This window comes from Serratia sp. N21D137, assembly GCF_047530005.1.
Lineage (GTDB): Bacteria > Pseudomonadota > Gammaproteobacteria > Enterobacterales > Enterobacteriaceae > Chania > Chania fonticola_B.
Map to the genome: position 1 here is coordinate 1 of NZ_JBLJAJ010000016.1, position 115,343 is coordinate 115,343.

Annotated in this window: 106 protein-coding genes and 3 pseudogenes (1 of these 109 running past the window's edge); 39 read left to right on the forward strand and 70 right to left on the reverse strand. The window is 54.5% G+C overall.

Annotation, left to right across the window (positions count from 1 at the left end; all coding sequences use genetic code 11):
- Nucleotides 1–141: 141 nt before the first annotated feature.
- Nucleotides 142–1,116 carry an alpha/beta hydrolase gene (locus tag ACMV5H_RS13915; RefSeq protein ID WP_414821989.1) on the forward strand — a complete coding sequence of 325 codons (975 nt, stop codon included), beginning with the start codon at nucleotides 142–144 and terminating at the stop codon, nucleotides 1,114–1,116.
- Here ACMV5H_RS13915 and ACMV5H_RS13920 read toward each other — a convergent pair.
- The gene (locus tag ACMV5H_RS13920; protein WP_094983220.1) at nucleotides 1,113–2,522 is read right to left on the reverse strand and encodes a PLP-dependent aminotransferase family protein; all 1,410 of its coding nucleotides are present in this window, start codon (nucleotides 2,520–2,522) and stop codon (nucleotides 1,113–1,115) included. The two genes, ACMV5H_RS13915 and ACMV5H_RS13920, sit on opposite strands and share 4 nt — an antisense overlap.
- A gap of 141 nt (nucleotides 2,523–2,663) precedes the next feature.
- Between ACMV5H_RS13920 and ACMV5H_RS13925 the strand changes: the two genes are divergently transcribed.
- Genes ACMV5H_RS13925 through ACMV5H_RS13935 form a run of 3 tightly spaced genes read left to right on the forward strand, consistent with a single transcriptional unit; the run spans nucleotide 2,664 to nucleotide 5,232 of the window.
- Complete coding sequence (locus tag ACMV5H_RS13925) at nucleotides 2,664–4,064, forward strand: cytochrome ubiquinol oxidase subunit I (protein ID WP_059201082.1); 1,401 nt, start codon at nucleotides 2,664–2,666, stop codon at nucleotides 4,062–4,064.
- Nucleotides 4,065–4,066: 2 nt separating this feature from the next.
- Entirely contained in the window at nucleotides 4,067–5,074 is a 1,008-nt protein-coding gene (cydB, locus tag ACMV5H_RS13930) for a cytochrome d ubiquinol oxidase subunit II (RefSeq protein WP_059201083.1), read from the forward strand.
- A gap of 14 nt (nucleotides 5,075–5,088) precedes the next feature.
- Nucleotides 5,089–5,232 (forward strand): DUF2474 domain-containing protein, encoded by a 144-nt coding sequence (locus ACMV5H_RS13935; RefSeq protein WP_094983222.1) that lies wholly within the window; start codon nucleotides 5,089–5,091, stop codon nucleotides 5,230–5,232.
- Between the two features lie 3 nt (nucleotides 5,233–5,235).
- Here the strand turns inward: ACMV5H_RS13935 and ACMV5H_RS13940 are convergent, their stop codons facing one another.
- The 14 genes from ACMV5H_RS13940 to ACMV5H_RS14005 form a co-directional block, all read right to left on the reverse strand.
- Nucleotides 5,236–6,324: a fatty acid desaturase family protein gene (locus ACMV5H_RS13940; RefSeq protein ID WP_037375557.1), complete on the reverse strand. Its 1,089-nt coding sequence runs from the start codon at nucleotides 6,322–6,324 to the stop codon at nucleotides 5,236–5,238.
- 2 nt (nucleotides 6,325–6,326) lie between these two features.
- The gene (locus ACMV5H_RS13945) at nucleotides 6,327–7,421 is read right to left on the reverse strand and encodes a fatty acid desaturase family protein (RefSeq protein WP_021805665.1); all 1,095 of its coding nucleotides are present in this window, start codon (nucleotides 7,419–7,421) and stop codon (nucleotides 6,327–6,329) included.
- The gene (locus ACMV5H_RS13950; RefSeq protein ID WP_021805666.1) at nucleotides 7,414–8,532 is read right to left on the reverse strand and encodes a sterol desaturase family protein; all 1,119 of its coding nucleotides are present in this window, start codon (nucleotides 8,530–8,532) and stop codon (nucleotides 7,414–7,416) included. The genes ACMV5H_RS13945 and ACMV5H_RS13950 overlap by 8 nt, the downstream gene beginning before the upstream one ends.
- Complete coding sequence (locus tag ACMV5H_RS13955; RefSeq protein WP_021805667.1) at nucleotides 8,529–9,146, reverse strand: phosphatase PAP2 family protein; 618 nt, start codon at nucleotides 9,144–9,146, stop codon at nucleotides 8,529–8,531. The genes ACMV5H_RS13950 and ACMV5H_RS13955 overlap by 4 nt, the downstream gene beginning before the upstream one ends.
- Nucleotides 9,143–10,429, reverse strand: coding sequence for a F390 synthetase-related protein (locus ACMV5H_RS13960; RefSeq protein ID WP_414821990.1), 1,287 nt, complete (start codon nucleotides 10,427–10,429; stop codon nucleotides 9,143–9,145). The genes ACMV5H_RS13955 and ACMV5H_RS13960 overlap by 4 nt, the downstream gene beginning before the upstream one ends.
- On the reverse strand, nucleotides 10,426–11,232 hold the full coding sequence (locus ACMV5H_RS13965; protein WP_414821991.1) for an MBL fold metallo-hydrolase: 807 nt from the start codon (nucleotides 11,230–11,232) through the stop codon (nucleotides 10,426–10,428). Before ACMV5H_RS13965 ends, ACMV5H_RS13960 begins: the two co-directional genes overlap by 4 nt.
- Nucleotides 11,225–12,241 (reverse strand): NAD-dependent epimerase/dehydratase family protein, encoded by a 1,017-nt coding sequence (locus tag ACMV5H_RS13970; RefSeq protein ID WP_414821992.1) that lies wholly within the window; start codon nucleotides 12,239–12,241, stop codon nucleotides 11,225–11,227. The genes ACMV5H_RS13965 and ACMV5H_RS13970 overlap by 8 nt, the downstream gene beginning before the upstream one ends.
- Nucleotides 12,238–13,245, reverse strand: a complete 1,008-nt coding sequence (locus ACMV5H_RS13975) for a 3-oxoacyl-[acyl-carrier-protein] synthase III C-terminal domain-containing protein (RefSeq protein ID WP_414821993.1) — start codon at nucleotides 13,243–13,245, stop codon at nucleotides 12,238–12,240. The genes ACMV5H_RS13970 and ACMV5H_RS13975 overlap by 4 nt, the downstream gene beginning before the upstream one ends.
- 358 nt (nucleotides 13,246–13,603) lie before the next feature.
- Nucleotides 13,604–14,281: a respiratory nitrate reductase subunit gamma gene (gene narI / locus ACMV5H_RS13980; protein ID WP_414821994.1), complete on the reverse strand. Its 678-nt coding sequence runs from the start codon at nucleotides 14,279–14,281 to the stop codon at nucleotides 13,604–13,606.
- Nucleotides 14,282–14,283: 2 nt separating this feature from the next.
- Nucleotides 14,284–15,006: a nitrate reductase molybdenum cofactor assembly chaperone gene (gene narJ / locus ACMV5H_RS13985; protein WP_094983214.1), complete on the reverse strand. Its 723-nt coding sequence runs from the start codon at nucleotides 15,004–15,006 to the stop codon at nucleotides 14,284–14,286.
- On the reverse strand, nucleotides 15,003–16,547 hold the full coding sequence (gene narH / locus ACMV5H_RS13990; protein ID WP_179252757.1) for a nitrate reductase subunit beta: 1,545 nt from the start codon (nucleotides 16,545–16,547) through the stop codon (nucleotides 15,003–15,005). The genes narJ and narH overlap by 4 nt, the downstream gene beginning before the upstream one ends.
- On the reverse strand, nucleotides 16,544–20,305 hold the full coding sequence (locus ACMV5H_RS13995; protein ID WP_414821995.1) for a nitrate reductase subunit alpha: 3,762 nt from the start codon (nucleotides 20,303–20,305) through the stop codon (nucleotides 16,544–16,546). The genes narH and ACMV5H_RS13995 overlap by 4 nt, the downstream gene beginning before the upstream one ends.
- 455 nt (nucleotides 20,306–20,760) lie before the next feature.
- Nucleotides 20,761–21,441 carry a winged helix-turn-helix domain-containing protein gene (locus tag ACMV5H_RS14000; RefSeq protein WP_414821996.1) on the reverse strand — a complete coding sequence of 227 codons (681 nt, stop codon included), beginning with the start codon at nucleotides 21,439–21,441 and terminating at the stop codon, nucleotides 20,761–20,763.
- A 540-nt stretch (nucleotides 21,442–21,981) separates the two neighbouring features.
- Nucleotides 21,982–23,379, reverse strand: coding sequence for a NarK family nitrate/nitrite MFS transporter (locus ACMV5H_RS14005; RefSeq protein WP_094983211.1), 1,398 nt, complete (start codon nucleotides 23,377–23,379; stop codon nucleotides 21,982–21,984).
- A 353-nt stretch (nucleotides 23,380–23,732) separates the two neighbouring features.
- Between ACMV5H_RS14005 and narX the strand changes: the two genes are divergently transcribed.
- Nucleotides 23,733–25,517, forward strand: coding sequence for a nitrate/nitrite two-component system sensor histidine kinase NarX (gene narX, locus ACMV5H_RS14010; protein WP_414821997.1), 1,785 nt, complete (start codon nucleotides 23,733–23,735; stop codon nucleotides 25,515–25,517).
- Between the two features lie 9 nt (nucleotides 25,518–25,526).
- Nucleotides 25,527–26,177, forward strand: coding sequence for a two-component system response regulator NarL (gene narL / locus ACMV5H_RS14015; protein WP_021805679.1), 651 nt, complete (start codon nucleotides 25,527–25,529; stop codon nucleotides 26,175–26,177).
- Here the strand turns inward: narL and ACMV5H_RS14020 are convergent.
- From ACMV5H_RS14020 to ACMV5H_RS14030, 3 genes are all read right to left on the reverse strand, one after another.
- Nucleotides 26,174–27,991: a YchO/YchP family invasin gene (locus tag ACMV5H_RS14020; protein ID WP_414821998.1), complete on the reverse strand. Its 1,818-nt coding sequence runs from the start codon at nucleotides 27,989–27,991 to the stop codon at nucleotides 26,174–26,176. The genes narL and ACMV5H_RS14020 overlap by 4 nt on opposite strands.
- A 419-nt stretch (nucleotides 27,992–28,410) precedes the next feature.
- The gene (cbl, locus tag ACMV5H_RS14025; RefSeq protein ID WP_115158080.1) at nucleotides 28,411–29,364 is read right to left on the reverse strand and encodes an HTH-type transcriptional regulator Cbl; all 954 of its coding nucleotides are present in this window, start codon (nucleotides 29,362–29,364) and stop codon (nucleotides 28,411–28,413) included.
- Between the two features lie 309 nt (nucleotides 29,365–29,673).
- The gene (locus ACMV5H_RS14030) at nucleotides 29,674–30,369 is read right to left on the reverse strand and encodes a gamma-glutamylcyclotransferase (protein ID WP_021805682.1); all 696 of its coding nucleotides are present in this window, start codon (nucleotides 30,367–30,369) and stop codon (nucleotides 29,674–29,676) included.
- A 375-nt stretch (nucleotides 30,370–30,744) separates the two neighbouring features.
- Between ACMV5H_RS14030 and ACMV5H_RS14035 the strand changes: the two genes are divergently transcribed.
- Nucleotides 30,745–31,563 (forward strand): siderophore-interacting protein, encoded by an 819-nt coding sequence (locus tag ACMV5H_RS14035; protein ID WP_021805684.1) that lies wholly within the window; start codon nucleotides 30,745–30,747, stop codon nucleotides 31,561–31,563.
- 309 nt (nucleotides 31,564–31,872) lie between these two features.
- Nucleotides 31,873–32,973, forward strand: a complete 1,101-nt coding sequence (gene chaA / locus ACMV5H_RS14040) for a sodium-potassium/proton antiporter ChaA (RefSeq protein ID WP_021180982.1) — start codon at nucleotides 31,873–31,875, stop codon at nucleotides 32,971–32,973.
- Between the two features lie 53 nt (nucleotides 32,974–33,026).
- On the opposite strand, the gene lpxO is transcribed toward chaA, so the two are convergent.
- Complete coding sequence (lpxO, locus tag ACMV5H_RS14045) at nucleotides 33,027–33,929, reverse strand: lipid A hydroxylase LpxO (protein WP_414821999.1); 903 nt, start codon at nucleotides 33,927–33,929, stop codon at nucleotides 33,027–33,029.
- 575 nt (nucleotides 33,930–34,504) lie between these two features.
- Nucleotides 34,505–35,077 carry a tyrosine-protein phosphatase gene (locus ACMV5H_RS14050; RefSeq protein ID WP_414822000.1) on the reverse strand — a complete coding sequence of 191 codons (573 nt, stop codon included), beginning with the start codon at nucleotides 35,075–35,077 and terminating at the stop codon, nucleotides 34,505–34,507.
- 134 nt (nucleotides 35,078–35,211) lie between these two features.
- Here ACMV5H_RS14050 and ACMV5H_RS14055 point away from each other — a divergent pair, with 134 nt between their 5' ends.
- Complete coding sequence (locus tag ACMV5H_RS14055; RefSeq protein ID WP_414822001.1) at nucleotides 35,212–35,685, forward strand: GNAT family N-acetyltransferase; 474 nt, start codon at nucleotides 35,212–35,214, stop codon at nucleotides 35,683–35,685.
- A gap of 202 nt (nucleotides 35,686–35,887) precedes the next feature.
- Here ACMV5H_RS14055 and ACMV5H_RS14060 read toward each other — a convergent pair whose 3' ends face one another.
- Nucleotides 35,888–36,367 carry an Hcp family type VI secretion system effector gene (locus ACMV5H_RS14060; RefSeq protein WP_141132458.1) on the reverse strand — a complete coding sequence of 160 codons (480 nt, stop codon included), beginning with the start codon at nucleotides 36,365–36,367 and terminating at the stop codon, nucleotides 35,888–35,890.
- A gap of 469 nt (nucleotides 36,368–36,836) precedes the next feature.
- Nucleotides 36,837–37,508 (reverse strand): hypothetical protein, encoded by a 672-nt coding sequence (locus ACMV5H_RS14065; RefSeq protein WP_065684230.1) that lies wholly within the window; start codon nucleotides 37,506–37,508, stop codon nucleotides 36,837–36,839.
- 411 nt (nucleotides 37,509–37,919) lie between these two features.
- Between ACMV5H_RS14065 and ACMV5H_RS14070 the strand changes: the two are divergent.
- The 3 genes and pseudogenes from ACMV5H_RS14070 to ACMV5H_RS14080 form a co-directional block, all read left to right on the forward strand.
- Nucleotides 37,920–38,291: pseudogene (locus ACMV5H_RS14070) on the forward strand (Presumed portal vertex protein); the annotation flags it as partial.
- A 292-nt stretch (nucleotides 38,292–38,583) separates the two neighbouring features.
- Nucleotides 38,584–39,189 (forward strand): biosynthetic peptidoglycan transglycosylase, encoded by a 606-nt coding sequence (locus tag ACMV5H_RS14075; RefSeq protein ID WP_414822002.1) that lies wholly within the window; start codon nucleotides 38,584–38,586, stop codon nucleotides 39,187–39,189.
- A complete protein-coding gene (locus ACMV5H_RS14080) occupies nucleotides 39,176–39,835 on the forward strand; it encodes a hypothetical protein (protein WP_414822003.1) in 660 nt (219 codons plus the stop codon). Before ACMV5H_RS14075 ends, ACMV5H_RS14080 begins: the two co-directional genes overlap by 14 nt.
- 390 nt (nucleotides 39,836–40,225) lie before the next feature.
- Here the strand turns inward: ACMV5H_RS14080 and ACMV5H_RS14085 are convergent, their stop codons facing one another.
- The 8 genes and pseudogenes from ACMV5H_RS14085 to putP all read right to left on the reverse strand — a co-directional run bounded on the left by ACMV5H_RS14085 (nucleotide 40,226) and on the right by putP (nucleotide 48,579).
- Nucleotides 40,226–40,681: a transglycosylase domain-containing protein gene (locus ACMV5H_RS14085; RefSeq protein ID WP_414822004.1), complete on the reverse strand. Its 456-nt coding sequence runs from the start codon at nucleotides 40,679–40,681 to the stop codon at nucleotides 40,226–40,228.
- Nucleotides 40,682–40,808: 127 nt separating this feature from the next.
- Nucleotides 40,809–41,354, reverse strand: a complete 546-nt coding sequence (locus ACMV5H_RS14090) for a hypothetical protein (protein ID WP_414822005.1) — start codon at nucleotides 41,352–41,354, stop codon at nucleotides 40,809–40,811.
- A 227-nt stretch (nucleotides 41,355–41,581) separates the two neighbouring features.
- Nucleotides 41,582–41,725: pseudogene (locus ACMV5H_RS14095) on the reverse strand (IS30 family transposase); the annotation flags it as partial.
- A gap of 411 nt (nucleotides 41,726–42,136) precedes the next feature.
- Nucleotides 42,137–42,925 carry a phosphate starvation-inducible protein PhoH gene (gene phoH / locus ACMV5H_RS14100; RefSeq protein ID WP_021180979.1) on the reverse strand — a complete coding sequence of 263 codons (789 nt, stop codon included), beginning with the start codon at nucleotides 42,923–42,925 and terminating at the stop codon, nucleotides 42,137–42,139.
- A gap of 632 nt (nucleotides 42,926–43,557) precedes the next feature.
- Nucleotides 43,558–44,853 (reverse strand): iron uptake transporter deferrochelatase/peroxidase subunit, encoded by a 1,296-nt coding sequence (gene efeB / locus ACMV5H_RS14105; protein WP_414822020.1) that lies wholly within the window; start codon nucleotides 44,851–44,853, stop codon nucleotides 43,558–43,560.
- A gap of 11 nt (nucleotides 44,854–44,864) precedes the next feature.
- Nucleotides 44,865–45,998 carry an iron uptake system protein EfeO gene (gene efeO, locus ACMV5H_RS14110; RefSeq protein ID WP_059201101.1) on the reverse strand — a complete coding sequence of 378 codons (1,134 nt, stop codon included), beginning with the start codon at nucleotides 45,996–45,998 and terminating at the stop codon, nucleotides 44,865–44,867.
- 18 nt (nucleotides 45,999–46,016) lie between these two features.
- Nucleotides 46,017–46,862, reverse strand: coding sequence for an iron uptake transporter permease EfeU (gene efeU, locus ACMV5H_RS14115; RefSeq protein WP_037375394.1), 846 nt, complete (start codon nucleotides 46,860–46,862; stop codon nucleotides 46,017–46,019).
- Nucleotides 46,863–47,100: 238 nt separating this feature from the next.
- Nucleotides 47,101–48,579: a sodium/proline symporter PutP gene (putP, locus tag ACMV5H_RS14120; RefSeq protein ID WP_094983052.1), complete on the reverse strand. Its 1,479-nt coding sequence runs from the start codon at nucleotides 48,577–48,579 to the stop codon at nucleotides 47,101–47,103.
- Nucleotides 48,580–49,137: 558 nt separating this feature from the next.
- On the opposite strand from putP, the gene putA reads away from it, so the two are divergent.
- On the forward strand, nucleotides 49,138–53,109 hold the full coding sequence (putA, locus tag ACMV5H_RS14125) for a trifunctional transcriptional regulator/proline dehydrogenase/L-glutamate gamma-semialdehyde dehydrogenase (protein WP_414822006.1): 3,972 nt from the start codon (nucleotides 49,138–49,140) through the stop codon (nucleotides 53,107–53,109).
- A gap of 85 nt (nucleotides 53,110–53,194) precedes the next feature.
- The gene (locus tag ACMV5H_RS14130; protein WP_308738076.1) at nucleotides 53,195–53,545 is read left to right on the forward strand and encodes a type II toxin-antitoxin system HicB family antitoxin; all 351 of its coding nucleotides are present in this window, start codon (nucleotides 53,195–53,197) and stop codon (nucleotides 53,543–53,545) included.
- Between the two features lie 32 nt (nucleotides 53,546–53,577).
- Here the strand turns inward: ACMV5H_RS14130 and tcyN are convergent, their stop codons facing one another.
- The 7 genes from tcyN to ACMV5H_RS14165 all read right to left on the reverse strand — a co-directional run bounded on the left by tcyN (nucleotide 53,578) and on the right by ACMV5H_RS14165 (nucleotide 59,756).
- A complete protein-coding gene (tcyN, locus tag ACMV5H_RS14135; RefSeq protein WP_021805696.1) occupies nucleotides 53,578–54,330 on the reverse strand; it encodes an L-cystine ABC transporter ATP-binding protein TcyN in 753 nt (250 codons plus the stop codon).
- A 3-nt stretch (nucleotides 54,331–54,333) separates the two neighbouring features.
- Nucleotides 54,334–54,996, reverse strand: a complete 663-nt coding sequence (gene tcyL / locus ACMV5H_RS14140) for a cystine ABC transporter permease (RefSeq protein WP_021180972.1) — start codon at nucleotides 54,994–54,996, stop codon at nucleotides 54,334–54,336.
- Nucleotides 54,996–55,796: a cystine ABC transporter substrate-binding protein gene (gene tcyJ, locus ACMV5H_RS14145; protein WP_414822007.1), complete on the reverse strand. Its 801-nt coding sequence runs from the start codon at nucleotides 55,794–55,796 to the stop codon at nucleotides 54,996–54,998. The genes tcyL and tcyJ overlap by 1 nt, the downstream gene beginning before the upstream one ends.
- Before the next feature lie 118 nt (nucleotides 55,797–55,914).
- On the reverse strand, nucleotides 55,915–56,901 hold the full coding sequence (locus ACMV5H_RS14150) for a D-cysteine desulfhydrase (protein ID WP_059201105.1): 987 nt from the start codon (nucleotides 56,899–56,901) through the stop codon (nucleotides 55,915–55,917).
- 126 nt (nucleotides 56,902–57,027) lie between these two features.
- Nucleotides 57,028–57,537, reverse strand: coding sequence for a flagella biosynthesis regulatory protein FliZ (gene fliZ / locus ACMV5H_RS14155; RefSeq protein WP_021805698.1), 510 nt, complete (start codon nucleotides 57,535–57,537; stop codon nucleotides 57,028–57,030).
- A gap of 60 nt (nucleotides 57,538–57,597) precedes the next feature.
- The gene (locus ACMV5H_RS14160) at nucleotides 57,598–58,320 is read right to left on the reverse strand and encodes an RNA polymerase sigma factor FliA (protein WP_021180968.1); all 723 of its coding nucleotides are present in this window, start codon (nucleotides 58,318–58,320) and stop codon (nucleotides 57,598–57,600) included.
- A gap of 179 nt (nucleotides 58,321–58,499) precedes the next feature.
- Complete coding sequence (locus ACMV5H_RS14165; RefSeq protein ID WP_209523992.1) at nucleotides 58,500–59,756, reverse strand: FliC/FljB family flagellin; 1,257 nt, start codon at nucleotides 59,754–59,756, stop codon at nucleotides 58,500–58,502.
- Between the two features lie 283 nt (nucleotides 59,757–60,039).
- Here ACMV5H_RS14165 and fliD point away from each other — a divergent pair, with 283 nt between their 5' ends.
- From fliD to ACMV5H_RS14185, 4 genes are all read left to right on the forward strand, one after another.
- Complete coding sequence (fliD, locus tag ACMV5H_RS14170; protein ID WP_094983056.1) at nucleotides 60,040–61,443, forward strand: flagellar filament capping protein FliD; 1,404 nt, start codon at nucleotides 60,040–60,042, stop codon at nucleotides 61,441–61,443.
- 23 nt (nucleotides 61,444–61,466) lie between these two features.
- Nucleotides 61,467–61,877: a flagellar export chaperone FliS gene (gene fliS, locus ACMV5H_RS14175; protein ID WP_021180965.1), complete on the forward strand. Its 411-nt coding sequence runs from the start codon at nucleotides 61,467–61,469 to the stop codon at nucleotides 61,875–61,877.
- Nucleotides 61,877–62,245, forward strand: coding sequence for a flagella biosynthesis regulatory protein FliT (gene fliT, locus ACMV5H_RS14180; protein WP_021805702.1), 369 nt, complete (start codon nucleotides 61,877–61,879; stop codon nucleotides 62,243–62,245). Before fliS ends, fliT begins: the two co-directional genes overlap by 1 nt.
- A gap of 313 nt (nucleotides 62,246–62,558) precedes the next feature.
- Entirely contained in the window at nucleotides 62,559–63,425 is an 867-nt protein-coding gene (locus tag ACMV5H_RS14185) for a helix-turn-helix transcriptional regulator (RefSeq protein WP_414822008.1), read from the forward strand.
- A gap of 816 nt (nucleotides 63,426–64,241) precedes the next feature.
- On the opposite strand, the gene fliE is transcribed toward ACMV5H_RS14185, so the two are convergent.
- Nucleotides 64,242–64,556, reverse strand: a complete 315-nt coding sequence (gene fliE / locus ACMV5H_RS14190; RefSeq protein WP_024528887.1) for a flagellar hook-basal body complex protein FliE — start codon at nucleotides 64,554–64,556, stop codon at nucleotides 64,242–64,244.
- Between the two features lie 318 nt (nucleotides 64,557–64,874).
- Here fliE and fliF point away from each other — a divergent pair, with 318 nt between their 5' ends.
- The 14 genes from fliF (at nucleotide 64,875) to sra (ending at nucleotide 76,001) form a co-directional block, all read left to right on the forward strand.
- Nucleotides 64,875–66,563 (forward strand): flagellar basal-body MS-ring/collar protein FliF, encoded by a 1,689-nt coding sequence (gene fliF / locus ACMV5H_RS14195; RefSeq protein WP_414822009.1) that lies wholly within the window; start codon nucleotides 64,875–64,877, stop codon nucleotides 66,561–66,563.
- Complete coding sequence (gene fliG, locus ACMV5H_RS14200) at nucleotides 66,560–67,552, forward strand: flagellar motor switch protein FliG (protein ID WP_414822010.1); 993 nt, start codon at nucleotides 66,560–66,562, stop codon at nucleotides 67,550–67,552. Before fliF ends, fliG begins: the two co-directional genes overlap by 4 nt.
- Nucleotides 67,545–68,243, forward strand: a complete 699-nt coding sequence (fliH, locus tag ACMV5H_RS14205; protein WP_414822011.1) for a flagellar assembly protein FliH — start codon at nucleotides 67,545–67,547, stop codon at nucleotides 68,241–68,243. Before fliG ends, fliH begins: the two co-directional genes overlap by 8 nt.
- Nucleotides 68,243–69,604, forward strand: coding sequence for a flagellar protein export ATPase FliI (gene fliI, locus ACMV5H_RS14210; RefSeq protein ID WP_414822012.1), 1,362 nt, complete (start codon nucleotides 68,243–68,245; stop codon nucleotides 69,602–69,604). Before fliH ends, fliI begins: the two co-directional genes overlap by 1 nt.
- Before the next feature lie 18 nt (nucleotides 69,605–69,622).
- Complete coding sequence (gene fliJ, locus ACMV5H_RS14215; protein ID WP_021180957.1) at nucleotides 69,623–70,069, forward strand: flagellar export protein FliJ; 447 nt, start codon at nucleotides 69,623–69,625, stop codon at nucleotides 70,067–70,069.
- Nucleotides 70,066–71,286 (forward strand): flagellar hook-length control protein FliK, encoded by a 1,221-nt coding sequence (locus tag ACMV5H_RS14220; protein WP_115158087.1) that lies wholly within the window; start codon nucleotides 70,066–70,068, stop codon nucleotides 71,284–71,286. The genes fliJ and ACMV5H_RS14220 overlap by 4 nt, the downstream gene beginning before the upstream one ends.
- Nucleotides 71,287–71,421: 135 nt before the next feature.
- Complete coding sequence (gene fliL / locus ACMV5H_RS14225) at nucleotides 71,422–71,913, forward strand: flagellar basal body-associated protein FliL (RefSeq protein WP_021180955.1); 492 nt, start codon at nucleotides 71,422–71,424, stop codon at nucleotides 71,911–71,913.
- Between the two features lie 6 nt (nucleotides 71,914–71,919).
- Entirely contained in the window at nucleotides 71,920–72,924 is a 1,005-nt protein-coding gene (gene fliM / locus ACMV5H_RS14230) for a flagellar motor switch protein FliM (RefSeq protein ID WP_021180954.1), read from the forward strand.
- The gene (gene fliN / locus ACMV5H_RS14235; protein WP_059201111.1) at nucleotides 72,917–73,330 is read left to right on the forward strand and encodes a flagellar motor switch protein FliN; all 414 of its coding nucleotides are present in this window, start codon (nucleotides 72,917–72,919) and stop codon (nucleotides 73,328–73,330) included. Before fliM ends, fliN begins: the two co-directional genes overlap by 8 nt.
- Complete coding sequence (gene fliO / locus ACMV5H_RS14240) at nucleotides 73,330–73,734, forward strand: flagellar biosynthetic protein FliO (protein WP_414822013.1); 405 nt, start codon at nucleotides 73,330–73,332, stop codon at nucleotides 73,732–73,734. The genes fliN and fliO overlap by 1 nt, the downstream gene beginning before the upstream one ends.
- Complete coding sequence (fliP, locus tag ACMV5H_RS14245) at nucleotides 73,731–74,486, forward strand: flagellar type III secretion system pore protein FliP (protein WP_059201113.1); 756 nt, start codon at nucleotides 73,731–73,733, stop codon at nucleotides 74,484–74,486. The genes fliO and fliP overlap by 4 nt, the downstream gene beginning before the upstream one ends.
- Before the next feature lie 31 nt (nucleotides 74,487–74,517).
- On the forward strand, nucleotides 74,518–74,787 hold the full coding sequence (gene fliQ, locus ACMV5H_RS14250; RefSeq protein WP_021180950.1) for a flagellar biosynthesis protein FliQ: 270 nt from the start codon (nucleotides 74,518–74,520) through the stop codon (nucleotides 74,785–74,787).
- A 2-nt stretch (nucleotides 74,788–74,789) separates the two neighbouring features.
- Complete coding sequence (gene fliR / locus ACMV5H_RS14255; protein WP_021805709.1) at nucleotides 74,790–75,572, forward strand: flagellar biosynthetic protein FliR; 783 nt, start codon at nucleotides 74,790–74,792, stop codon at nucleotides 75,570–75,572.
- Nucleotides 75,573–75,782: 210 nt separating this feature from the next.
- The gene (gene sra / locus ACMV5H_RS14260; protein WP_141234381.1) at nucleotides 75,783–76,001 is read left to right on the forward strand and encodes a stationary-phase-induced ribosome-associated protein; all 219 of its coding nucleotides are present in this window, start codon (nucleotides 75,783–75,785) and stop codon (nucleotides 75,999–76,001) included.
- Between the two features lie 157 nt (nucleotides 76,002–76,158).
- On the opposite strand, the gene flgL is transcribed toward sra, so the two are convergent.
- The 11 genes from flgL to flgB all read right to left on the reverse strand — a co-directional run bounded on the left by flgL (nucleotide 76,159) and on the right by flgB (nucleotide 86,417).
- Entirely contained in the window at nucleotides 76,159–77,121 is a 963-nt protein-coding gene (gene flgL / locus ACMV5H_RS14265; RefSeq protein WP_021805710.1) for a flagellar hook-associated protein FlgL, read from the reverse strand.
- A 61-nt stretch (nucleotides 77,122–77,182) separates the two neighbouring features.
- Entirely contained in the window at nucleotides 77,183–78,835 is a 1,653-nt protein-coding gene (gene flgK, locus ACMV5H_RS14270; protein ID WP_021180947.1) for a flagellar hook-associated protein FlgK, read from the reverse strand.
- Between the two features lie 312 nt (nucleotides 78,836–79,147).
- Nucleotides 79,148–80,089 (reverse strand): flagellar assembly peptidoglycan hydrolase FlgJ, encoded by a 942-nt coding sequence (gene flgJ, locus ACMV5H_RS14275; protein WP_021805712.1) that lies wholly within the window; start codon nucleotides 80,087–80,089, stop codon nucleotides 79,148–79,150.
- Nucleotides 80,089–81,189: a flagellar basal body P-ring protein FlgI gene (locus ACMV5H_RS14280; RefSeq protein ID WP_021180945.1), complete on the reverse strand. Its 1,101-nt coding sequence runs from the start codon at nucleotides 81,187–81,189 to the stop codon at nucleotides 80,089–80,091. Before ACMV5H_RS14280 ends, flgJ begins: the two co-directional genes overlap by 1 nt.
- Before the next feature lie 10 nt (nucleotides 81,190–81,199).
- Nucleotides 81,200–81,853 (reverse strand): flagellar basal body L-ring protein FlgH, encoded by a 654-nt coding sequence (locus ACMV5H_RS14285; protein ID WP_051363709.1) that lies wholly within the window; start codon nucleotides 81,851–81,853, stop codon nucleotides 81,200–81,202.
- Nucleotides 81,854–81,978: 125 nt separating this feature from the next.
- Nucleotides 81,979–82,761, reverse strand: a complete 783-nt coding sequence (gene flgG, locus ACMV5H_RS14290; RefSeq protein WP_021180943.1) for a flagellar basal-body rod protein FlgG — start codon at nucleotides 82,759–82,761, stop codon at nucleotides 81,979–81,981.
- Nucleotides 82,762–82,778: 17 nt separating this feature from the next.
- Nucleotides 82,779–83,534, reverse strand: coding sequence for a flagellar basal body rod protein FlgF (locus tag ACMV5H_RS14295; RefSeq protein ID WP_021180942.1), 756 nt, complete (start codon nucleotides 83,532–83,534; stop codon nucleotides 82,779–82,781).
- A 12-nt stretch (nucleotides 83,535–83,546) separates the two neighbouring features.
- The gene (gene flgE, locus ACMV5H_RS14300) at nucleotides 83,547–84,785 is read right to left on the reverse strand and encodes a flagellar hook protein FlgE (RefSeq protein ID WP_021805714.1); all 1,239 of its coding nucleotides are present in this window, start codon (nucleotides 84,783–84,785) and stop codon (nucleotides 83,547–83,549) included.
- A 79-nt stretch (nucleotides 84,786–84,864) separates the two neighbouring features.
- A complete protein-coding gene (flgD, locus tag ACMV5H_RS14305) occupies nucleotides 84,865–85,578 on the reverse strand; it encodes a flagellar hook assembly protein FlgD (RefSeq protein WP_021805715.1) in 714 nt (237 codons plus the stop codon).
- Nucleotides 85,579–85,593: 15 nt separating this feature from the next.
- Entirely contained in the window at nucleotides 85,594–85,998 is a 405-nt protein-coding gene (flgC, locus tag ACMV5H_RS14310) for a flagellar basal body rod protein FlgC (RefSeq protein ID WP_021180939.1), read from the reverse strand.
- A gap of 5 nt (nucleotides 85,999–86,003) precedes the next feature.
- Nucleotides 86,004–86,417: a flagellar basal body rod protein FlgB gene (gene flgB, locus ACMV5H_RS14315; RefSeq protein WP_414822014.1), complete on the reverse strand. Its 414-nt coding sequence runs from the start codon at nucleotides 86,415–86,417 to the stop codon at nucleotides 86,004–86,006.
- Nucleotides 86,418–86,579: 162 nt separating this feature from the next.
- Here flgB and flgA point away from each other — a divergent pair, with 162 nt between their 5' ends.
- The 3 genes from flgA (at nucleotide 86,580) to ACMV5H_RS14330 (ending at nucleotide 88,126) form a co-directional block, all read left to right on the forward strand.
- Nucleotides 86,580–87,236: a flagellar basal body P-ring formation chaperone FlgA gene (gene flgA, locus ACMV5H_RS14320; protein ID WP_021805716.1), complete on the forward strand. Its 657-nt coding sequence runs from the start codon at nucleotides 86,580–86,582 to the stop codon at nucleotides 87,234–87,236.
- Nucleotides 87,237–87,358: 122 nt separating this feature from the next.
- Complete coding sequence (gene flgM / locus ACMV5H_RS14325) at nucleotides 87,359–87,670, forward strand: flagellar biosynthesis anti-sigma factor FlgM (protein WP_021805717.1); 312 nt, start codon at nucleotides 87,359–87,361, stop codon at nucleotides 87,668–87,670.
- A gap of 21 nt (nucleotides 87,671–87,691) precedes the next feature.
- Entirely contained in the window at nucleotides 87,692–88,126 is a 435-nt protein-coding gene (locus ACMV5H_RS14330) for a flagella synthesis protein FlgN (RefSeq protein ID WP_021805718.1), read from the forward strand.
- Between the two features lie 40 nt (nucleotides 88,127–88,166).
- Here the strand turns inward: ACMV5H_RS14330 and ACMV5H_RS14335 are convergent.
- From ACMV5H_RS14335 to ACMV5H_RS14415, 17 genes and pseudogenes are all read right to left on the reverse strand, one after another.
- A pseudogene (locus ACMV5H_RS14335) lies at nucleotides 88,167–89,109 on the reverse strand (Rpn family recombination-promoting nuclease/putative transposase).
- Between the two features lie 83 nt (nucleotides 89,110–89,192).
- Nucleotides 89,193–89,594 (reverse strand): flagellar protein FlhE, encoded by a 402-nt coding sequence (locus ACMV5H_RS14340; RefSeq protein WP_021180933.1) that lies wholly within the window; start codon nucleotides 89,592–89,594, stop codon nucleotides 89,193–89,195.
- Nucleotides 89,594–91,672 (reverse strand): flagellar biosynthesis protein FlhA, encoded by a 2,079-nt coding sequence (gene flhA, locus ACMV5H_RS14345; RefSeq protein ID WP_021180932.1) that lies wholly within the window; start codon nucleotides 91,670–91,672, stop codon nucleotides 89,594–89,596. Before flhA ends, ACMV5H_RS14340 begins: the two co-directional genes overlap by 1 nt.
- Nucleotides 91,665–92,807, reverse strand: a complete 1,143-nt coding sequence (gene flhB, locus ACMV5H_RS14350) for a flagellar biosynthesis protein FlhB (protein ID WP_024485790.1) — start codon at nucleotides 92,805–92,807, stop codon at nucleotides 91,665–91,667. The genes flhA and flhB overlap by 8 nt, the downstream gene beginning before the upstream one ends.
- 154 nt (nucleotides 92,808–92,961) lie before the next feature.
- Nucleotides 92,962–93,606 carry a protein phosphatase CheZ gene (gene cheZ / locus ACMV5H_RS14355; RefSeq protein WP_021180930.1) on the reverse strand — a complete coding sequence of 215 codons (645 nt, stop codon included), beginning with the start codon at nucleotides 93,604–93,606 and terminating at the stop codon, nucleotides 92,962–92,964.
- Nucleotides 93,607–93,620: 14 nt separating this feature from the next.
- Nucleotides 93,621–94,010 (reverse strand): chemotaxis response regulator CheY, encoded by a 390-nt coding sequence (gene cheY / locus ACMV5H_RS14360; protein ID WP_021180929.1) that lies wholly within the window; start codon nucleotides 94,008–94,010, stop codon nucleotides 93,621–93,623.
- 49 nt (nucleotides 94,011–94,059) lie between these two features.
- Nucleotides 94,060–95,109: a protein-glutamate methylesterase/protein-glutamine glutaminase gene (locus tag ACMV5H_RS14365; protein ID WP_021180928.1), complete on the reverse strand. Its 1,050-nt coding sequence runs from the start codon at nucleotides 95,107–95,109 to the stop codon at nucleotides 94,060–94,062.
- Nucleotides 95,109–95,981: a protein-glutamate O-methyltransferase CheR gene (cheR, locus tag ACMV5H_RS14370; protein WP_414822015.1), complete on the reverse strand. Its 873-nt coding sequence runs from the start codon at nucleotides 95,979–95,981 to the stop codon at nucleotides 95,109–95,111. Before cheR ends, ACMV5H_RS14365 begins: the two co-directional genes overlap by 1 nt.
- A gap of 21 nt (nucleotides 95,982–96,002) precedes the next feature.
- Complete coding sequence (locus tag ACMV5H_RS14375) at nucleotides 96,003–97,634, reverse strand: methyl-accepting chemotaxis protein (RefSeq protein ID WP_021180926.1); 1,632 nt, start codon at nucleotides 97,632–97,634, stop codon at nucleotides 96,003–96,005.
- Between the two features lie 88 nt (nucleotides 97,635–97,722).
- Nucleotides 97,723–99,390, reverse strand: a complete 1,668-nt coding sequence (locus ACMV5H_RS14380) for a methyl-accepting chemotaxis protein (protein WP_021805721.1) — start codon at nucleotides 99,388–99,390, stop codon at nucleotides 97,723–97,725.
- Nucleotides 99,391–99,645: 255 nt separating this feature from the next.
- Nucleotides 99,646–100,146 (reverse strand): chemotaxis protein CheW, encoded by a 501-nt coding sequence (gene cheW, locus ACMV5H_RS14385; RefSeq protein ID WP_021180924.1) that lies wholly within the window; start codon nucleotides 100,144–100,146, stop codon nucleotides 99,646–99,648.
- Between the two features lie 31 nt (nucleotides 100,147–100,177).
- Nucleotides 100,178–102,145 (reverse strand): chemotaxis protein CheA, encoded by a 1,968-nt coding sequence (gene cheA, locus ACMV5H_RS14390; RefSeq protein WP_059201118.1) that lies wholly within the window; start codon nucleotides 102,143–102,145, stop codon nucleotides 100,178–100,180.
- A 4-nt stretch (nucleotides 102,146–102,149) separates the two neighbouring features.
- Nucleotides 102,150–103,226: a flagellar motor protein MotB gene (gene motB / locus ACMV5H_RS14395; protein ID WP_021805723.1), complete on the reverse strand. Its 1,077-nt coding sequence runs from the start codon at nucleotides 103,224–103,226 to the stop codon at nucleotides 102,150–102,152.
- Nucleotides 103,223–104,113, reverse strand: coding sequence for a flagellar motor stator protein MotA (motA, locus tag ACMV5H_RS14400; protein WP_021180921.1), 891 nt, complete (start codon nucleotides 104,111–104,113; stop codon nucleotides 103,223–103,225). The genes motB and motA overlap by 4 nt, the downstream gene beginning before the upstream one ends.
- A 144-nt stretch (nucleotides 104,114–104,257) precedes the next feature.
- Nucleotides 104,258–104,842: a flagellar transcriptional regulator FlhC gene (flhC, locus tag ACMV5H_RS14405; RefSeq protein ID WP_021180920.1), complete on the reverse strand. Its 585-nt coding sequence runs from the start codon at nucleotides 104,840–104,842 to the stop codon at nucleotides 104,258–104,260.
- Entirely contained in the window at nucleotides 104,842–105,192 is a 351-nt protein-coding gene (flhD, locus tag ACMV5H_RS14410; RefSeq protein WP_021805724.1) for a flagellar transcriptional regulator FlhD, read from the reverse strand. Before flhD ends, flhC begins: the two co-directional genes overlap by 1 nt.
- A 983-nt stretch (nucleotides 105,193–106,175) precedes the next feature.
- Complete coding sequence (locus ACMV5H_RS14415; protein ID WP_414822016.1) at nucleotides 106,176–106,331, reverse strand: hypothetical protein; 156 nt, start codon at nucleotides 106,329–106,331, stop codon at nucleotides 106,176–106,178.
- A gap of 201 nt (nucleotides 106,332–106,532) precedes the next feature.
- On the opposite strand from ACMV5H_RS14415, the gene ydgT reads away from it, so the two are divergent.
- The 3 genes from ydgT to ACMV5H_RS14430 all read left to right on the forward strand — a co-directional run bounded on the left by ydgT (nucleotide 106,533) and on the right by ACMV5H_RS14430 (nucleotide 108,778).
- Nucleotides 106,533–106,748: a transcription modulator YdgT gene (ydgT, locus tag ACMV5H_RS14420; protein WP_021180917.1), complete on the forward strand. Its 216-nt coding sequence runs from the start codon at nucleotides 106,533–106,535 to the stop codon at nucleotides 106,746–106,748.
- A gap of 152 nt (nucleotides 106,749–106,900) precedes the next feature.
- A complete protein-coding gene (uspC, locus tag ACMV5H_RS14425) occupies nucleotides 106,901–107,311 on the forward strand; it encodes a universal stress protein UspC (RefSeq protein ID WP_021805726.1) in 411 nt (136 codons plus the stop codon).
- A gap of 435 nt (nucleotides 107,312–107,746) precedes the next feature.
- Nucleotides 107,747–108,778, forward strand: a complete 1,032-nt coding sequence (locus tag ACMV5H_RS14430; protein ID WP_414822017.1) for an NADP-dependent oxidoreductase — start codon at nucleotides 107,747–107,749, stop codon at nucleotides 108,776–108,778.
- 55 nt (nucleotides 108,779–108,833) lie between these two features.
- On the opposite strand, the gene kynA is transcribed toward ACMV5H_RS14430, so the two are convergent.
- Entirely contained in the window at nucleotides 108,834–109,676 is an 843-nt protein-coding gene (gene kynA / locus ACMV5H_RS14435; RefSeq protein ID WP_094983069.1) for a tryptophan 2,3-dioxygenase, read from the reverse strand.
- A gap of 179 nt (nucleotides 109,677–109,855) precedes the next feature.
- Complete coding sequence (locus tag ACMV5H_RS14440; protein WP_071681126.1) at nucleotides 109,856–110,623, reverse strand: phytanoyl-CoA dioxygenase family protein; 768 nt, start codon at nucleotides 110,621–110,623, stop codon at nucleotides 109,856–109,858.
- Nucleotides 110,624–110,868: 245 nt separating this feature from the next.
- Here ACMV5H_RS14440 and ACMV5H_RS14445 point away from each other — a divergent pair, with 245 nt between their 5' ends.
- The gene (locus ACMV5H_RS14445) at nucleotides 110,869–111,696 is read left to right on the forward strand and encodes a helix-turn-helix transcriptional regulator (protein WP_414822018.1); all 828 of its coding nucleotides are present in this window, start codon (nucleotides 110,869–110,871) and stop codon (nucleotides 111,694–111,696) included.
- Between the two features lie 102 nt (nucleotides 111,697–111,798).
- Here the strand turns inward: ACMV5H_RS14445 and mgtA are convergent, their stop codons facing one another.
- Together mgtA and ACMV5H_RS14455 are read right to left on the reverse strand one after the other, a co-directional pair.
- The gene (gene mgtA / locus ACMV5H_RS14450) at nucleotides 111,799–114,498 is read right to left on the reverse strand and encodes a magnesium-translocating P-type ATPase (RefSeq protein WP_414822019.1); all 2,700 of its coding nucleotides are present in this window, start codon (nucleotides 114,496–114,498) and stop codon (nucleotides 111,799–111,801) included.
- Nucleotides 114,499–114,695: 197 nt separating this feature from the next.
- Nucleotides 114,696–115,343: the 3' portion of an MgtC family protein gene (locus ACMV5H_RS14455; RefSeq protein WP_021180910.1), read on the reverse strand. 51 nt of this gene lie beyond the right edge of the window; the window shows 648 of its 699 coding nt (coding positions 52–699); its start codon lies off the right edge, out of view; it ends in the stop codon at nucleotides 114,696–114,698.

Consider the following 115,343-nt stretch of genomic DNA (forward strand, 5'->3'; position numbering starts at 1 on the left):
TGAAGGACAAGTTAAAAAGTGGTCAGTTGAAGAAGCCGGCAACCGCCGACATTTCTGGCTAACCGCTAACAGGGGTGGGTCAGATTTACTTTGGCAGCCTGGGTCACTATTCGATTGGCATTGACACTTAAGGATCCCAACATGAGCAAGAAAACCTTTGATGCCACCCAGCCCGCAGCGGTCAAAGACGTAGCCGCCTTTCTGGCGGAGTTGAATGCCAGCGGCGGCAAACCGATGGAACAGATGAAGCCAAAGGAGGCACGTAAAGTGTTGGAAGGCGCGCAACGCAGCGTGGAGGTGGTACAGCCTGAGGTCGAGATCGAAGAGAAAACCATTCACGTGGCCGGTCAGGACATCCTGCTGCACATCGTGCGCCCGCCACGAGTGAAAGGGAAATTGCCGGTATTCATGTTTTTCCACGGCGGTGGTTGGGTATTGGGTGACTTCCCAACTCACGAACGATTGGTGCGCGACCTGGTTTACAGTTCCGGAGCGGTAGCGGTATTTGTCAATTACACACCGTCACCAGAAGCCCAGTATCCCACCGCCATCGAGCAAGCTTACGCGGCCACGGAATGGGTGGCGGAATACGGAGAAAAGATCAACGTCGACGGTACCCGGCTGGCGGTAGTAGGTAATAGCGTTGGCGGTAATATGGCGACGGTGGTCAGCCTGATGGCTAAAGAGCGAGGCACGCCGGCACTGCGCTGCCAAATCCTGCTGTGGCCGGTCACCCACGCCAGTTTTGATCGCGATTCCTATCATCAGTTTGCTGAAGGCCATTTCCTGACGCGCAATATGATGAAGTGGTTTTGGGACAACTACACCACCGACAAGGCCCAGCGTAAGGAGATCTACGCCTCACCGCTCAATGCGAGCCTGGAACAGTTGCAAGGGCTGCCACCCGCGCTGATCCAGACCGCCGAGCTGGACGTACTGCGGGATGAGGGGGAGGCCTACGCCCGCCTGCTGAACGCGGCTGGCGTCGAGGTGACCGCCACCCGCTACAATGGGCTGATCCACGATTACGGCCTGTTAAACCCCCTCGCACAGGTTCCGGCGGTGCATTCGGCTATTCATCAGGCAGGACGTGCATTGAAGCATTACCTGGCCTAGCCCAGGCTACGGATCAGCCTGGCCAAGGTCTTGATGGCGGTTTCAAGCCTGTCGCTCCACTCAAAGGAGGCGTTCAGGCGGAAACAGTGGTTGAAACGATCGCCGGTGGTGAACATTCGCCCCGGCGCAATACTGATGCCCTCCGCCAGCGCACGCTGGTAGAGCTCCATGGATGACTGTGTCGCCTCCAGCTCCAGCCACAGGAAATAGCCTCCGTCCGGCTGGCTGACCTTCACCGTCGGCGGGAAGTGTTGGGCGATCGCCTGATGCATGGCACTTTGGCGCTGGGCCAATAAACGCCGCAGGCGACGCAGATGGGTATCATAACCACCATGCAGCAGATAATCGGCAATCGCCATCTGGGTCGGCACGCTGGTTGAAACAGTGCTCATCAACTGCAAGCGCTGAATTTGCGGTGCATATCGCCCTGCGGCTACCCAACCCACGCGAAATCCCGGAGCCAGACATTTTGAGAACGACGAGCAGTGCAAAATCTGCCCGCCCTGATCCAACGCCTTGGCTGGCAAGGGCCGCTCGGCGCTGAAATAGAGCTCGCCGTACACATCGTCTTCCAACAACGAGATCTGATGCTCGCGCAGCATCGTCACCAGCCGTTGTTTATTCTCGTCCGACATGCTCGACCCTTGCGGGTTCTGGAAATGGGTCATCAGCCAGCAGGCCTTGATCGGATACTGCTCAATCGCCTGCTGTAACGAATCCAGATCGATTCCGTGCTGCGGGTGGGTAGCGATCGCCACCGCTTTCAGTTTCAGACGTTCCAGCGCCTGCAACGCGCCGTAAAATGCCGGGGATTCAATCGCCACCGTGTCCCCCGGCTGCGTCACCGCTTGCAGGCTGAGGCTTAATGACTCCATCGCTCCGGCGGTGATCACAATCTCATCAGGGGAGACCTGCATCCCATTCAGCGCATAGCGTTGGGCAATATGGCGACGCAATGCCTCGTTGCCGGGCGGCAGATTGGCAAGGGAACTGTGAGGTGTGAATTTCCGGGCTACGCTACTCAGCGCCCTGGCCAGCTTGGGTTGCATAAACAGGGTGGCATCCGGGAAAGCCGAACCGAAGGGCACAATCTCTGGATCCTTACAGGCTTGCAGTACGTCAAAGATAAAGGCGTTGATATCCACCTGTTCGCTTACCAGCAGTTTCTCACCCCGAATGGGCTGTGGTAACGCCTGTGAACGGGCCGCCACATAGTAACCAGACTGCGGCCGCGCTACGATCCAGCCCTGGCTTTCCAGTAGCTGGTATGACTGCACCACCGTCATCAGGCTCAGCCCGGCACGTTTGCCACTTTCCCGCAGCGAGGGCAGTTTATCCCCGGCACGCCATACCCGGTTCTGGATCTGTTCGCGGATCTGCTGGGCAAGCTGTTCATATCTGGTCATACAATTCCAACTGTTATAGGAAAAAGTAAAATAACTGTCACTGTTATCGTTACTCTACTCCATGCTCTACTTAGCGCAAGTTTTAATAAGCAAGCTTTCGCTTTCCTAAGAGGCCGATTATGAACAAATCAAGGAGGCTCCATGTTCGGACTTGATGCATTGGAGCTGGCACGGATCCAGTTCGCCTTCACCGTTTCCTTCCACATTATCTTTCCGGCGATCACCATCGGCATGGCCAGCTATCTGGCGGTGCTCGAAGGCCTATGGCTGAAAACCGGCAATCAGGCTTACCGGGATTTGTACCATTTCTGGTCCAAAATCTTCGCCGTCAACTTCGGCATGGGCGTGGTTTCCGGCCTGGTGATGGCCTATCAGTTCGGCACCAACTGGAGCTTTTTCTCCGAATTTGCCGGCAGTATCACCGGCCCACTGCTGACCTATGAAGTGCTGACTGCCTTCTTCCTCGAAGCCGGATTCCTGGGCGTGATGCTGTTTGGCTGGAATCGTGTTGGCCCCGGCCTGCACTTCTTTGCCACCTGCATGGTAGCACTCGGCACGCTGATCTCCACCTTCTGGATCCTGGCTTCCAACAGCTGGATGCAGACCCCGCAGGGGCACGAGATCATCAACGGCGTGGTCGTGCCGGTTGACTGGTTCAAAGTGATCTTCAACCCGTCCTTCCCTTACCGCCTGCTGCATATGACCACCGCGGCATTCCTGTCGTCGGCCTTCTTTATCGGTGCCTCGGCGGCCTGGCACCTGCTGCGTGGCCGTGATACGCCAGCCATGCGCAAGATGCTGTCAATGGCTATGTGGATGGCGCTGATCGTCGCCCCTATCCAGGCGGTGATCGGCGACGCACACGGCCTCAATACGCTGAAATATCAACCGGCCAAAATCGCCGCCATCGAAGGCCACTGGGAAAACCCGCCGGGAGAGGCCACTCCGTTAATCCTGTTCGGATGGCCGGATATGGAACGTGAAGAAACCCGCTTTAAGGTGGAAATCCCTTACCTGGGCAGCCTGATCCTCACCCATAGCCTTACCGAGCAGGTTCCGGCGTTGAAATCCTTCGCACCAGAAGATCGCCCTAACTCCACCGTAGTGTTCTGGTCGTTCCGGATCATGGTGGCGCTGGGCATGCTGATGATCCTGGCTGGCGTGTGGAGCCTGTGGCTACGCTGGCGCGGCGGACTGTATCAGTCCAAACCCTTCCTGTACTTCATTCTATGGATGGGGCCTTCGGGGCTGATCGCCTTGCTGGCGGGGTGGTTCACCACCGAGATTGGCCGCCAGCCATGGGTCGTCTACGGGCTGCAACGCACCGCCGATGCCGTCTCTGCCCATGGCGACATCCATATGAGCGTGAGCCTGCTGGCCTTTATCGCCGTCTACTGCTCGGTGTTTGGCGTCGGTTATTCCTACATGATGCGCCTGATCCGCAAAGGCCCGCAGGCCCATGAAGGTGACGAGCCAAGCGGCCACGGCACTCCGGCACGTCCGCTCTCAGCGGTACACGAAACTTTGGACGACAGGAGCTGAACATGGGTATCGATCTTCCGTTGATTTGGTTTGTGATCATCGTGTTTAGCACCATGATGTACGTGGTCATGGACGGCTTTGATCTGGGCATCGGCATTCTGTTCCCATGGGTGAAAGATAGCCACGATCGCGATGTGATGATGAACACCGTAGCACCGGTATGGGACGGCAACGAAACCTGGCTGGTGCTTGGCGGGGCTGCCCTGTTTGGCGCTTTCCCACTGGCGTATGCGGTGATCCTGGATGCGTTGGCCATTCCCCTCACGCTGATGCTGTTTGGCCTGATCTTCCGCGGCGTGGCCTTTGAGTTCCGCTTCAAAGCCAAACCGGAAAAGCGCCATATCTGGGATAAGGCGTTTATCGGCGGTTCAATCCTGGCCACCTTCTGCCAGGGCGTGGTCGTCGGGGCGATTATCGACGGCTTCCCGGTGGAAGGACGTGCCTATGTTGGTGGTCCCTTCGACTGGTTCACTCCGTTCGCCCTGTTCTGCGGTTTGGGCCTGGTAGTGACCTATGCGTTACTCGGCTGTACCTGGTTGGTGATGAAGACTGCCGGAAGCTTGCAGACCCGGATGCATCGTCTGACCACTCCTCTGCTGGTTAGCCTGCTGCTAATCCTGCTGGCCGTCAGCGTCTGGACGCCGATCGCTCACCCTGAAATTGCGACCCGCTGGTTCAGCCTGCCGAACCTGTTCTGGCTGCTGCCGGTGCCGCTGCTGGTGCTGCTCAGCGCCTGGGGGATCTGGCACGGCGTACGTCACGATGCCCACTATTCACCGTTCCTGCTGACGCTGCTGCTGGTGTTTCTGGGACTAAGCGGTCTGGGTATCAGCATCTGGCCGCTGCTGATCCCACCGACCATCACCCTGTGGCAAGCCGCTGCGCCGCTACAAAGCCTGGGCTTTATGCTGGTGGGCGCGCTGTTTATTATTCCGATTATTTTGGTCTACACCTTCTGGAGCTACTACGTGTTCCGTGGCAAGGTGAGCCATGAGGATGGGTATCACTGATGATGAATAAGACGATGAATGAGAACACCGCTACCATTCCCTGGTGGAAACGCGTCGGCTGGCTGGTGGTTATCTGGAGTGCCAGCGTCCTGGGGCTGTTTTTGGTCGCTTCGCTATTTCGCCTGCTGATGACCGCCGCCGGGATGAAGCCGGAATAGTTCCTACTGCTTCCCCATCGCCCCCAAAAAACGCTGTTGCATCCGCAACAGCGTTTTCAGATCCAGGCACTGATAATCCAGCCCGTGTTGGGCCGCAACCTCGGCAATGATTTTCGCCAAGGCAGGGTAATGCCGATGGCTCCAATGTGGGAACAGATGATGGGTCAGGTGCAGGTTGGCACCGCCCAGCCAGTAGCCAACCCAGCGTGGCGTGGCCTGCCAGTCGAAGGTGGTGGCAAACAGATGTTGATACCAGCCATGCACCATCTTGCCCTGCTCGGGAGCCTGATAAAAATTGGCTTTGGCCCAATGGGTACCCACAATCAGCATCACAAACACCAACGACGACAGCATCTGGCTCAGCAGGTAAGTTAGCCAGATCGCGGTGGCGCTGACCTCAGGCGGCATCAGCCATAGCGGGATTGCCAACGCCAACGTGAAGTGTGCCAGCTTGCTCAGCAAGAAAACGCCCCAGCCTTTGCTCCCCTGCAACATCATCTTGGGCGTCATGCGCGTTTTGCCAGCCCGATCCAACCAGTCAAACAGCCAGATGTAATATGGGAAAGTCAGTGCCGCCACCATCGGCCAGTAGTATTGCTGCAAACGCATAAAGGTTTTGCGCTGCTGGAACGGCGTTTGCCGCAGCACGCCGTTAGGCTCAATATCCGGATCGTAACCTTCGATATTGTTGTAGGCATGGTGGAAGATAACGTGACGCACCCGCCAACAGTCCGCATCCAACCCCAACGGGATGCTCACAATAAAGTTAAGCCAGTGGTTCAGCCGTGCCTGTTTGAAAAAGGCATTGTGTGAGGCGTCGTGCACCACGTTCACCGTCAACATCATGGCGGAGAAAATAAAACCGACGTAGCAGCCGAAATAGGCCCAGGCGTTTTGCTGTTGCAAACTGAGTGCATAAAAGCCCGCGCACACCAGGATCAGCAGCAACACCTTGGCGAACATCCCACGGTCGGCAAAGCGATGGTCGCCCCGCTCCGCCAGATAAGCCTGGCTGCCACGCATCAGCGCCAGATGAATGTCGCGGTTCTCCCTTTGGAACGCCAAGGGCCGCAGCGGCGTGGTGTCTGGCATCTTCATAGAGGCTGTTGCCCCATCGTACGTAGGAAGCGTTGCTGCTGTTGCAACAGCTCACGATAGCTGATGCAGCGATAATCCATGGCATAGCGTGGCGCGAGTTCAGCCAGAATGGCGGCTAGCGCTGGATAATGGCGGTGATTCCAGCCGGGGAACAGATGATGGGTGAGATGATAATTCAGCCCGCCGGTCAGATGATGCAACCACTTCGGCGAGGTTTCCCAGTCGCAGGCAGTGGCAAAGTTGTGCCGATACCAGCCCTGCGGCATTTGGCCTCCTTCTGGCACAGCATAAAACTCAGCCTGCGCCCAGTGGGTACCCAGCAGTAAGAACACCACCAGCAGCGAGGCTAACATCTGGCTCAACAGATAGGCGATCAGCACCGTTTGCCAGCCAATGCCGTGTTGCTGGCAAACCACCAACGGGATCACCAGCACCACCACTATGTGACACAGTTTGCTGGCAATAAACACCGCCCAGCCCTTGCGTCCGGCCAGCACACCCTCGGCGGCCAACGGGGTTTTGCCCAACCGGTCTGACCAATCAAACACCAGCGCGATATAGGGCAGCGACAAGGCGGCAATCAGCGGCCAGTAAAGGTGCTGATAGCGCATGTGCGCTCGCCATTGCTGGAACGGCGTCTGGCGGAAAAAGCCGTTCTCTTCGGTGTCCAGATCGTAATGTTCGACGTTGGCATACACATGGTGATAGCTGACGTGCCTTGTCCGCCAATAGTCCGGATCGACCCCCAGCGGGATCGTCACCAAACGCCCCGCCAGGCGATTCACCCAAGGAGTGCGGGCGAACGCGTTATGCGAAGCGTCATGATTGACGTTGACGTTCAGCAACATGCCCATCATGACAAAGGCAAAGTAGCACAGCATAAACGCCAGCCCCTGCTGCTGCATCAGGCTAAGCAGGTAGAACCCCACGCACAACAACAGTAGAACGATAGCTTTTGCCCAGCGGGTCACATCGGCAAAGCGGTGATCGTTACGACCGCTCAGATAAGCATGGGCCCGGCGTTTCAGTTCACGATGAAAGGCCTGTTCCCCATCGGCAGGGAAAGAGAGTGGCGGCAACGAATCAGCCATGCACTGCCTCCTTCTGGCGTCCCCAGCCAGCAGCAACGGCGCAGCCATGCACGGCAATGCCGCAGGTCATCATCCACCAGTAAGGTTGGTGCCAACCCAGCGCCAGCAGCAACAGCAGTGGAGCGGCCAACGCCACCAGTAACCAGACCTTTACGCCCCAGCTACGCCCTTCGGCAATCCCACCCAGCGCCACCGCACCTACCGCCAACAGCATAAAAAGTGCAGCCTGCTCGCCGGTCAGGCCGTTGTAGCCGTACCCGAAACGATACACGTAGCCCAGCACCAGGGCGAACAGCAGCAACGCACCACTCACCATACACCAGGCGGAACTGCGGAAACGGGCGCTATTGGCCGAGGGTTTGAAAGGCAGTTTGAAGTAACGTAAAAACGGCTGATTGCTGGCCCAGAACGGGTTAGCCGACGATTTCTCCCCGCGTACGCCATAGGCGAAAGGTTCGGTCGGCAGCGATGGGCCAAAGGTGCCAAACAGCTTGTCCCAGAAGATAAAGCTGCCGCCAAAATTACGGTTGGAATAGGCCAGATCGTTGACGTGATGCACCCGATGGTGCGCCGGAGTAACGAAGATTTTTTCCAGCCAGCCCAGTTTTGGGGTCAGCGCATTATGGTTAAACAACTGAATGCCGTAGTGCAGGATCGAAACGGTGATAAATACCGAAAGCGGCACACCGGCCAACGCCAGCAGCATAAAGAACGGGATCGACGTTAATGACGAATACCACGAGTTACGCACGCCCAACGACAGATTGAAGTGTTCGCCCTGGTGATGCACCACATGCACCGCCCACAGCAGGCGGAAACGGTGATGCAGACGATGTAACCAGTAAAAACCAAAGTCCCACGCCAGCAGGGCAAACAGCCACACCAGCGCGACCGGCCAGCTATCTACCAGACCCAGGCTATAATGGGTCGCCACATAGCCATAGCAGAAGATCTCCAGCCCCCGGAACAGCCACAGCATGATATGCCCGGAGTTGAGGTTGAAGATCACATCGTGCCAATCAACGCTGCCCCGGTTGCGCTTTTGCAGCCACAGGGCTTCGCCCAGCACCACGCACAGCATAAATATTATCGGTATTACCAGATCAGTCATGGTCGTTCTCCCTGACGATAATCACTGACAATCCATCGAACATGCTGGCAGGCATAGCCTACGGCCATGGCCAATACCGCTCCACTGAGCAAATCCACCAACAGGTGACGGCGCAGTTGCAGAATAGAGAAGGCAATCGCCACTCCCCAAACCGACAACAGTACGCTGCGCCATTTTTTCCGGCTGTCCGCCACGGCCCACACGGCCAGGGCCGTCAAGGCTATATGCAAAGAAGGTAAACAGTTTTGTTTGGAATCAATCCCGATCAATGCCGCCAGCATGGTTGAGCTGAGTGAACTGCCCTGATCGACCGGGTAGTCCATCGTCGTCGGCCACAGCAGATAGATGGCCCCCGCAACAAGAGCGGCAAGCTGCATTGAGCTTCTAAGCCATTTGATCCGGCTCAGCGGACACAGCAGATAGCACAGCGGAACGATCAGGAAAAAAGACAAGTATAGCCAGATAGCATGCGGGCTGAAGGGAATGGCACGATCCAGCCAACTCGGCGTCAGCTGATAACCAGCGCCTTGCCATCGGTCAGTGCTGTTATAAATCAGGCCGACAAAGCCCCAACCCAGCAGCATTTGCCATAGGCGATAGATCACCTCTTTCATGGCACCTCCGGCAACCGTACGATACGTCGGCGTTTAGCATCGAACTGCGGCATGATGCGTTGCGCGATCAGTTGCCATTCCAGTTGCTGCACCGCGATACCCTGCTGGGTAAACAGCGCAATCAGTTGCTGCTGGCAATCTACCAGTTCTTCCGGACTGCAGTCGGCCATCAGGTGCAGCCGCTGGCCAGACAACTGGGTCAGGCGATAATCCGCCACGGCGGGCAACGCGTTGGCAATCACCCGGCGGCACAAATCGGCAAAGACTCGCTGCGCCTCCCCCTGCAATCCTGGCAGCATCAGTTGATCGTCACAGCGTCCCTCAATCCGCTCCAACGCCATGCTGGCCTGGCCACACGGGCAAGGCTCTTTACGCCGAACCAAAATATCATCCAGCCGATAACGTACGATCGGCTGCGTACGGCGGGTAAAATCGGTGATCAGAGGGGTAAAGCGTTGCTCATCGATCCACTGTGGTTCCACGTGAATAAACTCTTCGTTCAGATGCAAGGTGCCGTGGCTACAGGTGGCAGCCAGAAAACCTTCGGTGGCCTGATAGACTTCGCCCACGTCGGCAAATACCCGCTTTAGCAGTTGGCGATCCTGCGGCTCCAGCACCTCAGCCACCGAGATCACCTTTTTCACCTGTAGTTGTAACTCGCCCCGTTCGACCGCATGAGCCAACGCGCACAATACCTGCGCAGGTGCGACCACGATGGTGGGTTGCTCCCGTTCAATCTGCGGTAAGTGCTCGGCAAAGGGTGCAAACAGATCGTAAAACGTCAGGCTCAACCAGCGGTTGTTGACGCTGTGATACAGATTGTTGTCCGCACGCAGAAACAGCGCGACACGCTCACCGGCAAATACCCCTTGCGGCAGCATTTTGGCCAGCATTCCCCCAGCCCAGATCTGCTGCTCCTGCGGGCTGACCACAAATACGCCGCGCCTCCCGGAGGTGCCGGTCGATAGACCTACACTGTATTTGCCCACTTTTGGGGTGAAGTCGCGATCGGTTTCGCTTCGCCGGGCACAGGCCAACAGCGCCTCAAGTTGCAGCCCGGCGGTATTCATCCGATCAAAATGCGTCATCATGATCGCTTTGTCCATTTCTGGCCATTCGCTCACAGGTAACAGACAGTATGGCCGGAAATAGGGGCTATACGCCAATACCCGGCGGGCAAAGCGTTTTAACTGACGCGCCTGGTAAGCCTCCAGTTCTGCCCGTTCGGTGAAATGCAGCCTGCGCGCTCGCAGATAGTGCCACAGCGTCATCAGCGGGATCATAAATCCCCCTCATGACACAACAGGATCTCCGCCGGGCCGCCATGATGCAGCTGGTTGAGCGCTTCAAGGGTTTGGTAGTAGCTACGCGGGTTGTCCATGATCAGGTTCGCCAGCCGCGAAGGGCCACGCAGTTGCTGGTAGTTCAGCGGCGACCAGGCGGCGTCGCTTGCCAGCAGCGTCCAGCCCGCGTCGGTTTGGACAAAGGCGCCAAGGTGGCCCGCAGCATGCCCTGGCAGAGGAACAATGAAGATTTGCCCATCGCTGCCCGGCAGCGCGTATCCCTGCTGGAACGGTGCCAGTTCGGCTGGCAGACTCTGTAGCGGGAATGACTCCACAAACTGCAATGCGGATTCAAACTCCTCGGGGATCAACCCCGGTATAAACGCCCGCTTCAGGGCGGCAAAGCCACGCAGCTCTCGAGTTTGCTGCCAGCCCTCACCGGAACAAATCATGTTGAGGCTGCTGAAATCACGCAGGCCAGCGATATGGTCAGCATGAAAATGGGAAATAATCACCGCCTCAATATCACTCACACTGACACCCCGGCTACGCAACTGCTCAAGCAGCGCCTGCTGTGGGCTGAAATAAACCGGGGTGATCTGGCTATACAATCGGAAAATACCGCTGGCGGTGTACTGTTGGAAATAGCTGGCATAACCGGTATCCCATAACCAGCGACGCTCTCCCACCTCCAACAGGTAGGCACGAGAGGGGAATTTGCAGCTACGCATTGGCGAGCCACGCAGCGCCATGCAGCCAAGGTGGGTACAATAGCCGATTTCAAAGGGGGTGATGTTAGCCATGCGCCGCCATCCCCTGCTGTTTCATCCATTGCCCTGTCAGCTCTATCCCCTGCTCCAGGCTATAACGTGGCCGGTAACCCAGCTCTTCAATCGCGCGGCTGTTATCCAGCGTCATATCAAAATAGGCGGCCGCCGCGCTGTAGCGCGTCAGCATCGGCTCTTTGCCGGTAAAATGGGCTATCAATTCCATGCCCCCTGCCACCACCCACAACAGCCGGTAAGGCAATGCCTGCACCCGATATTGCCAGCCTAGCTGCTGGGCCAGCAGTTGGTGCAGCATATCCTCCAGCCGCTGCGGCTGTTGGTTGGTGATGTTATAAATGCCGCCAGAAGGCAAATTCGGCCGGTTGCTGGCCAGATCCATTGCATGCACTACGTTGAGCACAAAGGTCAGATCCAGATAGGCTTTACCGCCACCGGGCAGGCGCAGAGCACCTTTGTCACGCTGCATCTGGGCCAGGATCCTGGGTACGATCACTCGGTCATGTGGCCCAAACAGGCCACGAGGTCGCAGGATCAGGTACGTGGTTTGCGGATAGCGATGCAACAGCGCACCAATGCTCTGTTCGGCAGCATACTTACTGGCGGCGTAATGATTGGCAAACCGGCGGGCAGATTCACCCTCGGCAATGTTGTGATGATGTTTAAAGTCAAAATAGATCGCCGGGGTCGAGATATGAATAAAGCGCTTCACGCCACAGCGCCCGGCAGCTTTGGCGAGCTTTTCCGTGACGTAGGTGTTGGCCTGGAAAAACGCCCTGCGATCGCCCCACGGGGCAGATTTGGCGGCACAATGCCAGACAATGTCATACCCTTTCATCAGCTGTTCGCACTGTTCCGCCCCAGCACGGGTCAGGTCCAACGGGGTAAACTTTGCCCCCAGTGCCGCCAACTCACGGCCAACGGCTTCATCACGCCCGGTGGCATGCACCTGATGTCCGGTAGCCAGCAGCCACTCGGCCGCATTGCGCCCTAACCCACTGGTCGCTCCGGTTACCAAGACTTTCATGGCAGCAGAACCATGCCGCCCAGGGCCAGCCCAGCAGCGGTACCGATCAACATTACCGGCTGATTGGCATTCAGCCTGTCAGTGATCGCCGCCTCGTGCAACGCGGAAGGAATTGACGCCGCCACCTGGTTGCCCCGGTAACGATAGATATCCACCAACGCCTCTGGCGCTACATGCAGCCTTTTGCGCATATGTTCCAGCGAGAGATGGCTGGCCTGATGCGGCACCACGGTGGCGATTTGTGGCAAGGTGAGCCCTGCGGCGTTCAGCAAGCGCTCAAGGTAGCCTTCAATCAGCGCCGAAGCCTGGCGGAACAGCTGCTTACCCTTCATATGGAACAGAAAATCGCTGTCGTTCATCCCGGCACGCGGGTTACGACGTGTGCCACCGGCGCGGATTTCACACAGATCGCTGCCTTCCGGGTAGGTTTCCATCAGGTAGGACAAAATCCCGCTGCGCCCATCGCCGCGTTCCACAATGGCACAGGCGGCACCATCGCCAAAAATCAGTGAGGACTCTTCATCTTCCCAGTCGATACCGCGCGAGGCGATATCAGCAGAGACGATGGCAATACGCCGGTAAACGCCTGCGTTGAGTAGCCCAGCCGCCACCTGCAATGCGCTAATAAAGCTGACGCAGCTGGTATTGATATCAAAACCTGCGGTACCTGAGGGTAAGCCGGCGATTTTAAGAATATGCGCGGCACTAAAGGGCAATGCCTGTACGGCAATGGCCGAGGCCGAGATCAACAGATCGATGGAGTCACGCGCAATAGTATGGCGAGCCAGCGCGTCATCCAATGCGGCGACGGCCAGTTCAGCCTGGCTGGCCTGATTGCTGGCATGAAAGCGATGAATAATCCCCGAGCGTTTTTCTACATAGCCGTCGGGTTTGTTCAACTGCCGATCCAACGCCGAAGATTCGACGCAGCCGGGAGGCACAGCCGCTCCTGTCGCAATGATTTTCAGCGGCAGCACGGGGTGGGACAGGTTATCAATGGTCATAGGTGTTCAGTCTGCTTATCCCTAACTCGTTTGGCTTAGCATCCAGCGTAATTAATCAAACTTTTTACGCTCTGTTGATCTAGCCCTTATTTAACATCAGCATAAGGAAAATCCTAACAGGAATTTTTACTGATTGATTCCGTTCGCTTAACTAACCTGGTAAACCATGCCGTTAACCTAATGGCACAGCCTAGATCAACGCCGAAAAGAGATCTATAAGAATAAGCTGTTTGGCCAAGTCCTGGGCGGCTAAGGCAGGCCAAAATCAATGACTGAATCAACGGTAAAAGGGTATTGATGCGGGGAAAACCGAACAGCGGCAACGTCCAAAGACCTTGCCGCTGGGTAACGCGGGGAATTAACGGCGGTTACGCACCAACTGGTAGCGGCGAGTCAGATATTCCACCGGCACGCTCCAGATATGCACCAGGCGGCAGAACGGGAATATCAGGAACAGAGTCATGCCGAGCACGATATGAATCTTGAATATCAGTGCAACCCCTTCCAGGTGTTGAGCTGCACCGCCATGGATGGTCACCACCGCTTGCGCCCAGGCGACCAACTTCAGCATCTCGCTGCCGTCCATGTGTTGAGCAGAGAACGGAATGGTCAACAGCCCCAGGCACACCTGTACGACCAGCAACGTCAGGATCAGGATATCCCCTACGCTACTGGTGGCGCGGATACGTGGGTTGGTCAGACGGCGCTTTAATAACAGCACACCGCCCACCAACATCATCACGCCACAGGCCCCACCGGCAAACATCGCCATTTTCTGCTTCACGGCCATCGGCAGGAAAGACTCATACATCCAGTGCGGCGTCAGCATGCCGAGGAAATGCCCAGCAAAAATGCCCAGAATGCCAATATGGAACAGATTGGAGGCCAGCCGCATGCCCTTTTTATCCAGCATCTGGCTGGAGCCAGTACGCCAGGTGTATTGCCCGTAGTCGTAACGCAGCCAACTGCCGATCAGGAAGATCGCCCCGGCGATATACGGATAGATATCGAAGAAGAAAAGCGTCATAAAGTGCATGATTAGCGTCCTTTGGTTGCCGTGGTCATCGAGCCCACATCCAGATACTGTGGCGCCACCGCCCCAGCAAAGCGCCGCTGGTGAGTGGCTTGCTGCGCCGAAGCACAACCCTGCTCACCCAAAAACTTGATCTGTTCTTCTTCCCAGACGGCATCCAGTGCCTGTGGCGTGTCGTCACGTGTTTCACCGGCAACTTGCGGCTGCAGACTTTGGGCTGCAACGCCACTAGCAGACAACACCAGCAGCAGATCGAACAGCACCGCATACGGGCTTTGACGCTGCTGCAAGCGAGCACCCAGCAGGGCCAGAATGGGGGCGATATCCTGCAATCCGCCCTGAGCTTCCTCTTTGTTGCGGCTAGCCAGATACTCCAGATACAGCGGCAGGAAGTCCGGCAGTTCGCGGCTATCGATCTCCAGCCCGGCTTCGCGGTATTGCGCCATCAGATCGACCATAGCCTGGCCGCGATCGCGGGATTCACCGTGAACATGCTCAAACAACAACAGTGAAGTCGCACGGCCACGATCGAACAGCTCGCAATACTCCGCCTGCACGTCCAGCAACGGACGGGCACAGAAGCGGCGGATAAACAGAATCAACTGGGCGCTGTGATGCAAGTCCAGTTCACAGGCCGGTTCCAGGGCTTCCACCAGCTCTTGCTGATGGTCAAACAGTTCCTGCTCAGGATAATCCAGCAGGCGGGCAATAATTCGCAGAGCGATCATGAAGCATCCTCCTTGCGCGGGGTTTTCTGCGTCACGTCGATGGCATCGATGCGGCGGCTGTTAAACAGGTTGAACTTGCTGTCGCTGCCGTGGCAACCGTCGCCAAAGCTGAAGCCACAGCCTTTGCTTTCCGGGAAGGCTTCGCGCGCCAGTTCACGATGGCTGGAAGGCACGACGAAACGGTCTTCATAGTTAGCGATCGCCAGATAGCGATACATCTCTTGCGCCTGCGCCTCTGTCAGCCCCACCTGCTCCAGCGCGCTGGTATCCACCACGCCGTCCACGGTTTCTGCCCGCTTGTAGTGGCGCATCGCCAACATCCGTTTCAGCGCCAACAGCACCGGAGCGGTATCCCCGGCGGTCAACAGATTCGCCAGGTATTGCACCGGGATGCGCAGGCTTTCGACATCAGGCAACACGCCGCTATGGGCCAACTCACCGGCATCGGCAGCCGACTGGATCGGAGACAACGGCGGCACGTACCACACCATCGGCAAGGTGCGATATTCCGGGTGCAGCGGCAACGCCAGCTTCCAGTCCATCGCCATCTTGTAAACCGGCGACTGCTGCGCAGCCTCAATCACCCCTTGCGGGATACCGTCTTTCAGCGCTTGCTCAATCACCGCCGGGTCGTGCGGATCGAGGAAGATATCCATTTGGCTCTGATACAGGTCTTTATCGTTCTCTGTAGCGGCCGCTTGTTCAATGCGGTCGGCATCGTACAGCAGCACGCCGAGATAGCGGATACGCCCCACGCAGGTTTCCGAACAAACGGTCGGCTGGCCAGCCTCAATCCTTGGGTAGCAGAAGATGCACTTCTCGGATTTGCCGCTTTTCCAGTTGAAGTAGATTTTCTTGTACGGACAGCCGGTCAGGCACATCCGCCAGCCGCGGCATTTATCCTGATCGATCAGCACAATGCCATCTTCGCCGCGTTTATAGATCGCACCGCTCGGACAAGTCGCCACACAGGCCGGGTTCAGGCAGTGCTCGCACAGCCGTGGCAGATACATCATGAAGGTGTTTTCGAACTGGCCGTACATCGCCTTCTGCATGTTGTCGAAGTTTTTGTCCTTGGCACGCTTGTCGAACTCTCCGCCGAGGATCTCTTCCCAGTTTGGGCCACTTTCGATCTTGTTCATCCGTTGACCAGTGATCAGCGAGCGCGGACGGGCGATCGGCTGATGCTTGCCCTGCGGGGCAGTGTGCAGTTTCTGGTAGTCGTAATCGAACGGCTCGTAATAATCGTCCAGCGCGGGAACATCCGGGTTGGCAAAGATCTTCGACAGCAGGCCAACGCGGTTACCCATGCGCGGCTCCAGCTTGCCGTTGATTTTGCGTATCCAGCCGCCCTTCCACTTATCCTGATCTTCCCAGGCGTTGGGATAGCCGATGCCCGGCTTGCTTTCCACGTTGTTGAACCAGGCATATTCCATGCCTTCGCGGCTGGTCCAGACGTTCTTACAGGTTACCGAACAGGTATGGCAACCGATGCACTTGTCCAGGTTGAGCACCATGCCAACTTGCGAACGAATTTTCATTTGGCTTTCTCCTGCTGGCTGCCCTGCGCGTAGTCGTTACCTTCGCCGTCTAACCAGTCGATATGGTCCATTTTGCGCACCACCACAAACTCATCGCGATTCGAGCCAACGGTGCCGTAGTAGTTAAAACCGTAGGCCAGTTGGGCATAGCCGCCGATCATATGGGTCGGTTTCGGGCACACGCGGGTCACCGAGTTGTGGATCCCGCCGCGCTGACTGGTAATTTCCGAGCCTGGTATGTTCACGATACGTTCCTGCGCGTGATACATCATGGTCATCCCCGACGGAATACGCTGGCTGACCACCGCACGAGCGGTGAGCGCGCCGTTGGCGTTGAAGGCCTCGATCCAGTCGTTATCTTCAATGCCCAAATCTTTGGCATCGTCCTCACTCAGCCAGACGATTGGCCCGCCGCGTGACAGGGTCAGCATCAACAGGTTGTCACTGTAGGTGGAGTGAATGCCCCACTTCTGGTGCGGCGTCAGGAAGTTCAGCGCCTTCTCTTTGTTGCCGTTCGGCTTTTTATTCAGCAACGGCTGCGCGGCACGAGTGTCGATCGGCGGACGATAAACCAGCAGGCTTTCCCCGAAGGCACGCATCCACTCGTGATCCTGATACAGCTGTTGGCGGCCACTCAGGGTGCGCCATGGGATCAGCTCATGCACGTTGGTGTAGCAGGCGTTGTAAGAAACGTGTTCGTCTTCCAGGCCAGACCAGGTTGGGCTGGAGATGATCTTGCGCGGCTGGGCCTGAATATCGCGGAAGCGGATTTTTTCGTCTTCCTTGTTCAGCGCCAGATGGGTGTGATCGCGCCCGGTAATGTTGCTCAGTGCCTGCCAGGCTTTCACCGCCACCTGCCCATTGGTTTCCGGTGCCAACGAGAGGATCACCTCCGCCGCATCGATAGCGCTTTCGATCTTAGGCCGCCCAACTGCCGGGCCTTCGGTCTTCACGTAGTTGAGCTTTTTCAGGAAGTCGACTTCGGTCTGGGTGTTCCAACTGATGCCCTTACCGCCATTGCCAAGCTTGTCCAGCAGCGGACCAAGTGAGGTAAAGCGCTCGTAGGTCGCGGGATAATCGCGTTCTACCACCATGATGTGTGGCGCGGTTTTGCCCGGGATCAGCTCGCACTCGCCTTTCTTCCAGTCTTTCACGCCGTAGGGCTGCGCCAGTTCGGCGGCGGAATCATGCTGGATCGGCAGCGTGACAATGTCGGTCTCCTGGCCCAGGTGGCCAACGCACACCTCGGAGAACGCTTTGGCGATACCCTTGTAGATCTCCCAGTCGCTCTTGGAATCCCAGGCAGGATCGACAGCCGCAGACAGAGGATGAATAAACGGGTGCATATCCGAGGTATTCATATCGTCTTTCTCGTACCAGGTGGCGGTGGGCAACACAATGTCGGAATACAGGCAGGTGCTGGACATACGGAAATCAAGCGTCACGACCAGATCCAACTTGCCTTCGCCGCCGTTATCCAACCACTCGACTTCCTGCGGTTTTACGCCGCCCTGCTGGCCCAGATCCTGGCCCTGGATGCCATTCTCGGTCCCCAGCAGGTATTTGAGCATGTATTCATGTCCCTTGCCGGAGGAGCCCAGCAGGTTGGAGCGCCAGACGAACAGGTTACGCGGGAAGTTCTGTGGATTATCCGGTTGTTCGGCAGCAAAGCGAACGTTGCCCTGTTTCAGGCTCTCCACGGTGAAGTCCAGCGGTGTCTGACCGGCCGCTTTGGCCTGAGCGGCCAGATGCAGGGGGTTGGTGTCCAGTTGCGGTGCCGATGGCAACCAACCCATGCGTTCAGCACGCACATTCAGGTCGATCAGGCTGCCAGCAAACTGGCTCTTGTCCGCCATCGGTGACAACAGCTCTTCAGTGCCAACCGTCTCATAGCGCCATTGGCTGGAGTGGTTGTAGAAGAACGAGGTGCTGTTCATATGGCGCGCCGGCCGTTGCCAATCCAGGCCAAAGGCCAGCGGCATCCAACCAGTTTGTGGGCGCAGCTTTTCCTGGCCGACATAGTGCGCCCAGCCGCCACCGCTTTGACCAACGCAACCGCAGAAGATCAGCATGTTGATCAACCCGCGATAGGTCATGTCCATGTGATACCAGTGGTTGACGCCGGCCCCAACGATAATCATCGAACGGCCGTGGGTTTTCTCGGCATTCTCGGCAAACTCGCGCGCAATGCAGATGATGTTGTGGCGTGACACGCCGGTGATTTGTTCTGCCCAGGCTGGCGTATAGGCTTTGACTTCGTCATAACCGTTGGCGCAGTTAGCATCATTCAGACCACGATCCAGGCCGTAGTTAGCCAGCGTCAGGTCGTAGACGCTGGTCACCAGCGCCTGGCTGCCGTCCGCCAGTTGCAGGCGTTTTACCGGCAGTTTGTGTAGCAGGATGTCGTCCAACGCCACGCTGTTGAAATGCTCACTCTCGGCACCGCCGAAGTAAGGGAAACCAACGTCAACCACCTCATCATGGCTGCCTAGCATACTAAGTTGCAGTTCTACACCCTGCTGGGCTTTACCTTCACGCTGTTCCAGGTTCCATTTGCCCTTCTCACCCCAACGGAAGCCGATGGAGCCCTGCGGCGCCACCAGTTCACCGCTGGTCTGATCCAGCGCGACGGTTTTCCACTCGGGGTTGTTTTCCTGGCCAAGGCCATCCACCAGATCGGCGGCGCGCAGGAGGCGGCCAGCGGCGTAATAGCCCTCGGTGCGCGGTTCCAACATCACCAGCATAGGCATATCGGTGTAGCGGCGTACATAGTCGCGGAAATAGCCAACTTCACGATCCAGATGGAACTCTTTAAGCATCACATGGCCCATCGCCAGCGCCATGGCGCTATCGGTACCCTGTTTCGGGTTCAGCCACTGGTCGCACAGCTTGGCTACTTCCGCGTAGTCTGGCGTCACCGCGACAGTTTTGGTGCCCTTGTAGCGAACCTCGGTGAAGAAGTGGGCATCCGGGGTGCGCGTTTGCGGCACGTTGGAGCCCCAGGCAATGATATACGAGGAGTTGTACCAGTCGGCGGATTCAGGCACGTCGGTCTGTTCGCCCCAGGTCATCGGCGAGGCCGGTGGCAAATCGCAGTACCAATCGTAGAAACTTAGGCAGGTGCCGCCAATCAGCGATAGATAACGGGCACCGGCTGCGTAAGACACCATCGACATCGCCGGGATCGGCGAGAAGCCGATAATGCGGTCCGGGCCAAAGGTCTTGGCGGTATAGACGTTGGAGGCTGCGATCAGTTCATTAACCTCCTGCCAGCTGGAACGAACAAAACCACCGCGGCCACGGGCCACTTTGTAGCTTTTGGCTTTTTCCGGGTCGGAAACGATCGAACCCCAGGCATCCACCGGATCGCTGTGCAAGGCTTTAGCCTCGCGCCATAGCTTGATTAGGCGTTTGCGCATCAGCGGATATTTCAGGCGGTTGGCGCTGTAGAGATACCAGGAATAGCTGGCACCACGTGGGCAGCCACGGGGCTCATGGTTGGGCAAATCAGGACGGGTGCGTGGATAATCGGTCTGCTGGGTTTCCCAGGTAACCAGGCCGTTTTTCACATAGATTTTCCAGCTACAGGAGCCGGTGCAGTTAACACCATGGGTGGATCGCACCACTTTGTCGTGCTGCCAACGGCTGCGGTAACCGTCTTCCCAATCGCGGTTGGTGTTCAGCGTTTGGCCATGACCGCCAGAGAAAGGTTCGGCCAGCTGTTTGAAGTAGCGGAACCGGTCTAGAAATTTGCTCATCCGGAGTTCTCCTGAAGGCTCATCACCCTACGAGTTTCAAGCCGCAGCTTGAAAGACGACGGGCATATTGTTGTAAGAAGTTGCCAAGTGACATTGCTCAATCTGCGGCCAAGGCTACTGATGCTCTGCCGGGCGTAACTTGATTGCGATCAAGGGAATCAGTGAGGAAAAACGTGGGGGACGTTGGAAATACCACTAAAGGATGATCGTTAGAATTAACGCTATCACATTGTAATAAAACAAGAATTATAGACTAGTAAAGAGACGCGCCTGGCGAACCCCCTGAAGCGGAAATTTGGGGGTAGAGGCGGTAAAAACGGAAATGTGAGCAAGATTAATGACAGAATGACCGGATAATCTTGTCTGAAACGGCTTCCAGGGACTCCCTGCTAGCGAGTCCGACATTCAACCCGCATTTCCTTTTCATTCCCCGCCAGATACACGCAGTTCAGCGCCTAGGGATTAACACCAGCAGAGGTGTCTAATGAAAAAGAGAGAAACATTCGAGGGCTGTTTAGCTGCCCATGCTGTATTGCAGGCCTGGTCCGGCTGCCCAATGCATAGGATAAAAGTGAAACTGTCAACAGCGCAATAAACGCCGCCAGATACGTCAATACCCGGCCCCCTGGTATTAGCATGTTTTGCCTGGGATCATCCAAAGCCATTTCGCTTAATATCGGATGCATGCAGGAATAATCTTCCGGCACCGTTGCATTTTCAATAATTTCATCGACCATATGATTTAATTTGCCCGCAGATAAATCACTATTAATAGTTTCAGCATTATTATTGCCAGGAATAATCTCCGTGGCGACGGCAGATTCTCCTGATGATATAAAGTTAAAAATTGCTTTATCGTCCACCTTATAACCAAGACGAGGAATGGTCCGGATGAGAGCATGCTCCGTGTCGCCAATTTTCTGGCGAATGGACTTAATCGTCTGATTGATTGTCGAGTCTGAGCAATAGGTGCCTTTCCAGATAGTCTCAATGATTTCTGAGCGGCTCACCAACTCAGGCGACCGCTTAACCAGCAGGGAAAGGATCTGCAGCTCTTTCCAACGTAGGCGTGAACGCTGCCTGGAGGGGAGCAAAACATCAAAATTTATGATTTTTATTTCCTGTTCAGCAGCCACTTTTCATTTTCCTTATGAGTTCACAGCGTCCCCATTTGTATAGACATATGAAAAAATGTTCAACAATTTAAATATAAATTCGGTGAAACAGACTGACTTTATATTTCACCTGTTTTTCATAACTTAGTGAAATCATGCAGTTCACTGAGAAAAAACCACCCCCTCCTGGTCCATGGCCAATTCAGACATAAAGCACTCTGCACAAAGGATTATGGGTTTTATTTTCTGATGAAACAGTGGGCATTAAGATTTTATCAATAGATAAACATGGGTTACTCTTATCCTCACTCAACAAAAAAGCGATGTTAATATAGACCAATAAAACCGCCAAAAGCCGGTAATATTACACAGCGGAGTTTCGGCAAAATAGCGGTGACTTCACCGATTGGCAATCACTGAAACAACGGGTGGGAATTGAGAGGGTAGACACTCCCCGGCAAGCGAGGAGTGTCTGATTACTGACAGGCAATGGTGCACAATGGGTAGGCGTCGCACATGTTCGACAGTAGGGCCGCCGCATATTGCTTTCGCTTGACTCAACTAGCGTGAAACCTTTTTACGGCCGTAAACCCCCCAGGTCACCACGACACACAGAATATAAAACACCAGGAAAATCTTCATCGCCCCAGCCGGTGAGCCAGTCAACGCCAGCGAAGTCCCAAACGCCTTGGGAATAAAGAACCCCCCTGCTGCACCAATCGCCGAGATAAAGCCCAACGCCGCAGCTGAATCGGTTACCGCCTCGCGCTGTGCCAACTCATCGCTTCCTCCTTCGGCTTTCACTCTGTCCACGGTGATTTTACGAAATATCACGGCGATCATCTGGAAGGTCGAGCCGCTGCCCAACCCGGCGGTGAGGAACAGCACCATAAACACGCCATAGAAGGCCATAAACGAGCCCTGATGATCGCTACCCGGCAAGGTCAGGAACAGCAAGGCGGCGAAAATAGCCATGACGATAAAGTTCAGCAACGTCACACGAATACCGCCAAAGCGATCGGAAAGCGCCCCGCCCACGGGACGAGCCAGCGCCCCAAGGAACGGCCCGAAGAAGGCATAATGCAGGATCACCACGTCAGGAAACTGGGTTTTCGCCAGCATGGCAAAACCGGCAGAGAAACCAATAAAGGAACCAAAGGTTGCCAGATACAACAGGCTCAAAACCCACAGATGCCCCCGTTTCAGTACCGGCAGCTGTTGGCGCAAAGAAGCCTTTGAGGCGGCCAAATCGTTCATACCGAACCAGGCCGCCAGCGTTGCCACCAGCAGGAAAGGCACCCAAATCCAGGCGGCGTTTTCCAACCAAAGCTGGCTGCCGTCTGGCTGTGTCTGCCCAGTGCCGCCCAGGAAGCCGAACATGGCGAGCGAGATGGCTAACGGAGCCACCAGTTGCATTACGCTGACCCCCAGATTTCCCAGACCGCCGTTCAGCCCCAACGCGCCCCCCTGCTTCGCCTTCGGGAAGAAGAAGCTGATGTTCGCCATGCTGGAAGCAAAGTTGGCCCCAGCAAAACCACACAACAGCGCGATAATGATAAATACGTTGAATGAGGTGGTCGGATCCTGCACCGCATAGCCCAACCACAGGCAAGGTACCAGCAGGAAACAGGTGCTGATGGCCGTCCAACGGCGGCCACCAAACATCGGGATCACGAAGGAATACGGCACGCGCAGGATCGCGCCGGAAACCGAAGGCAATGCGGTCAACAGAAACAGCTGATCGGTAGTGAAGTTAAAACCCACTTTGTTCAGATTAACCGCCACGGCGCTGAACAGCATCCAAACGCAGAAGGCGAGCAACAGGCAGGGTATGGAGATCCACAGGTTGCGGCGGGCAATGCGGTGCCCGCTCTGCTGCCAGAATTCGCTGTTCTCAGGTTGCCAGTCCTGAATAACCGCACCCGTTTTTTTTGCTAAAGGCGTTGCAGATTGCGACATAATAACCTCAGAAACACGGTGATAACTGCGCACACCCTAGTTGATCACCTCAAGCGGTAAAGTTGACGCAAATCAATGAGCAAGCAGGTAACTCATGGCGGAAAAACCTCATACATCCCTTAGTGAGTAGCCAATCCAGTCCAGCTAATCTATTGGTATTCAGCAGGTTATACCACAGTAGTGCTAATGGTTTGGCTATGGGTCAGGCCACCGGAAACTAAGGGGTACTTCGTTAGGGGTATGGGGTTACGCCGGGGGATGAGGAAAAATGGCTGCTATTGACGTAATTTGGCGGCCGGATTTTCGGGTATCTACTCTCTGCTTTCTGCTGCTCTATAGGGGACGCGTATTCGATGAAACGCTTGCTGGCTCCGCTTTCCATCGTTAACCAGGTTGCCCTGCTAATGCTACTGCTGGGGGTGCTGGGTATCGCCGGAATGAGTATTTCCGCCTGGATGTCGCAAAGCATTCAGGGCAATGCTCATGCCATCAACAAGGCGGGCTCCCTACGTATGCAGAGCTACCGTCTGCTGTCTCAGGTCCCTCTGGATGCCCGCAGTGACCTCCTGATGCAGGGATTGGATCAGGATGAAACCAGCCGCGATTTGCAGCTGGCGTTGGAGCGCGAAGGGCTAACCCCACAGTTGCTGACGCTGCGTGACTATTGGCTAAACCAGCTGCAACCGCGGCTGCGCCAAGCACAACGCCCCGCCGATGCGGCCCCCCAAGTGGCCCATTTTGTCAGCCTGCTGGACAAGCTGGTTTCCGATATCGATCATCAAACCGAACGGCGCTTGTTGATGGTGACGCTGGTTCAGGGGGGATTTATCGCCCTGACGCTGTTGCTGCTGGTCGGCACCATCTGTTATCTACGCCGCCGTTTGCTGCACCCTTGGCGTCAATTGGTGGCACTGGCGCTGGCGGTTGGCCGCGGTGATTTCAGCCACCGCTTTGCCCAACGTGGGCATCAGGACGAGATGTCTTCCCTCGGCGCCGCGCTCAACACCATGTCCGACGAGCTTGCCACCATCTATGCCAGGCTGGAGCAACGTGTCGCAGAGAAAACCGCCGACCTGCAACAGAAAAATCAGGTGCTGGGCTTTCTGTATTGCACCAGCCGCCAGTTGCACACCAGCGAGCCGATCTGTAGCCGCCTGACGCCGATCCTCAACCAGTTGCAAACCTTGACGCCGCTACACAGCATCCAGGTACGGCTGTATGAAAACAACAGTCAGGAACAGTTTCTACAATTAAGCGGTAACCAGCCATTGAGGCCGGAGTATTGCCATAATCCGGTCTGTAGCGCCTGCTTGAGCGAACATCAGCCGCATAGTCAGGGCCATCCTTCTCTTAGCTGGAGCCTGAGTGACCAACTGGGCAATTATGGCATCGTCGTCGCCCAACATGCACCAGAACAACGGCTAAGCGATGAGCAATGTCAGTTGATGAATACCCTGATAGAGCAGTTGACCAGCGTATTGGCGATAGAGCGCCAGGTTGACCACCAGCAGCAGTTGATGTTGATGGAAGAGCGTGCCGCGATTGCCCGCGAGTTACACGACTCCATCGCTCAGTCCCTCACCTGTTTGAAAATGCAGACCAGTTGCCTGCAAATGCAGGGGGGCGAACTCCCTCCAGCCAGCCTGGCGCTGGTGCAACAGATGCGTGAAGAGATCAGTACCGCCTATCGCCAGTTACGCGAGCTGTTAACCACCTTCCGCCTGCGCTTGACCGAGCCTGGCCTGCTGGCGGCACTACAGTCTACGGTACAAGAATTCAACCAGCGGCTGGGGATCACCATCGAACTGGATTATCAGTTAGGCCCACGAAGCATACCGGCCTATCAGGCGATCCACCTGCTGCAGATCGCGCGTGAGGCATTGAGTAACATTCACCAACACGCGCAGGCCAGCCAGGTCGCGATTCGGGTGACCAACCTGCAGGGCGAAGTCACCCTGAGCGTCAGCGACAATGGCCGTGGTCTGCCAGATATCAGTGAACGGCCCGATCATTACGGCCTAATCATCATGCGCGATCGCGCCAAAAGCCTGCATGGCCAGTGCGAAATCTTGCCGTGCAGCGGCGGCGGCACCGAAGTACGGGTGACGTTCCGCCCGGATAACTCCGCTATTGAATAAGGAAATACTATGACGACCGAAGAAGCTGCCACCATACTGCTGATTGACGATCACCCCATGCTGCGTAACGGCGTCAAGCAGTTGATTAGCATGGATCCGCGGCTGCAAGTCATCGCCGAAGCCAGCAATGGCGAACAAGGGGTGGAACTGGCGGAGACGCACGATCCCGACCTGATCCTGTTGGATCTGAATATGCCCGGACTGAACGGCCTGGCAACCCTGGATCGCCTACGCCAAACCGCCCTTTCCGGCCGCGTGGTGGTGTTTAGCGTCTCCAACCATGAAGACGATGTAGTGAGCGCGTTGAAACGCGGTGCAGATGGCTATCTATTGAAAGATATGGAACCAGAGGAACTGCTCAAGGCGCTGCATCAGGCGGCGGCAGGGCAAATGGTACTGAGCGAAGCATTGACTCCAGTGCTGGCGGCCAGCCTGAGGGAAAACCGCCCGGCGGTAGAACGCGACATCCAGCAGTTAACCCCGCGCGAGCGCGACATCCTCAAGCTGATCGCGCAGGGGCTGCCAAACAAGCTGATCGCCCGTAAACTGATGATCACCGAGAGTACCGTCAAGGTGCACGTGAAACACCTGCTGAAGAAGATGAAACTGAAGTCCCGCGTAGAAGCCGCCGTTTGGGTGTTGGGTAATAAGAAGGATTAGTTACCCTCTGGGTGCAACGGCCCGGTAACCGCCGGGATTGCCGGTGGCTGCAGCGTTTGCGGCGGCGGTAACCCAGGCTCCCCTTCAATAGACAAGCTCAGAGGAGCAGTAACCTGTAGCGTGATCCAGTTCGAGGTAGCTTTCTGCTGCTTTTCATCCTCAAGGGTGACGGACAGTTGGTAGTGATTGCTGGCCCCTGGCGTCTCATCCCACGCGGGCACCGTCAAGGTCCACCCCTGCGGATCGTTGATATTCGCCGGCGGCGTCAGGCTGACGGCCTGAGTGTCCCCTTGCCAGTTGACCGCAGCGATCTTATTGGCCGCCTTGATTTCCAGCACCAGCGGCAGCGTTTCCCCTGGATTCAGGCTCCATGACGGCGTCGCCAGAAACACCTGCAACGTTTTGCTTTCACGGAACTCCAGCACCGGCACATTATTACGTTCAATGCTGTCATAGCGGCTACCGCGCAATGATTTGGCCTGTTCTACGTAGTACGGAGAAATCTGTTTGAGCAGCGGCACCCCAAGGCGGTAGGTCATGGCCAGCTCGACCTTGTCCTGGGTTTCGCCCACATTATCCAGTTTGTGCAAGGCTTTGACCGTGACCAACGGGACCGGCGTATAGTTGAGCCCCACCTGCATAGCGCTAGGATCGGTTTGTTTGTTGCCATTGCCTAGCAGATCGACACTGGCGCCGCGATACTGTTCAAAGCTGAGCGAGGCCCCAAGCTGGTGGTAAAACGGCAGATAACCTTGAGTGGTAATGTCGTAGCCACGCGCCGGACGGCCGAGAAAGACGGCATTATTTGCCTGTGGTGAAAATGATGATAGCGGATGGTAATAGTTGGCCGATAAGCGTAGATAGTCACCCCAGGCTTCTGCACCGATGCTGCCGCGGTTGCGCTGATTCTGGAAATCACTGTCGAGTACGGAGTTGTAGCCCAGCAGCCAATCCCCCACCACCCAGCGCTGCCCCAGACCAAAATTACCCTGTGAACCGTTAGCCTTTTGCAGATAACCCACCTGGCTGTAGGTCAACAAGCCATCCACGTCATAGAGCGGGCTGAACAACTGACCGCTGCTGCCGGTAAAATCCCCTTCAGGTGTGACCGCAAGCGACAGTTTAGCGGTGCCAAGTGGCGAAAGCAGCTCCTCGGTCTCCTGCTGTAAGACCGAGCTGGCCTGGTTGGTCAGGTAATCTTTGGTATCGGCGCGCGCCCGCTCGCTGGATATCTGGTTAAGATTCTGCTCTGCCAGCTTTTTCGCCCGCGTAGCCCACTCTTTTTCTTTTTCGGCATCGTTGACGCCAGCGCTGCCCAGATCCGGCAATTCTTGCGCCGGGGATGCTTGCGCCTTGACCTCACTGACCACAGCCGCAGGCTTTTCTACCGGGGTCACGGCCGCAAGCACTTTAGCCGCGATATCAGCCGCATTTGCCACCGCCGGTGGAGCAATAACCTGGGTTTCTGCTGGAGGCGCTACTGTCTGAGCTTCTGCTACCGCAGCCGGTGGCGGTACCGTCTGGGTTTCTGCTGCAGGCGCCGGTGGTACTACCGTCTGGGTTTCTACTGTTGCTGTCGGTGGCGCTTTAGCCAGATCGTCAATCACGCTCGTCCCAACCGAGGGTGCTTCCACCGTAACCTCAGCTTCACTTTTTACTGCAGCGGGTGCCCCAGCCTGGGCATCAGCCACGCCAGCCACTGCCGGGGGAGCTTCCGCCTGGGCGTTAAACATTATCACCGGTAGAGCTAATAACCCGAGTAAGCGCGTGCTGGATAACAACTGTGACATCTTTTGCTGAATAACCTTGGTCATAACCACGTTTGCCCTTCGTCTTCCTTGCCGCATGGCAAACTTACCTCGTTGACACTACCGTTCCGGCAGGAAGAAAAAACCTGCCGCACAGCATAATGCAACCTGAAGCCATAGGGTAAGCGATCGGCAAAAAGAAGCCATCGGAAAAACCTGTAATCGTGGATCTCAACCAAAGGTATTACCAGCGATAAAAAAGACGTCCGAACAGCACATTCCACCATTGGGGCAAACGTGCTGCACGGACGCCTGTTGAAATTCGTCGCGGATAGTCAACGTTTCCGCGTTAAAGGTAAAGCAGCTTGTATGCCAGTTTGCCAAGCTACAGATTTTAGAGTGTTATTGCCGTGCAATCTGTAATCCACCCCTCACTATTGCACAGTGATATGGCGCGCTTTGCACCATTCCAGCGCATTACAGCCTCAGATCTGATAGTCGATAACCTGTTCCAACTGATCGGAGAACACTTTCTCTTTAATGTCCGTGAGCGACAAGGTGGGATTACATAGCTGGATAAACTGCCAGGTATAGTTACGTTGTAACTGACCGCGTTTCAGCCCCAACCAGACGGTATTAGGCTCAAACAAATGTTCGGCATTGAGGCTCACCAACCCACGATCGCGCTCTTTTTCAAACGACATATCCGCCAGAATGCCTACACCCAGCCCCAACTCAACATAGGTTTTGATGACGTCAGAATCCTGGGCGCTTAGCGCGATATCCGGCGTCAGCCCTGCGGCTTTGAATGCCGCATCCAGCCGTGAGCGCCCGGTGATCCCCTGGCGATAGGTAATCAACGGCAACGCACTGAGCATTTCCAACGTAACCAGCGGTTGGCGTGTCAATTCGTGGCCTTCCGGAACCAGGATTGCATGGTTCCAGCGGTAATAGGGAAAAGCAGCCAATGAGTCTTCGCTCATCAGGCGTTCACTGGCGATGCCGATATCCGCTTCGCCGCAGGCCAGCATGGCGGCAATCTCCTCCGGGCTCCCCTGATTAAGCACCACGCGCACCTGCGGATACAGCGCCCGAAACTCCTTAATCACCCCCGGTAGGCTGTAGCGGGCCTGGGTATGGGTGGTGGCAATATGGAGTTGGCCCGCGTCTTTACTGCTGAACACATCGGCCAGACGGCGGATATTATTGGCATCATTGAGGATGCGTTCCGCGACCACCAACAGCTCTTTGCCCGGTTCGGTCATGCCTAATAACCGTTTGCCACGGCGGATAAATATCTCAATCCCCAGTTCCTCTTCCAGCTCGCGAATATGACGGCTAACCCCAGACTGTGAGGTAAATAACGCATTCGCGACGTCAGTCAGGTTGTAGTTGCAACGCGCTGACTCACGGATAATTTTTAATTGCTGAAAATTCATTCCGTCCTCTTCTCTCCCCAAAACCGTTAACAATATTGATACGGAGTCTGGGCAAACAGAACAAATAAGGAATAGTCTTTACTTATAGCTTTTAATGCTAAGTGCATTTTTTATCATTAAAAATTCACCACCGCTTTTCTTTAGATTTTAAATGGCTTTAAAATTAATGAGATAAATAACCACCTTGATATTGTGGCTAAATGATTTATGCAGCAAAAAGTTATTACCTAGAGGGATAAGATATATCAACGCGAAGGTTGTTGAAGCATTTGGGGGCGCGCAATACCACGCCCCGACGGTAACTGAAGGTTAGGCCGTGGCTTCGCCACCTATTGGCCCCGAGGTGTTCTGTTGCAGCCACTGGCGGACATAGCCGACCAGATCGCCGATGCAGTCATCCTTCATGCCGTGATTTTTCAGCTCGTTGTCCAAGGCAAACAGATACTGCGCATTGGTGCCCAACGGGCCGCTGGCGCTGGCGATCAGCGGAGCGATCACCTGATGGCTGGTATCCGCTTCAAATAGCGGATGCTGCGGGTTCATCACAAACACCAAGGCGGTGACGATGCTGCCGTCTTCCAGCGTCAGGTCACACCAGGTTGGCAGATAGCAACCGGTGATCATCTCACGCTTCCACAGGAGTTCCAGCTCTTCACGTAGCTTATCTTCCGGCAGGCGGAAGGCCAGACCGGTGGTTTGCCCCCCTTCCTGCAGAGCAAGCATGCGCCCTGGCTGATGCAGCGTGCCCCGTCCGGCGGTCAAACGCAGGCAAAATGCCCGATGCCAGCCTTGCAGCGTCGCCGGGCGCACCTCTTCGGATTCAAATACTGGGTTCCACATCAGTGAACCATAGCCGAAAACCCATACTGGGCTATTATCCGGCCGCCTGGAGAGTGTACATGTCAGTGATGCCGAGCGCTGTTCCGGCGTCAGCAACAGCGACTCTTCGATCGTGCCGAATGCCGTTTTGCAGTCTGCTTTTTGCAGAAAATCTCGAGTTAACACCTAATACAACCTCCTGGGAATAGGATTGCCCTAAACCCTTCGCCACTGTGTATGCAATTTCTTTTTTGGGATTCGGGGCGTATTTATTTCCACCGCCCCGATGCATTAATGACCATATTCTTTTCTGACCTTTCAATCAAGTTTCCAGGCATATTTAATGTGAAAAAGTATTTGTACCCAGAAGCAATAATAATTATAGACGTAAAACTTTACTCTTCCCCTGCGTTTTGTTAACAGAGCTCAGCGTTTTAACCGTAAAAAAATACAATCCGGGCGGATCACGCCGCTTGGCCTGATGTGCTACGCCAATCAGCAAACAATTCTCATTATCAAATGGCATGATATACTGCCTGCAGAATGATAAAGGAGAACCCCGTGACAACCGAAACCCCTCGCAGCCGCGCACCCTATTTGATCGAAGTTGCCCGTTTACGCGACATCACGCCGCACCTGCGCCGTATCACCTTCAGCGCGCCAGACCTGCGTTTTTACCCTGCTGAAGCCGCCGCCGCACATATCAAGGTGTTCTTACCGCTCGTAGGCCAAACCCAGCCAGACCTGCCCACGCTCACCGAGAAGGGCCCGGTGTGGGCCGCCGATGCCGTACGCCCGCTAATTCGCACCTACTCTATTCGAGCCGTCCGCCCGCAACAGGGTGAAATTGATATTGAGTTTGCCCTGCACGACCATAGCGGGCCAGCGGTGAACTTTGCACGCCAGGCCAAGCCGGGGGATAAAATTGGTATCAGCAACCCTGGCGGCCCCAAACCAATGTTGCCAGCGGCCGACTTCTACTGCCTGGCTGGCGATCCTTCTTCATTACCGGCCATCGCCGCACTGCTGGAAAACTTGCCAGCACATAGCGAAGGCCACGCGTTTATCCGCGTCGATACCCCTGCGGACGTTATCGATCTGCAAAAACCTGCCGGTGTAGAACTAAGCTGGATCATTGGCGGCACGGAGAAAACGGCCGATCTCATCACGCAATTCTGCGCCTTGCCACTGTCGCAAAGCGGCACCCAGTACTGGCTGGCAGGTGAGGACCGCCTGGTGGTCGAACTGCGTCGTTACCTGCGCCGGGAGCGCCAATGTGAGCGTAATCAGCTTTATGCCGTACCTTACTGGCGTGAAGGGCTAAATGAAGAGGGTTACCACCAGAAAAGGCACGATATCATGGATAACATTGACTCCTGAACGCCATTATCTGCCTTATTTACCGTGAAAAATGTCAGTTAAAACCCTTTTATAGGCGTTTAACATAGAACACCTGGATTTTTACGTAAAAGTAAGTAAAAAAAACCGCATCGTATGCGGTTTTTTTGTTACTCTTATCACATAAAGCAAAGTTTTGCTTTCTAAAAACCAAACACAACATCACATTATTACTCGGCGTCATGCGCAGAGTGTATCCTATTATTATTAACAACTTTCTGGATACGCTGACCCTATCTGCAGGTGAACAGCGATGACGGGCCACGCAGTTTGAGAAGGAGATGTACCGTAATGAAGTCGCACAACGATCCTGGCCGATCCAAATCTCGCCACACAGAGTATTCCCTGATTTTCCCTATCGCCGCGTTGGTTGTGCTCAACCTGTGGAGCGGTACCAGCAGTTTCCCACTGATTGTGGCCATCAACATTATTGCCCTGGTCGGTATCCTCAGCAGTGCTTTCAGCGTGGTACGCCATGCAGACGTCCTGGCCCACCGCTTGGGTGAACCCTACGGCTCGCTGATCCTCAGCCTGTCGGTAGTGATCCTGGAAGTGAGCCTGATTTCGGCACTGATGGCAACCGGCGACGCGGCCCCGGCCCTGATGCGCGACACACTGTATTCAATCATCATGATTGTGACAGCCGGATTGGTTGGGGTTGCCCTGCTGCTCGGCGGGCGCAAGTTTGCTACCCAGTACGTTAACCTTGGCGGTATCAAACAATACCTGATGGCGATCCTCCCACTGGCGGTGATCGTGCTGGTGTTGCCAAGCGCCTTGCCTGGGGGCAACTTCAGCGTGGGCCAGTCACTGCTGGTTGCGGCCATCTCGGCGGCAATGTACGGCGTGTTCCTGCTGATCCAGACCAAAACCCACCAGAGCCTGTTTGTTTATGAACACGAAGATGACGATGGCGACCCGCACCACGGTAAACCCTCGTCGCACAGCAGCCTGTGGCATGCCGCCTGGTTGATCGTGCACCTGGTCGCGGTAATTGCCGTAACCAAATTCAACGCCAACCCGCTTGAAGGCTTGCTTACCAAGCTGAACGCACCAACCCAGTTCACCGGTTTCCTGGTTGCGTTGCTGATCCTGTCCCCGGAAGGGTTGGGTGCTCTGCGCGCGGTTTTGAACAATCAGGTGCAGCGCGCCATGAACCTGTTCTTCGGCTCGGTGCTGGCGACCATTTCACTGACGGTGCCAGCGGTAACGATTATTGCCACCCTGACTGGCCAGACGCTAATCTTCGGCCTGCAAGCACCGCATATGGTAGTGATGCTGACGGTGTTGATCTTGTGCCATATCTCGTTCTCTACCGGCAGAACCAACGTGTTAAACGGCACCGCGCACCTGGCGCTGTTTGCCGCTTATATGATGACGATATTTGCCTGATAGCGGGTGGTTACAAAACATCAACGGGGCGCATTATTTGCGCCCCGTTCTATTTATAGTGCAAAGAAAATCAGTGCTGCAATCCCGCCAAACAGCAGCCATTTGATAATGTAATAGCCCGTCTTGTTCCAGGCTTTTAATCGCTTGCCAACCTTACGCACGGCATAGATATATTTGAATAGCCGATTGACGCCGCCGGTACGATCGCCCTCTTCATTCGGTGCCGTCGCAGCACTCATCAAATTACGCCCCAACCAGTGATTCACCGCCTGCGCCCAACGGTAACGCATCGGCCGCTCGATGTCGCAAAATAGGATCAGGCGGTTTTCCCCGCTCTGGTTTTCGGCATAGTGCAGATAGGTTTCATCGAACATCACCCCTTCACCATCGCGCCAACTGTAGCGTTCGCCATCCACTTCGATAAAGCAGCGGTCGTCATTCGGGGTGATCAACCCCAGGTGATAACGCAACGAACCGGCATAAGGGTCGCGGTGGCGTGGCAAGCGGCTGCCATGGGGTAATTCGGCAAACATCGCGGCCTTCACCGAAGGCAGGCTACGCAACAGCGCAGTGGTTTGCGGGCATAACGCCATTGCCGAAGGATGGTTATCCTCATACCACTTCAGGTAAAAGCGCTTCCAGCCGGTTTTGAAGAAGGAGTTGAATCCGGCGTCGTTAAATTTATCCGACGCCTTGATTTGCTGGATCTCCATCAGTTGCTGCCCTTCTTCCCGAATGGTCTGCCAGTTGTCACGCAGGATAATGAGATCGGGGAACTGCTCCGGTTGCAGGTAAGGCGTGGTCGGCACCCGCGAGAACAGGTACATAAACACGTTCAGCGGGGCGGTAAAGGTGGAATGGTCAGAAAGCTGACGCCAAAAGGGATAGCGAACACGGCCACGATAATGAATATAAATAACGCAAAAAATCAATAAGATAAGAATGATATATTTCATGATAACTTCAGAGCCCCAAAATACAACCATCAGTATGCAAGCACAGCACACAACCCAACGATTCCTTTAGCTCCGTTAAGATTGGTTTAACGGCCGCAAGACACCAATAATTAACGCTATTGAAACCAAAATTCTATACAAAAAACCGCAAAAATTTACACAAAGCTTAAACGAGAATGGGATTTACGCTAGGGAGGAAGCTAACGATTTAGCAGATTCGGTTTGGGTGGAGTAAATGAACATACGGGGAGAGATATCGGATTGTCGGTCAGGCTATCGAGATCCCCCTCACCCCAACCCTCTCCCGCAGGGCGAGGGAGCTGCAACGGTACTGTGTTTGGAGAGGGGGCATTTTGACTAGGTCAGAACGGGGGCGTTAAGTCAGTGCGGAGGTTGGGTGCAAGAGCTAATCCGTGGCACGGTAGGTCCCCTCTTCCTGTGGGAGAGGAATTGATACGGTGCTGTAAACCGGTAAAGCGGCCAATTGGTAGCACGGCCAGTCCCCTCTCCCTGTGGGAGAGGGTTAGGGTGAGGGAACGATCGCCGTAGCCAGTGCCCCACCCTTTGCTAGCAAATCACTTCCCTTTGGTGAAGTTATCGGCAAAAACCCGCTGCCGTATAATGTTGACATCGACATCACCAATATAGCGCGCAATCCCCGCATAATAGCTTTCATGATAGCCATGTTCCGGCTTTCTCAATTCGACCAGCACCGCAGGTTTATCCGCGTTTTCAAACACCAGACGATACATTGCCACCACCAGCCCGGTACGATCGCTGCCATGCCAGCAGTGGACCAACACCGGTTTCAGGGCAAAACGAATTTCTCTGAGTGCCGCAACCACGATGTCATCATTAATTACGGCGGCGTTGATCGCCACCCGGCGCAGAAGTAGGCCTGTGCCTCTGGCTTCGCCGTCGTCGTCATGCCACTGGCGTAAACTGAGTACGGTTTTGATGCCCTGCTGCTCGAGCGTTTGCATCTGGGCAGCAGAGGGCTGAGAGGAGCGGAAGAGCTCAGGCGAAACCTGATGGAAGTTCTCTAGGGCCGTTGCATTTACCGAAGATGTAAAACTTCCCACCAGCAGCATCGCGCCCAGTAACCACGTTTTCCCTACGCTGGACCGCCAGCGCTGAATATCGTCCATAATATTATTCCTTAGTGATCCTGCGATTTATTGTACTCAAATTAGCCACAATGGTGCAGCTTTATTGGTATCATCCCATGCACTGCTGGCCACCAGCACATCATGGTTTCTACAACATATACAAAGAGTTAGTAATGGATATTGTGTTTAAACGCCTTAGCGATATCGATCGAAGCGAAATCATTGCCCTAAACACCAACCCATTGGTTTTACGCCAAATGCCCTTGGGTGATTCGAGTTTTGGCGATGCTGAATGTCTGGAATGGGTTATAGGCAAAGAATCCCAATGGGATGAATACGGATATGGGCCATGGGCTTTTACAGTAAACGACAAGTTTGTCGGTTGGGAAGGCTTGCAAAACGAAAACGGAGATGCTGACTTGGCCTTAGTGCTCCACCCTAACCATTGGGGACTCGGAAAAAAAATCTATGACAAAATTTTAGCTCATGCTTTCAATGAGATAGGACTCAATTCAATCACCATCCTGCTTCCCCCAACACGGTTGAAAATTAAAGCAATATTTCGGCTGGGATTTCCGTTTGATGGTGACATTGAATATGACGGCGTTCATTTTATTCGCTATCGATTACACTCCCCTAAACGGTAAAAATCCACACTGGCGGAAGATACGCTAATGGTGGCACGGCAAGCCTTTGGCTGAAGGTTAGAGTGAGAGGACGATCGCCGTAGCCAATCCCCCCTTTGTCTGGCTAATCACTCAGCCTTCACCGCAGGCCTGTACCACTAGCTTCACTGTCATTATCATGCCACTTTCGCAAACTGATCGAGTCATGGTTCAGATGGCACTCTCAATAAACATTGTCTGCCCAGATGCTATAACCTGAGGTGCCTGCTGCGTGATGCTTCCAGGTAACACTTTGATACTTTACCGACACCGACTCATAGGGTTGAGCATCATTATGGGTTAGCGAATTTGGATAATGGCTAGAAAAACCAACGATTGTCGCACCCGTGATTTCTATGGAGTAATACAGTTCTAAAGTTCCATCTGCCGCTGTGCGATAAAAATCAAAACGAAGCGTCAGCAACTCATTATTGGTTATTGCGATTCCAAACAGCGGCGATGACTTATCAATTGCTTTGACAAAATCGATAGGCTGATGGTTTACATGCTGTTCGCGTGTAAGATCATGATCAAATGAAAAGATAAGAATTTCATCTTCATGCCCGACTTGATACCTATTTCCTATCGAGGCATATGTCGAGCAACCAGCAGAAATCAATCCCTGCGCACGCCCTTTTACTGTTAAATAAATCAGATTGGCCATAATTACTCCCTTAAAGTTGATTGTTGCAATACTCCTTACCCGGAGTCACTCATCAATTTACTTCCTTAGAGAAGGATAACATTAAGCATCTTTCGCCACCTCGGAGACTCGTCTCGCTAAGAAAAAAGGACTCATCACCATGTTTAGGAGGATTATCCCATGAATATCCAGCACTTAGATCCTTTCCCGTACTTTTTATATATGAAAGTAACTTCCCATAGCTCTCATCGACATTGCTTAGCCCACAGGTATACATGATGCTAGTCTGCGGATCGGACTCATCACTGGGCCCATACTCAAAGTAATAATCCTCTGATAGCCTCGGGGCATTTCTTATCTCCGCATATGTCAGAAGATAGTATTTTAAGAATTCTTTATCAGTATAAGTAACATTAGGCATAGTCAATAACCACACCAAATAAAAAACAACAAAAAACACCGTTATAATAAAAGCCATCATTGTTTTCAATTAGCGCACACCTAAGAATACGTTAGCATCAAGCGTATTTATTACTAAATCACTCTCATAGGAGGAGAATGGCTTGATAGACGACAGATAAGATGGGAGCCCTTTTTTATAAGGGTATGCATTATTGGGAAATCTTTCAGGATCGGGGAAAACAATCGCTTTTAACTCATTATTTTTATACCGACCAACAGGGCCATAATAGTCCCATATTTTCTGTGCATATTCCTTTGGCTTTGGCCTAATGAGTGCCATGTAGTTACGGGGAAGAACTACGGAGTAAAATCCCAACAGGTTTGATACCAGATCCTCACAGCTAAAACCACTGTCCGTCACGCGGGAAAACAAAGCGTTCGATTGCAACCCTTCAAATTTTAGCGAAACATAAAACATTATTGAAAGTGCTATTGATCGTTTGGTTTCTATCGACAATCCCTTCTTGACTTTCCATTGTGCCCGAACGCCAGTGCGAATACTGACACCAGCAAATGCTTTCCCCATGGCCTGGGAGTAATTAACCAAAAAATAATTCTTTAGCAAGGGATTGTGTGGCTCACTAAGCAACTGCCCCCATAATGCTCTGGCATCATCCCCTTTAGCATGCCCTTTATCAATCCACCCAAGATGTTCGGTATAGATTAATCGGCCTTTTTCTATGTCTGCCCTGGTTGTCATGCCCCTAACTCCTGTCAGGCCCCTTATTGATATCAGTATTACTATATATTAATAATTATGTCCATACACTAAAACTCACCCCCCATAATCGATTTATCAAACCACATTAAAATCAATCAATTAAATAAAATTAGTGTGTTGTAACTAAGTTATTGATTGAATATATAAACTTGAAATCATTAATGCTTAATATTTATTACTTATTTGACTTAACTTACAAGCTCAAAAACACCGCAACCTAGCCCACACAGACCACTGGCGAGCCGTCACTGGTATTGAAACCTTTCTCTCTGCTGCGGCTAACCGCTAACTGATTCACGTTAAACACAGCATTTAAGCCAGTACCTTGAGTACGCACCCGCTGTTGCGCATACTGATTGCATCATATAGATCACTGATGCGACCAAGGGCACCACCGACGTCGATGCGGTGCGCGAGGCGATGAGTAACTCAAAGGGTTTGGGTAATTTCAAGAACCTGTTTTTCTATGTGCCGAACGGAAAGCCCAACGGGATTAAAATCGTGCCGCTCAGTGAAGTAGCCACCAAAGACGATTTCTTTAACATCAAGAAAGTCAGCGCGGCAGACCTTATGGATGCCCACCGTATCCCCTATCAGTTGATGGGTGGCAAGCTGAAAAACGTCGGGTCAACTGGCGGCGTAGAGAAAGCGGCAAAGGTCTTTGTGCGCAACGAGCTGACTCCGCTTCAGGAGGTAAATGACTGGCTTGGCATTGAGGTCATCCGGTTTAAAAAATACAGCCTCAACAACGACGACGAGTAACCCTACAGCCGCTAATTTAGGTGTATTAGTCGCGACCTGACCTGGCACGGCTACGGCACAGAGCCAAATCCAATCTGACAGGCAGCTCTGTGCCAGCAGCGGACGTTCCTAGCGTTTACGGTATACTAATCAACTGGTGACAGGTCAAAATTTTCATTTATTAAAAGTGAAAGTTGTAATATTATTAAGTCTTCAAATCTAGAATATTGTACTTTCAACCAATAAAGCACATCTTAGGTTAACCGAGCTAGCCCATGGAAATTGAGAGAGCCATACGGAATTAGAGAAATATATGACGATAAATGAAGATTGGCTTCACCTAAAGCAACAACTGACACATATTCAAAATGAGACTAAGAACTTGGTTATATCCCCGAATCTCGTAACCATGTTGATTTATGCTGAAGATCATAGATTCAGTAGACATCTTGGAGTTGACTTTATAGCTATCTGCCGTGCTTCATGGAGAACATTACTTTGTCGAAGAGGTGAGGGGGCTTCAACAATCGCAATGCAACTTGTAAGAGTGTTGACCGGTCGTTATGAGAGGACATTGAGCAGAAAATTATTAGAAATCTACTTAGCGATACGCTTAACAAAATATATAGAAAAATATGATATACCTAAGCTTTACCTATTTGTTGCTTATTATGGATGGAGGATGAATGGGTTGATTCAGGTATCGAATCGATTAAATATTGAACTTTCTACTCTTACTGATTATGAGGCAGCTAGTGTAGTGGCTCGACTCAAATACCCTGAGCCACAAAAATATAATCAGAATCGTTATGATAAAATTCTAGCACGAACAAAACATATACTTTTACAAGCTATCGCGCGCACAGAAGCAAGACAGCCACAACATATGCAAAAAGGTGATAACAATGGAACCGTTTAAAGTCTCGCCTCACCTATCCACCTTATTGGATAGCTATCCCGATGTAAAACTGATTGTTGATGCTGCAAAAAATGGTGGTGCCACTTCCAAAGCAGCTATTGCCAGACTGTGGCTATCAGAAGGCATACCTTTTGCATTCAAAAAATCACCGGCATTATATGAGGTTGTCAGGGTTTGGTTAGGTAACCGCCTTGATGTTGATCCCAAAGAGATACACTTAAGTGGTAGTGCTAGAATTGGGCAGTCCTTGGCGCCAGCTAAGATGGGTACAGTTTTTGGGAATCACTCGGATTTAGACCTATTCGTGGTTTCAGAGCCACTATTTGACCAGGTTAGAACCGATTTTAATAATTGGTCATATGATTTTGAAAGCGGAACAATTCAACCAACCAATGAAAAGGAAGAGGAATTTTGGGTGGGGAATAATAGTCGCGGCCAAAAAAATTTACATCGAGGTTTTCTTGATTCGTCCATAGTGCCCAATCGAGATGCATATCCTACAATAAAAAACATTTCACAATCAATGTGGTTACTTAAAAAAAAGTTAGATATTACGGAAGATGCTCCAAGCATAAAATCAGCTTCGGTTAGATGCTATAAAAATTGGGAAAGTTACGTCCGACAAGTTGTTCTTAGTTTAAGTTGAGACTCTTTTTCATTGCTTAAGGCCATATAAATTCTTACCGTGATGGCGGCACTTCCGTTTCCGGGGAGCATTTATCATACCGGAATTCTGTTTATTAATGGAGCAGGATTTTGGGGTGGGGTCATGCCCCACGTCCTTGCTATGGGCAGTTTTGTGCCAATAGTAGACATTGCAATAATGCTTACTTCATCATCCCGAGTGTCAGTTTGAGCCCATCAAAGAGTTAAAATGATCTGCTTTACGTTACAATAGCTCCCTTTAAGCGCAGATACTTCACTATAAGATAAAAGGCAGGGCTGCTAATTCGGTTTATATCAGCACGATTTCCTGACAATAAACCAAAAAGGATTAAGATTTATATTAGCATGCCTTTTTATCTACAAAACTGGCCTATTTCTTCAATATATCATCAATCTGTTTCCCCCTTCTCTTTATTCTTTCATTATCATGTGGTTCTTCATGCTCTTTAGTTGGGTATTTTAATCTGGCTATTAGTTCGCTTGCATCTTTTCTATCAGAAATAGATAAATTTAAAAAACCTTCTTTCGCATGACCAAAATAAGCACAATGCAAATAGGCTTTCCCTATTTCATTTTTATTTCGCACTATCTTAGTTAGTAATATGGCAATGACTTGCTCTCTTAGTTTTCGGCGAAGCGTCTTCTCGTATCTACCTGTTAATGTCCTGACTAATTGTTGTTCTATTGTACTTCCTCCTTGAATGATTTTCTTTGTCAACTGTAGATAAATACATCGAATGATAGCGATCGGATCTATGCCATAATGTATGGGATTTCTATGATCTTCTGCTGTGGCCAATACGTGACAATAATAATCACCTATCATATAGAATGATTTTTTTCTTTATTTATATATTCAACGCATTTAGCTAAATCTTTAATAATTTTTTTATCTTTGGATAAAATCATGCAAACAATTAGGTGAGGGATGGTAAGTATTGTCAGAAATAATCTCATTTATTATTTTGAAATTTTTCATTTTTAAATACAGCGATTCCTGTGGCATCGGAGGCTGTTGTTGTAAAAACACCGCTGGTTTTTAGCTTGGCTCTCTTTAAAGAAATAACGAGTGATGACGACCTTTGTGCCCCATTAGCGTCACCTTTTAAAGATATATGTATATTCATTTTGTTTCTTCCCAGGTAATATCGTTCTATTGTTAATACAACATCACCTGTGTTCCTGTCTTTGCCTGTATACGGTCTGTAATAGCCATCTTTTTCTATATCGTATGTTTTTTCTATTTTTCCTATTGCTTTTGTCGCTGACTCGTTAATTAATGTAAGTACAAAGAATGAAGATAATCCTTCATAGGTTTTCATTGCTGCGTGTTCTGTTTTTATTTTTAGATAAAAAACACCAGTAAACGATGGCGGTTTTTTAAACTTATCTTTAATTAAAAAAACGATAAGAGCACTAATAAAAAACACCAAAAGCCCTGCAACTAAACTTCCTAAATTGTTTGATAAAAGGGCGAAATGTTTGATTGATTCGAACATAAAATACCTCCTACTAAGTTTCCTTGATTATACAAGAGACATTACAGTTTGTAAGCCATTTAATAAACCGAAGTATCATTCCATTGTAGATTATTGTTTCAAAAATACTCACACAATCAGACATTTTGCCATCTAAGGCGTTATGTTTCAACGTGTGCAGGCAACGGTTTTAGAATTTCGCCACCTTCAGATTTACTAAATGTACACTTCTGCCTCTCGCTGTGAGTTCAACCGATGGATGCAACACACATATTGAACCGCTCTGCGGGTAATTCATAGTCTAGCGTTTTTCTCGGCCTTTCGTTGAGCTGTCTGCCAACACTGTTAAGTCTTTGCAGGCTGTGAACCGATAAGTCAGTTCCTTTTGGAAAAATTCCCGCTCTCGATTAACTTCATTACCGCCGTGACGTACTCAGGCGTTGCTAACTGCATAACGGGTTCCAGTTCTCGCTCAACCTCCCCACAGTTATTGACAGGACTCCGAGTCGTGCCAAAGGCGCTTTTTACGTCTTAAGATAAAAATCAACGTGCAAAAATCGGGGTCCAAGCATCACACAGCACGTCTGTGCTCCCCCTTGCCCAACGTTGTACGCTGCTAAATCACCTTCATCAGCGACAGCAAGCACCACCTCAAGGCAAGCACATGTGTTCACACTTGAGTCATTTTTAAGGGCTTACAGGTGCCTACAGAGTGACTTAACTCATTGTTTTTGATGACGTACTCCGTCTGTTGGATCATTAAAAAGGCCACCGAAGTGGCCTTTGGAAAACTAACAGACAAATTAATCGTAAGCATTAAGCGTGCGTTGGCACAAGGCAGAGCGCACACAGTCCTGTTTGTCGAAACGAATAATGCCGACCATCTCGTCCTCTTCGAAGCGCTCCAGCGCGTCGCTAAGGCCGGATTTCACACCGCGTGGCAAATCGCACTGGGTAATATCGCCGTTCACGATCACCGTGACGTTCTCACCCAGGCGGGTCAAAAACATCTTCATCTGGCTGGCCGTCACGTTCTGGGCCTCGTCCAGGATGACTACCGCATTTTCGAAGGTACGCCCGCGCATATAGGCGAAAGGCGCGATCTCTACCTTGCCAATTTCCGGGCGCAGGCAGTATTGCAAGAACGACGATCCTAAACGGCGTAGCAGAATGTCATACACCGGCCGGAAATAAGGGGCGAACTTCTCAGAGATATCCCCCGGCAAAAAGCCGAGATCTTCATCCGCCTGCAGAACCGGACGAGTGACGATAATCCGATCCACCTCTTTATGTATCAGGGCTTCAGCTGCCTTGGCAGCACTGATGAAGGTTTTACCGCAACCGGCCTCACCAGTGGCAAATATCAACAGCTTGTTTTCTATGGCTGATAAGTAATGACCTTGAGCTTCGGTTCTAGCCTCGATGGTAGAAGTATCCCGGCTGTCACGTGCCATGCCGATAGATTCCACACCACCCATTTGTACCAGCGAGGTCACGCTTTCTTCTTCACGCTGGCGATGACTACGAGCGTCGCGACGAATGACGCGTTTGGCTTCACGACGTGCTTTGATCACTGCTTTCTGTCTTCCCATAGTGGCACCTTACAGTTTGTTTCACCTACCGCAGGGCAGCAAACACCGAGCGATTATGTTACACACGTATTAGGTTTTGGCCCCCTTTAAAGCCATAGAATGACGTAAACACCTAGCCGCCAAAAGGCGCGGATCTTTTTCACAGAACAACGAGGTTGGTACAAAACAGGAGTGTGTGTCAGCCGGATTAATGCGAAAGGAAAGCCAAGAGTCGGTCAGAAATTGAGAGTCGTAGAGAGAGCCCTCGTTACAACGAGAAATCAGGGAAGGTATGTTATTTGTTGTTTGTAGCCCAACCAAGGACTTTACCATTAGCGATCCCCGCAGTGATATTTACAGCACTAAGCTGTGCACCGTGTGAAAACTACCGCCAGATGATTACAGTATAATGACATTCAACCGCGCCGCGTTGCTAAAATGTAAAAAAAATTAATATTTTTTGTTTTAACCCGCTGCAACACCACTATATCAAAGCGAAAACAACTTGGCATTAAATTATTTTATCGTTAAATATCAATATATTGGTTTTAATCCCGGTGAATGACATTTAGGTTTCCGGATTAAAAATTGAGCATATAAAAAAGCGCAACCTTTGCGCTGCGCTTCTCTGTTATGCTGAAAAACTTAGCTGTTCAAGCCTGCAGCAAGCCGCTGGCCAAATAATCGCCACTCGTCTTGACGCCCGGTAGCACAAAGAAATAGCCGCCACCGATAGGTTTAACGTATTCCTCCAGCGCTTCACCGTTCAAGCGTTTCTGCACCGTCAGGAAACCCTGCTCCAAGTCAGCCTGGTAACAGACAAACAGCAGGCCCATCTCCAGTTGCCCCGAATTGGAAACGCCCAACGAATAACTGTAGCCACGGCGCAGCATCAGGCTGCTCTGGGTTTGCGGTGTGCGCGGGTTGGCCAGCCGAATATGGGCATCCATGCGGATCAGCTTACCTTCCGGGTCTTTGGCATAGTCCGGTTCATCATGCTCGTGCTTCATCCCCAACGGCGCACCGCTGTGTTTTTCACGGCCAAAGATGGTTTGCTGCTCCTGCAACGGCGTCCGATCCCAAAATTCGACGTGGAAACGAATAATACGCGCGGCCTGATAGCTACCGCCAACGGCCCAGGCAGGTTCCTCCGCCTTATCACCGACCCACACCACCTGATCCATCAACGGCTTATCGCTGGTTTTTGGGTTGGCGGTGCCGTCTTTGAAGCCCAGCAGGTTAATCGGCGTCTCTTTGCCCCGGCTGCGTGCCGAGTGAGCCGAGATAAAACCTTCCCGCTTCCAGCGCACGCTGAGCAAGTCTGGCGAATGCTTGATGATATCGCGCAGCGCGTGGATCACCGTTTCATTGGTATTGGCACAGATTTGCAGCAGCAGGTCACCGTGACACAGGGCAGCATCGAGTGAATCGTTGGGGAAACGCGTCATGGTTTGCAGGTGCAGCGGTTTCTGCGCCTGTAAGCCAAAGCGCTCATCAAACAGCGAGGTGCCAACGGAAACGGTGATGGTCAGATTATCGGGGTAGATCTCTGGCCCCATAATGCCCGAATCCAACGGTGGCAGCTTGGGATCGACCTCCGGAGCCTTACCGCCGCTGGTGAGGAAAGCGATACGGCTGGTCAACAGGCGAAATAGCCGTTCAAGATCCTGCTTGTTGGTCGCCAATACGTCGAAAGCCACCAGCATCATGGCCGCTTGCTGCGGCGTCAAAATACCGGCTTGGTGCTGGCCGTAGAACGGTTGTTTTTGCCAGCGTTCGTCCTGCGAGGTAGCCAGTGGCTCTTCTGCTGCCCGCGCCAGGGATGGCCCCGCCAACGCCAGAGCACCGCCCATCATGCCCAAACCCTGCAACAACCGCCTACGCGAAGGCGAAGCGGCCTGCTCATCTTGAGGAAACGGCCCGTTATGCGGGCCGGTCTTGTTGTTCATCATGCTCAGCCTTAATCCAGACCCAGCACGCCACGCAGCTGTGACAGGTCTTCTGCCAGCGTAGTGATCGGCCCTTTCATCGCATTACGATCCGCGGTAGTCAGCTTCTCGTAAGACTCGTAACCCTCTGCGGTCTTGTATTTAGCCAGGATGGTGTCGACGGTTTTAAAGTTGGCGTCGATCTTCGCCAGCAGTGGCTGGTTGGCCTTTTCCAACAGCGGACGCAACAGGTTGACAATCTTCTGGGCGCCATCGACGTTAGCCTGGAAATCCCACAGGTCGGTACGGCTGTAGCGGTCCTCTTCACCGCTGATCTTGCTGGCCGCCACTTCTTCAATCAGGCCAGCAGCACCGCCCACCACTTTGCTTGGCGGGAAGGTCAGTTCACCGATGCGTTTTTGCAACTCCAGCGTGTCTTTATACAGACCATCGGCATACTCATTCATGCCCTTGGTGGTGTTATCGGCAAACAGCGCTTTCTCCAGACGGTGGAAGCCGGTGAATTTCGGATCTTCGGCTTTTTTCTCATAGTCGTCTTCACGGGCGTCGATGCTGCCGTCCAGATCGGAGAACAGCTCGGCAATCGGTTCGATACGCTCGTAGTGCTGACGGGTTGGCGCATAAAGCTTGCGGGCCTGGGCCACATCACCGGCTTTGATCGCATCGGTGAACAGCTTGGTCTGCTTGACCAGCCCTTCAACTTCCTTGGTGACATAGACTTTATATTCGGCAATCGGGCCAACCAGATCCATCACATTCGGTTTGCCATCAGCTACCGCACCCGCAGCCGTGACGACAAGCTTGCCTTTCGGGTTGCTCAACAGCCCACAGGTCATGTCGTATTCGCCCGGTTCGAGGTTTGCCGTCATTTTCTGGGTGAAACCTGGCGCGATATTTTCACGCTCTTCCACCACCATCACGCCTTTGAGGATTTCCCACTCCAGGTTCTTCTGGCTGGTGTTATGCACCACAAACTGGGTTTTACCGGCGGGCAGGGTCAACTGCATCGGCTCACACTGTTTGTCGTTAACGGTCACCAAAACTCGAGGGATATCCGCCGCCAGCGCGTTGAGGCTCAGCGCGAAAGCAGGAACGGCCAGTAATGCGGCATACAATGCCTTGCGGCGAAATAACGGAGTAGACATACGGGATTCCCTAGTAAATTAGTGATGTGTCTTGCGTTGCGCCGGGATCGCAGAGGATTCCGTACGCTGCGGCAGGAAAAAGAAAATCAGAGCAGGGATCAGATACAGGAAATAGACCGCCACTTCGCTGACCGATGGCGCTTCCTGATAGCCGAACACTCCCTCTAACAGGGTGCCCAGCAGTGAATGCGTGGATAGCTGGTTGCTGAGGTCGAACGCGATGTCCTGGAAGTGGTTCCACAGTCCAGCCTCGTGGAAGGCACGGATCGCCCCGGCGGCCAGGCCCGCAGCCACGAACAGAATAAACAGGCTGGTCCATTTGAAGAACTTGGCCAGGTGCAGTTTGATACCGCCCCAATAGATCAGCATGCCCACCACGATGGCGCACGCCAGCCCGAGCATCGCACCGATGGGCGCGGCAATGCCCACATCCTGCTGAAACGCAGCCAACAGAAAGAACACCGACTCCAGCCCCTCACGGGCAACGGCAAAAAACACCATCGCCACCAACGCCCACCCTTGCCTTTTACTCGAGTTGAGGGCGTTATCGATCGCCCCTTCAAGATGCACCTTCACCGAGCGGGAAACCTTGCGCATCCAGAACACCATATAGGTCAGGATGCACACCGCCACCACCGCTACCAGCCCTTCGAACAGCTCTTGCTGTTTTTGCGGAAACTCGCCGGTGGTTTCATTGATGAAGATACCTAGCGCCAGGCACAGAGCAACGGCGACGATTACCCCAATCCATACCACACCAAGCCATTGACCGCGTTGAGTCCGCTTCAGATAGCTGGCGATCAAACTGACGATCAGCGCAGCCTCCAGCCCCTCACGGAACATGATAAGGAAAGGAACAAACATAGAATATTAACCCCTGAAAAGGCGTTTGTAGTCAGCCGCTGGCGCTGAGTAACCAGGCTGCGGCAATGTAAAGAAAAGTAAACCAGAACGATAGTGATTATCATTCTACTGAAAAGAAAAACAAGAGGCGGAAGTGTGATTTTTATTAATCAAATGTCGCTAGTTGTTACAGCTTGATGAGAGTCGTGAAGAGGAAAGCAGATCTCTCCCCGATTGACGGGGAGAGATTAAGGCGGATTTAGACCGTTTTGAACTCGGCTTCTGCCAGATCAAAACGTTTGGTGATAGTTGCCGAAGGCTGGCGGCCCATCAGGCTAACCACCACGATGGCGATACAGCCAAACACAAAGCCTGGAATGATTTCATACAGATCCAGCCAGGCGTACTGCTTCCAGACGATCACGGTGATCGCCCCAACCAGCATACCGGCCAGTGCGCCGTTACGGGTCATACGCGACCACAGTACCGAGATCAGCACCACCGGGCCAAATGCGGCACCAAAACCGGCCCAGGCATAGCTTACCAGACCCAGCACGCGGTTCTCCGGGTTAGCCGCCAGGGCAATCGCCACCAGCGCTACCACCAGCACCATCGCACGCCCTACCCATACCAGCTCACGCTGGCTGGCTCCTTTGCGCAAGAAGGCTTTGTACAGGTCTTCGGTGATCGCACTCGAACAAACCAGCAGCTGACAGCTCAAGGTGCTCATTACCGCCGCCAGAATGGCCGACAGCAGGATCCCGGCAATCCATGGGTTAAACAGCAACATGGCCAGTTCGATAAACACCCGCTCGCCGTTTTGCGTCACATTGCCCGCTTGATCCGGGTTATTGGCAAAGTAAGCAATGCCGAAGAAGCCAACCGCAATGGTCCCCGCCAGGCAGAGGATCATCCAGGTCATACTGATGCGGCGAGCGCTACGGATGGTGCGGTGGGAGTCCGCCGCCATAAAGCGCGCCAGAATATGCGGCTGCCCAAAGTAGCCCAGACCCCAGCCCAGCAACGACAGGATCGCTACCAGATTCAGCCCTTTCATCATATCCAGATTGGCCGGGTTTTTAGCCGCGATCACCAACATCGAACTGTCGATGCCGCCCACGGCGAAGATCACAATCACCGGAGTGAGGATCAGCGCAAAAATCATCAGGCTGGCCTGCACGGTATCGGTCCAACTGACCGCCAGAAACCCGCCAATAAAGGTATACAGGATAGTGGCGGCCGCCCCGGCCCACAGCGCGGTGGCGTAGGTCATACCGAAGGTGCTTTCAAACAGGCGCGCACCGGCCACAATGCCGGAAGCACAATAGATGGTGAAGAACACCAGGATCACGATGGCGGAAATCACCCGCAGCAGTTTGCTGTTATCTTCAAAACGGCTGGTGAAATAATCCGGCAGCGTCAAGGCGTTGTTGTTGGCTTCGGTATGGACGCGTAACCGTCCTGCCACCAGCTTCCAATTCAGGTAGGCACCGATGGTCAGCCCGATGGCGATCCAGCTCTCAGAAATCCCGGAGAGGAAAATCGCGCCCGGTAAGCCCATCAGCAGCCAGCCGCTCATATCGGATGCCCCGGCAGAGAGCGCGGTTACCACGCTGCCCAGGCTGCGGCCACCCAGAATGTAGTCGTCAAAGTTGTTGGTGGCCCGATAGGCCAGCAGGCCGATCACCACCATCCCAAGGATGTAGACCACGAAGGTCACCAGCATAGGTGTGTTCATTATTTCAAACTCTCCACTTTTTATTCCCTTCTCCCTTTCAAGCCGCCGTATGTTAGCAGCCTCTTGAAAGTTATCGGGTATTTTTATGTCAGTAATTTCACCCGCCACGCGCCGGAACGGGGCGCATTGCGATGGTGGCGGATAAACAGCGTTTATACCCATCATGGTCTGAACGCTGGCTATCCTAGTTGAGGCAGTCAACAACCAACAAGAGATTTAACAAAAAAGTCACACGAAACTCACGCCAGGTCACATTTATTCGCTGTCAAGGTTGCACTCGTCACAGCCGAAACGAGTTGCACCTCTTACTTAACCCTGATTGACACAGGGAAATAAGCTAGTCTCACACCACGCCCCTGACTTGTCTGCCCATAATCCGTAGCGCTCAAGATGTTAAAAAATCGATGGAAGTCACACTTCGCCACGGCGCATATTTAACAAGGTTGCACAAAGTTGCAACATGCAGGATATTGTCGGCATCAATAACCTTATTACACAATGGTTCGCCTCTTAATCTGGCAGATTGGGAGGGGGTCCAAACACAGGAGTTGGATTGGCATGGGCACTACCACAATGGGCGTGAAGCTCGATGAAGCAACCCGCGATCGCATCAAGAGCGCGGCGCAACGGATTGACCGCACGCCACACTGGTTAATCAAGCAGGCTATTTTCAATTATCTTGAACGTCTGGAGAGTGGTTCCGATCTGCCAGAAATCCCGACACTGGCCGCTGCCGGCCAGGCAGAAGCGGATGATGTCACGCCGCAGGTGCCTGAAGAGTCTCATCAACCCTTCCTTGAATTCGCCGAACAGATCCTGCCGCAATCCGTCACTCGCGCAGCGATTACCGCTGCCTACCGCCGCCCGGAAACTGAAGCGGTGCCGATGCTGCTGGAACAAGCGCGTTTACCCGCCGATCTGGCTCAGGCCACTCATAAACTGGCCTATGGCATTGCCGAAAAGCTGCGTAACCAGAAGAGTGCCAACGGCCGTGCCGGTATGGTGCAAGGGTTGCTGCAGGAGTTCTCACTCTCTTCTCAGGAAGGGGTGGCTCTGATGTGCCTGGCCGAAGCGCTGCTGCGTATTCCAGACAAGCCAACGCGTGATGCGTTAATCCGCGACAAAATCAGCAACGGCAACTGGCACTCCCACCTTGGCCGCAGCCCTTCGCTGTTCGTCAACGCCGCAACCTGGGGCCTGCTGTTTACCGGCAAGCTGGTCTCTACCCATAATGAAGCCAATCTCTCAAGCGCCCTGAACCGCATCATCGGTAAGCGCGGCGAGCCGTTGATCCGCAAAGGGGTCGACATGGCGATGCGCCTGATGGGCGAGCAGTTTGTGACTGGTGAAACCATCGCCGAAGCGCTGGCCAACGCGCGCAAGCTGGAAGACAAAGGTTTCCGTTACTCTTACGACATGCTGGGTGAAGCCGCACTGACCGAAGCCGATGCCCAGGCTTACCTGGTTTCCTATCAGCAAGCCATCCACGCTATCGGCAAAGCCTCCAATGGCCGTGGCATCTATGAAGGCCCAGGCATCTCGATCAAACTTTCAGCGCTGCACCCACGTTACAGCCGCGCTCAGTACGATCGCGTGATGGAAGAGCTGTATCCACGCTTGCTGTCGCTGACGTTGCAGGCACGTCAATACGATATCGGCATCAATATCGACGCAGAAGAGGCCGATCGCCTGGAAATCTCCCTCGATCTGCTGGAAAAACTGTGCTTTGAGCCACAGTTGGCCGGTTGGAACGGCATCGGCTTTGTTATTCAGGCTTACCAGAAGCGCTGCCCGTTTGCCATTGATGCGGTGATCGACATGGCCAGCCGCAGCCGCCGTCGCCTGATGATCCGCCTGGTTAAAGGCGCTTACTGGGATAGCGAAATCAAGCGCGCCCAGATGGATGGCCTGGAAGGCTACCCGGTGTATACCCGCAAAGTGTATACCGACGTTTCCTATCTGGCCTGCGCCCGCAAGCTACTGGCGGTGCCGAACCTGATTTATCCGCAGTTTGCGACCCACAACGCCCACACGCTGAGCGCCATCTATCATCTGGCAGGCAATAACTACTATCCGGGCCAGTACGAATTCCAGTGTCTGCATGGCATGGGCGAACCGCTGTACGAGCAGGTGGTAGGCAAAGTGGCCGACGGTAAGCTGAACCGCCCTTGCCGTATTTATGCGCCGGTCGGCACGCATGAAACGCTGCTGGCCTATCTGGTACGCCGTCTGTTGGAAAACGGGGCCAATACCTCATTCGTTAACCGTATCGCCGATGCCACCCTGCCGCTCGATGAACTGGTGGCCGATCCGGTCAGCGCGGTCGAGGCCATGGCGGCTAGCGAAGGCCGCATAGGTTTGCCACATCCGCGTATTCCGTTGCCGCGTGAGCTATATGGTGAAAAACGCGTTAACTCCAGCGGTCTGGATCTCGCCAACGAACAGCGGCTGGCTTCGCTGTCCAGCGCCCTGCTCACCAGCGCAAGCCAGCAATGGCGTGCTGAGCCGATGATCGATGCTCCGTTGGATCAAGGAGTTGAACAACCGGTGATCAACCCAGCCGAACCGGGTGATATTGTCGGCTATGTGCGTGAGGCCACCGAAGGTGAAGTCAGCCGTGCATTAGACTCTGCCGTCGCAGCCGGGCCGATCTGGTTTGCCACCCCACCTTCCGAACGTGCCGCCATTTTAGAACGCGCGGCAGAGCTGATGGAAAGCCAACTGCAAAGCCTGTTGGGGATCCTGGTGCGCGAAGCGGGTAAAACCTTCAATAACGCCATCTCAGAAGTCCGTGAGGCGGTAGATTTTCTGCATTACTATGCTGGCCAAGTGCGTGACGACTTCGCCAACGACAGCCATCGTCCGTTAGGCCCGGTAGTCTGCATCAGCCCGTGGAACTTCCCGCTGGCCATCTTCACCGGCCAGGTTGCCGCCGCCCTTGCTGCCGGTAACAGCGTGCTGGCAAAACCGGCGGAACAGACGCCGTTGGTCGCCGCTCAGGCGGCGCGTATCCTGCTTGAGGCTGGCATTCCTCAGGGCGTTCTGCAACTGTTGCCTGGCCAGGGTGAAACCGTAGGTTCCCTATTGGTCAATGATGCCCGCGTACGCGGCGTGATGTTCACCGGCTCTACCGACGTTGCGGGCATTCTGCAACGCAATATCGCAGGCCGTCTGGACCCTCAAGGCCGCCCGACCCCGTTGATTGCCGAAACCGGCGGTTTGAACGCGATGATCGTCGACTCTTCTGCCCTGACCGAACAGGTGGTGACCGACGTTGTGGCCTCTGCCTTCGACAGTGCCGGACAGCGTTGCTCTGCCCTGCGCATCCTGTGTGTGCAGGAAGACGTGGCAGAACACACCCTGAAAATGCTGCGCGGGGCGATGGCAGAATGCCGGATGGGTAATCCAGAACGCCTGTCTACCGACATTGGCCCGGTGATCGACGCCGAAGCCAAAACCGGCATTGAACGCCATATCCAGGCCATGCGGGCCAAAGGCCGCAAGGTTTATCAGGCGGCAAAAAGCCTGGGAGATGATGAGAAAGAGTGGGCTCGCGGCACCTTTGTGAAGCCAACGCTGATCGAACTGGAAAGCTTTGACGAGCTGCAAAAAGAGATCTTTGGCCCGGTGCTGCACGTCGTTCGCTTCCAGCGTGCCAATCTGGGCGCGTTGGTCGATCAGATCAATGCTTCAGGCTATGGTCTGACGCTGGGTATCCATACGCGTATCGATGAAACCATTGCCAGAGTCACCGATCATGCCAAGGTCGGTAACCTGTATGTTAACCGCAATATGGTGGGTGCGGTGGTAGGCGTGCAGCCGTTTGGCGGTGAAGGCCTGTCTGGCACCGGGCCGAAAGCCGGTGGTCCACTCTATCTGTACCGCCTGCTGGCCAGCCGTCCACAGGATGCCGTGCAGCGCACTCTGAATCGCCAGGATAACGAGCGTCCTCTGGAAGCCACCGTACGCCCTACGCTGCTTGTGCCGCATCAGGCCTTGGAACAATGGGCCGTGGCGGAGAACCATCGCGAGTTGGCAGTCTTGGCGCAACAATACGCCGAACTGGGCCAAGGTGGCACCGTACGTCCGCTGCCAGGCCCAACCGGGGAACGCAACACTTACGCCCTGCTGCCACGTGAACGCGTGCTGTGCCTGGCGGACAACAACGCCGATGCGCTGAACCAGTTGGCTGCCGTGCTGGCGGTTGGCAGCCAGGCGCTGTGGCCGGAGGCAGAATTGCAGCGTACGCTGTATCGCAGCTTGCCGGCTGCCGTACAGGCACGGATCGGTTTCACCAAGGATTGGGCGCAGGATAATGTCGAGTTTGATGCGGCCATCTATCACGGCGACGCCGATCAGCTGCGCACCCTGTGTGAGCAGATTGCTCAACGTAGCGGTGCTATTGTCTCGGTGCAGGGCTTTGCCCGCGGTGAAACCAATATCCTGTTGGAACGCCTGTTGATCGAACGTTCATTAAGCGTCAACACCGCCGCCGCCGGGGGGAACGCCAGCCTGATGACGATCGGTTAATCGCCACATTTCGAGTAACACCACCAACCCCGCATTGACGCGGGGTTTTTTATTGCCTGCATAAAAATCAGCCGATTTTCCCGATGTGCCCGGCTGCTACTTTGCCGGAGACAGTCTCGATCAAACCTTCCAGGCCGCCAAAAGCGCTCTGGATGCCCACTTTGAATTATTGAGTGAAGAAAATCAGGTCATTCCGCGCCCACAGGCGGTGTCCTTCCATCTGGCTCAGGGCAACGACGCTCTCAACGGCGGCCAGTGGTTGCTGGTGGATATCAATATGGACAAGTTTGATGGCCGGGCTGAACGTATCAATATCACGTTGCCCCACAGGTTGCTCAACCGTATTGATTTGCTGGTGCAGCAGCATCCGGGCTATGGCAGCCGCAGCGCATTTCTCGCCGCCGCAGCGCGTAATGAGTTGTTAAAGGCAGGATAACGAGGTTAAGGGGGCATCGCCCCCTGACAAGATCACTGATTGAGAAACTTATCCAGAAACTGCTTGGTGCGCTGATGCTGCGGGTTGGCGAACAACGCCTTCGCGGGCCCCTGCTCGACAATGCGGCCATGATCCATAAAAATGGCGCGATCGGCCACGTCACGGGCAAAGCTCATTTCGTGGGTGACGATCACCATGGTGCGTTTCTCTTCTGCCAAGGCGCGAATGGTATTGAGCACTTCGCCAACCAGTTCAGGATCCAGCGCAGAGGTCGGTTCATCAAACAAAATGACCTCGGGCTGCATCGCTAACGCCCTGGCAATGGCTACGCGCTGCTGCTGACCGCCGGACAAACGTTTAGGATAGGCCTGCTCTTTACCGCTCAGCCCCACTTTTGCCAACAGGACACGCGCCAGTTTTTCAGCGCTGGCCTTGGCTTCTCCTTTAACAATCACCGGACCTTCGATGATGTTTTCCAGCACCGAACGGTGGGGAAACAGGTTGAAGCTCTGAAACACAAAGCCCACCTGCTGGCGCAGGGCCCGTACCTGATTTTTTTGTTTGCTCAGCGGGCGAGCGCTGTCGATCAAGATGTCACCGACACGGATAGTGCCAGAATCCGGCACCTCCAGCAGGTTGATGCTGCGTAGCAAGGTCGTCTTACCGGAACCACTCGGCCCGATAATCGCCACCACTTCACCCGCGTTCACCTCAAGATCGATGCCGTGTAATACGGTCTGCCCTTTGAACTTTTTAACCAACTGTCTGACTTCGATGGCGCTCATCGGCTACTCCTGATCCTGACGGTTAACGTGCGCTTCCAGGCGGTTCTGCAACGCGGAAAGCAAGGTAGCCATCACCCAGTAGATCAGCGATGCCGCCAGATACATGGCGAACACTTCCAGCGTACGTGAGGTGATCAGCTGCGCCTGACGGAACAGCTCCGGCACCTGAATGGTCGCCGCCAGCGAGGTATCCTTGACCAAACCGATAAAGCTGTTGCCCAGCGGAGGCAGCGCGGTGCGAGCCGCCTGCGGCAGGATCACCCGGCGCAGGGTCTGCCAGGGCGTCATGCCGATACTGGCCGCCGCTTCCCACTGCCCTTTATCGATCGAGGAGATCGCCGCACGCAGCGTTTCCGAGGTATAGGCTGCGGTGTTTAACGAAAGGCCGATTAATGCCGCCGGGAATGGATCCAGCTCGATGCCAAACTGCGGTAAGCCGTAATAGATCATAAACAGCTGGGCGATCAGCGGCGTACCGCGAAACAGGGAAACGTAGATGCGTGACAGCCAGGAGATCGGCCATAACGGCGAAAGGCGCATCAGCGCCAACAAAAACCCGAGGATCAAACCGAGCGCCATGCCACCCAGACTGAGCTGGAGGGTCAACAGCGCACCCCGTAATAAAAATGGCGCTGAATCCAGCGCCAGTTGAATACTCTCTTGCATTATTTAGTTACGTCCGCGCCAAACCATTTTTCAGAGATCTTCGCCAACGTCCCGTCTTTCTGCATTGCGGCAATCGCCTGATCGATAGCGGCCAGCAGTTCCGGATTGTTTTTACGCACCGCTATGCCAGCTTCCTGGCGAGAGAATGCCGGGCCAGCGACGGCCAGCGTATCACCGGTTTTCTTCACCAGATCCAACGCCGCCAGACGGTCGACCAAAATGGCATCGATGCGGCCTACGCGCAGATCCTGATACTTGGTTGGGTCATCGTCGTAGGTACGCACATCAACACCCTGCACGTTGTCACGCAGCCACTGTTCGTAGTTGGTGCCCAGACCCACGCCGACCTTCTTGCCCTTCAGATCCTCGGCCTTGGTAATAATGCCTTCGTTGCCTTTCTTCACCAGCGCCTGGATACCGGAAACGGTGTATGGGGTAGAGAAATCGTACTTTTTCTTACGCTCATCGGAGATGGTGACCTGGTTGATCACCACGTCGATACGCTTGGACTCCAACGAGGCCAGCATGCCATCCCATTTGGTTGGATTGAGCTTGGCCTTCACCCCCAGATGTTCCGCCAGTGCATTAGCGAAGTCCACCTCAAAGCCGGTCAGTTTGCCGTCCTCCCCCTGGAAGCTGAACGGCGGATAGGTGCCTTCCAGCCCAACGATCAGCGTGCCGCGCTGCTTGACCTGATCGAGCAGGTTATCGGCCGCGTAGGTTTTCACGTTCAAGCCGGTGGTCAGCGCCACGGCCATCACACCCAGCAGCAGTTGACGACGAAATTTTGAAAAGACCATAGACACCCCATCTGTTGTTTATCTTTTTGATTTCATGACTTTAACAGTCATAAATACTTCATAAAGGAATATAACCTAATAACTATAGTTCTAAATGGAATAACAACTTTGCTCGGCATCAGACCTGCGGGTGATAAGCAAACAGCGCCGGTGCCCCACCGGTGTGCACAAACAGGATCGGACCTTCATCGCGAAAACGTTTCTGGCTGATGCCATCAATCAACCCCGCCATCGCCTTACCAGTATAGACCGGGTCCAGCAGCACACCTTCCTGCTGCGCCAACAGCTTCACCGCCGCCATACCTTCGTCATTCGGCATACCGTACTGCGGGGCAAAATAGTCATCCCACAAGGTTATGGGGGCCAGCTCGTCAATATTCAGCGAACAGGCGACCGCTTTTTGCAACTGTTCAACCTTCGGTAACTGATCGATCACCTTGCGGGAAACGGTCACGCCAATCAGTTCGCTCTCCGGCAGCAGTTGCTGTAGCCCCACCGCCAGACCGGCGTGAGTCCCGGCACTGCCGGATGCCACTACGATCGAACTGAAGTTGATGCCATGGCTTTGTGCTGCAATTTCCAGCGCACACTGCACATAGCCCAATGAGCCGAGCGCGTTGGAACCGCCTACGGGGATGACATAAGGACGGAAACCCTGGGCTTCCAAACGTGTGGCCAGATCGGCCAGTTGCATCTGCGGATCGTGCAAGGCATCGCACATCACCACTTCAACATTGAACAGATCGAGCAGCAGGCGATTACCGTTACTGAGGTAGTTTTCCGCTTTGGTGTCGATGGGGTTTTCCAACAGCGCTACGCATTGCAGGCCGAGCTTGGCCGCCACGGCGGCGGTCTGGCGAACGTGGTTGGATTGAATGGCACCGGCGGTAACCAGGGTATCGGCCCCTTGGCGTACCGCGTCGGCGGCTAAAAACTCCAGCTTTCTCAGCTTGTTGCCACCCATTGCCATCGGAGTGACATCGTCACGTTTGATGTAAATTTCGCGGCCAAGGTAGTCTGAAAGGCGGGATAACTTTTCGAGCGGCGTGGCAGAGCCAACCAAATCCAGGCGCGGGAATTGCGCCAGTTGCTGTTGCAGATCCACAACTTCCCCCAGGGAATAAAATAACGGTGTTTGAGTGATAGATTTATCAGATGTGCTCTGAATAATCACTCTTTATTCGTGGGGATGGCTGCAGGGTAACCCGGCCAACCGACCGGGTCAGGTCAATCAATAACTTTTTTGCCAGGCCAGGTATTGGTCGTATTTGCGCAGCGCAATGCGGTAGTTATCGCTCGCTGCCGGTGGCAGATCGTCAATAATACGCTGATGGTTGAAGGCGCTGGCAAACTGATCGGCAGGATAGTTGTGTGCCACCAGCATTTCATCCAGGCGCCGCAGGCGCACGACATATTCACGGATGGTGCTGTGGTTCATCTCGGTCTGTTCAAACAGATACTGTTTAAACGCCATGATGTCGAAGTAACTGGGGTGACTATTACAGGAGATTTCACTACAAAACCGGCATAGCGCGGTCAACTCGCTTTGCACGTTTTGCCAGACCTGATCGTCAATCGGCTGATCCATCCGGGCGATGGCTTCCTTATTGATGATCTTGCCACGGAACACCAGTGCCATGCGGTCTAGCACCTTCTCGCACTGGGAACAATGGGTTTGGCTGTGTTTATAATCTTTCAGGTAGCGGCTGAGTGGCCGTTTCTTCAACTGTTTTCCTGGCATCTTTTGCAGTCCATTTATTGCGGCAGTAATCAGGTTGGTTAGGGAGGCAGGCTTGGGGGTTCAGTTGTCCTGAGCCAGACGTGCCCGCAGGCGTTTGATTGCCTGGCTATGCAACTGGCTGACTCGCGACTCACCCACATCGAGCACTGCGCCAATTTCCTTCAGATTCAACTCCTCCTGGTAATACAGCGTCAGCACCAGTTTTTCGCGTTCCGGCAGCGCCTCGATGGCATCGATCACCCGCTGGCGCAGATTGCCTTCCAACAGTTGATGCAACGGATTGGCAGCTTCATGACCTTCCAGCACCGGTTCGGCGCTGTCGCCATGCTCTTCCTGCCATTCGTCGTAGGAAAATAGCTGGCTATTATTGGTGTCCAACAGGATCTGGCGATACTCGTCCAGCGAGACATCCAACCCCTGTGCCACCTCCATTTCGCTGGCCGGGCGGCCGAGCCGCTGTTCCAACTGCTGCATCATGCGCGCCACTTCCCGAGCGTTGCGGCGTACGCTGCGCGGCACCCAGTCACGGCTACGCAACTCGTCGAGCATCGCACCGCGAATACGCTGCACGGCATAGGTCGTGAAGGCCGTTCCTTGCAGGGCATCATAACGCTCAACGGCGTTCAACAGCCCGATTCCCCCTGCTTGCAGCAGATCGTCCAGTTCCACGCTGGCGGGCAGCCTAACCTGCAGGCGTAACGCCTCGTGGCGCACTAGCGGAACGTAGCGCAGCCAGAGAGAATTTTTGTCCATGACGCCTTCGGCGGTATACAGATCGCTCACTATGTCTAACCTGCGGATAACGGAGTCATGGCTATTATCCGTAGCAGGCGCAATACCAATCGTCTGAACAGCCGTACAAAACGGGCTTTATTTGTGCCATGTAAAAACCCTGATGGCAGCAAAAGACAAAAAACCCTGCCGAAGCAGGGTTTGGATGACAGGCTAATCGGAGAGAGTGATTAACGCAGCAGGGTCAGTACGTTCTGGGTAGACTGGTTAGCCTGGGCCAGAACAGAGGTGCCAGCCTGTTGCAGGATGTTGGCACGGCTCATGTTAGACACTTCGGTCGCGTAGTCGGCATCTTGAATACGAGACTGGGAAGCAGACAGGTTGTTCACGGTGCTGTTCAGGTTGTTGATAACAGAGTCGAAACGGTTCTGTACCGCACCCAGGGAAGAACGCAGGCCGTCAACCTGTGACAGAGCTTTGTCCAGGGTTGCCAGTGGGTCAGCAGTTTTTGGATCGGTAGACTGTTGCGCGCCTTTGGTTACTTTGCCAGATGCATCTACAGTAGCTGCATAGTAAGCGTCGTTACCGTTGTCATCCTTACCTTTAACCATATAACCTGATTTACCGGCTGGATCTGTATAGGTACGCAGTTCATCACTACCAGTTAAACCAGTAACGGCGGTGGTACCCACTTTAACTTGAGACTGTTCCTTGATACCAGCGGTTGGGTTAGTGGTCGCAGTGGTAGAATCCCAGGTCACTTTACCGTCAGCGGCAACGGTGGCATCGTAAATAGCACCATCGGTAGCTTTTACAAAGAAATCAGTGCCATTCGCAGTGTAAAGTTTGCCATCGCTGGTTTTTGTCGCTGCGTTACCATCAGCCTGAATAGCCGGTGGCCCCATTTTATCAACGGTGGTCAATGCTGCGCCGCCCACTTTGGCAGTATCGATTGGGTTTGCAACGCTGAATTTATCCAAGCCCAGAGTTTTAGCATTAATATCTTTCAGATCGATATCAATGGTTTCACCATCATTAGCGCCAACCTGAATAGTCAACTTCTGATCGCTGCTCAACACTTTCACGCCGTTGAAGTCGGTTTGCTCTGAAATACGGTTGATTTCGTTCAGACGCTGAGAGATTTCATCCTGGATTGACTGCAGGTCGCTGGATGAGTTAGAACCGTTCTGAGACTGCACGGTCAGACGACGGATGTTCTGCAGGTTGTCGTTGACTTCGTTCAGTGCGCCTTCAGTGGTCTGCGCCAGAGAGATACCGTCGTTAGCGTTACGGGAAGCCTGAGTCAGGCCCTTGATGTTAGCTGTGAAACGGTTAGAGATCGCCTGACCCGCAGCGTCATCCTTCGCGCTGTTGATACGCAGACCGGAAGACAGACGTTCGATAGCGGTCCCCAGAGAAGACTGAGATTTGTTCAGGTTGTTCTGCGCCATCAGCGACAGGCTGTTGGTATTAATTACTTGTGCCATAATTTGCTTTCCTTACGAATCAGTTGCGACGTTCGCATTCACAATTAAAGGGTTCGGACCTTGTTGGTCCACGGCGTCAACCACCGTCTCCTCAGGTATCGGCGCTCCCCCCACAACCTTTAGATTTTTTTTCCGTTTTTTTCACTTTTCGCCAATGGCGCGAATAACGCTGTTTTTCCCTCTTCTACTGCGCCATCGTTTTTTCTATTTATCCGTAAACTTTTTACATACTGAGCCGATAACGCATAGAGCGTAAAAGTCATTGACCATAGGAGAATCACGAATGGCATCGATTAGTTCATTAGGCATCGGCTCAGGGCTGGACCTCAACGGCTTGCTGGACAAGCTGACCAAGGCGGAACAACAACGTCTGACACCTTATACAACCCAGCAAACCAGCTATAACGCCAAGCTGACTGCCTACGGCACGTTGAAAAGCTCGCTGGAAAAATTCGATAACCTGAGCAAGGATTTGGCCAAGCCAGAATTCTTTAACAATACTACCGCCACCACTCACGATCAGTTTAACGTGACTACCACCGCCAAATCGGTCCCGGGTAATTACAGCGTCGAGGTGCTGCATCTGGCACAGCCGCAAACCTTGACGACAAAGGCCGATATTAACGATCAAGCGGAGAAACTGGGCACTAGCGGCGCCAGCGATCGTTCGATTTCGATCACCGCTGGCAACCCCCCTAAAGAGGTCAAAATCCCGCTAGGTGACGATCAAACCTCACTGCTGGAAATGCGCGATGCGATTAACGGCGCCAAAGCCGGGGTGAACGCCACCATCATGCGCGTGGGCGACAACGACTATCAGTTGGCCATCAGTTCCTCCACCACCGGCGAAAAAAATACGGTTAAGGTGCAGGTTAATAATGACGATAAACTGGGAGCGATCTTAAATTATGATCCTACCAGCACCAGCAACGCGATGAAGGAAACGGTCAAAGGCCAGGATGCCGAGTTGACCATTAACGGTACCACCATCAAGCGCAGCACCAACTCGATCGCCGACGCCCTGCAAGGGGTGACGCTGGATCTGAAAACCATCACCAAACCGGGCGAACCGCAGAACCTGGTGGTCACCGCCGATAAAAGCGGCACCTCGGACAAGGTCAAGGCTTGGGTTGATAGCTATAACTCGCTGTTGGATACCTTTAATTCCCTGACGAAATACACCCCAGTAAAGAGTGGTGAAGCACAGAACAACAAAAATGGGGCGCTGTTGGGTGACAACACGCTGCGCGGCATCCAATCCTCCATTAAGAGCGCGCTAAGCGCCGCACAGGACAACCCGGAGCTGAAGGGCTTGGGCAACCTGGGTATTACTACCAATACCAAAACCGGCAAACTGGAATTGGACAGCGAAAAGTTAAAAAAAGCGATCGATGAAAAACCCGATCAGGTGGCCAATTTCTTCGCTGGTGATGGTAAAGAGAGCGGTATGGCGACGGAAATCCACAATGAGATCCAAAACTATATCAAGGCCGGTGGCGTGATTGAGAACTCGACCAAGAGTATCAATACCAACCTCGACCGTTTGAATACCCAAATCACCCGCGTGACCGAAAGTATTCAAAGCTCCATCGATCGTTACAAACAGCAATTTGTTCAGTTGGATACCATGATGTCGAAACTGAATGGTACCAGTAATTATTTAACCCAACAGTTCACGTCTAAATAGGCGCGTTAACCAGGTAAAATAGCATGTACAACCGCAGCGGAACCCAGGCTTACGCCCAGGTTAGTGTAGAAAGTGGCGTGATGGGTGCCAGCCCGCACCAGCTCATCGTGATGCTATTCGACGGGGCGCTCAGCGCCCTGCTTCGTGCACGCATCCTGATGGATCAGGGGAATATCGCCGGCAAGGGGCTGGCGATCTCAAAAGCCATTAATATCATTGATAACGGGCTAAAAAATGGCCTCAATCATGAACAGGGAGGGGAGATCGCCGATAATCTCGCCGCCTTATATGACTATATGAAACGCCGTCTGATGCAGGCCAACCTGCACAATGATGTCGCAGCCCTTGACGAAGTCAGCGGGCTGCTGGAGAACATTGCCGACGCCTGGCGTCAAATTGGCCCCAATTATCAACCCGTTCAGGACGGCGTATAATGGAACACCACCAACAACTGCTATTGGCCTATCAAAAGATCCATAGCCTGAGCGAGCAAATGATCACACTGGCGCAGGCTGGCCAGTGGGATGCGCTGATTGAAATGGAGATCACCTACGTTCAGGCGGTAGAAAAAACCGCCCAACTGGCGGGTATCCCTGAGCCATCTTCGAGCTTGCAGGATATTTTACGCGGTAAATTGCAGCAAATCCTCAAAAACGAAACCGAAGTGAAGCGACTGATGCAGCGACGCATGGACGAATTAACGGTTTTGATCGGGCAGTCTACCCGCCAGAGCGCGGTCAACAGCACCTACGGTCAATTCCATGACCGCGCTTTGCTGCTTGGTGAGCCGCAATCAAGATAAATCTTATGTTTAACCGCCTATCCTAAGTAATTAATAGGATAAAACACTATTATTATCCCGTTGCACCATAATATAAACGCATGAGATTTGAATAATTCGTATGGCAGGTAATGCATGAAAATGCAAACCGCTGGCACTATTGCCGATTTAATGGATAACACTTATCCCGACACGGACGTTTTCTGTTCAACAGGAAACTGATTCTTGACAAGTAAATTATCGAGTTGTGATCGGCAACAGGCGAAAAAATGTTGCTCCATCCTCCAGCAAAGCGTAAAGATATTCGTAGATAATAACGATGAAATGAATATTGATGGAACGCTTAATTAATTTTTGTCCCGGGATCGGTGCCTCAGCACACATCATTCAGCATACTGAACTGCGACTTCCGTCGCTCTATTTTGAGCAGACGCATCTGTTTTTGATCCAGCAAGGGCAAACACGTATACGGTGGAAGCAACGGGAGGTGGTAGCTCGCGCCGGAGAGCTGTTGATCGTAGAAGGTGGGCTAACCGCCGATGTGATTAATAGTCTTTCAGACAGCGGAGTATACAGCTGCCAACTGCTGATTTGCGATCCCTTGCTGTTTGATACGGTAGCCAATGCGCCTATCGCGCCGCCTCCCCCTTTCACTGGCGTCACTACGCTGACGAAGCTGCCCTGCCCGTTCTTGCACAGTTTTGAAACCGCGGCGCTGGCACTGACGCTGCACGATCGTTTTCCCCAGATGATTATCCGCCATAAAATGTGCGAAATCCTACTGTGGCTGGCACACCTGGGGATCCGCTTTACTCACCAGGAAACCAATAATCTGACCCAGCAGGTGCGCCGCTTGCTGGCAAGCGATCCGCAACGGATTTGGACCGCCGCCGAAGTGGCTGAAAATCTGATGATGAGCGAGGTGGTGCTGCGGCGCAAACTGTCGGCGGAGAATAGCGCCTTGCGCAACCTGATGATCGATGTACGTATGAGCCGCGCGCTGCTGTTATTGCAGGCCACAGACTGGCCGATCTCCGCCATTGCACAATATGTGAGCTATGAAAGTTCTTCTCGTTTTGCCGAACGCTTTCGTAAACGATTCGGCTTCGCACCTACCGCCATCCGTGGGCACCAGCGAATTATGCAGCCCACCGCCGCGCAGCCTCCGGCATATCCATGGCTAAATACGGTAGAGGAATAGATGCTGGGTTTAACAACGGCAGGCTGAGGATGTGACTAAGGCCACCCTGAGTGGCCCGTACATCAGTTGAGTTTAACTAACACATAGGTCAATACGGCCAACACAATTAACATGACAATGCTGAAAAAACGCCATCTTACTTCACTTTTAGTGCTCATCACTTTTCCCGAATAAATACTATTAGCGCGATTATTTCCATAGAAAAAATAACATCCTTGTAAAGCTGTGGATCTTTCATCTTATTCACAAAGCATCAGCCTACTCCAAAGCACGGTCAAAAAAATAATAGCCACCGCACAACAGGAATTAGGTCTTTCAATAAAACAGAGATATTTCTTTAAGTTACACCGCTCACGGTTCTCTGGCATTGCTTGAATGAGACTCAATCTCTTCAGCGTAAGCGATTATTTTTTGCGTGGTTTACGAGCGACACCGTACGAATCCACTCAAAGATATAAGACAGTTCCTGGGCTCGATGAGGATATATCTACATTACACCCTCGCTAATTGACATTTAGGACAATAACTACAAATATTAGCTTAATTAACCAATTTCAAGGAGGATAAGATAATGGAGTATTTGGTAGCATCGCTGACTGTTTTATGCCTTTTTTCCTTTAAGAAACACGCCAAAGTCATTGATAGTAAAAAGATTGGTGTTGCCCATAAAAAACACCGACGACGCTCAAGACACCGGCTTGCCATGATTTATTGATTAGGCAAACGGGTCGAAAACCACTGAAAATCACATTAGGGAGGCTTACGCCAATACAGAATAGATTATCTGTTTGCGCTATAGCCACCCTTTATTTACCGCTACACCGCCATATTCATGACGTCTTGATAAGCCGCAACCAGTTTATTACGTACCTGCACACCCAGTTGCAAAGACACCGAAGACTTCTGCAGATCGACCATCACGTCGTTCAAACTGATACCCGGCACACCCAATTCAAAATCCTGTGCTTGCTGACGCGCAGTTTGCTGAGTCTCGCTGATCTTACCGAGAGCCGCCTTTAACTCATTGGCAAAACTGGCTCCCTGCACCGGATCGTTTTGTCGCAGCGCTCCGGCCTGAACCGCCGTGGCTTGCAACTGCTGCACCACTCCTTCAATACCCTGAATTGCCATCATGACCTCGTTACTTCATTCATACCCTATGGATTTCAAGCGCTGGCCTGAAAAACGGCGGGAAAACCGCGCCTTCATTCGCCTGCATGATCCCGATGCTGCACACCCTACCACAGTGCTTTCCGGTTAAAGCGGCTAATTAACTGCAAAAACACCGGTTTATCGGGCCATCAAAACTTGCCCCTAGAGCAAATAATGGCATGCCCAAAAATGGGGGCGCTTTTGTTAGGCCGTAAAGAACTGTGTATTCAGGGAGTCTGTTTTGTCATCACACAACAACGCTAGCCATACCTCGAACCCGCCAGAGTGGGTACCAGCATGAATGGTGAAAGCCGTGATAACGGCCTGCTGGCCCTATGGAATCGCTTGCGTGCCAACCCTAAAATTCCACTGCTGATCGCGGCCTCGGCGGCGATCGCCATCGTGGTTGCGCTGATGCTATGGGCCAAAAGCCCGGATTACCGCGTGCTGTACAGCAATCTCAACGATCGTGACGGCGGCGCTATCGTCACGCAACTCACGCAGATGAACATCCCCTATCGCTTTACCGAGAACGGCTCGGCGTTGATGATCCCGGCGGAGAAGGTGCATGAAACCCGCCTGCGTCTGGCGCAACAGGGGCTGCCCAAGGGAGGTGCCGTCGGCTTTGAACTGCTGGATCAGGAAAAATTCGGCATCAGCCAGTTCAGCGAACAGATCAACTACCAGCGCGCGCTGGAAGGCGAACTGTCACGCACTATCGAATCCCTGGGGCCGGTACAGAATGCCCGTGTGCATCTGGCACTGCCTAAGCCTTCGCTGTTTGTACGCGAACAAAAGAACCCCTCAGCTTCCGTGACGCTCACGCTGCAACCTGGCCGCACGTTGGACGACGGCCAGATCAATGCCGTGGTGTATATGGTATCCAGCAGCGTGGCCGGTTTGCCGCCGGGCAACGTCACGGTGGTCGATCAGGCTGGCCGCCTGCTGACCCAATCTGACGGCACCGGACGCGATCTCAATGCCGCACAGTTGAAGTACGCCAATGAGGTTGAGAACCGCTATCAGCGCCGTATTGAAGCTATTCTGGCACCGATTGTCGGCAGCGCGAACGTGCGTGCACAGGTAACGGCACAAATCGATTTCTCCACCCGCGAGCAAACCGACGAACAGTACCAGCCCAACCAACAGCCGGATAAATCAGCAATACGCTCCAGACAGCTCAGCCAGAGTGAACAGAACGGCGGGCAACAGATCGGCGGCGTACCGGGTGCCCTTTCCAACCAGCCAAGTGCAGCGCCGACTGCACCGATAGAAACACCAAAAACTACGGCGGCGGGCAATACAAATACCCCTGCCACGGCAAGCAATGCCAATAACAGCACGCGTACCGGGGCTAGCGGTAACGTAGCGCAAAACAGTCGCCGTGATGAAACCACCAACTACGAGGTGGATCGCACCATTCGTCATACCCAGCACAAGGCTGGAGCGGTGGAACGCCTGTCGGTCGCCGTGGTGCTCAACACCCTGGGTACCGATAAAGACGGTAAACCACTGCCGATGAGCAAAGAACAGTTGGCTCAGGTGGAGTCGCTGGTCCGTGAAGCGATGGGTTACTCCAGCAGCCGTGGCGATACGCTTAACGTGGTCAACACCCAGTTCAATGATGTAGAGCAGACCGGCGGCGAGTTGCCTTTCTGGCAGTCACAGTCGTTTATCGATCGGTTGTTCAACGCAGGCCGCTATTTGCTGGTGCTGCTGGTGGCCTGGATTTTGTGGCGCAAGCTGGTTCGTCCGCAGCTGCAAAGCCGTCAGGTGGCGCAACAAGCTGCAGTGGCCGCTGCCAATACGCCAGCCACTCGCCCGGCTGAGATGAACAAGCCAAGTCATGAAGAGCAGGCGCTGCACAAGAAATCACAGCAGCGCGTCAATGCTGAAGTCCAGGGCCAGCGGATCCGCGAACTGGCAGATAAAGATCCACGCGTGGTGGCCCTGGTGATCCGTCAATGGATGAGTAACGAACTATGAGTCTGACAGGTACCGAAAAGAGCGCCATCCTGCTGATGACGCTGGGTGAAGATCGCGCCGCCGAAGTCTTCAAGCACCTCTCGTCACGGGAAGTGCAGCAGTTGAGTGGCACCATGGCCAGTATGCGCCAGGTGTCCCACAAACAGTTGGGGGAGGTCCTCAGAGAGTTTGAAGACGATGCCGAACAGTATGCCGCGCTGAGCGTCAATGCCAGCGACTACCTACGCTCGGTGCTGGTAAAAGCCTTGGGTGAAGAACGTGCCAGCAGCCTGCTGGAGGATATCCTCGAATCACGCGAAGACACCTCCGGCATGGAAACGCTCAACTTTATGGAGCCGCAGAGCGCGGCCGATCTGATCCGCGACGAACACCCGCAGATCATTGCCACCATCCTGGTTCACCTCAAGCGCGGCCAGGCGGCGGATATCCTGGCACAGTTCGAGGAGCGCCTGCGCAACGACGTGATGCTGCGTATCGCCACCTTCGGCGGTGTACAGCCAGACGCCCTGGCAGAGCTGACCGAAGTGCTGAACAATCTGCTGGACGGCCAGAACCTCAAGCGCAGCAAAATGGGGGGTGTCCGTACCGCCGCCGAGATTATCAACCTGATGAAAACCCAGCAGGAAGAGGCGGTTATTGGTGCCATGCGTGACTACGACGGCGAGCTGGCGCAGAAGATCATCGACGAAATGTTCCTGTTCGAAAACCTGGTCGAAGTGGACGATCGCAGCATCCAGCGCCTGTTGCAGGACGTGGAAAGCGAATCCCTGTTGATCGCCTTGAAAGGGGCCGAACAGCCGCTGCGCGAGAAGTTCCTCAAGAACATGTCGCAACGTGCCGCCGATATCCTGCGCGACGATCTGGCCAACCGTGGCCCGATGCGGATGTCGCAGGTGGAGAACGAACAGAAGGCTATCCTGTTGGTGGTACGCCGCCTGGCAGAAACCGGCGAAATGATCATCGGCGGTGGCGAGGACACCTATGTCTGATCGCCTCAACACCCTGCCCTGGCAGCCCTGGTCGCTTAACGATCTGGCGGATCCCAAACCGGTGCTGGAACCGGAAAGCCCGCCTGAAGTGATCGTCATCCCACAGGATGACAGCATCAACGAACAGCAACGGCTGGAGATGCTGCGTTTGCAGGCCCAACAGCAAGGTCAGCAACAAGGCTTTGCCGAGGGCCAGCAGAAAGGCTATGACGCCGGTTTCCAGGCCGGGCTGGAGGAAGGCCGTCAGCAAGGCATTCTGGCGGGCCAACAGCAGCAGCAACCGATCACCGAACATTGGCAGCAGTTGGTCACCGAGTTCCAGCACACCCTGGACGCGCTCGACAGCGTGATTGCCTCGCGCCTGATGCAGTTGGCCCTGACGGCGGCCAAACAGGTCATCGGCCAAGCGCTGGTGTGCGATGGCACCGCCCTGCTCGGCCAGATCCAACAGTTGATCCAGCAAGAACCGATGTTCAGCGGCAAACCTCAGTTGCGCGTACACCCGGATGATTACGAACGTGTAGAGCAGCAGCTTGGCATGACACTCAGCCTGCACGGCTGGCGGCTGCTGGCCGACGGACAGTTACATCCAGGCGGCTGCAAGGTCAGCGCAGAAGAAGGCGATCTGGATGCCAGCCTGGCCACCCGCTGGCATGAACTGTGCCGTCTGGCCGCACCGGGAGAGCTGTGATGACCGTTCGTCTCGGCCGTTGGCTGAACTCGCTGGACAGTCTGGAAAAACGCATTGCCCGTGCGCCCGCGGTGCGCCGCTATGGCCGTCTGACGCGAGCTACCGGGCTGGTACTGGAAGCCACCGGTTTGCAGTTACCGCTGGGGGCCACCTGCCTGATCGAACGCCATGACAGCGGTGTGGTGCAGGAGGTAGAAAGCGAGGTGGTCGGTTTTAACGGCCAACGGCTGTTTCTGATGCCGCTGGAAGAGGTCGACGGCATCGTGCCCGGCGCTCGGGTCTATGCTCGCGTCTCCCCCGAAGGACAAAGCGCCAGCAAACAGTTACCCCTTGGCCCGGCATTGCTTGGCCGGGTGCTCGACGGCGGTGCCAAACCGCTCGATGGTCTGCCAGCACCAGATACCGGCTACCGTGCACCGCTGATCACCGCCCCGTTCAACCCGTTGCAGCGCACCCCGATCGAACAGGTACTCGACGTGGGCGTGCGTACCATTAACGGACTGCTCACCGTGGGCCGCGGCCAGCGCATGGGCCTGTTCGCTGGTTCTGGCGTGGGTAAAAGCGTGCTGCTCGGGATGATGGCGCGGTATACCCAAGCCGACGTGATCGTCGTTGGGCTGATCGGCGAACGTGGCCGCGAAGTGAAAGACTTTATCGAAAACATCCTCGGCACCGAGGGGCGCGCCCGTTCGGTGGTAATCGCTGCACCGGCAGACGTTTCGCCGCTGCTACGCATGCAAGGCGCCGCCTATGCCACCCGTATCGCCGAGGATTTCCGCGATTGGGGCCAACACGTACTGCTGATTATGGATTCCCTGACCCGTTACGCCATGGCGCAACGTGAAATCGCCCTGGCAATCGGCGAACCCCCGGCTACCAAAGGCTATCCGCCTTCGGTATTCGCCAAACTTCCTGCTCTGGTAGAGCGTGCCGGTAACGGCATCAGCGGCGGCGGTTCCATCACCGCGTTTTATACCGTGTTGACCGAAGGTGATGACCAGCAAGACCCGATTGCCGATTCGGCACGCGCCATCCTTGATGGCCATGTGGTGCTGTCTCGGCGCCTGGCGGAAGCGGGCCACTACCCTGCCATCGATATTGAAGCGTCGATCAGCCGTGCCATGACCTCGCTGATCGACGAGGAGCATTACCGGCGGGTACGTAACTTCAAACAGATGTTGGCCAGTTACCAACGTAACCGCGATCTGATCAGTGTAGGAGCCTACGCCGCAGGCAGCGATCCGCTGCTGGACAAGGCCATGACGCTGTATCCGCAGATGGAAGCCTATCTGCAACAGGGCATTTTCGAACGCAGCGGCTACGACGATGCCTGCCAGCAATTGCAGCAACTGATTGTTTAACCACGGAGCCTGAGCACCATGAAACCACAGTCACCGCTGATTATCCTGCGCGATCTGGCGCAGGATGCCGTAGAACAGGCCGCACAGCACCTCGGCCAGGCACGTCAGGCGCAACAGGCGGCGGAGCAACAGCTTGCCATGCTGCTCAACTACCAGGATGAGTATCGGCAAAAGCTGAACAACACCCTGTCTAGCGGCATGGGTTCCGCCAGTTGGCAAAACTACCAGCAGTTTATCGGCACGCTCGAGCAGGCCATCAGCCAGCATCGCCAGCAGTTGCTCCAGTGGAGCGAGAAGGTAGAACGGGCGGTCAAACAGTGGCAGGACAAACAGCAGCGGCTGAACGCTTTTGAAACGCTCAACACCCGTGCCCTCAGCGCCGAACTGATGCTGGAAAACAAGCGTGACCAAAAACTGATGGATGAGTTCGCTCAACGCAGTTCACAAAGGAATCTAAACCCATGAACCTCAACGTTCTCTCTGGCTTGCCCGCGACAGTTGATGGCACGGAGACTGGCCTTACCGCGCTGTCGTTGGATGATGCCGGACTGTCTGCCAGCTTTGCTCAACTGCTCGGCGAGCGCTTCATGCCCGAAGGTCAACTGAAAGGCAAGCCGAACGTGGCCCAGCTACTGGCCGAAGATCCACAAATCTCAACCCTCAGTCGCCAACAGCTTAACCAATTGCTGAACTCGCTCAGCGATCGTGGCCGTTTGCTGGCCGCTCCGCAGGAACTGGATGCGGCAGACGATAGCCAAACCCGGTTAACCCAGCGCGATGACGAACAGCCGCTGCACCCTGTAGATACTTTGGATGCGGCCAGCTTGCAGGCTCTGTTTGCCATGCTGCCTGCCGCCGTAGTGCAGCCGTTACCAGGAAATGGGGTCGCAACCGCCGCTGAGCCAAGCGGGGACGAAGCGCCGCTGACGGGAACCGCATCACTGTTAGCCACCCTGAGCGAAAAACCAGCGTTATCCACTGCTGGCCTGCCAGCGTCAAAATCGCAGCCGAACGCAGACGATAAATCCGCCTTGGCCGCCAAAACTGACGCGTCGTCAGTACTGTCTTCTCAGACCGATAACAATCAGGATAGCGGCACCACTCCACTGAAACTGGCGGCTGAATCGGCGCAATCTTCTGCAACGCCACAGCACGCAGCCCCTGCGCCAGTTTCCAGCCCGGTGATCGCCAGCCACCCCGTCAGCGCGACGGTGAGCGCACCGGCAACGCCACAGTTGAACGCTCAACTCGGCAGCCAGGAATGGCAACAGGCACTGAGTCAGCAGGTGCTGATGTTCCACCGCAACGGCCAGCAGAGCGCCGAGTTACGCCTACATCCGCAGGAACTGGGTGCCTTGCAAATTACGCTGAAGCTCGACGATAACCAGGCCCAGTTGCATATCGCCTCGGCACACGGCCAGGTTCGTGCGGCGGTGGAAGCCGCGCTGCCCCATCTACGCCATGCGCTGGCGGAAAGTGGTATCAACCTTGGCCAGAGCAGCGTTGGCGGTGAGTCACTGCCACAGCCGCAACAGTCACAGCAGCAGGCCTCTCACCAAGGCGGGCAGCCTTCTTACCGTGAACAACACGGCAGCGCGGAAACCGGCGTTGAAGCCCTGAGCGCCCCAGCAGCGCTGCAGGCGATGGCCCGCTCGGTCGACGGCGTTGATATTTTCGCCTGACGGCGTGCAAACGCTCAAGCTGGCACGCTTTTCCCCGCCTATTCTGGCTATTGCAGCCCAGAATAAGCGGGATAATGGAATTACATGTATTGCGTGCAGCTTGTCAGCACGCAGAGAACAGGATTTGGCTTAGTAATGTCTCAGAACTCCCTTCCAACAGCAGCAACAAAAAAACGCCCAATACTGGTGATCCTGCTGGTACTGATCGCCTTGGGCGCATGTGGTGCCGCAGGCTACAGCTGGTGGTTGATGCAGCAGCATAAGAACGGTCAACCCGCCGCCGAGGAAAAAAAGCAGCCGCCTCCGGCCCCGGTGTTTATGCCATTGGATACCTTTACCGTCAATCTGGTGACGCCGGATAACAACCTGGACCGCGTGTTGTATATCGGCCTGACGCTGCGCCTGCCAGATGAAGAAACACGCCGCCGGTTGAACGATTTTCTGCCGGAAGTGCGTAGCCGTCTGCTAATGCTGCTTTCACGACAGGAAGCAAGCCAACTGGCCAACGAGCAAGGGAAACAGCAACTGGTGGCACAGATTAAAGACGTGCTCAGCCCACCGCTGGTGACGGGACAACCGAAGCAAGTGGTCAGCGATGTGCTGTTCACTGCCTTCATACTGCGGTAATAAACCATGGGCGACAATATTCTTTCACAGGCCGAGATCGACGCACTGCTCAATGGCGACAGCGCGGGGGATGAACCCGCCGCCGTCATCGGTCATGAAAGCGAGGTCAAACCTTACGATCCCACCACCCAACGGCGCGTGGTGCGTGAGCGCCTGCAAGCGCTGGAGATCATTAACGAGCGTTTTGCCCGTCAGTTTCGCATGGGGCTGTTTAACCTGTTGCGCCGTAGCCCGGATATTACCGTCGGGGCGATCAAGATCCAGCCATACCATGAGTTTGCCCGCAACCTGCCGGTGCCGACCAACCTGAACCTGGTCCACCTGAATCCATTGCGCGGCACGGCGCTGTTTGTGTTTGCCCCCAGCCTGGTGTTTATCGCCGTGGATAACCTGTTCGGTGGCGATGGCCGTTTTCCTACCAAGGTCGAGGGCCGGGAATTTACGCCAACCGAACAGCGGGTGATCAAACGCATGCTGCGCTTGGCGCTGGACGCCTATGGCGATGCCTGGAGCGCCATCTACAAGATCGATGTGGAATACGTACGTGCCGAAATGCAGGTCAAGTTCACCAATATCACCACATCTCCCAACGATATCGTGGTAACCACGCCGTTCCAGGTGGAGATCGGCGCGCTGAGCGGTGAATTTAATATCTGTATTCCATTCGCCATGATCGAGCCACTGCGCGAGTTGCTGACTAACCCACCGGTGGAGAACTCCCGCCAGGAAGACAGCCAGTGGCGAGAAACGCTGGTGAAACAGGTTCAGCACTCCGAACTGGAGCTGATAGCCAACTTTGTCGATATCCCGATGCGCCTGTCGAAAGTGCTGAAACTCCAGCCAGGCGACGTGTTACCGATCGATAAACCGGAGCGCCTGATCGCCCATGTTGACGGCGTCCCGGTCTTGACCAGCCAATACGGCACTTTGAACGGGCAGTACGCCCTGCGTGTTGAACATTTGATTAACCCTATTTTGAATGCCCTGAGTGAGGAACGGCCCAATGAGTGATCCTAAACAACAGTCTGGCGAAGAGAAGGACTCCGTAGACGATCTGTGGGCTGATGCGTTTAACGAGCAACAGGCGACCGAAAAATCCGCCTCTACCGAGGGCGTATTCAAATCGCTGGAAGCTCAGGATGCGTTGGGTAGCCTGCAAGATATCGATCTGATCCTGGATATTCCGGTCAAGCTGACCGTGGAACTGGGCCGCACCAAGATGACCATCAAAGAGCTGCTGCGCCTGTCGCAAGGCTCGGTGGTGGCGTTGGATGGTCTGGCCGGTGAACCCTTGGATATCCTGATTAACGGCTATCTCATCGCCCAGGGCGAAGTGGTGGTGGTCGGCGACAAGTTCGGCGTACGCATCACCGATATCATCACGCCTTCCGAGCGCATGCGCCGCCTGAGCCGCTAATGAACCCCAACGCCAGCGTGCAGACACAAAGCACTCAGCAGCCCGCCGGTACGGCGCTGCCCACCGGCTCGGTATTGATGCAGGTCAGCAGCGCGCTCGGTGCTATTTTGCTGCTGATCCTGCTCGCTGGCTGGCTGTTTCGTCGGTTGGGCCTTGCCCCGCAGGCCCGTGGCAATCAAAAATTGCTCAACCTGCGTGCCAGCTGTCAGGTTGGCCAACGCGAACGGGTGGTGGTGGTTGAAGTGGATAACACCTGGCTGGTGCTGGGCGTTACGGCTCAGCAAATCACCCCGTTGCACACCCTGTCCGCGCCACCGACTCAGGAAGCAACCGATCACAAGTCACCGGCAGATTTCCGCCAACTGATGCAAAACGTCTTAAAACGCCCGGATAAATCGGCATGAATCCATTCTCCTACCGCCGGGCTTTTGGCCCGCTGCTGGCCGCAGGCCTGCTACTGCTCAGCCCTGCCGCTTTGGCACAGTTGCCGGGGCTGATTAGCCAACCTACGGCCAACGGCGGCCAAAGCTGGACGCTGCCGGTGCAGACGCTGGTACTGATCACCTCACTCAGCTTCCTGCCCGCGATGCTGCTGATGATGACCAGCTTTACCCGCATCATCATCGTGCTGGGGCTGCTGCGTAACGCCCTCGGCACCCCATCGGCACCGCCCAATCAGGTAATGCTGGGGCTGGCACTGTTTTTGACCTTCTTTATCATGTCACCGGTGTTCGACAAGGTATATCAGGATGCCTACCTGCCGTTCAGCCAGGACAAGATCAGCATGGAGGTAGCGATCGACAAAGGTTCGCAGCCGCTACGTGAGTTTATGCTGCGCCAGACGCGGGAAAGCGATCTCGCCCTGTACGCCAGGCTAGCTAACCTGCCCGCGTTGGAAGGTCCGGAGGCCGTCCCGATGCGTATTCTGTTGCCCGCCTATGTCACCAGTGAGCTGAAAACTGCCTTCCAGATTGGTTTTACCGTATTTATTCCGTTCCTGATCATCGACCTGGTGGTGGCCAGCGTGCTGATGGCGCTGGGGATGATGATGGTACCGCCCGCGACCATCTCGCTACCGTTCAAACTGATGTTGTTTGTGCTGGTGGATGGTTGGCAGTTGCTGTTGGGATCGCTGGCGCAGAGTTTTTACAGCTAGCAGACCCCCTCCCCTCTATTGGAGCAAAAAGATGACACCTGAATCGGTAATGGCGCTGGGTACGGAAGCGATGAAAGTGGCGCTGGCGCTGGCCGCCCCACTGCTGCTAGCCGCGCTGTTCAGCGGGCTGATCGTCAGCCTGTTGCAGGCCGCCACGCAGATTAACGAAATGACGCTGTCGTTCATTCCCAAAATTCTCTCCGTGGTCGCCACCCTGATCGTTGCCGGGCCGTGGATGCTCAATCTGCTATTGGACTACATGCGCATGCTGTTCAGCAACCTGCCGAACCTGATCGGCTAACCATGCTAACCTTTGACAGCGCCCAACTCAGCGTCTGGCTCAGCCAGTTCTTCTGGCCTCTGCTGCGCGTCCTGGCGCTGATTAGCACCGCCCCGCTGTTCAGCGAAAAGCAGATCTCCAAGCGGGTGAAAATTGGCTTGGGCGGTCTGATCGTATTGCTGATCGCCCCTACGCTGCCCACCAGCAATATCCCGCTGTTTTCTGTCACCGGCCTGTGGCTGGCCGTGCAGCAGATCCTGATCGGCGTGGCGATCGGTTTAACAATGCAGTTCGCCTTTGCAGCTGTGCGCCTGGCGGGTGAGGTGATCGGCATGCAGATGGGGCTGTCCTTTGCCACCTTCTTCGATCCCTCTGGCGGCCCCAATACGCCACTGCTGGCGCGCCTGCTGAACCTGCTGGCGATGTTATTATTCCTCAGCTTCGATGGTCACCTGTGGCTGATCTCGCTGCTGGCAGACAGCTTCCATACCCTGCCGATCCAGGCACGGCCGCTGAACGGCAACGGTTTCCTGGCGCTGACCCAGGCAGGAACGCTGATCTTCATTAACGGTATGATGCTGGCGCTGCCGCTGATCTGCCTGCTGCTGACGCTGAACCTGGCGCTTGGCCTGCTCAACCGCGTTACCCCGCAGCTTTCGGTGTTTGTGATCGGTTTCCCGGTTACGTTAACCATCGGCATGTTGACCCTTGGCATGATGATGCCGATGCTGGCCCCCTTCTGCGAACACCTGTTCGGTGAGTTTTTCGATCGGCTGGCGACGGTGATCGGCGGTATGTCCCCTTAATTCCGAGGTTACCCGCGAGACAAACTAGCAGGGAAAGATATTTTCCGAGATAAAAAGTTGAAAAAGCGAAATTAACCAGATTTAGCGGCGATTATTCTGCCGGGCTTGAATAATAAAATACCCCCCTTAGAATGGCCTCATTAAATAAATCCCACGCCGTATAAAAATACGGACCAAAGCCATTATTTTTGGTTGGCGATTTATTAAAAAATGGATAACCAAGAAAATAAAACAACGGAGCCTTCGGGCTACGGTATTTTATTTTTCTCAACTGACTTATCTCAATACGGCCAGGAGCACGGAATGAAGACGAAAACCAACAGGAAAGCACGCAGAGCCTTGGGTATGGCGCATTGGGTAACCAACCGCGTTCAGATTACGCCGTCAGCCTGCGGCAAGATTTGGACCGTAGCCAAAAAGAAAAAATAATCTGTTTTTAATGCGTAGCGTTAAAAATAGTAAAATCACTTATCCAGCCTGAATATCCTGACGTTTCCCGCCGTTAAATCAGGCTGTGTAAAAACGGTGCTGCGCTCTATATCCACGTTATAGGGCGCAGTGCCCTACAAGCGTGAATAACTATTTCTTATCGGTTTATTTGGAATAATGACATACCCTGCATATCGCTAAAGGTCTTATACGATGCCTGCAAAGCCGCCTGTTGCATGTAGTAAGACGAGATCGCCTCCACCACATCCGCCTCAACCAACGCGGTCAGCTGATTTTTGTTAGCCGTATTGTTTTCGATGCCGATGCTGTCCAGCACCTCCAACTCCTGCAACTGAGTCCCCAGCACCGCATTGGTGCTCAGCACGTTGTTATAGCTGTTATCCAGGCCACGGGTTGCCTTATCGAGCGCCGCCGTCACCTGCTCACGGGTAGCCTCATCGGCCCCCTGCAGAGGGGTCTTCAACGCTTTCAACGCCATATCGATGCTCTCGAACACGTTCGCTTCGGAAGGGCTGCCGTCCGGTTCCGGTTTGATATTGCTGGTCAGCGACATAAATATCGAGCTGCCGGTGTGGCCCACGGTCATGGTGCGGTTGGCGTCCACTTTCTGCTCAATGGCCGAGCTGCTGCCCTGGTAAACCACCTTGCCACCCTGCTCGACAAACGGGGCTTTATCATTGGCAAAGCCGGCAAAAATAAAACGGCCGTTACCGTCGGTGCTGTTGGCCTGGCTGAGTAGCTGATCTTTCAGCCCCTGCAACTGGGTGGCCAAAGAATCACGGTCATTGTCGCTGATCGTGCCGTCACCGGCATTGACGATCAGCGCTTTCATGTCCTTGATGCCATCGGCGGCGCTACGCAGCACGGTTTCTTCCATCGAGATGTTCTGACGGGCAAAGGTGCGCGCCAACGCGTACTGGCTGTTTTCTGACATCGACTGCGAGATCATCACCGCCTGTGACGCCGCTAACGGATCGTCCGAAGGGTAAAGCACGCGCTTGCCGCTGGAAAGCTGCTGCCCGGACTGCATCCACAGAGACTGATTATTGGTGACCCCCGACAGATTCTGCTGGTAGATCATGCTGGTGCTCATGCGCATGGGTTAGGTTCCTCACTAAGGGCATCCACAGCCGGCATACCGGCTGCGGTTAACGGTAAAATCAACGAATATTCAGTATGGCGTCAAACAACGAGCTGGCGGTCTGGATCACCTGCGCATTGGCCATGTAATACTGTTGGAAACGCAGCAGTTCGCCATACTCTTCGTCCAGGTTAACCCCGGAAATGGACTGCTGTTGGGTTTGCAATTGGGTCACAATATTGGTTTGTGCGGTGGCGTTGACTTTGGCGGTAGCGGTCTGGTTACCCACGCTGCTGACCAATCCGGCATAGGCGCCGCTCAAGGTTGCTTTACCCTCCACCACTTTGGCGGTTTGCAGATCGAGCAGTTTCTTGACGTTGTCGTTATCGCCCTTACCGCCATCTTCCGTTCCTGCGGCAGCAAACTTGGCCGAGTCGCTGATAGCAACCTTCAGGGTACCAGCCACATCGCTAACCGGTTTCACGGTAAAGCTGTCATTCTTTTTCGCGTTGCCCGTCACGCCGATCTGCAGGCCATCAAAGCTCAGCGTCGGTTTGCCATCCGCATCGGTGCCTGCGGTGGCAGGTACTTTGACGTTGTCGGACAGGCGCGTAACCTGCCAGTTGGCACCGTCAAACTCCATGCGGTAGTCACTGGCCTTGACCTTGCTGGTATCGGTAAAGGAGACCGACAGCGAGGCATTGCCGGTGTTGTTGGTATTGTTAACCGTACGCCCACCTGAGAAGCTGAAGAAATCTTCCCCCGGATCGCCGTTGATATCAAAGCCTTCGCGATGCTGCTGGTTAAAGCTATCGGCCAGCGCCAGGGCCAGTTGCCCCAACTGGTTACGTGCGCCATCCAGTGATTCACTACGGAACTTCAGCACGCCGCTGACGCTACCGCTGCCAATCTGGCTTTCCGGAATTTCGCTGGCGCCATTGCCGCGATCGTAACCGAGCGTCAGGCGGGACGGGTCTTTGCTGGAAGGCATCGCCGTCACCTGATAGGAGGAGTTGCCCTGCACCAGCGTCAGGCCGTTGGCGAAGGTCACGGTATAGGCATCACCGTCCTGCTGGGTGACCTGAACGCCGACCACCTTGTTAAGCTCCGTCACCAACTGATCGCGCTGATCCAGCAAGGCGTTCGGCTCGCTGCCGCCGCTGCTGGCCCGCACCTGGGTGATTTCGTTATTCAGGCGGGCGATCTGCTGGCTGTAAGTATTGATCTGGTTGGCGCTGTCGCTCAGTTGCTGGTTGACGCCCGCATCCATATCGCGCAGATACTTGTCCGCATTGTTGAACTGATTCACCAGGCCGTTGGCCTTGCCTAACACGGTCTGGCGGGCAGCGTCATCCCCGGCATTGCTGACGACGTTTTGCAGGTTTTTGAAGAAATCTTCCATCCCCGATGCCAGGGTGTTGGTTTTAGACGCCAGCAGGTTATCGATCTGGGAGACTTTTTCGAAGTAGCTGCTCTGAGCCGAAGCTTCGCTTTGCGCTCCGCGCAGCTGGGTCATGATGAACTGGTTATACTCGCGATTGACCGTAGTCACGGTGGCTCCGTTGCCGATAAATCCGTTCATGGTGCCCAGGCCGCCGTTTTGCGCCAGGATCGCGGTCTGGCGGTTATAGCCCGCCACGTTGTAGTTGGAAATGTTATTACTGACGGTGCTAAGCGCAACCTGCGCCGCATTCAGGCCACTCATCGCGGTATTGATTAAGCTGTTGGACATAGAGGTTCCTTATGCTGCGGTGCCAGCGGCCCACAGAGGTCAAAAATTGTGCCGGGCGTTGCCATCCGGCCTGCTTGGGTTATCGGCCACAATGGAGAAAACTTGAGGAAAATAGTAGTGACTCACCTTGGCTAAACAGGCACTCGAGTTTGTTGAGATTATCGATTTACTTCCAAAAGCACTGGGGCTATCAGCTCCCTCTCCCTGTGGGAAAGGAGGCATTCGAGTTTGTTGAAATCACCGATTTACTTCCAAAAGCGCTGGGGCTATCAACTCCCTCTCCCTGTGGGAGAGGGTTGGGGTGAGGGGCCACTAAAACAGATCCTGCAAATCGTGGGTATAGGCTTTGGTTACCTGTTCCCCAGCGCTTTTCATCTGCTGGATCATGCTGACCAGCTTTTTGGCATACAGCGGATCGGTAGCATAACCGGCCTTTTGCAACGCATGCGCCGCCTGCTCGGGACTGCTGGCACTGGCAACGTTGGCGTAGCGCGGGTTGTTGGTCAGCAATTTGACGTAATCCCCAATCGCTTCCATATAGGAGCCATAGACGCGGAAGCGGGCCTTGACCTTCTTCGCCACCCCTTCCTCGAACTCGGTAGTGGTGATTTCCGTCACCGGGCCGTCCCAACTGCTACCGGCCTTGATACCAAACAGGTTGTAACTGCGTGAACCATCCGCCGCGGGGATCTCGCGTTGCCCCCAGCCAGACTCCAGCGCGGCCTGCGCCATGATCAGCTGGTGCGGAATACCGCTTTGCTGGCTGGCAACCCTTGCTGGAATAGACAGCTGCGCGACAAAGTTGCCATTGCTCAGCGGCAAGGGAGGCGCCGAAGGTATTTTTGGCACCGCCCGGCGTACCATCTGTTCCAATGCCTGTCGCGGCAAGGTCTGCAACACTTCGTTGTCCAGCGCCATCGGCACCGTCCCTGCGGTTTCGCTTGGGCGGCTGTTTCCGGCGGAGAGCTGCTTGACCATCATGTCCGCCAGCCCCAGACCTTTCTGCGACATCTGTTGGGCGATCTGCTGATCGTACATCGAGGTATACAGCCGCGTCTGATCGCTGCTCAACACGCCGTCCTGCGGCAACGCCGCACGCATGCTTTTCAGCATCATCTGCACGAACATTCCTTCCACCTGCTGGGCAACCTGTTTGATATTGCCCTGCGGATCGGCGGCAACATCGCGCTTCAAGCCGTTCAGCGACTGGGTGTCATAGGCCGCACCCGACATGGCCATCAGATCGCTGCTCATCAGATAATTTCCAGTTTGGCACGCAGGCAGCCAGCGCTCTGCATTGCCTGCAAGATAGACATCAGGTCGATCGGCGTCGCCCCCAGCGCATTCAACGCGCGAACTACGTTATTGAGGTTGGCGCTAGCGTTCACTTTTTGCAGTGAACCGCCCTGCTGCTGCACGGAAATCTGGGTATTCGGCGTCACCACGGTCTGGCCACCGCCGAATGGCGTATCCGGCTGGCTGACGGTGTTTTGCCGATCGACCACCACAGACAGGTTCCCCTGTGCTACTGCGCAGGAATCCAGCACCACATCGCGGTTCATTACTACCGAGCCGGTACGGGAGTTGATGATCACTTTGGCATCCATTGCCCCAACGTTAATGCTGATATTCTGGATATCTGCCAGGAAGCGCACTTGCGAACTATTGCCGCGTGGCACCAGCACCTGCACGGTACGGGAATCGAGTGGAGAGGCTGTGCCGCCCCCGCGCTGGCGGTTGATAGCATCACTGATCTGTTGTGCCAGGGTGAAATCATCGTCGTTCAGTTGCAGGTTGATCACGCCATCCTGGCCGAAGGTGGTAGGCAATTCACGTTCGATGGAAGCGCCGTTGCTGATACGGCCACCGGCCAACTGATTGACCTGCACGCTGCTGCCCCCGGAGGACGCACCGGCCCCGCCGACCAACACGTTACCCTGTGCCAACGCATAAACCTGATTATCAACGCCTTTGAGCGGCGTCATCAGCAGTGTCCCGCCACGCAGGCTTTTGGCGTTACCCATTGAGGACACCACCACGTCGATGTTCTGCCCCGCACGGGAAAACGGCGGTAGCTTGGCGGTTACCATCACCGCCGCCACGTTTTTCAACTGCATGTTGGTGCCTGGCGGCACGGTGATCCCCAGTTGCGATAGCATGTTGCTCAGGCTCTGGGTGGTAAACGGGGTTTGCATGGTCTGATCGCCAGAGCCGTCCAACCCCACGACCAGGCCGTAGCCAATCAACGCGTTGTCACGTACACCCTGTACCGTCACCAGATCGCGGATGCGTTCCGCCGTCGCGGGCAGGCAAACCAGCATCATGGACAGTGTGAGAAGTAACTTTTTCAACATCGGTCAATCCTTAGAACGGTGAAACATTTAAGAAGAAGCGCTGTAGCCACCCCATGGTCTGCGCTTCATTGATATAGCCGTTACCGACGTATTCAATACGCGCATCCGCCACCTGGGTGGACGTGACCGAGTTATTGCCACTGATGGTGCGGGGGTTAACCACACCGGAAAAACGGATGAACTCGGTGCCCTGATTGATGGCAATTTGCTTTTCGCCCACCACGTGCAGGTTGCCGTTGGCCAAGACCTGATTGACCGTGACGGTAATGGTGCCGTTAAAGGTGTTGTTGGCGTTGGCCCCGCCCTTGCCGCCGAAGGTGCTGTCGCCGGAGATATCCATGTCGGCGCGCGCGTTACCGAGCAGCCCGTCGAGATAACGTGGTGAAGTGGCTACGCCAAATTTGCTGGCCCCATTGCGGCTGGCGTTGGCGGATGAACTCTTGCTGGCACTGACGTTTTCTTGCAGCACGATGGTCAGGGTGTCGCCGATATTACGCGGGCGACGATCTTCAAACAGCGGCTGATAGCCGTAGTTCATCGGCTGTACCGTCTGGAAAATCGAACCGTTCGGCACCGGAGCGCCTGCCGGAGCGGGCTGAGCCGTGGTAGCTCCGTCAACCAGGGGGGTATGCGGAATATAGGCACAGCCGCCGACTGTCAGCATCAGCAGCCCGGCCAGGACGCGTTTGCCTTGCTGCGGCACGCTGGCCGCTAAAAAGGTGGTTACCACGGGTATCGCCTTTGTTGCTCAGGATAAGGATTACGGGCGCAGCACGCTGCGCCCGTCGATTACAGTTGCGTCAGCTTTTGCAGCATCTGGTCAGACGTTGATACCGCTTTGCTGTTGATCTCATAGGCGCGCTGGGTCTGGATCATGTTGACCAACTCTTCCGCCACGTTGACGTTAGAGGTTTCAACATAACCCTGATACAACAGGCCTGCCCCGTTGAGGCCAGGGGTACTTTCGTTAGGCGCACCGGAGCTTTCGGTTTCCTGGTACAGGTTTTCCCCCATGCTTTCCAGGCCGCTATCGTTGATAAAGGTGGTCAACGTCAATTGCCCTACCTGCTGCGCCGCCGTCTGGCCCTGCTGGGTCACGCTGACGATGCCATCACGGCCCACGGTAATGCTCAGGGCGTTGGCCGGAATGGTGATCGCCGGTTGCACCTGAAAACCACTGGCGGTCACCAACTGGCCATTCTGATCGATCTGGAATGAACCATCGCGGGTATAGGCCTGGGTGCCATCCGGCAATACCACCTGGAAGAAGCCCTGCCCCTTGATCGCCACGTCTTTGCTGTTGTTGGTCTGCGACAGGTTGCCCTGGCTGTGGATGCGCTCGGTCGCCACCGGACGTACGCCGGTACCAATCTGCAAACCGGAAGGCAGCGTGGTTTGCTCGGAAGACTGAGCCCCGGGCTGACGCATGGTCTGGTACAGCAGATCTTCAAACACCGCACGTTGGCGTTTAAACCCGTTGGTACTGACGTTCGCCAGGTTATTGGCGATCACGTCCATGTTGGTCTGCTGCGCATCCAGACCGGTTTTGGCAATCCATAAGGATGGGATCATGATTTATTCCTCTGCACTCAGCTCATTGACAGCAATGAGTTGGCGCGCTGTGCGTTTTCATCCACGCTGTGGATGACCTTCATTTGCATTTCGAACCGGCGGGCGTTGGCGATCATATCCACCATCGTCTCCAGCGGTTTGACGTTGCTGCCCTCCAACACTCCCGGCATGATCCGCACATCGGGATCGTTCGGTAGTTGGTTGCCACGCTGCTGCTGAGCCTCGGCAGTCAGATGGAACAGGCCGTCGTCCCCGCGCACCACTTCCCGAGCATCGGCCTTCACCAGCTTCAGGCGGCCAATCTGGGAAATGGTGTTAGGCGGATCGCCCGGATTTAACGCCGAAATGGTGCCGTCCGCCGCCAGCGTCAGCTCTGCCTGCGGCGGGGCTTCGATCGGCCCGCCATCGCCCATCAGCGGCACGCCCTGCACCATCAACTGCCCGGTGGAGGAGATCTGGATGCTGCCGTTACGGCTGTAGGCTTCGGTGCCGTCCGGCAGCCTTAGTGCCAGAAACCCGTCCTGCTGCAATGCCACATCCAGTGGCCGCCCGGTGTAGTTCAGCGGCCCTTGGCTCATGTCTGCCCCAGGCGTCGACGCAGCCACCAGCGTGCGCGTCTGCATGCTTGGCCCATCAACCGGCACCGCACGCAGCGCCGAAAGCTGTGCGCGGAACCCAGGAGTGGAGGCGTTGGCCAGGTTGTTGGCCGTGACCGACTGCTGCTCCAGCGTCTGCCGGGCCCCCCCCATCGCGGTATAAATCGCGTGATCCATAAATCAATCCTATTAGCGCAGGCTGACCAGCGTTTGCAGGATCGAATCCTGGGTTTTGATGGTTTGCGCGTTTGACTGGTAGTTACGCTGCGCGACGATCATGTTCACCAGTTCCTGACTCAGATCGACGTTGGAAGACTCCAGCGCGCCGCTGGTCAGTGAACCGAAACCGCCACCGCCCGCCAGGCCCACGCGTGGCTGACCTGAAGCACCGGTCTCCTTCCAGACGTTATCGCCCTGTGCGGCCAGCCCTTCCGGGTTGGAGAAGTTGGTCAACACGATCTGCCCCAGCAGTTGGGTCTGCTGGTTGTTGTATACCCCGACCACGGTGCCATCTTTATTGATCTGGAAACCCTGATATTCCCCGGTGGCGTAGCCGTCCTGGGAAATCTTGCTGACAGAGTCACTACCAACGTTCTGTTGCAGGCTACCGGCAAAGCTCAGGTTAAAGTTTTGCGCCAGCGCGCCGTCTTTAGCCGACATTGGCACGACCAGGTTGAATGGCGTGGCGCTTGGTGTGCCATCTGGCTTCAACGTGCCGGTCAGCGTACCGCTGTTGTCAAAGTTCAGGCTGCCCGCTTTGGCAGACGGAGCACCCGGCACGCTGCCGTCCTGGGTGTAAACGTCCCACTTGTTATCAGCCGTTTTTACAAAGTAGGCGTTGATGTTGTGTGCATTGCCCAGGGTGTCGTAGGTGGTAATGGTGTTGACGTAGTTAAACGAGTCGGTCTTGTTGGGATCGAACGGCGTCACCGCCGGTGGCTTATGGGTCGATTTCAGGTTGGCCACCATATTGCCGCTGGTGCTGGCTTTGGCGTTCATCATCCCTTCAGGAATGCTCAGCGGTACCGGATCGGCCCCCTGCTGGATGGTGGGCGGTGAGCCAGCCGCCGGGTAGCCGGTCAGGCTCAACCCTTGCATGTTGGTGATGTTGCGGTTGGCATCCATGATGAACTGCCCATTACGCGTATAGAAGATGCCGCCATCGGCGTCTTGCATACGGAAGAAGCCGTTCTGGCTGATGGCGATATCCATTGCCCGGTTGGTGTTGGTGGTAGTACCACCGTTGAAGTTCTGGGTGATCCCCGCCACTTTCACCCCTAGCCCGACCTGCGAGCCGGCAAACATATCGGCAAAGGATACGCTGCCGGATTTGAAGCCGTAGGTGGCGGAGTTGGCGATGTTGTTACCAATCACATCCAGGTTGGTTGCAGCCGCGTTTAAACCGCTGACCGCTTGAGAAAAAGCCATGTCGTTCTCCGAAATAGGTCATTTAAAAAGGTGTCTTCAGGATCGAGGGATCCATAGCCGACGTGGAAAATCACTGCGCTTAGTTTGACGAACCCAGTTTGGACAGGATCAGGCGCACGTCATCCAGCGTTGAAGTCCCCGCCACGCCCAGATCCAGTTTTGCCCCGTCCGTTCCGCGCGTGACGCCGTTAACCATGGCGAAACGCAGTGGTTGCGCCACCAACTGCTCACCGCCGTTTTTGGCGTTGATCGCCACGGTGTAAGAACCGTCGGGCGCATTGGTGCCATCTTCCAGCGAACCGTCCCAGGAGAAGGAGTGCACACCGGCGGTTAGCCCGCCCAGATCGATGGTACGAACCACTTTGCCGGTGGCATCGCTGATGGTCGCCGTCACCGCATCGGCAGTGCGTTCCAGCTCGATGCCAAACGGCGTGGTGCTGACCTTGCCAGCGTCATTACCCACCAGGATCTCCTTGCCCGGCACCATCACACCGTGGCCAATCAGCGAACTGGCCTGGATTGACTGGTTGCCGCTAATCTGGCCGGAGATCGACCCCAGCGTGGTGTTGAGCTTCTCGATCCCACTAACCGTATTGATTTGAGCCAGTTGGGTTGTCAGTTCGTTGTTTTGCATCGGGTTGGTGGGGTCCTGGTTTTTCAACTGGGCCACCAACAGCGTCAGGAAGTTTTTGTTCAAGTCCTGGCTGGCGCTGTTACCATTCACGCCATTCTTGGCGTTGGCACCGGCGATGCTGTTGTCGAGTGATTCATTGGTGGTGGCGGCAATGGCCATAAATAAAAGCTCCGGTTACTGACCCAGCGTCAGGGTTTTCATCAACATGGATTTGGTGGTATTCAACACTTCGACGTTGGCCTGATAGCTGCGCGAGGCCGAAATGGTGTTGACCATTTCCCCGACAACATCGACGTTGGGCATCCGCACATAGCCTTTGGCATCCGCCAGCGGGTTGCCCGGCTGAAACACCAAACGCTCCGGTGAGGGATCGTCAACCACCTGAGCGACACGCACGCCACCGGTCGACTGGCCCGGAGCTGCTGCAACCTCAAACACCACCTGTTTGGCCCGATAAGGCTGGCCGTCCGGGCCGGTGGCGCTGTCGGCGTTGGCCATATTGCTGGCGCTGACGTTCAGACGTTGGGATTGTGCAGACAGGGCCGAGCCGGAAATATCAAAAATATTCAATAACGACATGGGAATTATCCTCCTTGCAGCACGGACATCATGCCTTTGATCTGGCCGTTCAACAGCGTCAGGTCGGTTTGATATTTCAGGCTGTTATCGGCAAAGTTGGTGCGTTCACGGTCCATATCCACCGTGTTGCCGTCCAGGGAAGGCTGATCCGGCACGCGGAACATGAGATCCAGCGACGGTGGCTGCATATTCTGCGCCGGGATATGGCGTGCCGAGGTCAGATTCAGCGCCACGCCGCTGCCGTTGACGCGCCCCTGCGCCATGACCTTGTTCAGTTGGCTGGCGAAATCGATATCACGAGCCTGATAGCCCGGCGTATCTGCGTTGGCGATGTTGGCCGCCAGGATTTCCTGCCGCTGGGCGCGCAGGTTCAGCGCCTCCTGGCCAAAACGCAGAGCAGCGTCCAATTTGTCGAGCATGATCCCTCCGCGAGGTTAGAATTTGGAGCCGACAGCATAAACGCCCTATCTGTCAGCCTATCGTGGGAATAAGGGCAAAATGCGTCGCTATTTGTCTGCTTAGCCTGCGCGCGTAACGGTTACACTTGTTCCCCTGTGGTCGCTGCGTCTGTGAGGCAAAATATGAAAAGGATCCTGCTGTTGGTCGGCTTGCTGATCGGCCTGAACGCGCACGCCGAGGGCCTGGACGGACAGGTGGAGAGCTTTATCAAGTCCCAATTTGCCACCAGTGCCAACGTGACCGACGTCAAAGTGTTGGTGCGCACGCCAGCAAGCCGTTGGCCGCAGTGCGAATTGCCGCAGCTTTCGATGCCTCAGAATGCTCGCCGCTGGGGTAACATCAGCATCTCGGCCCGTTGTGGCCAGGAGCGGCGTTTCATTCAGGCACAGGTGCAACTGATGGGGCATTATCTGGTGGCCGCACGGGGGATCAGTGCGGGCAGCAAACTCACTGCAGATGATATCAAGCTGAAAACCGGCCGATTAGACACCCTGCCGCCACGTACCCTGACCGATAACGCCAAGGCGATCGGTGCCGTCAGCCTGCGCAATATCAGCCCTGGGCAGCCGTTAAATACGGTCATGCTAAGACGGGCCTGGGCGGTCAAGGCCGGGCAAACGGTACAGGTGTTGGCGCAGGGTGATGGGTTTAATATCAGCGGTGCTGGGAAAGCGATGACCAACGCCGCCGCCGAAGACAGCGTGCGCGTACGCATGGTCTCCGGGCAAATTGTTAGCGGCATTGCCAATGTTGATGGCACAATTCGTATTACTTTATAAAAAAATAAAGCTTTGCCAATACTTGTCGATAACAAAGTCATAGCAGCACTTATCCGGCCACCAGGGCCACAGATTTGAACTCCCCGTTGCCTAGGCGACGGTGGTACAGATGGAGATTGAACATGAGTATCGATCGTACCCAACGGTTGCAACCCGTGCCCACGGTACAGCCGCGAGAAACACAATCAGACAACGCAGTTCAGGCGCGCAAAAAAGTCACGGCGGAAACCTCGGTCAGCGGTACCCAGGTTAAGCTGAGTGATGCACAGGCCCGCCTGATGCAGCCGGGCAGCCAAGATATCAATATGGAGCGAGTGGAAAGCATCAAGCAGGCGATCCGCAACGGCGAATTGAAGATGGATACCGGCAAGATTGCCGATGCCTTGTTACAAGACGTGCAAAGCGAATGGCAGTCCGGCGCCGATCGGGGTTAACACCAAGGGTGAGTCATTGATATGGAAAACCTGGCACAATTGCTGGATAAGCTGCTGGACACCTTGCAGGCGTTAGGCACGGTGCAGACGGAAGAGCACGCTTTACTGTGCTCGAAAACTTTGGCTGGCGTGGCTTTGCAGCGCGTGACAGATGCTAAAAGCCAACTGCTGGCGACGGTCAATTATCTGGACCAACAGCGGCTGGAGATGGAACGGCTGCAACACTGCCAAGCACCTTATGAGGGCCAACCGCAGTTGGCGTCCCGCTGGCAGCAAGTGCAACAGCAAAGCCTGCAACTGCGCGAACAGAATCACCATAACGGCATGCTGCTCAATCACCATATTGAGCACAATACGCAGGCGCTGGCGATTTTAAACAAGCAGAATAAATCGCTGTACGGCCCCGATGGTCAGTCCCGTGCGGGGAGCCTGCTGGGCCGTAAGATTGGGGTTTGAACACGATCAACCAACTAACACCGGCAATTTCCCACAGATGTTAGTGGTGAAGTTGTGCCAAATCGTCTGCGGAAAGGCCGGTTAATTTCATCACTACAGCACGGTCAAAGCCATCGGCCAGCATGGCACTCGCAATGTTCAAGACGGTTGCCCGTGCCTGCTCCATACCCTTCTCAATACCTTGTTCGATACCTTGCTCCATGCCTTTCTTGAAGCCTTTTTGCTCGAGATATTCTGCAATGGTCATCAATTCCTCCTCGTGCCGTGGTGTACGACGGGCCAACTCACGGATCAGCTTATCCGGTTCGGTCGTGTTCCCCACCTGCAACATGTAGTTCACCAACGAGATCAATTGCTCATTGGTAGTGTACCCAAACGATAATAATGTGACCAGTCGTTCCTTTATTTCGAATAGGTCACGCTGGCGCACGTGTTTTTGCAGCAGTTCCAAGGTAGCCATACGGCGGTGCTGCATGATGTCATCGTCCGGTATGACGGTGACGTCAACCAATGGGAAATGTCCAGCATAAAGCTGCCTGGCCAAATCAGGTTCACTGAATTCTTCCAGCCAGCTCATCGAATAGGGATAAGGCGTCACCTGGCCGTGATAAAACAGGGTTGGGATCACTAGGGGAAGTTGATCGTGACCCGTATCAAGGTGGCGTTGCATTGCAGCGATCGCATAACGTATTAAACGAAATGCCATATGCTTATCAGGGCTGCTTTGGTGTTCGATCAAAACGTATACATACGCGTCTCCCCTCTCAGTACGTAATGAGTAGAGCACGTCAGAGTAACTGGCTCGCAGATTGCTTTCGATAAAACTGCCGGATTCAAGTTTTAGCGTACTCAAATCGCAATATTGCAGCAAGACCGACGGCAGGTGTAACTCCAGAAAGTCTCTGGCCGTGTCTGGGTTAGTGAGGAAATTTTTTAAATACCGCGTCATGCGATACAGAGGTGGTTTTTTTCATGTTGGTCATCCTGGACTTAACATGAAAAAACCTACCACAGGCTTTTATTACTTCATATTACTGCCGCCTTAATGCTGGATCCGACTCGCAACTCATTGGTAATTCACAATCACCTGATTAGAGATCGCCCGCAGCGGAGGGTTTAACGCGCCGCGAGACTTCACGTAATAAATGAAGCGGAACTCGCTGTCTGCGGGAATACCGTTGAAAGCCTCACTGCGGCCACTGCCCGCGCCGAGCGGTAGGCAGCGTGACGAGGTGCAAAGCTGTACCTCTAATCCGGCAGGCGCGCCTGCCAGCAACTGATAACGCCAGCTTACACTGGTCACCCGAGCCTCGGCCGCCGGTGGATTAGCTGGCCGCAGGCTGGGGGAGACATCACGCACGCTCCCCGTTTCCAGCGTGACGCCGCTGGCATCGGCAGCCCAAGACCCCGACACCGCTTGCGCAGCCAGCGGAGCGAACAACACCAACAAAGGAAGGAAAGCTTTCATCAGGCGGCTCCTATGGTTGAGGTCATGCGGATCTGACGCTCATCGTTGATTTCCAGGTTCGACAGCACCACCAGCTGCGGCAAGGTTCGGCGCAGGAAGCGCGCCAGCAGGGCACGTAACGCGTGGTTTACCAGCAGCACCGGCGGTGCACTGAGCATTTCCTGACGTTGCAGCGCCTGCCTGGCCTGATCCAACAAGCGGTCCGCCAGCCCCGGCTCAAGACCTCCGCCCCCTTGCAGGGCCTGCAACAGCAGGCGCTCAAGCGGCGTATCCAGACCAATGACCTGGATCTCACCGTTACCCGGGAACCACTGCTGAGTGATAGCCCGCCCAAGCGCCACCCGCACCACGGAGGTCAGTTCGAAAGGATCGCTTTGCGTTGGCGCATGTTCCGCCAGCGTTTCTATAATGGTACGCATATCGCGAATCGACACCCGCTCAGCCAGCAGATTCTGTAGCACCTTGTGCAGCGTAGTCAGCGAAACTACGCCAGGGACAAAATCTTCCGTCAGCTTCGGCATTTCCTGCGAGACACGATCCAACAGTTGCTGGGTTTCCTGGCGACCAAACAGCTCGCTGGCAAATTGACCAAGCAAATGGTTGAGGTGAGTGGCAACAACGGTGCTGGCTTCCACCACCGTGAACCCCTGGATCTGCGCCTGTTCACGCAGTGCGCTATCGATCCACACTGCCTCCAGTCCGAAGGCCGGATCGACGGTTTTGTCACCGGCCAGCTCACCCACCGCATTGCCCGGATTTATCGCCAGCCAGCGCCCCGGATGTGCCTCACCGCTACCGATCTCCACCCCTTTCATCAGAATGCGGTAACTGGCCGCCGACAGTTCGAGGTTGTCGCGAATATGCACCACCGGTGGCAAATAGCCCGTATCCTGAGCGAATTTTTTACGGATGCCACGAATACGCCCCAGCAACTCGCCGTTTTGCTGAAAGTCCACCATAGGGATCAGGCGGTAACCGACTTCCATGCCCAACGGATCCTCCAGCTGTACATCAGACCAACTGGCCTCCACCGCCTGCGGATTTTCCTGCGGCAGCGGCGGTTCTTTGACTTTCGGCGCCTGCTGTTCACGCCCGCGCAGCCGCCAGGCCAACGCCAGCAGTGCCGCCGTAAACAGCAGGAACACCAGGTTTGGCATCCCCGGAACCATCCCCAACAGCCCCAACACCGCAGCACTCAACACCATCACGCGCGGATTGTTGAACAACTGGTTGACCATCTGCTCGCCAACGTCCTCATCGGTCGCTACGCGAGTGACGATCACACCGGCCGCCGTCGAGATCACCAACGCCGGGATCTGGGCGACCAGGCCATCACCGATGGTCAGCAAAGTATAGGTTTCAGCCGCGGTACCCAACTCCATGCCGTGCTGGATCACGCCGACCAACAGGCCGCCTACTACGTTAATCACCATGATCATCAAGCCTGCTACCGCGTCACCGCGCACAAACTTGCTGGCCCCGTCCATCGAACCGTAGAAATCCGCTTCCTGCGTCACTTCGGAACGGCGCTTTTTAGCCTCGTCTTCGCCGATCAGCCCGGCGTTCAGATCGGCATCGATCGCCATCTGTTTGCCCGGCATCCCATCAAGGACAAAACGGGCACCCACTTCGGCAATACGCCCGGCCCCTTTGGTGATCACCATAAAGTTGATCAGCACCAGGATGATAAACACCACGATACCGATGGCGAAGTTGCCCCCCACCAGGAAGTGACCGAACGCTTCAACCACCCGCCCCGCCGCCGCCGCACCGGTATGCCCCTCCATCAGGATGATCCTCGTGGAAGCGACGTTCAGCGATAGGCGTAACAGGGTTGAGAACAGCAGGATGGTTGGGAATGCGGCGAACTCCAGCGTCCGCTGGGTAAACATCGCCACCAACAGCACCATGATCGACAAGGCAATATTGAAGGTAAACAGCAGATCGAGGATAAATGCCGGTAATGGCAGCACCATCATCGACAGGATCATCAGGATCAGTATCGGGCCAGCTAGCACCTGCCACTGCGTATCTTTAAAATTACCCGGCAAACGAAGCAGGGAGGCCAAATTAGCCATCTGAGTTATTCTCTCCAGCAAAATCCAGTGCTTCCGGCACCGGTAAACGTTGAGGTTTTTTCGGGATCAGGCCACCTTCACGCTGCCAACGGCGCAGCTGGTAGACCCATGCCAGGACCTCGGCCACCGCGGCATACAAGGTCGTGGGAATGTGTTGCCCAATCTCACTGTGACGGTATAGCGCCCGCGCCAGCGGCGGAGCTTCCAGGGTTGGAATACGGTGTTCGTTCGCCAATTCACGGATACGCAAGGCAATCTCCCCTGCCCCTTTGGCAAGGACTTTTGGCGCACTCATGTTCTTGTCGTTGTATTGCAATGCCACGGCGTAATGTGTCGGGTTGGTGACGATCACGTCGGCCTTCGGCACGTCGGACATCATGCGGCGGCGAGAGATGGCCCGCTGTTGCTGGCGAATACGCCCTTTGACATGGGGATCGCCTTCCTGCTGCTTATGTTCGTCGCGGATTTCCTGCTTGGTCATCTTCAATTTCTTGAAGTGGCTCCAGAGCTGATAAAACACGTCGAAGGCCACCATTGGCACCAACCCAAGGACGATCAACATACCGCAGAAAATCACGATCTGTAGCGCATTGCGCAGTGCATCCTGCGGCTGCTGCGTAACCAGATGCAGCATCGCCGCCCAGTTGTGCCACAGGTAAAGCCCTGCCACCCAACCCACTAGCGTCGCTTTGAGAATGGCCTTCAGCAACTCTGCCAGCACCTGGGTCGAGAACATCCGTTTTAATCCGGAGATAGGGTTCATGCGCTTGGCATCAAACTTAAGGCTGAAGCCCACGCCGCCCAGTAGCATCGGGGCCGACAGCGCCACCAGCACCAATCCGGCCAGGATCGGCATCAGCGCCCACACCGCTTGACGCAGTAACATCGCAAACTGGCGCAGCATCTGCTTATCGTTGCTGACCATGTTGTGATCAAAATGCAGTCCTTCCGATAACATCCTCGCCAACTGTTGCGCCATATGGCCACCCGCGACCCACAAGATCGACAACCCCGCAATCAGCATCAGGATCGAGGTCAGCTCGCGCGAACGCGCAATCTGCCCCTCTTCACGCGCCTTTTCCAGCCGGTGGGGTGTGGGGGCCTCAGTTTTTTCCATATCACTGTCTTCGGCCAAGGCGAGGGTTCCCATTGCGTGCGAAGAATAGAATTGCCGCCAGCATGCCAAAAAAATGCGGATTTCATTGCGGGAACAACGGCGCAAAAGGCCGGTTATTTCGGGGATGGGCTAGCGAAAAGATTTAGGGCGCAGTGTGCGCCCTAATAAATGATCAAAAACCCAGGCTGTCGAGCAGATCGTCCACCTGGGCCTGATTGGCAATTACGCCAGCCCCGTTCTGATCCAGCTGCGGGCCATTGAGCAGGCTGTCGTTCGGCCTTTTCTCTTTGGCTGGCTGATCCGGGATGTTTTCCATCAGTACCATCAGCAGTTGCTTTTCAATCTCCTGCACCACGTCCATCATGCGCTTGATCACCTGGCCGGTAAGATCCTGGAAATCCTGCGCCATCATGATCTCCAGCAACTGGGCGTTGGTGAATGCGGTGTGCTCCGGCACCCGATCCAGATACTGACGGGTATCCGTCACCAGTGAACGGGCATCAGCCAGCTCGATGGGATTGGCAAACCACTCGTCCCAGCGCCCTTTTAGCATATTGGCCTGCGACTCCAACTCCGCCTGGCGGGGTTGTGCCGCTTCCACGCAGTTGAGCGCTCGTTCCGCCGCCTGCGCCGTCATGGTGACCACATAATCAAGACGGTCGCGTGCGTCCGGGATCGCTTCGGCAGCCTGAGCGATAGCCTGATCTAGCCCCAGCTCACGCATGCTGTCACGCAGCATGCGGGTCAGTTGACCGATACGGGAGATGATCTCACCCGCTGTCGCTGCATCGCTGGCAGGCATTGGAATATCTCTCATCGCCCTCTCCTTTTTTACATGCCCAGTTTTTCAAAGATCTTGTTGAGCTTCTCTTCCAGCGTCGCCGCCGTGAAGGGTTTCACCACGTAACCGCTGGCACCCGCCTGAGCGGCAGCAATAATGTTCTCTTTCTTGGCTTCCGCCGTCACCATCAATACCGGCATTGACGCCAGCGCGCCGTCGGCACGGATGGTTTGCAGCAGCTCGAGGCCATCCATGTTCGGCATATTCCAGTCTGATACCACGAAATCGAAGCTGCCGGCGCGCAGTTTGTTCAACGCATCCGCCCCGTCTTCCGCCTCTTCGACGTTGTTAAAACCCAGTTCTTTCAGCAAATTTCTGACGATGCGGCGCATGGTGGAAAAATCATCCACCACCAGAAATTTAAGGTTTTTGTCTGCCATTATTGCTCCTAAGGTTAATCGTTTTTGCCCCGAGGTTCGGGGCATAACATCAAATACGCAGCGCCTGACCACCCGCGATCTGCGCCAACATGCGTTGGCTCATGCGCTCCAATTCCACTACTTCATTGACTCCGCCGGTGGCAATAGCCTCACGTGGCATGCCAAACACCACACAGCTGGCTTCGTTCTGCGCCAGGGTGTACGCCCCGGCACGGTGCATTTCCAGCATGCCAGCCGCACCGTCATTCCCCATGCCGGTGAGGATCACCCCCACCGCATTGCGCCCGGCAAACTGGGCCACCGAGCGGAACAGCACATCGACCGAAGGACGATGCCGGTTCACCGGCGGGCCATCATGCAGCCGAACCTGATAGTTGGCGCCGCTGCGCGTCAGCTCCAGATGACGATCTCCCGGCGCGATATAGGCATGGCCCGGCAAGACGCGCTCGCCGTCTTCGGCTTCTTTCACCGTGATCTGGCACAGCTTGTTGAGCCGCTCGGCAAATGAACGGGTAAAACCGGGCGGCATATGCTGGGTGATCAATAACGCCGGGCTGGTAGCCGGTAACGGCTGCAAGACGTGGCGGATTGCCTCAGTCCCTCCGGTAGACGCCCCGATAGCGATCAGCTTCTCACTGCTCAACAACGGCGTATGGCTGAGGATCTCCGGAGCCGGTGCCGTTGAACGCTGTGGCAGACGCGCCTTGGCCGCCGTGCGGATTTTTTCGGCAATCAACTCGCTATAGGCCAGCATGCCTTCGCGGATCCCGAGTTGCGGCTTGGTGACAAAATCCACCGCGCCCAGTTCCAACGCCCGTAGGGTGATCTCCGATCCCTTTCCGGTCAGCGACGACACCATCACCACCGGCATCGGCCGCAGGCGCATCAGTTTCTCCAGAAAATCCAGCCCGTCCATACGCGGCATTTCGACGTCCAGCGTCAGCACCTGCGGGTTGAATTTCTTGATCAGATCGCGCGCCACCAGCGGATCGGGGGCGGTCGCCACCATCTCCATATCGGGATGGCTATTGACAATCTCGGTCATCAGCTGCCGCATCAGGGCAGAGTCGTCTACGCTTAATACGCTGATTTTATTCATTACCTCTCCTTGGTCAGGCCATACACGGTCTGCCCACGCAAGTAGAAATCCCGGCTGATCTGGCTGAAGTTTTCGGAATGGCCGGCAAACATCAGGCCCCCCGGTTTAAGCAGCGGCACAAAGCGCCGCAAAATGCGCTCTTGTGTTTCCTTGTCAAAATAGATCATCACGTTACGGCAAAATATCGCATCAAACTGCCCCGGCAACGCCCATTCAGGGGCCAGCAGATTGAGCGGCTGAAAATGCACCTGTGCCGCCAGTTCTGGCCGAACCCGTACCAGACCATGGTGAGGCCCGGTCCCTCGCAGGAAATAACGCTGCATCTGCGCCGGTGTCAGGGTGCGCAGATCTTCCTGGCGATACACCCCCGCTTCGGCCTTTTCCAATACCTGAGTATCGATATCGCTGGCCCACACCTGCGTTCCCGTCGCCCTCTGCCCTAGCGCCTCATTCAAGGTAATGGCAATCGAGTAAGGCTCCTCACCGGTCGAGGCGGCGGTACTCCACACGCTGTAGCCGTTGGGCCGCGAACGCGCATGTTCCGCCAGGATCGGGAAATGATGCGCCTCACGGAAAAACGCCGTCAGGTTGGTGGTCAGGGCGTTGATGAATGCCTGCCATTCAGCGCTGTTGCTATCGCTTTCCAACAACACCAGATAGCTACCAAAATCGGATATTCCCAGCAGCCGCAGACGACGCACCAGACGGTTGTAAACCATCTCGCGTTTGTGCTCTGCCAGCACAATACCGGCACGCTGATAGATCAACTGGCTGATCCGTCGGAAATGCACATCCGACAGGGGCAGCCGTTGCACCATCTGTGTCAGCAAAGACTGAGACTCTTTATTGGTGGGTGAAGAGGAACCACTCATAGCCCTTCACCCAATTGGTTGTTACTTGCCATACAATTCGACACTAGTTGCTTCCTTTGCCACTGATAAAACTCCGTTGTTAAGGCTGTCTGATAAGGTGATGTTGTCGTCCGCAAGACGGAATACCGCTACCGCATCGGCCAGCGTAATCGCCTGCTCTTCCAATGCCGCCGCCGCAGAGGCCGCTTGTTCCACTAGCGCGGCGTTCTGTTGCGTCACCTGATCCATCTGGGTCACGGCCTGAGTGACCTGCTCGATACCGCGGCTTTGCTCATCGGAAGCCGAGGAGATCTCGCCCATAATGTCGGTAACGCGGGTCACCGAACGCACGATATCCTTCATCGTGGCACCGGAGTCTTCGACCAGCACCGACCCTTGCTTAACACGGCCAACCGACTCATCGATCAGCACTTTGATTTCTTTCGCTGCCTGAGCGCTACGCTGAGCCAGATTGCGCACCTCTGCGGCCACCACGGCAAAACCACGCCCTTGTTCCCCCGCCCGCGCAGCTTCAACCGCCGCGTTCAACGCCAGGATGTTGGTCTGGAAGGCAATACCGTCGATCACGCTGGTAATGGCACCAATTTTCTGCGAGCTGCTGGCAATATCGTGCATGGTGGTGACCACCTCGTCGGCCATTTCCCCGCCCTTGGCAGCGGTGGCTGAAGCATCGCGCGCCAGCTTTGAGGCCTGGCGGGCATTGTCGGCGTTCTGTTTCACCGTAGCGGTTAACTGCTCCATGCTGGCGGCAGATTCTTCCAGCGATGCGGCTTGCTGCTCGGTGCGGGAAGAGAGATCGTTATTGCCTTCCGAAATCTCCTGTAGCCCGATCAGGATCGACTCGGCGCCTTCGCGCACCGCGCCGACTGTGCCAATCAACGAGTTCTGCATGCGGTGCAGGCTGGCAAACAACATGCTGATCTCGTTGCGGCCATACACCTGGATCGGCGTGGCCAGGTTGCCGTCGGCGATACGGTCAAAGTGGCTGCGCATAATATTCAGCGGCTGAACCAACATATTGCGTAACCACCACATGGCGCTGGCGGTCACCAGGATCAGCATCAGCACTGCGCCGCACACCAGCCAACCGGCCAGCGTAAAGGAGCGCTGGTTGGCCGCATTGGCCTGGGCGATATTTTCGTTGACCAGTTGCAGGTACTGGACGAAGTCGGCTTCGAAAAGGTCCTGCATTTTCTGTGTAGGTTGATCCATAAAGCCCTGCAGGTTGCCGCCCTCCAGGAAGACAATCAGTTCGCGCAGCGCACCGCGTAGCCGCTCATAGCTGGCTTGGGTGGTTTCTGTCAGTTGCTGCTCCTGGTCGCTGTTACGCGAGACGGCCAGGAACTGATTAAAATAGAGATCGGCTTTCTGCAACGAACTGCGGGCGTTGCCCATCAGCGCATCGACCTGTTCTTGCGGTACTTTCAGCGCTGCACGGGTGCCGGCCCGGTTCAAGGTGTTACGTGCCTGTAGCAGCGAAACCCAGCTCAGGCTGAGGGCATCACGCTGCTGGCTACCCAGACTAATCAGATTAAGATTGTGGTTATCGGAGCGGGAAGCGGTATACGACAAGCCGGTGCTAATCAGTTGCATCAGACAAAAGGTCAGCAGTAATAAAAACAGACTGGTAGAGATACGGACTCGGTTAAACACGATAAACCTCCAGGTAGCCGCGGTTTAACACGACTTAGGACGGAAAAAAGGGCCACGATCTCGCAGGGAGAACGCAGCCCAATGCCGGTTAGAACGTTTCCCAGTTCTCCTGCGGATCGCTGGCGTTCATTTTTTTATGATTGATTACCGGGGTAACGACTTTACTGTTGGCGGATGACTTGAACTCGTTTTGGCCTTCCGCTTTCAGTCGGAATACCGCAACGGACTGGGTCAAGCGGCTGGCCTGCTCTTCCAGAGCTGCCGCCGCAGAGGCCGATTCTTCGACCAAAGAGGCGTTCTGTTGAGTGACGCGATCCATTTCGGCAACCGCCTGGCCAACCTGATCGATACCACGGCTTTGCTCGTCGGAGGCCGAAGCGATTTCACCCATGATGTCGGTGACGCGGGTGACGGCATTGACGATATCGCCCATGGTTTCACCGGCGCTTTCCACCAGCACCGAGCCCATATCGACGCGGCTAACCGAGTCTTCAATCAGGCCTTTGATCTCTTTGGCTGCCTGCGCGCTGCGGCTTGCCAGGTTACGTACCTCCCCGGCAACCACGGCAAAACCACGGCCCTGCTCACCGGCACGGGCAGCTTCAACTGCCGCATTCAACGCCAGGATATTGGTCTGGAAGGCGATGCCGTCGATCACGCTGGTAATGTCGGCAATTTTCTGCGAACTGCCCGCGATGTCGTGCATGGTTTGCACCACGTTGGCGACCACTTTGCCGCCTTTCTGCGCGGTTTCTGAGGCGCTCAACGCCAGTTGGCTGGCCTGACGGGCGTTTTCGGCGTTCTGTTTCACCGTCGCGGTCAACTGCTCCATGCTGGCGGCGGTTTCTTCCAGCGAGGCGGCCTGCTGTTCGGTACGGGAAGAGAGATCGTTGTTACCTGCGGCAATCTCGGAAGCACCGCTGTAGATGGCATCGGCCCCCTGACGCACGCCGCTGACGGTGTCAATCAGTTCGCCTTGCATGTGCCTAAGGCTGGCTGCCAGCACGCCCATTTCGTTGCGGCTGTTGACGTCGATTTGGTGAGTCAAATCGCCTGCGGCGATCAGTTTGATGTGCTCAATCATACGGTTGAGTGGGCGCACCAGAATATGGTGGATGCCGAACCAAACCATGGCGATCACCGCAACCACCAGTACCAGCACCACGACCAACGTCCAAACGGCGAATTCGAAAGAGCTGTCGCCATCTTCGACCGCGATCTGGTATAGCTTGTCGTTCTGAGTCAGGTAGCGGTTATAGAGCTGTTCAAATTCAGTCTGATAACGTTGAGTGGGCTGTTCGAAGAAGGCGTCCAGCTTGCCGTCACCCAACAGTGTGACCAGTTCCGACAACGCAGTGTGCAGAGTGGTATAGCGTTGCTTGAGTTCGTCTGCCGCTGCGGCATCCTGGCGAGCATCCAGAGGGATTTTTTCATAGGCAGTGTAGTGCTGTTCCGCCATGCTCAAGGTGTTTTTCGCCGAGACCAGCAGTTCATCAACGGTGGCACCGGTGCCCGCTTTATTGAGGTCCATCATGTAGCGGATCCCGGCACGATTGAGGGTATTGCGGGTTTGCAGCAGGTTTACCCAGCTTTCATTCAGTTCTGACTGCTGCTGTCGGATAGTTTGCAGTACGGTAAAATTCTCTTTGTTATCTTTCAGCGAAGTGAAAAACAGCCCACCGGAAACCAGCTGCAAGGCACCGAATAACACCAGCACCAGCAATAAGCTGGTGACCACCTTCATACGATTAAACATTTTTACCCTTCTTGGAAGCCCGCACAGACAAGTGCTGTGTACGTTAACTGTCTGGGTTATCGGCGTGGCAGAAGAGAACTTTAAGAAAAATCTGTAACTATTTTTTTGTATTGTGCGGAGGGTAAGATTTTAACTCGGTGAGGGGCCCGTTGAGCGCAGGGATGCGCGATACGAGCCCCCAGGGACGGATTTACGGCGTGTCGGCGTTCTGCATTATCCCCACCTGTTGAGCCTTGACAAACAGCTACTCAGCAATCAGGCGCTTTTCGCTACGTTGTCCACCAGAGACATCTCTTCGCTGCTCAGCAGCTTTTCGATATCCACCAGGATCAGCATACGTTCACCGAGCGACCCCAGACCGGTGAGATATTCCGTCGCCAACGTAACCGCGAACTCAGGGGCCGGGCGGATCTGATCCGTCGTTAACGACAGCACATCAGACACGCCATCTACCACGATACCCACCACCCGCTGGCCAAAGTTCAGCACGATCACCACGGTGTTTTCATCATAAGAGACGTCCTGCTGGGCAAACTTCACGCGCAGATCGATAATCGGCACGATCACCCCACGCAGATTGGTCACGCCCTTGATAAACGCCGGGGTGTTGGCGATGCGCGTTACCTGATCGTAACCGCGGATCTCCTGAACCTTGAGGATATCAATGCCATACTCTTCGTTACCCAAGGTAAAAATCAGGAACTCCTGACCTACCGTTTCGCCCGCCAGTTTGCTGACGGCTGCCAGTCCTGCCATTTCGATCACCTTTAAATCAGTCGGTTAATAATTATGCGGCAGCGTCCGTCAGACGCTTTTCCCGGTTCAGCGTTTGCAGCGCCGAAACATCTACAATCAGCGCCACGCTGCCATCCCCCAGAATGGTGGCAGCCGAAATGCCCGGCACCTTGCGGTAATTGCTTTCCAGATTTTTCACCACCACCTGGTGCTGACCGATCAACTGATCGACCAGCAGCGCATAGCGGCGGCCTGCACTTTGCAAAATCACCACGATGCCCTGAGTGGCTTCGGTTTTGGCACCGTCAACCTCAAACACCCGATACAGCTCGACCAGAGGCAGATATTCGCCGCGTACCTGAAGCACACGCTCCCCACCGGCCAGCGGATGCAAATCCTCGGCCTGCGGTTGCAATGACTCCATCACGGCATTCAATGGCAGAATGAACACTTCCTCATTCACCTTGACCGACATGCCGTCAAGAATGGCCAGCGTCAGCGGCAGTAAAATGCGGATTGAGGTGCCCTTCCCAGCCTGGAAATGGATTTCGACATGGCCCCCCATCTCCTGAATATTTCGCTTCACCACGTCCATGCCCACTCCGCGCCCGGAGACGTCTGTCACCTGCTCGGCGGTGGAGAAACCCGGGGCAAAGATCAGCATGCCGACCTCTTCATCGCTCATGTTGTCACTCACCGCTAGCCCCTGCGAAGCAGCCTTGGCGAGAATTTTCTGGCGATTGAGACCGGCACCGTCATCGGTGACCTCAATGCAGATATTGCCGCCCTGATGTTCGGCGGACAGGATCAGACTACCGACTTCGGCCTTACCGGCGGCCAGGCGCGCAGCAGGTTCTTCAATACCGTGATCCAGGCTGTTACGCACCAGGTGCGTCAACGGATCGATAATGCGTTCAATCAGGCTCTTGTCCAGTTCGGTAGAGCTGCCGCGTAGCGTCAACTCCACCTGCTTGTCCAGCTTGCTGGCCAGATCGCGCACCAGACGCGGGAAGCGACTGAAAACGTACTCCATCGGCATCATGCGGATCGACATCACCGACTCTTGCAGGTCGCGAGCGTTACGCTCCAACTGGCTCATGCTGTTGAGCAGATCGCCGTGGTTGACCGGATCCAGGGAGCCGGAACGCTGGGCCAGCATCGACTGAGTGATCACCAATTCCCCCACCAGGTTGATCAGTTGATCGACCTTTTCTACCGCCACGCGAATACTGGTGGACTCGCTAGCCTTGGCTTTGGGCTTCGGCGCTTCAGCCACCGTGGCGGGCGCGGTAGGTGTGACAACGGCCACGGGTTCCGGCGTGCTGATCTTCTCCACGGCCTTCGGCGGCGTGGAAAAGGCAATCTGCTCCGGCTCCAGCACAAAGCACAGCACCGCGCTGATATCCTCCTCACTGGCAGAGGTCAGTAAAGTGACCTCCAGGCTGGTCTCGGTCTGCTGCGGGTTTTCCACCTCGCCGAGATTGCCCAACTCTTCCAGCATCAGCGGAATTTCATTCGGCTTCAGACCGCTCAGGCTGATCCGCATCCCGCCTTCAATTGCAGCCGGAGCAGCGGCATGAACTACCGGTGAGGTTACCGTTACCGCCGCCGCAGGAGCATCCTGCTGTTGCGCTTCCAAAGCCAACTGCCGCAACGCCTGACAAATATACTCAAAGCTCTCGCTATCAGGCTGTTGCGACGTTTTATAGGCGTCCAGTTGCTCCTGCATAATGTCTTTGGTTTCCAGAAACAGGTTGATAATTTCGGTGCTCAGGCTCATTTCCTGACGCCGGGCACCGTCCAGCAAATTCTCCAGCAGGTGGGTAGTTTCCTGCAGCACGCTAAAGCCGAAGGTAGCTGCCCCGCCCTTGATCGAATGGGCAGCGCGGAAAATCGCGTTCAGTGGTTCAATATCCGGGGCCAGCGGGTCCAGCTCCAACAGATGTTGCTCCATATCGGCCAGCAGCTCGTCTGCCTCATCAAAAAAGGTCTGATAAAAAGCGCTAATGTCCATGCTCACGGGGTCACCTCTGCTGTGAGTCGCTGTTAGTCGGTGAAGTGGCGGAAGGTGCCGCCGGAATAGCCGCTGTCGGCCCGGTGTCTGCGGCTTTCACCGCTGCCGGAGGTTGCTCTGGCGTGCCCTGCGTTGCCGGCAGTTCGGCGGTTGGAGCAGGCGGCGACGGTGGTAATTCCGGTGTCGCTATAGCCGGTGCCGTCGCCTGCGGAGCCAACTGCTTCAGGCCTTCTGGCTGATCGATTTCCGTAGCGCTGCTCTCCGCATTCTCGTGTTCTATCCCCTGCTGGGTTGCTTTGTTCAGCACCAGAATGGTGATCCGCCGGTTAACCGCATCATCACCGCCGTGCTGTTTCAGGTTCATGGTCGAGGCCATCCCAACCACCCGCAATACTTTGCCTTCGGCCAAACCACCGGCGATCAGTTCACGCCGCGAGGCATTGGCACGATCGGCGGACAGCTCCCAGTTGCTGTAATAGCGCTCACCGGTAGCATAAGGCAGATCGTCGGTATGGCCCGACAGGCTGATTTTGTTCGATAATCCATTGAGGATCGGCGCTATCCCGCGCAGGATATCGCGCATATAGCTTTCCACCTGTGCGCTGCCGGTCTTGAACATCGGCCGGTTCTGGCTATCGATAATTTGAATGCGCAATCCTTCGTCCATCATGTTGATCAGCAAATGCGGTCGCAGCGCTTTCAGGCGCGGGTCCGACTCAATCAGCTCATCGAGTTTCTCGCGCAGCTTGTTCAGGCGCAGCTCTTCTGCACGCTTTTCCGGTGAATCCATCTGCTTTTTGACCAACCCTTGCTGCTGGGTTGGATCGTCCCCACCGCCCGGGATTGGGCTACTTTCCGAGCTGCTCTTGTCGCCGCTGGTCAGCGCCACCTTCAGTGGGGTACGGAAATATTCGGCTATCTGCGTCAACTCCTGCGGGCTGGCAATCGCCAGCAGCCACATCACCAGAAAAAACGCCATCATCGCCGTCATAAAATCGGCATAGGCAATTTTCCAGGAGCCGCCGTGATGACCGGCATGATGGGCTTTGCGTTTTCTGACCAGAATAACCGGGTGATTCTGTTTCATGCGTCCTGCTCTTCCGTCGCCTGCTGTGCCGGGGCTTTCACCTTACGCACATGCTCTTCCAACTCAATGAAGGAAGGGCGCTCCGTGGTGTACAACGTTTTACGGCCAAACTCGACCGCGATCTGTGGGGCATAACCATTCAAACTCGACAGCAAGGTGACCTTGATGCACTGCATCATCTTGGTGGTTTCAGCACTCTTCTGGCGCAGTAAAGTAGCCAGCGGGGAGATGAACCCATAGGCCAACAGAATGCCGAGGAAAGTGCCCACCATCGCATTGGCGATCAGTGCCCCCAATTCCGCCGCTGGCCGGTCAGCCGAAGCAAGTGCGTGCACTACCCCCATCACGGCAGCCACGATGCCGAAAGCCGGCAACGAATCGCCGACCATCGCCAGGCTCCCTGCGGGTACCTCGCTTTCCTGTTCGAAGGTTTCAATCTCTTCATCCATCAACGCTTCGATCTCAAAGGCGTTCATATTGCCGCTCACCATGAGTCGCAAATAGTCGGTAATAAATTCCACCAAGTGGTTATCGGCAAGAATGCGCGGATAATTAGAGAAAATTTCGCTTTCCTGCGGATTATCGATATCAAACTCAAGCGACAACATGCCTTGCTGGCGGGATTTAGCCATCAGCCGATACAGCAGCGCCATCAGATCCATATACAGTTCTTTGTTGTATTTTGAGCGGCGCATCAGCTTGGGAAGAGCGCGTAGCGTGGATTTGATCGCTTTACCGTTGTTGCCGACGATAAAGGCTCCCACACCAGCCCCCCCGATGATCAAAAATTCGGCAGGCTGATAGAGTGCGCCGAGGTGCCCCCCGACAATCATATAGCCGCCAAACACGGTTCCCAGAACCACGAGATAACCCAAAATAACTAGCACACGTATTCCTTAAATTCACAATATGGGTGGAAGGTGAGTCAGCGCGGGTGAAATTAGGCAACAGCGCGTGTCGCCCAGAGAGCCCGGAGTACCGAGCCCTTGAGTTTCACCAGTCTGTGTTGCTGTATAAGCCTGCAAGCAGGCTCAGACTGCGCGTTTAACCTGCTCTTCCAGCAGTTGTGGAATAATATCGGCCAGTTGCGGCGAAAGTTTACGTCTTTTTACTGCGCGGGATGGGGGTTGGCATAAACTGCAGACAAAACTATTAAGCGGCTGGTGCGCATGGGTGATAAAAGCCCCACCACAGCAGCTGCAGGCGGATAGCTGCAACATACCGCTGTCGACAAAACGCACCAGCGTCCAGGCTCGTGTCAGCGCCAGCAACGGGGGTTCGCCTGGCTGCTGCGGACACTGTTCCAAATACAGTCGATAGGCTTTGACCACGGCTTCAACCCCGTGGCACTGACCGCATTTGAGCAGGAACTGATAGGCATTGAAAAACATCGACGAGTGGATGTTTTGCTCCCAGGTCATGAACCAGTCGGTCGAGAATGGCAGCATCCCTTTGGGCGGCGGACTGCCGCGTAATTCTTTATACAGTTTGATCAATCGCCCACGGCTAAGCTGCGTTTCGCTCTCCAACATCTGCAAGCGCGCGCCCAGCGTGATCAGTTCCATGGCGAGTTGAATGTCCTTGGCTTCCTGAACAATACTTTTCTCACTCATCATCAGGCTCTTTTCTTCGTCACACAACCGCCTTTACCCGATAGTTCTTGGAGTAAATGGCTCGATAGCAAAATGCCGGTGTGGATCTGTTGCAGATCGTCCACGCGGGATTCTTTCGTCAGGCGCTCGATAGTATTGTGATCGTTGAAACGGAAGTGGCAAACCAACTGATTAGTTTCTGCCAGTTTCACCATTTGTGGCAACGTGAGTTGCGACAGCGCATCCGCCATCGAGTTATCAATACCCAGACGGAACATTGCTGACGCTTTTTCATCGTTAATCAGACGCTGTGCCAGAAGCAAATATGACAAATTAATGTCATAAATATGTTTAAGTAGTTCAGACGTACCCATATTCCCATCCCGACAGACTATGTTTAAAAACATATGCTGGGTGATAAATTATCGCCCATGACCTGGGTTCATTCCCAAAGTTGGCAAACAAATCCCTGTACGCCAGCCGCGATAACTGCGCGACTATACACATTTCGGGTTGTTACTCAGTATTGGATATACATGTAAATACATGTATGGATATACAGCATCCTGCTTCAAAAGTGTGTTTTTCGTAAGACTATTTTTACAAAAATAATAAGATTAATCTTAATAACAGCGCAACTCTACCCCCGATCACTTAGCCCACACAACGTAAGCGACACGCTATTTTAAAAACAATGTGACACAGCTCACAAAAATAAAAAATATCAAGCTTGAAAAGGCCAAAATCCGACCAATTATTAGCCACCAAGCTGTGCAATAAACACGCTAAAGTAAGAAAAGGTCTTAAAAACCAGCTTTTATAGCCCAAAAATACGCTTTTTTAGATCAATTCGAACAAAAGCTTAACTAAAGCCAAATCACAGAGAAAAAATCTGCCACCCCGCCACTAGCGTAGTTTAAAATTCTGATTGTCATTTAAAAGCAGTTCCTTACGAATAACATCACCCGCTAAAACCACCCCCGACTGAAAAGTAAGATTTAACTTGTGTCGCTGTTTCAATTTTCGACAGGGCAACTCCTGCGGTTAAAGGGGCAGTATTATGGGTTGAACAAGTTAGCAGAAGTAACAATGTGTTTCGTCGCGATAGGGGCAACCAGGGGTAAGTCAGAAAAGATAATGTCAACTAGCATTGGTCGATCAGGAAAGTAGCAAATTGATTTTTACTTAGCATTTTAATTATTACTCAAGCCTCTCCCCGAACGATGATATGGAAAATTCCTAACGCTGCCTAACGTCAACCTGAACAAGCATTAAATCAAGCTTGCTTTATTGTCCAGCCACTTTTCAGCACCAACTGAATTATGTTTTGGCCTTACGCTTCTTCACAAAAATTTTTTCACTCGCCCAATGATAATACATCGGGTATCCACCAGCCAAAACCACTGCCGTTATCATTTTCTTTGCCATGGGCAAAGAAACGCAGCGCTTTGCTGACAAACTCCCCCAGAGCCAATAAGGTAAGATTCCCCCTAATTGACAGTTTATCTGTCAAGATACATTGCCCAGATGCTCGGCACATATTATCATTCGATGGTGCCTCTCCCCACTAACCGGGGTATTTTGGCTAAGCGTGTTCCATTTACTCACTTTTCTTTTATTTTGCCTGGCGACATCTCTTCACTTGTGGCGATTTCTGCGAATATGTGAGATTTTTCTTTCCGCTTTAATACTATTAATAGGCTATGTTTTAACTATGACAAGTACCATCGATTACCTGATGACGTTTCGCAAATGTTCCAGCCTGGACAGTCTGGAAAAAGTCTACGACAAGCTGAATTACTCACTGACGGATGACAATGAAATGAGCAACATGTACCGTGCTGCGGATCATCGCCGTGCGGAACTGGTCTCTGGCAAACTGTTCGATCTGGGCAAAGTGCCAAAGTCACTCTGGGCACAGGTGCTTTAATCACCCAGACAGTGATGCGCGCATCTTTTTATCTTTTATGGCGGAATTTTTTCCTTGCCCTGGGGTTTGGCGTTGCGCGTGATACATACCACATTTCTTGCGCAGGCATTGCTCTACCCTTTAAGCACACATTCAGGCAGCGGGAGTAGAACATGGGATATCACAACGTTCTGGTTACGGTGGCCGTCGCAGCGGACAGCCACCGGCTGGTAGAGAAAGCCGTCTCGATCGTGCGTCCCTGCGATGGGAAAATCACGCTAGTCAGCATCATTGCCAATGCCGAGATTTTCCCCGCCCCCATGCTGGGTGACCTGCGTGCGCTGATGGAGGAAGAGACGCTGCTGTTTATGGAAGAACTGTGCCTACGGGCAAACTATCCCAATATCGCTACGCGGATCATCCACGGCGAGTTGGGCGACTGTCTGACCTACGCCAACCAGAAGCAACCCTTTGATCTGGTCATCTGTGGCAACCATAGCGATAGCATGATGAATAAAGTGGCCTGCTCCGCCGCGCGCTTTATCAATACCAGCAGCATTGACGTGCTGATCGTTCCGCTATAACGCACAGTTATCACCTCCCGTTGGCTATTCAGGTGGGCCTCTTTTTTCTTCTAACGAATTAAATGGATCGTAAGCAATACTGGCTCGCCAATGAAGCATCGTTTATTCTACAAATCGCCCTTAATATCATCATCAGTATCAATATATGAGATCGGAATTATCGCACTTCTATCAATATACCCAATATCAAATATCACTATTACCTATGGTTGACAATCAGATTTCGACTGTTATTTTTCATCACGATATAAGAAAGTGGTCAACGAACATTCCGCCACTGCAGCTATTACGCAATATTTTTCAACAAGGTTCCCGCTACGCTTTTTACGTTATCGCATAAGTGCGCACATAACGCTATTTTCCACTGCGACAGATTCACTAGACTAGCCACTACCTGAACGCCTTTCGTTCAACACCGTCGCCAAGGAGTCATCGATGTCTCAGCAAGCGCATAACCGCCGTTTTGTTTTAGCTTCACGCCCACACGGGGAACCGCAGGCAAACAATTTCCGCCTGGAAACCAGCCCCATCACACAGCCCGCCGCCGGGCAGTTGTTGCTGCGCACGGTTTACCTTTCATTAGATCCCTATATGCGTGGCCGTATGAGCGATGCGCCCTCTTACGCCCCCCCGGTACAGATAGGCGAAGTGATGGTCGGCGGCACCGTATCCCGCGTGCAGGCTTCACAACATCCAGACTTTAACGTTGGGGATTGGGTGCTAGGTTACGACGGATGGCAAAGCCATGCGCTGTCGGACGGCAGCGGCCTGCGTAATCTGGGGGCCAAACTGGATCACCCTTCCCGGTTGCTTGGCGTATTAGGTATGCCTGGTTTTACCGCCTATATGGGGCTGTTGGATATCGGCCAGCCACAGGCGGGCGAAACCTTGGTGGTCGCAGCAGCCAGCGGAGCAGTAGGTTCCGTGGTAGGTCAGATTGGCAAGCTGAAAGGATGCCGCGTGGTGGGTGTGGCGGGTGGCGCAGAGAAATGCCGCTATGTGGTGGAAGAACTGGGATTTGATGCCTGTATCGATCACCGCTCGGCCGACTTTGCGGCCCAACTGGCAGCAGCCTGCCCCCAGGGCATCGATATTTACTATGAAAACGTCGGCGGCGCAGTATTCGATGCGGTTATTCCTTTGCTCAATACCAAGGCACGTATCCCCGTCTGCGGCATTATCGCCCACTACAGCGCGACCGAGTTACCGCCTGGCCCAGATCGCTTGCCGTTGTTACAAGGCCTGATCCTGCGCAAGCGCATCAAGATGCAGGGTTTTATCATCTTCGATGATTACGCAGAAAGCTTCGGCGAGTTTCTACAACAGATGGGGGAATGGGTCAGCCAGGGCAAGATCAAATTCCGCGAGGACGTAGTCGACGGGTTAGAAAATGCCCCTCAGGCCTTTTTCGGTCTGCTAAAAGGGAAAAACTTCGGCAAACTGATAATCCGCGTCGCCGAGGAGTGATCCTCTGTTCAGGGCGCTATGCGCCCTGATACTGCTTCAAACCTAGACAAAGCAGTCAAGCGCCAATCTCGGTGCGTACGTCTAACAGTTCCGGGAAAAAGGTCAACTCTAACGCCTTCTTCAAGAAGCTGACGCCGCTGGAGCCGCCGGTTCCCGATTTAAAACCAATGATCCGCTCGACCGTTTTCATATGGCGAAAACGCCATAGATGAAAGCTTTCCTCAATATCCACCAGCTTCTCGGCCATTTCGTAGGCCGCCCAGTAGGTTTGCGGATTATCGTAAATCAGTTTAAACACCGGTAATAGCTCTGGATTGCGCTGGTAAGGCTGGGTCCAGTCTCGTTCAATGCATGCCTTAGGTACCGCAAGACCGTGGCGGGAAAGATAGCGGAGGAATTCGTCATACAGGCTCGGGGCTTCGAGGATCGCTTTCAACGCGGCATGCTTTGGCACATCGTCGCTGAAGACGGCCAGCATGGCAGCATTTTTGTTACCCAACAAAAACTCGATCGAACGATATTGATGAGATTGGAAACCTGAAGAGTTGCCCAGCACGCCACGGAACTCCACATATTCCGATGGAGTCAGCGTTTCCAGCACCGCCCATTGCTCAAACAGTAAACGCTGGATCTGCTTCACCCTGGCCAGGATCTTGAAGCAGTGGCTGAGCTTATCCTGCTGCACCAGAGTCCTCGCCGCCTGCAGTTCGTGCAGCATCAGTTTCATCCACAGTTCCGAAGTCTGATGTTGCACCACAAACAGCATCTCATCATGATGTTGCGGGTTGGAAAGTGGCTGCTGGCAATCCAGTAGTCGATCCAGGCACAGGTAATCACCATAGCTCATGCGCTTGGAAAAATCGGTAACGATGGCGCTTTCTAGTTCCCGCTGATTCATATTCTCTCTCCGTGTCGCTCACGCCTTTGGCAAACGTGACGCGCGTTGCTAGTTCGCAAGTGAAGAGAAGACAATAGTCGATTACGGCAACATTAACGTAACAATTAACGAGAGCTGCCTCGCAGATCCGGTGCTGACATCGGATTTAACGGGCGCTGCAGCGCCCCTACTCCGGATACTCAAAGCACATCCAGCAGCCATTTTTGCGCCGGGGTCAGTCGGCTGGCCGTTTCTTCCTTCAGCCAGCGGCGCTGGTCCTGCTGGGCGGTATCTGCACGGTCGATATAGAGTGCGTGTAATACCCGCCGCCGGGTGCCGATCCTGTTCTGAGTCCCTCCATGCCAGGTGTGCGCGTTATAGATCATCACGCTCCCGGCCGGGGCCGCAAAAACAACTTCATCAGGATGTGCTAAATCAGGATCGGCCAACACCTCTTCCGGCAGTTCCGGCCGCAGATGCGTTCCGGCGATGATCCGCGGCGCGCCATTTTCCGCACTAAGGTCGTCAATCGCCCATATCGCATTGACCAGGTGTACTTTGGGAAAATCAGGGCGCGGCTTTTTCCAGTCGGCATGCAAAGGCTGATGGCCGCCGCCGTGCAAGGCTTCGCGGGCATTGAGGCTAGAGACCTTGAACTCACCCTTGAAAATATAGCGGCAGGCAGACAGGATCAGCGGGTGCGACCACACCTTTTCCCACACCACACCTTTATTTACCATGTTGGCAATGCGCGTTGCCGTCGCTTCCTGATGGTGCTCAATGGCCAGGTTATCCCCTTCTTTCTCCACCAGCTCATCAATAAGATTGCGCATCGCCACCAGCCAGTCAGGATCGGCCACGTTGTGCACCACGGTATACCCTAACGTATCAAGCTCCTGCTTCATCTGTGCCGTTAACTCGATGCTGGCTCCTAAAGCCTCCAGGTATATCTCGGATTGACGTTGCATCATGATTTCTCCATTTACTTTTTGATAACATAACGGCAAATTTACTGGAAGCCTGGGCCAAAAACAGGGGGCTTTTACTACGAAATACTGGACACAGATGTACGCCAGCCCAAAATGTGACCTGGGTCATCATTGTGCAAAAGTCCCTTAAATGCCGGGAAATATCACCTTAATTGCACTGCCCACCTGGGTTTACCATCATTCTTAAATGCATCGTTAACCGCCGAAGCGCACTGGAGATCGCGATGTCTGAAACGCTAGTTACCCTGCTTGAACAGCTGATTGCCCATCAGAATGCGATCCAGGTAAGGTTTCCTGAACCCACTTTTCCCGCTCCGCCCTTGGCCTTCTGCGTGCCTTTTCCGCAGCTTGAGATAGTGCTAGATGGGGAAGTTGAAGATCAGTGTCTACCTTTGGCCAATAACACGCTCTCCAGCTATCAGGTGCTTTATGTCCCCGCGGGCAAATGGAGTTTTCCGCAATGGACCCGGCCAGCCACCACGCTGAGTATCTTGTTCAGTAAGCAAAAGCTGGGTTTCAGCCTGCAAAGATGGGACGGGCAAGCGCTGTGTGAAACGCAAAAACAGCACGTTGCGCGGCGTGGGCCCAGAGTCGGCTCATACCTGCTACTGGCGATGAATGAGGTGTTGCTGCAACCTGATGCATTGACCTCGCAGCTGATCTTTACCGGATTGGTCAGCCACTGCCTGGAACAGCTCGCAGGCCAGGGGCAAACCGTCAGTAAAAGCCAGGAGCTGCTGCTGGCCATACAGGACTACCTCGATGACCACGCCGGGCTGCCGCTAACACGGGAAGGCGTTGCCAAACGATTTCATATTACCCCTAACTACCTGTCCCACCTGTTTCAAAAGTCTGGCCCTGTCGGTTTCAATGAGTACATCACCGCGGTGCGCCTCGAGCGGGCGAAAAATCTATTGCGTGGCTATGATCTGAAGATCAAAGAGATCGCGCATAGCTGTGGGTTCGACGACAGTAACTATTTTTGCCGGATATTCAAAAAGCATACCGATCGCTCCCCCTCTGAATATCGCAGACATTGCCGCAGCCTGTAGCAATATTGCTGATTGGCGTAGGGGGACGCATGATGCGCCCCCCTTTAAGAAACAGGCCGATTGAGGTTTATCACCAGGCATTACGCCCGGCAAAAATGTAGATTAGAACCACTTGCCAAAGCGGCGGATGTAGAAACGCTTCATCAATTGCGCCACCACACAGTAGCTGACCAGCGTGGCCACCAGCCAAGGGAAATACTCCCACGGCAGCGGTTGCAACCCGACCCATGCCCCGAGCGGCGAGAACGGAATATAGATACCGAGTGCCATAATAATCCCGGTGGTCAACAACACCGGCAGCGCCGCCGTACTCTGAATAAACGGGATCTTCTGGGTACGCAGCATATGCACTACCAGTGTCTGAGACAGCAACCCTTCAATAAACCAGCCGGACTGGAACAGCGCCTGATGTTCTACACTATTGGCGGCAAACACAAACCACATCAACGCATAGGTCGTGATGTCGAAAATCGACGACGTCGGCCCAATCCACAGCATAAAGCGACCAATATTCTTGGCGTCCCACTTGCGGGGTTTACGCAGGAATTCTTTGTCCATCTTGTCCCACGGCAGGGAAAGCTGGGAGATATCGTACATCAGGTTCTGTAACAGCAAGTGGATCGCCAGCATCGGCAGGAACGGGATAAACGCACTGGCCACCAGCACCGAGAACACGTTGCCGAAGTTGGAGCTGGCGGTCATGTTCAGATACTTGATGATATTACCGAAGGTTTCACGCCCTTTGATCACCCCCTCTTCCAGCACCATCAGGTTCTTTTCCAACAGGATGATATCGGCGGATTCCTTGGCGATGTCGGTACCGGTATCGACAGAAATGCCCACGTCGGCATCGCGTAACGCCGGGGCGTCGTTAATACCATCCCCCAGGAAGCCCACGGTGTGGCCATTAGCCTGCAACATTTTCAGCACGCGTGATTTTTGCAGCGGCGTCAGCTTGGTGAATACCGTACGCTGCTCAACCTCACGCATCAGATGGGCATCGTCCATCTGTTCAATCTCCAGGCCGGAGAGTGGCGTTCCCGGTTCCAGCCCAACGTCACGGCAGATTTTACAGGTGATTACCGGGTTGTCGCCGGTCAGCACTTTCACCGCCACGCCATTTTCCTGCAGGGCAGCAATCGCTTCACGAGCGCTCTCTTTTGGCGGATCGAGGAAGGTCAGCAGGCCTTCGATCACCAAGTCACGTTCATCCACAATGCTCAGTGGCAGAGTGCAACCTTCCAGACCCAAATCTCGCGTTGCCAGTACCAGCACGCGGAAACCATCTTCATTATACTGGCAGGCCAACGCCTGCAAATCGGCACGGCGGGCCTCGTCAAGCGCCAACACCTGCTGCCCGACACGGACGTGAGTGGCAATCTCCAGCATCTCTTCAACGGCACCTTTGCAAATCAGCAGTTGGCGCTGTTGTTCATCCTGTACCACTATCGACAAGCGACGACGTATAAAATCAAACGGCAGCTCATCAACCTTGCTGTAGCGCCCCAACGCCTCTACGCCCGGCTGACCCTGGCCAAACCGGATCACTGCCTGATCCATCAGGTTTTTCATACCGCTCTGATGGAAGCTGTTCAACCAGGCTAAATGCAGCACGTGGTTATCTTTGCTGCCATTCACATCCAGATGGTGTTCCAGAATGATGCGATCCTGCGTCAGGGTGCCGGTTTTATCGGTACAGAGCACGTCCATCGCGCCAAAGTTCTGGATCGCATTCAGCCGTTTGACCACCACCTTGCGGCGCGCCATGGCAATTGCGCCCTTCGCCAGGTTGGAGCTGACGATCATCGGCAGCATTTCCGGCGTCAGCCCCACGGCGACCGCCAAGGCAAACAGGGCCGCTTCCGTCCAGTCTCCTTTGGTAAAACCGTTAATCAGCAAGACGATCGGCACCATCACCAACATAAAGCGGATCAACAGCCAGCTAACGCTGTTGACTCCACGGTCAAAGGCCGTTTGCGAACGGGTACCGACGATCGACTTCGCCAGGGAGCCAAAGTAGGTGCGGCCACCGGTCGCGACCACCACCGCCGTCGCCGTTCCGCTGGCCACGTTGGTGCCCATCAGGCAGATATTGGCCAACTCCAGCAGTTCGCTTTCGCTGGAGGCATCGATCTCGCTCGACTTTTCGCTCACGCCAGCCAAGGCATCGTATTTTTCGATCGGAATAGCTTCGCCGGTCAAAATGGCCTGGCTGATAAACAGATCGCGTGAGCTGAGCAAGCGGAGGTCCGCGGGTACCATGTCCCCGGCAGAGAGCTGAATAATATCGCCTGGAACCAACTCACGAATGGGAATTTCCACCGCTAATGCCTGGGTGCTAAAATTACTACGGCGTAACACCGTTGCCGTGGTACGCACCATCGATTTGAGTGATTCGGCCGCTTTATTGGTGCGGTATTCCTGCCAGAAGCGCAGCAACCCACTCAACGTAACCATAATCAGGATAATGATGACGCCGGTAAGATCAGTTTCTTCACCGTTTTGCATGGGCAACCAGTAATCGGTAAAGAAACTGATCCCTGCCAACACCATCAACACAAAGATAAACGGGTTGTTAAACGCGCTGACTAACTGCACCAGCGCATGCGGTGCCTTCTCATGAGCAACCTGATTGCTACCAAAATACTGCAAACGCTCCTGGGCATCTTCCTGAGTTAATCCAATGCGGTTACAGTTTAAATTAGCCAACGTTTGATCGAGGCTGTTCTTTGCCTCGAGAGCAATGGCATACGGCTCGCGCTGTTTATCACGGCGGCGGCTATTTTCTTTAATATGGGTCATGATGCTATTCTCTTTTTTTACTTTGCACACAGGGTTACCCCGCCCGTAATAACGGGTGAACATGCACAAAGTGGAATTTACTTTGTTGGCGTTGCTAAAGTAACGCTAATTTCCTTAACTACGCAGTAGTAATAAAGTATCTGGGGTGAGTTTGCATAACACCTCCTTATCACCCTATTGGTGAAGGTTATTTATCGTTAAACGGGTAATTCTGACGCCACGCGCCAATGCACGGCACTCACGCTGCGTTCTAAACTAATACGGCAGACAATGCCCTCAATCTCTTTTTGCGCGGCCGGATTAGCCACAATTTCCGCACAGACTTCCAACTGACCAGGAATGGCAATATCGGCGCTACGCAGCGATTGCAAACGTAATGCCACGCCGTTCAATGCCTGTAGGATCAGGGTACGAACCAGGATTTCATCCTGCTCCCCACAGGTGACCTGGACGCGATAACGCAGCTCCAGATCCACCGCCTGTTGCTGGGGTTGCAGATTAATACGCTGCGCCGCTTCACGCAGCAGGATATTGGCACACAGGATCACCAGGGTGGCGCAGACGGCTTCCCAATGCTGCCCCAGGCCACATAACACGCCGATGGCAGCAGAGCACCACAAGGTGGCCGCCGTGTTCAGGCCGCGGATATTCAGCCCTTCCCGCATAATTACACCGGCACCGAGAAAACCGATACCGGAAACGATCTGCGCCGCAATACGCCCCGCGCTGGAAGGTTCGGTGTCAAAAGAGCTCAGGATAAACACTGCGGCTCCGGTCGCAACCAAAGAATTGGTACGCAAACCCGCCATACGCTGACGCCATTGACGCTCGGCACCAATAACAGC

Coding starts and splice junctions, on each gene's coding strand:
- ACMV5H_RS13915 (WP_414821989.1), top strand. CDS start 142: ATGAGCAAGAAAACCTTTGATGCCACCCAGCCCGCAGCGGTCAAAGAC.
- ACMV5H_RS13920 (WP_094983220.1), bottom strand. CDS start 2,522: ATGACCAGATATGAACAGCTTGCCCAGCAGATCCGCGAACAGATCCAG.
- ACMV5H_RS13925 (WP_059201082.1), top strand. CDS start 2,664: ATGTTCGGACTTGATGCATTGGAGCTGGCACGGATCCAGTTCGCCTTC.
- cydB (WP_059201083.1), top strand. CDS start 4,067: ATGGGTATCGATCTTCCGTTGATTTGGTTTGTGATCATCGTGTTTAGC.
- ACMV5H_RS13935 (WP_094983222.1), top strand. CDS start 5,089: ATGAATGAGAACACCGCTACCATTCCCTGGTGGAAACGCGTCGGCTGG.
- ACMV5H_RS13940 (WP_037375557.1), bottom strand. CDS start 6,324: ATGCCAGACACCACGCCGCTGCGGCCCTTGGCGTTCCAAAGGGAGAAC.
- ACMV5H_RS13945 (WP_021805665.1), bottom strand. CDS start 7,421: ATGGCTGATTCGTTGCCGCCACTCTCTTTCCCTGCCGATGGGGAACAG.
- ACMV5H_RS13950 (WP_021805666.1), bottom strand. CDS start 8,532: ATGACTGATCTGGTAATACCGATAATATTTATGCTGTGCGTGGTGCTG.
- ACMV5H_RS13955 (WP_021805667.1), bottom strand. CDS start 9,146: ATGAAAGAGGTGATCTATCGCCTATGGCAAATGCTGCTGGGTTGGGGC.
- ACMV5H_RS13960 (WP_414821990.1), bottom strand. CDS start 10,429: ATGATCCCGCTGATGACGCTGTGGCACTATCTGCGAGCGCGCAGGCTG.
- ACMV5H_RS13965 (WP_414821991.1), bottom strand. CDS start 11,232: ATGGCTAACATCACCCCCTTTGAAATCGGCTATTGTACCCACCTTGGC.
- ACMV5H_RS13970 (WP_414821992.1), bottom strand. CDS start 12,241: ATGAAAGTCTTGGTAACCGGAGCGACCAGTGGGTTAGGGCGCAATGCG.
- ACMV5H_RS13975 (WP_414821993.1), bottom strand. CDS start 13,245: ATGACCATTGATAACCTGTCCCACCCCGTGCTGCCGCTGAAAATCATT.
- narI (WP_414821994.1), bottom strand. CDS start 14,281: ATGCACTTTATGACGCTTTTCTTCTTCGATATCTATCCGTATATCGCC.
- narJ (WP_094983214.1), bottom strand. CDS start 15,006: ATGATCGCTCTGCGAATTATTGCCCGCCTGCTGGATTATCCTGAGCAG.
- narH (WP_179252757.1), bottom strand. CDS start 16,547: ATGAAAATTCGTTCGCAAGTTGGCATGGTGCTCAACCTGGACAAGTGC.
- ACMV5H_RS13995 (WP_414821995.1), bottom strand. CDS start 20,305: ATGAGCAAATTTCTAGACCGGTTCCGCTACTTCAAACAGCTGGCCGAA.
- ACMV5H_RS14005 (WP_094983211.1), bottom strand. CDS start 23,379: ATGTCGCAATCTGCAACGCCTTTAGCAAAAAAAACGGGTGCGGTTATT.
- narX (WP_414821997.1), top strand. CDS start 23,733: ATGAAACGCTTGCTGGCTCCGCTTTCCATCGTTAACCAGGTTGCCCTG.
- narL (WP_021805679.1), top strand. CDS start 25,527: ATGACGACCGAAGAAGCTGCCACCATACTGCTGATTGACGATCACCCC.
- ACMV5H_RS14020 (WP_414821998.1), bottom strand. CDS start 27,991: ATGACCAAGGTTATTCAGCAAAAGATGTCACAGTTGTTATCCAGCACG.
- cbl (WP_115158080.1), bottom strand. CDS start 29,364: ATGAATTTTCAGCAATTAAAAATTATCCGTGAGTCAGCGCGTTGCAAC.
- chaA (WP_021180982.1), top strand. CDS start 31,873: ATGAAGTCGCACAACGATCCTGGCCGATCCAAATCTCGCCACACAGAG.
- lpxO (WP_414821999.1), bottom strand. CDS start 33,929: ATGAAATATATCATTCTTATCTTATTGATTTTTTGCGTTATTTATATT.
- ACMV5H_RS14050 (WP_414822000.1), bottom strand. CDS start 35,077: ATGGACGATATTCAGCGCTGGCGGTCCAGCGTAGGGAAAACGTGGTTA.
- ACMV5H_RS14055 (WP_414822001.1), top strand. CDS start 35,212: ATGGATATTGTGTTTAAACGCCTTAGCGATATCGATCGAAGCGAAATC.
- ACMV5H_RS14060 (WP_141132458.1), bottom strand. CDS start 36,367: ATGGCCAATCTGATTTATTTAACAGTAAAAGGGCGTGCGCAGGGATTG.
- ACMV5H_RS14065 (WP_065684230.1), bottom strand. CDS start 37,508: ATGACAACCAGGGCAGACATAGAAAAAGGCCGATTAATCTATACCGAA.
- ACMV5H_RS14075 (WP_414822002.1), top strand. CDS start 38,584: ATGACGATAAATGAAGATTGGCTTCACCTAAAGCAACAACTGACACAT.
- ACMV5H_RS14080 (WP_414822003.1), top strand. CDS start 39,176: ATGGAACCGTTTAAAGTCTCGCCTCACCTATCCACCTTATTGGATAGC.
- ACMV5H_RS14085 (WP_414822004.1), bottom strand. CDS start 40,681: ATGATAGGTGATTATTATTGTCACGTATTGGCCACAGCAGAAGATCAT.
- ACMV5H_RS14090 (WP_414822005.1), bottom strand. CDS start 41,354: ATGTTCGAATCAATCAAACATTTCGCCCTTTTATCAAACAATTTAGGA.
- phoH (WP_021180979.1), bottom strand. CDS start 42,925: ATGGGAAGACAGAAAGCAGTGATCAAAGCACGTCGTGAAGCCAAACGC.
- efeB (WP_414822020.1), bottom strand. CDS start 44,853: ATGAACAACAAGACCGGCCCGCATAACGGGCCGTTTCCTCAAGATGAG.
- efeO (WP_059201101.1), bottom strand. CDS start 45,998: ATGTCTACTCCGTTATTTCGCCGCAAGGCATTGTATGCCGCATTACTG.
- efeU (WP_037375394.1), bottom strand. CDS start 46,862: ATGTTTGTTCCTTTCCTTATCATGTTCCGTGAGGGGCTGGAGGCTGCG.
- putP (WP_094983052.1), bottom strand. CDS start 48,579: ATGAACACACCTATGCTGGTGACCTTCGTGGTCTACATCCTTGGGATG.
- putA (WP_414822006.1), top strand. CDS start 49,138: ATGGGCACTACCACAATGGGCGTGAAGCTCGATGAAGCAACCCGCGAT.
- tcyN (WP_021805696.1), bottom strand. CDS start 54,330: ATGAGCGCCATCGAAGTCAGACAGTTGGTTAAAAAGTTCAAAGGGCAG.
- tcyL (WP_021180972.1), bottom strand. CDS start 54,996: ATGCAAGAGAGTATTCAACTGGCGCTGGATTCAGCGCCATTTTTATTA.
- tcyJ (WP_414822007.1), bottom strand. CDS start 55,796: ATGGTCTTTTCAAAATTTCGTCGTCAACTGCTGCTGGGTGTGATGGCC.
- fliZ (WP_021805698.1), bottom strand. CDS start 57,537: ATGCCAGGAAAACAGTTGAAGAAACGGCCACTCAGCCGCTACCTGAAA.
- ACMV5H_RS14165 (WP_209523992.1), bottom strand. CDS start 59,756: ATGGCACAAGTAATTAATACCAACAGCCTGTCGCTGATGGCGCAGAAC.
- fliD (WP_094983056.1), top strand. CDS start 60,040: ATGGCATCGATTAGTTCATTAGGCATCGGCTCAGGGCTGGACCTCAAC.
- fliS (WP_021180965.1), top strand. CDS start 61,467: ATGTACAACCGCAGCGGAACCCAGGCTTACGCCCAGGTTAGTGTAGAA.
- fliT (WP_021805702.1), top strand. CDS start 61,877: ATGGAACACCACCAACAACTGCTATTGGCCTATCAAAAGATCCATAGC.
- ACMV5H_RS14185 (WP_414822008.1), top strand. CDS start 62,559: ATGGAACGCTTAATTAATTTTTGTCCCGGGATCGGTGCCTCAGCACAC.
- fliE (WP_024528887.1), bottom strand. CDS start 64,556: ATGGCAATTCAGGGTATTGAAGGAGTGGTGCAGCAGTTGCAAGCCACG.
- fliF (WP_414822009.1), top strand. CDS start 64,875: ATGAATGGTGAAAGCCGTGATAACGGCCTGCTGGCCCTATGGAATCGC.
- fliG (WP_414822010.1), top strand. CDS start 66,560: ATGAGTCTGACAGGTACCGAAAAGAGCGCCATCCTGCTGATGACGCTG.
- fliH (WP_414822011.1), top strand. CDS start 67,545: ATGTCTGATCGCCTCAACACCCTGCCCTGGCAGCCCTGGTCGCTTAAC.
- fliI (WP_414822012.1), top strand. CDS start 68,243: ATGACCGTTCGTCTCGGCCGTTGGCTGAACTCGCTGGACAGTCTGGAA.
- fliJ (WP_021180957.1), top strand. CDS start 69,623: ATGAAACCACAGTCACCGCTGATTATCCTGCGCGATCTGGCGCAGGAT.
- ACMV5H_RS14220 (WP_115158087.1), top strand. CDS start 70,066: ATGAACCTCAACGTTCTCTCTGGCTTGCCCGCGACAGTTGATGGCACG.
- fliL (WP_021180955.1), top strand. CDS start 71,422: ATGTCTCAGAACTCCCTTCCAACAGCAGCAACAAAAAAACGCCCAATA.
- fliM (WP_021180954.1), top strand. CDS start 71,920: ATGGGCGACAATATTCTTTCACAGGCCGAGATCGACGCACTGCTCAAT.
- fliN (WP_059201111.1), top strand. CDS start 72,917: ATGAGTGATCCTAAACAACAGTCTGGCGAAGAGAAGGACTCCGTAGAC.
- fliO (WP_414822013.1), top strand. CDS start 73,330: ATGAACCCCAACGCCAGCGTGCAGACACAAAGCACTCAGCAGCCCGCC.
- fliP (WP_059201113.1), top strand. CDS start 73,731: ATGAATCCATTCTCCTACCGCCGGGCTTTTGGCCCGCTGCTGGCCGCA.
- fliQ (WP_021180950.1), top strand. CDS start 74,518: ATGACACCTGAATCGGTAATGGCGCTGGGTACGGAAGCGATGAAAGTG.
- fliR (WP_021805709.1), top strand. CDS start 74,790: ATGCTAACCTTTGACAGCGCCCAACTCAGCGTCTGGCTCAGCCAGTTC.
- sra (WP_141234381.1), top strand. CDS start 75,783: ATGGATAACCAAGAAAATAAAACAACGGAGCCTTCGGGCTACGGTATT.
- flgL (WP_021805710.1), bottom strand. CDS start 77,121: ATGCGCATGAGCACCAGCATGATCTACCAGCAGAATCTGTCGGGGGTC.
- flgK (WP_021180947.1), bottom strand. CDS start 78,835: ATGTCCAACAGCTTAATCAATACCGCGATGAGTGGCCTGAATGCGGCG.
- flgJ (WP_021805712.1), bottom strand. CDS start 80,089: ATGAGCAGCGATCTGATGGCCATGTCGGGTGCGGCCTATGACACCCAG.
- ACMV5H_RS14280 (WP_021180945.1), bottom strand. CDS start 81,189: ATGTTGAAAAAGTTACTTCTCACACTGTCCATGATGCTGGTTTGCCTG.
- ACMV5H_RS14285 (WP_051363709.1), bottom strand. CDS start 81,853: ATGCTGACAGTCGGCGGCTGTGCCTATATTCCGCATACCCCCCTGGTT.
- flgG (WP_021180943.1), bottom strand. CDS start 82,761: ATGATCCCATCCTTATGGATTGCCAAAACCGGTCTGGATGCGCAGCAG.
- ACMV5H_RS14295 (WP_021180942.1), bottom strand. CDS start 83,534: ATGGATCACGCGATTTATACCGCGATGGGGGGGGCCCGGCAGACGCTG.
- flgE (WP_021805714.1), bottom strand. CDS start 84,785: ATGGCTTTTTCTCAAGCGGTCAGCGGTTTAAACGCGGCTGCAACCAAC.
- flgD (WP_021805715.1), bottom strand. CDS start 85,578: ATGGCCATTGCCGCCACCACCAATGAATCACTCGACAACAGCATCGCC.
- flgC (WP_021180939.1), bottom strand. CDS start 85,998: ATGTCGTTATTGAATATTTTTGATATTTCCGGCTCGGCCCTGTCTGCA.
- flgB (WP_414822014.1), bottom strand. CDS start 86,417: ATGCTCGACAAATTGGACGCTGCTCTGCGTTTTGGCCAGGAGGCGCTG.
- flgA (WP_021805716.1), top strand. CDS start 86,580: ATGAAAAGGATCCTGCTGTTGGTCGGCTTGCTGATCGGCCTGAACGCG.
- flgM (WP_021805717.1), top strand. CDS start 87,359: ATGAGTATCGATCGTACCCAACGGTTGCAACCCGTGCCCACGGTACAG.
- ACMV5H_RS14330 (WP_021805718.1), top strand. CDS start 87,692: ATGGAAAACCTGGCACAATTGCTGGATAAGCTGCTGGACACCTTGCAG.
- ACMV5H_RS14340 (WP_021180933.1), bottom strand. CDS start 89,594: ATGAAAGCTTTCCTTCCTTTGTTGGTGTTGTTCGCTCCGCTGGCTGCG.
- flhA (WP_021180932.1), bottom strand. CDS start 91,672: ATGGCTAATTTGGCCTCCCTGCTTCGTTTGCCGGGTAATTTTAAAGAT.
- cheZ (WP_021180930.1), bottom strand. CDS start 93,606: ATGAGAGATATTCCAATGCCTGCCAGCGATGCAGCGACAGCGGGTGAG.
- cheY (WP_021180929.1), bottom strand. CDS start 94,010: ATGGCAGACAAAAACCTTAAATTTCTGGTGGTGGATGATTTTTCCACC.
- ACMV5H_RS14365 (WP_021180928.1), bottom strand. CDS start 95,109: ATGAATAAAATCAGCGTATTAAGCGTAGACGACTCTGCCCTGATGCGG.
- cheR (WP_414822015.1), bottom strand. CDS start 95,981: ATGAGTGGTTCCTCTTCACCCACCAATAAAGAGTCTCAGTCTTTGCTG.
- ACMV5H_RS14380 (WP_021805721.1), bottom strand. CDS start 99,390: ATGTTTAATCGTATGAAGGTGGTCACCAGCTTATTGCTGGTGCTGGTG.
- cheW (WP_021180924.1), bottom strand. CDS start 100,146: ATGGCAGGACTGGCAGCCGTCAGCAAACTGGCGGGCGAAACGGTAGGT.
- motB (WP_021805723.1), bottom strand. CDS start 103,226: ATGAAACAGAATCACCCGGTTATTCTGGTCAGAAAACGCAAAGCCCAT.
- flhC (WP_021180920.1), bottom strand. CDS start 104,842: ATGATGAGTGAGAAAAGTATTGTTCAGGAAGCCAAGGACATTCAACTC.
- flhD (WP_021805724.1), bottom strand. CDS start 105,192: ATGGGTACGTCTGAACTACTTAAACATATTTATGACATTAATTTGTCA.
- ydgT (WP_021180917.1), top strand. CDS start 106,533: ATGACAAGTACCATCGATTACCTGATGACGTTTCGCAAATGTTCCAGC.
- uspC (WP_021805726.1), top strand. CDS start 106,901: ATGGGATATCACAACGTTCTGGTTACGGTGGCCGTCGCAGCGGACAGC.
- ACMV5H_RS14430 (WP_414822017.1), top strand. CDS start 107,747: ATGTCTCAGCAAGCGCATAACCGCCGTTTTGTTTTAGCTTCACGCCCA.
- kynA (WP_094983069.1), bottom strand. CDS start 109,676: ATGAATCAGCGGGAACTAGAAAGCGCCATCGTTACCGATTTTTCCAAG.
- ACMV5H_RS14440 (WP_071681126.1), bottom strand. CDS start 110,623: ATGCAACGTCAATCCGAGATATACCTGGAGGCTTTAGGAGCCAGCATC.
- ACMV5H_RS14445 (WP_414822018.1), top strand. CDS start 110,869: ATGTCTGAAACGCTAGTTACCCTGCTTGAACAGCTGATTGCCCATCAG.
- mgtA (WP_414822019.1), bottom strand. CDS start 114,498: ATGACCCATATTAAAGAAAATAGCCGCCGCCGTGATAAACAGCGCGAG.